The sequence below is a fragment of the Streptomyces sp. NPDC058646 genome (assembly GCF_042716875.1).
GTDB lineage: Bacteria > Actinomycetota > Actinomycetes > Streptomycetales > Streptomycetaceae > Streptomyces.
In genome coordinates this window covers 1-111,519 of the sequence record NZ_JBHXRK010000011.1, presented here as the reverse complement: position 1 = coordinate 111,519, position 111,519 = coordinate 1, and the positions used below count along the sequence as shown (strand labels likewise).

Here is a 111,519-nt window from a genome sequence, read left to right as displayed (position 1 = left end):
CCCGTCCGCAGGGGCTCGGCGTCCTGCGCCGCGTGGGGGTGTACGTGGTCGTGGCCCGGCAGGGCGTGCTGGCCGACGGCCTCCGGGGGCGGGCCGTCGTGCACGACGCAGCCGTCGCGCAGGACGACGGCCCGGTCGATCAGGGGCTCCAGGGGACCCAGCTCGTGCAGGACGAGCAGGACGGTGGAACCGGCGGCGACCTGTTCCCGCAGGGCGTTCGCGAGGACCTCCTGGTTGCCGAGGTCCACGCCGGCCATCGGCTCGTCCATGATCAGCAGCTCGGGCTCGACGGCGAGGGCCCGGGCGATGAGGACGCGCTGGTGCTGGCCGCCGGAGAGGGCGCTGACGGAGACGTCGGCGTGGGTGTCCATGTCGACGAGGTCCAGGGCGCGTGCGACGGCCGCCTTGTCGGCCTTGCGCAGGAGGCCGAAGCGGGTGCGGGCCAGCCGGCCGGAGGAGACGACCTCGCGGACGGTGGCGGGGACGCCGCTGGCGGCGGTGGTGCGCTGCGGGACGTACCCGATGCGCGACCATTCCCGGAAGCGCTTGAAGTCCGTGCCGAAGAGGGACAGGGAGCCCGCGGTGAGCGGCACCTGGCCGACGACGGCGCGGACGGCGGTGGACTTGCCGGAACCGTTGGCTCCGAGAAGGGCGACGACCTCACCGCGGTGGACGGTGAGGTCGACCCCGCGCAGCACGGGGCGCGAGCCGAGCGAGGCCGTGGCCCCGCGCAGGGATATGACGGTCTGGTCCCCTGACTGCCGGGGCATGGACTGCACCATGGCTCGCGCCTCCGTTGCTGCTGCTGTCATCACTTCGCTCCGAGCGCCTTCTGCAGGTTCTTCAGGTTCGACCGCATGACCTCGAAGTAGTCAGCGCCCTGGGACGTGTCGGTGATTCCCTCGAGCGGGTCGAGGACGTCGGTCTTCAGGCCGGTGTCCGCCGCGAGGGTCTTCGCCGTCTTGTCGCTGGCCAGGGTCTCGAAGAACACGGTGGAGACATTGTCCTTCTTCGCGACCTCCTGGAGCTCCTTCATCCGGGCCGGGCTCGGCTCGGACTCGGGGTCGACGCCCGCGATGCCCTCCTGCTCCAGGCCGTAGCGCCCGGCGAGGTGGCCGAAGGCGGCGTGGGTGGTGATGAAGGTCTTGGTGCCGGTGTCCTTCAGGCCTTCCTTGAACTCCGTGTCGAGCCCGTTCAGGAGGCCGACCAGCTGATCGGCGTTCTTCTTGTAGTCGGCCGCGTGCTCGGGGTCGGCCTTCTCGAAGGCCTTGCCGACGCCCTGGGCGATCTCCGCGTACTTGGCGGGGTCGAGCCAGACGTGCGGGTCCTGGCCGCCCGCGCCGTGGCCGTGGCCGTCGTCCGCTGCGTGTCCGTCGTCCGTGGCGTGCTCGTCGCCCTCGGTGTGCTCGTGGCCCTCTTCGCCGTGGGCGGCGCCGTGCACCTCGGCCGAGGTGAGGGTGGCGGCGTCCACGACGTTCTTCACCCCGGACTGGGCGACGGCCTTGTCGACGGCGGGCTGCAGGGTCTTGAGATAGAGGATCACGTCGGCCTCGGCCAGCCGGGCGGTCTGCTTCGCGGTGATCTCCAGGTCGTGCGGCTCCACGCCCGGCTTGGTCAGGGTGGTGACCTTCACGTGGTCCCCGCCGATCTTCTCGGCGAGGAACTGCATGGGGTAGAACGACGCCGTCACGTCGAGCTTGCCGTCCGTGCCACCGGTGGCAGTGGCTCCGGAGCAGGCGGTGAGGGCCGTGGCGCCGAGGGCGACGGCTCCGGCGAGGGCGGCGGTGGGTATGAGGCGTCGTACGTTCATGACATCCATTTTCATCAAAAATGGAAACGGTTGTCAAAAACCCTGGTGGACGGCCCGGGCCCGGGCCGCAGAAGGGGAACCGATTTGAAAGGGGGGGTGCGGGCGCCGGTAACCTAAAGGCTTCGCCGTTCGTCCTCGTAATGAAGAGAGCACCGTGGCCGCCGACAAGATCGAAACCATCGTCAGCCTGAGCAAGCGCCGTGGCTTCGTTTTCCCGTGCAGTGACATCTACGGCGGCTCCAAGGCCGCCTGGGACTACGGTCCGCTCGGTGTCGAGCTCAAGGAGAACATCAAGCGCCAGTGGTGGAAGGCGATGGTCACCGGACGTGAGGACATCGTCGGCCTCGACTCGTCCGTGATCCTGGCCCCCGAGGTCTGGGTGGCCTCCGGCCACGTCGCGACCTTCTCGGACCCGCTCACCGAGTGCACCTCCTGTCACAAGCGTCACCGTGCCGACCACCTGGAAGAGGCGTACGAGGCCAAGCACGGCCGTGTGCCCGCCAATGGTCTGGCCGACATCAACTGCCCCAACTGCGGTGTGAAGGGCCAGTTCACCGAGCCCAAGCAGTTCTCCGGCATGCTGGAGACGCACCTCGGGCCGACCCAGGACACCGGCTCCAAGGCGTTCCTGCGCCCCGAGACCGCCCAGGGCATCTTCACCAACTTCGCCCACGTGCAGACCACTTCGCGCAAGAAGCCCCCGTTCGGCATCGCGCAGATGGGCAAGTCCTTCCGGAACGAGATCACTCCGGGCAACTTCATCTTCCGCACCCGCGAGTTCGAGCAGATGGAGATGGAGTTCTTCGTCAAGCCGGGCGAGGACGAGCAGTGGCAGGAGTACTGGATGGCCGAGCGGTGGAACTGGTACCGCGACCTCGGCATCCGCGAGGAGAACATCCGCTGGTACGAGCACCCGAAGGAGAAGCTGTCCCACTACTCGAAGCGCACCGCCGACATCGAGTACCGCTTCAACTTCGGTGGTAACGAGTTCTCCGAGCTCGAGGGCGTCGCCAACCGCACCGACTTCGACCTCAAGGCCCACTCCGCCGCTTCCGGCCAGGACCTGGTGTACTTCGACCAGGAGTCCAAGGAGCGCTACACCCCGTACGTCATCGAGCCGGCGGCCGGCGTCAACCGCGCCATGCTCGCCTTCATGCTCGACGCGTACGTCGAGGACGAGGCCCCCAACGCCAAGGGCGTCATGGAGAAGCGCACCGTGATGCGCCTCGACCCGCGCCTGGCCCCGGTCAAGGTCGCCGTACTGCCGCTGTCCCGCAACGCGCAGCTCTCGCCGAAGGCCAAGGGCCTCGCCGCCGACCTGCGCAAGTTCTGGAACATCGAGTTCGACGACGCGGGCGCCATCGGCCGCCGCTACCGCCGCCAGGACGAGATCGGTACGCCGTTCTGCGTCACCGTCGACTTCGACACCCTGGACGACAACGCGGTGACGGTGCGCGAGCGCGACACCATGAAGCAGGAGCGCGTCTCCCTGGACCAGATCCAGAGCTACCTCGGCAGCCGCCTGCTCGGCTGCTAGCAGCTTCCGCCGCCGGGGTCCTGCCCCGGCGCAACGACCGGTGGCCCGGTGCGCGCCCCGCGCACCGGGCCACCGGTGCGTCCGGCCCGCCCCAGGGCGCGCCCTCGGGGCGGGAACCACCGCCCGTCGGGGACGGCCGCCGGTGCTCCCGGACCGCGCGTCAGGCGCGCAGGCCCCGGACCACGAGGGAGGTGACCGCCTCGAACTCCGTGATGATCGTGGGCGAGTGCCAGTCGGCCGCGTACTGCGGGTCGTGGAAGCGACCCGTGGCGTCGAACACCGCACGGGCGGCGGCCGGCACGTCCTCGGCGGCCAGCGTGCCCGCCGCGACCCCCTCGGCGATGATCCGCGACAGCTGGGCGATCAGCTCGGTGAGGTGGGCGTCCACCACGTCGCTGTTCTCGGCGAGCAGCACCGTGTAGGTGGCGAACAGCTCCGGGTCGTCCCCCGCCTTGTGGCGCTTGGCCTGGAAGAGGGCCTCCAGCCACGCCTCCAGCTTCGACGGGGCACTCGCCGAAGGGGCCGAGGCGATCTCCTCCAGCATCACGACGCTCTTGGCGAGCCACCGGTCCGTGACGGCCTCGCGCAGCGCCGCCTTCGACGGGAAGTGCCGGTAGACGCTGCCGTGGCTGACGCCCAGCGCGCGCGCCACGTCCACTACGGTCGCCTTGGCGGGGCCGAAGCGGCGCAGCACTTCCTCGGTGGTCTCGAGGATGCGCTCGGACGTCAGGGGCTCGGCAGCTGCGGGAGGCATGGGTACGACCGTACCGCCAGCTCAGTGCTCGCTGTCGAGGTGGGCCATCTGCGCGGCCGGGTACCGCTCGCCTGCCGCAGCGCCCACCGGGACGGCCTCCTCGATGGCGGCCAGATCGGCGGCGTCGAGCGCTATGTCGATGGCACCCAGTGCCTCGTCCAGCCGGTCGCGGCGGCGGGCGCCCACCAGAGGCACGATGTCGACGCCGTGCCGCGGCCCCTGCGCGAGCACCCAGGCGATGGCGGTCTGGGCCACGCTCGCGCCCCTGGCCTCCGCGATCTTGCGCAGGGCGTCCACCAGATCGAGGTTGCGGTGCAGGTTCTCGCCCTGGAAGCGGGGGCTCATGCCGCGGAAGTCGCCCGGGGCCAGCGTGCGGTCCCGGGTGAAGTGGCCGCTGATCAGCCCCCGGGACAGCACGCCGTACGCCGTCACGCCTATGCCCAGCTCACGGGCGGTCGCCAGGATCTCCTGCTCGATGCCGCGGGAGATCAGCGAGTACTCGATCTGGAGGTCCGAGATCGGGGCCACCGCGGCCGCGCGGCGCATGGTGTCCGCGCCGACCTCGGAGAGGCCGATGTGCCGGACGTGCCCGGCTTCGACGGCCTCGGCGATCGCACCGATCGTCTCCTCGATCGGCACGTCCAGGTCCACCCGGGCGATCCGGTAGATGTCGATGTGGTCCCGGCCGAGCCGCTGGAGCGAGTAGGCCAGGAAGTTCCTGACGGCCTCGGGCCGGCCGTCGTAGCCGGCGAATCCGCCCTCGACCGTGCGCAGCGCGCCGAACTTCACGCTCGTCAGCGCCTGGTCGCGGGCCGCGGCGGGCGCGGTGCGCAGGGCTTCGTTGATCAGCAGCTCGTTGTGGCCCATGCCGTAGAAGTCGCCCGTGTCGAGCAGGGTGACCCCGGCGTCGAGGGCGGCGTGGATGGTCGCGAGGGATTCGGCCCGGTCGGCCTCCCCGTAGAGGGCGGACATGCCCATGCAACCGAGACCGAGCGGGAAGACGCAAGGCCCGGTGGTGCCGAGGGAGCGGTGGGCAGCCGCGCCGCGCGAGGCAGTGGCAGCGGGAGTAGCGGTCGCGGTCGCGGTCGTGCCCCGGACGTTCTCGTTCTCGTTCTGGTTCTCGTTCCTGGTCATGACTCCAGAATGGCATGACGAGTGACAGATTTCAATATCTGTCACTCGTCAGCGTGAGGCGGCCCTGTCGTGTTCCGGCCCGGCAGCGCCCTCGAGGGCGCGGGCCGTCCGTTCGGCCGTCGCCATGGCCCAGCGGCCACTGCTCGCCGCGCCGACCACCAGGACGAGCAGCCCGCACAGTGTGATGAACCACCAGGCCGGACGGGCCGCCGCGGTGAACTCCGCGCCGCCCGCCAGCCCGGCCGACAGGACGGCTCCGGCGATCGCGACGCCCAGCGCGCCACCGGTCTGCCGGCTGGTGGAGGCGATCGCGGCGGCGACGCCCGCCTGCGAGCGGGGCATGCCGGAGACCGCCGTATTGGTGATCGGCGCGTTCACCATGCCGAAGCCGATGCCGAAGAGCACGTATCCGACGAAGAGGAGGGGAGTGGAGGTCTCGGCGGAGAAGACCGCGAAGAGCAGTCCGCTCACGGCCATCGTCACGCCCGCGATCAGCAGGGGCAGCCGGGGCCCCCGGGTGCCGACCAGCCGCCCCGCGAGCGGCGCGCAGAGGAAGGTCAGGGCGGCCATCGGCAGCAGGTAGAGCCCGGCGTCCAGGGCGCTGAGCCCCCGTACGTCCTGGAGGTACAGGGTGTTGAGGAAGAGCACCCCGGAGAGTCCCGCGAAGGCGCTCACCGCGATCACCGTCGCCCCGCTGAAGGGGACGCTGCGGAAGAACCGCGGGTCGATCAGCGGATCCGCCCGCCGGGGCTCGTAGAGCAGCAGCCCCACCAGCGAGGCCACGGCCAGTACGGCACAGCCGGTGATCACCGGGGAGCCCCAGCCCTCGGCCGGTGCCTCGATGATCGCGTACGTGACCGTGCCGAGCAGGGTCATGACCAGGAGCTGTCCGACGGGGTCCGGCCGGCGGGCGCGGGCGGCCCGCGACTCCGGAACGTAGCGCAGGGTCAGCACCAGGGCCACGAGTCCGACCGGCAGGTTCACCCAGAAGATGGACCGCCAGCCCACCGTGTCCACCAGTACGCCGCCGATCAGCGGGCCCGCAGCCATGGAGATGCCCGCCACGGCGCCCCAGATGCCGATGGCCCGGGCGCGCTGCGCGGGCTCGGTGAAGGTGTTGGTGATGATCGACATGGCGACCGGGTTGAGCATCGAGCCGCCCACGGCCTGGATCATCCGGAAGACGATCAGCCACTCCAGGCTCGGCGTCAGCGAGCACAGCAGCGAGCCGAGGGTGAAGAGGGTCAGGCCCGCGACGAACACCTTCCGGCGGCCGATGCGGTCGGCCGTGGCGCCCGCCAGCATCAGCAGGGAGGCGAGGACCAGCGTGTACGCGTCGATCGTCCACTGCATCCCCGCGACCGAGGCGTTCAGGTCCCGGCGCATGGAGGGGAGGGCGACGTTCAGGACGGTGTTGTCGAGGCTGACGATGAACAGGCTCGTGCAGCAGATCCCCAGGACGAGCATGCGCCGCCGGTGACTCAAGTCGGACATATCGGGGAGAGTACGCCAAACCGGCGTTCTGGCCGTGCGCGACAATGGAGGAATGACCACGCTCCCTCCGCCTCTTGCGATCGGCCCGTACACCGTGCAGCCCCCGGTGGTGCTCGCGCCCATGGCCGGCATCACCAATGCCCCGTTCCGCACCCTCTGCCGCGAGTTCTCGGGCGGCAAGGGGCTGTTCGTGAGCGAGATGATCACGACCCGCGCCCTGGTCGAGCGCAACGAGAAGACCATGCAGCTGATCCACTTCGACGAGGCCGAGAAGCCCCGCTCGATCCAGCTGTACGGAGTCGACCCCGTGACCGTCGGCAAGGCCGTCCGCATGATCGTGGAAGAGGGCCGCGCCGACCACATCGACCTCAACTTCGGCTGCCCGGTCCCCAAGGTGACCCGCAAGGGCGGCGGCTCGGCCCTCCCCTACAAGCGGAACCTGCTGCGCGCGATCCTGCGCGAGGCCGTCGCCGGCGCCGGCGACCTGCCGGTGACGATGAAGATGCGCAAGGGCATCAACGACGAGCACCTCACCTACCTGGACGCCGGCCGGATCGCCGTCGAGGAGGGGGTCACCGCCATCGCCCTGCACGGGCGCACCACCGCCCAGCACTACGGCGGCACCGCGGACTGGGAGGCCATCGCCCGGCTCAAGGAGCACGTGCCCGAGATCCCGGTGCTGGGCAACGGAGACATCTGGTGCGCGGAGGACGCCCTGCGCATGGTCCGCGAGACGGGCTGCGACGGGGTGGTCGTCGGCCGCGGCTGCCTGGGGCGGCCCTGGCTGTTCAACGACCTGGTCGCGGCCTTCGAGGGGCGCCCGCAGGACTTCCACAAGCCCACGCTGCGCGAGGTCGCGGCGACCATGCACCGGCACGCCCAGCTCCTGGGGGAGTGGATCGGCGACGAGGCGCGCGGGGTGATCGACTTCCGTAAGCACGTGGCCTGGTACCTCAAGGGCTTCTCGGTGGGTTCGGAGATGCGCAAGAAGCTGGCGGTCACTTCGTCACTGGCCGAGCTGGACGCTCATCTGAGCGAGCTTGATCTGGATCAAGCCTGGCCCGAGAGTGCGGACGGCCCGCGCGGCCGGACGTCCGGAAACAACCGAGTTGTCCTGCCCGAGGGCTGGTTGAAGGACCCGTACGACTGTGCGGGCATCAGTGAGGAAGCCGAACTGGACACCTCCGGAGGCTGACAAATCGCCCTGCGTGGCGCGTGATATACGCCACGCAGGGGCGAGGTTTCGCTCAGATGAGCGCTGGAGTCACGGATAAGACTTTCAAAGGGTGGCACTGGGTGCCACCCTTTGTGCGTTCAATACTTGAACGCAAATGTATCGATGATCGCTCATCCGAGCGCAATCAGGCCTCTCCAGCCCCTTCCCCCTTCAGCTTGTGAACGCTCTTCCTACTTTCTGATTACCCATGAGTTACTTTCGATCTGCTGGCGCACGGGTGGTTACAGCCGCATGACGACCAAGTGGACGTACCCAGAAGCCTTCGATCTGGGTATGTTCCTGGCCGTCAGGGCAGCCACCGAGCCTCGAGGAGTCGAGACCCGTGTCGGAAAACAAAGATCAGAAGCTCGTCTACGACTTCACCGAGGGCAACCGCGACCTCAAGGACCTTCTCGGCGGCAAGGGAGCCAACCTCGCCGAGATGACCAACCTGGGTCTGCCGGTCCCCCCCGGCTTCACCATCACGACCGAGGCCTGCAAGGTCTACCTCGACAGCGGTACGGCCCCGGCCGCGCTGCGCGACGAGGTCAGCGCCCACCTGGTGGCCCTCGAGGCGAAGATGGGCAAGAAGCTGGGCCAGTCGGACGACCCGCTGCTGGTCTCCGTGCGTTCCGGAGCCAAGTTCTCCATGCCCGGCATGATGGACACGGTCCTGAACATCGGCCTCTCCGACGAGTCGGTCGCCGGCCTCGCCTCCCAGTCCGGTGACGAGCGCTTCGCGTGGGACTCCTACCGCCGCCTCATCCAGATGTTCGGCAAGACCGTCCTCGGCGTCGACGGCGAGCTCTTCGAGGAAGCCCTCGAGGACGCCAAGGCCGCCAAGAAGGTCACCGTCGACACCGACCTCGACGCCGCCGACCTGAAGAAGCTGGTCAAGCTCTTCAAGAAGATCGTGGCGAAGGAGGCCGGCCGCGAGTTCCCGCAGGACGCCCGCGAGCAGATGGACCTCGCCGTCGAGGCGGTCTTCAACTCCTGGAACACCGACCGCGCCAAGCTGTACCGCCGCCAGGAGCGCATCCCCGGCGACCTCGGCACCGCGGTCAACATCTGCTCCATGGTCTTCGGCAACCTCGGCCCCGACTCCGGCACCGGCGTCGCCTTCACCCGCGACCCCGCCAGCGGCCACCAGGGCGTCTACGGCGACTACCTGCAGAACGCGCAGGGCGAGGACGTGGTCGCGGGCATCCGCAACACCGTGCCGCTCGCCGACCTGGAGCAGATCGACAAGAAGTCGTACGACCAGCTCATGGCCATCATGGAGACCCTCGAGACGCACTACAAGGACCTGTGCGACATCGAGTTCACCATCGAGCGCGGCCAGCTGTGGATGCTCCAGACCCGTGTCGGCAAGCGCACCGCCGGCGCCGCCTTCCGCATCGCCACGCAGCTCGTGGACCAGGGCCTGATCGACGAGGCCGAGGCCCTGCAGCGCGTCAACGGCGCGCAGCTGGCCCAGCTGATGTTCCCGCGCTTCGACGAGAACGCGAAGACCGAGCTGCTCGGCCGCGGCATCGCCGCCTCCCCGGGCGCGGCCGTCGGCAAGGCCGTCTTCGACTCGTACACCGCCGTCAAGTGGTCCCGGTCCGGCGAGAAGGTCATCCTGATCCGCCGCGAGACCAACCCGGACGACCTCGACGGCATGATCGCCTCCGAGGGCATCCTGACCTCGCGCGGCGGCAAGACCTCGCACGCGGCCGTCGTCGCCCGCGGCATGGGCAAGACCTGCGTCTGCGGTGCCGAGGAGCTGGACGTCGACACCAAGCGCCGCCGGATGACGGTGGGCGGGACGGTCATCGAGGAGGGTGACGTCGTCTCCATCGACGGCTCCACCGGCAAGGTCTACCTCGGCGAGGTACCCGTCGTACCGTCCCCGGTCGTCGAGTACTTCGAGGGCCGCATGCACGCCGGTGCCGACGACGCCGACGAGCTGGTCGCCGCCGTGCACCGGATCATGGCCTACGCCGACCGCGTCCGCCGCCTGCGCGTGCGTGCCAACGCCGACAACGCCGAGGACGCGCTGCGCGCCCGTCGCTTCGGCGCCCAGGGCATCGGCCTGTGCCGCACCGAGCACATGTTCCTCGGCGAGCGCCGCGAGATGGTCGAGCGCCTGATCCTCGCGGACACCGACGAGGAGCGCGACGCGGCGCTCAGCGCCCTCCTGCCGCTCCAGAAGAAGGACTTCACCGAGCTGTTCGAGGCGATGGACGGCCTGCCCGTCACCGTCCGTCTGCTCGACCCGCCGCTGCACGAGTTCCTGCCCGACATCACCGAGCTGTCGGTGCGCGTCGCCCTCGCCGAGTCCCGCAAGGACGCCAACGAGAACGACCTGCGCCTGCTCCAGGCCGTGCACAAGCTGCACGAGCAGAACCCGATGCTGGGTCTGCGCGGCGTCCGCCTCGGCCTGGTCATCCCCGGCCTGTTCGCCATGCAGGTACGGGCGATCGCCGAGGCCGCGGCCGAGCGCGCCAACGCCAAGGGCGACCCGCGCGTCGAGATCATGATCCCGCTCGTGGGCACCGTCCAGGAGCTGGAGATCGTCCGCGAGGAGGCCGACCAGGTCATCGCCGAGGTCGAGGCCGCCACCGCCACCAGCCTCAAGCTCTCCATCGGCACCATGATCGAGCTGCCGCGCGCCGCGCTGACCGCCGGCCAGATCGCCGAGGCCGCGCAGTTCTTCTCCTTCGGGACGAACGACCTGACCCAGACGGTGTGGGGCTTCTCCCGCGACGACGTGGAGGCCTCCTTCTTCACCGCGTACCTGGAGAAGGGCATCTTCGGGGTCTCCCCGTTCGAGACCATCGACAAGGACGGCGTGGGCGCCCTCGTGCGCAGCGCGGTCCTGGCCGGCCGGGCCACCCGCCCGGACCTCAAGCTCGGCGTCTGCGGCGAGCACGGCGGCGACCCCGAGTCCGTCCACTTCTTCCACGAGGTCGGCCTCGACTACGTCTCCTGCTCGCCCTTCCGGATCCCGGTGGCGCGCCTGGAGGCCGGCCGTGCGGCCGCCGAGGCGAAGGGCAGCGACAGCCGCTGACCCCCGGCCCGCACAGGGCCCCACAGACCGCGCCTGCCCCCGGGTTCCCTGACACCCTGGGGGCGGGCGCGCCTATTTTTCCCGTTCAACAAATCTTTACGGCAGCAGGCGGTGGACGGATCCCCACCCGTCCACCGCCTGCTGTCATTCCGCCGGGCACGTCGGCGCTTCCCGTGCGACCGACCGCCAGGCCCCGCAAAGCCCCCCACGGCCTTCGCGGAGCGTTTCGGTCGCATCGGAGTGTGCCCGGCGGAGTACAGGATTTCGGTTGTCACGCCCCTGCCGAAAGGGGTTTCAACTGTGGCCGAAAGGGCGTGGTGACCACGTGTGACGGCATGCATACTCATGGGGCGGGGGGATTGCGGTTGCACAGGTGGGGGTTCGGTGCTGCGTATCCATTTCACTGGAGTGGACCTGGCACGCGTACGGATGGCAGGGCGTCCCGATGCGTTGTGGGAAACGATTCTCAGCTTTCACCGGTTAAGGGACCGGCGTGACGCCCGGTTGTTCGGTGAATGGCGAACGGAAACGCGGAGCAGGTTGAATAGTGAAACACGCGTGCTCGGGATGCTCATACCGGGGCGCGGGTATTTCCCGGATTTCCTGACCCCTGTGGAGGGGCAGTACGGGTGGGACGTGGGGCTCGACGCGCTCCGCGGCATCCGCCCGGAGCGGATGCGCCACGAGCTGGCGCTCCTGGGAGCGGGAGCCCGTCTGGGGGCCGCCTTCGGCATGCCCGCCACCACGAGCGGGGGCACCGATGCCGCCCTCCCGCGACGGCTGCGGGAGTTCATGGACGCGGGTACCAAGCAGCTGCCGAAGCTGCTGGGCGAGCTGCGCGCCTACCACCGGTCGGCGGTGGAGCCCTACTGGACGCACATCCAGGCCCAGATCGAGGCCGAGCGGGCCGCTCGCGGCCGGGCCCTGCTGGACGGGGGCGCGGACGAGCTGCTGGCCTCGCTGCCGCCCATGCTGCGCTGGCGGGCCCCGGTGCTGGAGTGCGACTACCCCGTGGACCGGGACGTACGGCTGAGGGGGCGCGGGCTGCTGCTCCAGCCCTCGTTCTTCTGCCGCCGGACCGCGGTGACCCTGCACGACCCGGAACTGCCGCCGGTGCTGGTCTACCCGGCCGCCGCGCAGCTCGTCTCCGCACCGGCCGGCGGTGAATCCGCCCGACCCGCCGAGGACCAGCGCGTGCGCACCCTGGGCAAACTGGTCGGGCACACCCGCTCGGTGGTGCTGCGGGCCATCGGCGACGGCGCGACCACCAGCGAACTGGCCCGCCGGGCCGGGGTCTCGCTGGCCTCCGCGAGCCAGCACGCCTGCGTGATGCGCGAGGCGGGCCTGGTCACGACCCTGCGCCACGGCAACGCGGTGCTGCACACCGTGACCCCGCTGGGCGCCGCCCTCCTCAAGGGCGGCGCGGTGGCCTCGTGACGAAACCGCGCGGACGCGGCCCCGGGGAGGTCCCGGGGGCCGCGCCCCCGCGGCCCTCGGGTCACACCCGGAAGGGCCCGGTGACCTCGTAGGTGATGCCGCCCGTCGAGCTGCCGCTCGTGCCGCGCTGGCTGGAGAAGTACAGCCGGTTGCCGGCGGGGGAGAAGGCCGGGCCGCAGATCTCCGAGGAGGACTGGCCGTTGATCCGCAGGAACGGGGCGACGACGTCGTCCGGGGTGATCAGGCAGATCTCCATGTTGCCGCCGTCCTCGGCGACGTACAGGTCGCCGTACGAGGACCCGGTGACGTTGTCCACGCCCGTGAGCGGGGCCGCGCCGCCGGGGACGAGCGAGTCGTCGTAGGCCAGCTCGTACGTGTTGTTCGCGAGGTTGAGCTGCCAGACCCGGTTGTCGCCCTTGGTGGTGAACCAGACGGTGTCGTTCGCGTAGTGGCAGCCCTCGCCGCCGTTGAACTTCTTCGATCCGGAGACCTGGCTGCGGGTCGCCGTCGGCGAGCCGTCCGGGTCGGGGACGTCGGCCCAGGTGAAGGAGCCCGAGGTGGCGGTGGAGGCCTTCAGGACCTGGAGGGTGCCCGAGGAGAGGTTGCCCCAGGTGTTCGGGACGAACCGGTAGAAGCAGCCGCTGCTCTCGTCCTCGGTCAGGTAGATCACCCGGCGCACCGGGTCGGCGGCAGCCGCCTCGTGCTTGAACCGGCCCATCGCCGGCCGCTGCACGGACGCGTTGACCCCGTACGGGTCGGCCTCGTAGACGAAGCCGCGGTCGACCTCCTCGCAGGAGAGCCAGGTGTTCCAGGGGGTCTTGCCGCCCGCGCAGTTCTGCCGGGTGTTGGAGAGGATCCGGTAGGCGCCGGTGACGGTGCCCGCGGAGTTGAACTTCACCGCGCTCGCACCGCCGGAGGGGTTGATCTCCGAGTTCGACACGTAGATCCAGCCCGTGCCGTCCGCGAAGCACGCGCCGCCGTCTGGGGCGCTGTGCCACGTGTACGAGGTGGAGGCGACGGTCTGGCCGGACCGGGCGATCACCCGGCTGGTGAAGCCGGCGGGCAGCTGGATACCGTTCGCGTCCGCCGCGCCGAGGGCCCCGTAGGGGCCGGCTCCGGGCTGGGCGGGAGCCGCGTAGGCGGCCCCGTGCATCAGCGTTCCGCCGAAGGCGGCAGCCGACGAGCCGATGACGGCACCGCGCAGGAAGGTACGACGTTCCACGGTCACTCCTGGAGGAGGAAGGCCCCCGGGCCCGGTCGGGCGCGGGGGTCGCACGCGTCGAGGAACCTAGGAGCACTGAGTTGACGTGACGCCAATTCCTCATTACGCCCGAGCGACCGCTTCGATTTCAATCCTCCGGCACGGACTTCAGGGCCCCGGCACGACGTGACGAACCTCGGGACTTCCGGCTCTGGAGAGGGGCCCACAGGGGGCAGGATGGTGGAGGAATGAGTCACTACGCCGCAGACGCCGACATCCGCGGCCGCGCCGACCTCGACGTCGTGCTGCGCCGCTTCTACACCGCAGCCTTCGCCGACCACCGGATCGGGCCCTTCTTCACCGAGATCGCGGGCACGGACCTGGAGGTCCACCTGCCGCGGATCACCGACTTCTGGGAGCGGGCCCTCTTCCGCGGCGCCGACTACCGGCGCAACGCCTTCGCCCCGCACGCCGCACTGCACTCGGCGCGGGCCATGACCGCCGCGGACTTCGGACGCTGGGTCCAGCTGTGGAACGCGACGGTCGACGGCCTGCACCGCGGGCCGAACGCCGAGCGGGCCAAGGCGCAGGGCGAGCGGATCGCGCTGGCGCTGCACAAGCGGCTGGCCGGCGACGGGGCCCCGACGGCCGGCGAGGGCCGGGTCGGCTTCGTCCCGCTGGCCGCGCTGGAGCTGCGCTCGGTCGCCTGACCTGCACCTTTCACAGGTGCAGTGGGCCGCGGAAAAAACCTGGGGAAAACTCCGCCGGGAGCGATGAGTTCCGCGGGCGCCCCCGGTCTACCCCTCGACAGCACACCACGAGGGAAGAAGAGGGACCGAGATGTCCGCCACCATGATCTTCGTCAACCTGCCCGTCAAGGACCTGGAGTCCAGCAAGACCTTCTGGGGCAAGCTCGGTTACTCCTTCAACGCCCAGTTCAGCGACGAGAACTGCGCCTCCGTGGTCATCAGCGACACCATCGTCGCGATGCTCCTGTCCGAGGCCCGCTACAAGGACTTCACCCACAAGGAGATCGCGGACGCCACCAAGACCTCCGAGGTGCTGCTGTGTCTGAGCGCCGAGAGCCGCGCCGAGGTCGACGAGCGCGTCGAGGGGGCCCTCGCGGCCGGAGCCACCGAGCCCCGGCCGGCCCAGGACCACGGCTTCATGTACGGCCGCGCCTTCGACGACCTCGACGGACACACCTGGGAGATCATGTGGATGGACCCGGCGGCGGTCCAGGGCTGAGCCCCGCCCTCACGAGGTCGCGGCGGTCCGCACCCGGTAGGTCCGGACCGCCACCTCCTCGTCGTCCAGGCAGCGCCCCGATTCCAGGTCGAAGCGCTGCTTGAGCAGCGGCGACGCCACGAAGGGCCGGCCCTGCGCACACCCCAGCAGGCCCCGCGAGAGCACGTGCGCACCGGTGAAGGGGTCCTGGTTGGCGATCGCGTACGTACGCCCCGACCGGTCGGCGAACACCGCGGCCTGGCTCCCGTCGGGCAGCAGGGCGGCCACGCCCCGCCCGGGGATCAGGGCGGACATCTCGCACACCGTGAGCCAGCCTTCCTGCACTTCGAGTTCGACGGTCATCGGGTGCCTCCCACGGGCTCCAGGGTGAGAACGGCCAGGTCGGGCTTGACCTGATCGCGTTCGGGGACGAACTTCACGGTCGGGTCGGGGGCGCCGGGGGCGTTGACGAAGGACACGAAGCGGCGCAGGCGCTCCGGGTCCTGGAGCGTCTCGGCCCACTCGTCGCGGTAGTGCGACACGTGGTCGGCCATCAGGGACTCCAGCTCCGCGCAGAGCCCGAGCGAGTCGTGCACGACCACGTCCCGCAGGTGGTCCAGGCCGCCCTCCAGCCGGTCCAGCCAGGTGGAGGTCCGCTCCAGCCGGTCGGCGGTGCGGATGTAGAACATCAGGAACCGGTCGATGAGCCGCACCAGTTCGGCGTCCGACAGGTCCTGCGCGAGGAGGTCGGCGTGGCGGGGGGTGGCTCCGCCGTTGCCGCCGACGTACAGGTTCCAGCCGTTCGCCGTCGCGATGACCCCGAAGTCCTTGCTCTGCGCCTCCGCGCACTCGCGGGCGCAGCCGGACACCGCCGACTTGAGCTTGTGGGGGGCGCGCAGGCCGCGGTAGCGCAGCTCCAGGTCGATGGCCATCCGTACGCTGTCCTGGACCCCGTAGCGGCACCAGGTCTGGCCCACGCAGGACTTCACCGTCCGCAGGGACTTCCCGTACGCGTGCCCGGACTCGAACCCGGCGTCGACGAGCCGGGCCCAGATCCGCGGGAGCTGGTCCACGCTGGCGCCGAACAGGTCGATCCGCTGGCCTCCGGTGATCTTCGTGTAGAGGCCGAAGTCGCGGGCCACCTCGCCGATCACGATCAGCTTCTCGGGGGTGATCTCACCGCCGGGGATGCGGGGGACGACCGAGTACGAGCCGTTGCGCTGCAGGTTGGCGAGGAAGTGGTCGTTGGTGTCCTGCAGGGCCGCCTGCTCCCCGTCCAGGACGTAGACGCTCGCGCCCAGGGTCGGGGCGAGGGAGGCGATGATGGAGCCGACGGTGGGCTTGCAGACCTCGCAGCCGTCGCCGCCCCGGGCCTCGGGCCGGCCGTGGCCGTCGAGCAGCTGCCCGTACGAGGTCAGGCGGCGGGTACGGACGATCTCGTAGAGCTCGGCGCGGGTGTGCGGGAAGCAGGCGCACAGCCCTTTGTCGGTGGCGGACGGCAGCAGCTGGCCGATCACCTTGAGGCAGCTGCCGCAGCCGGTGCCCGCCTTGGTGCACTTCTTGACCTCGGGCAGGGTGGTGCAGGCGGTGATGGCCTTCTTGGTGACGTTGTGGCAGGAGCAGATCACCGCGTCGTCGGGAAGGGCGGACGGGCCGAGCGCGACGGGCGCGCCGAGCCCGGCGGGCAGGACCAGCTGCTCGGGCGCGACCGGCGGGACGCTGCCGGTGAGCGGGCGCAGCACGCCGTACGTGTCCGCGTCGCCGACCAGGACCCCGCCCAGTAGCACCCCGTCGGGGGAGACGACGAGCTTCTTGTAGACCCCCGACCGGGAGTCGGACCAGACGACGTCCAGGCTGCCCGGGGTGCTGCCGTGGGCGTCGCCGAAGGAGGCCACGTCCACGCCGAGCAGCTTCAGCTTGGTGGAGAGGTCGGCTCCGGTGAACTCCTTCTCCCGGCCCAGGAGGTCCTCGACGGCGGTCTGGGCCATCTCGTAGCCGGGCGCGACGAGTCCGTAGACGCGGCCGTCGGAGGCGAGGGCGCACTCGCCGATGGCGTAGACGTGCGGGTCGGAGGTGCGGCAGCGGGAGTCGACCCGGATGCCGCCGCGCTCGCCGACGTCCAGGCCGCAGCCGTGGGCGAGCTGGTCGCGGGGACGGACGCCCGCGGAGAAGACGACGAGGTCGGTGTCGACGGTGGAGCCGTCCGAGAGCCGCATGCCCGTCACCCGGCCGTCCTCGCCGGTCAGCACCTCCTGGGTGCCGACGCCGGTGTGGACGGTGAGGCCCATGGACTCGATGGTGCGCAGCAGGGCCGCGCCGCCGCCCTCGTCGACCTGGACCGGCATCAGGCGCGGGGCGAACTCGACGATGCGGGTGGTGAGGCCGAGGCCCTGGAGGGCTCCCGCGGCTTCGAGTCCGAGGAGGCCGCCGCCGACGACCGCGCCGGTGGTGCGTTCCTTCGCGTACTCCTCGATGGCGAGGAGGTCCTCGATGGTGCGGTAGACGAAGCAGCCGGGGGCGTCCTTGCCGTGGACGGGCGGCACGAAGGGGTAGCTGCCGGTCGCGAGGACGAGCACGTCGTAGGGGAAGACCTGCCCGGAGCGCGAGGTGACGGTCCGCGCGGCCCGGTCGATGTGCTCGGCCGGGTCGCCGAGGTGGAGGGAGATGCCGTGCTCCTCCATGAACCCCGGGGGAGTCATGGACAGGTCCTCCGCGCTGGTCCCGGAGAAGTACGAGGTCAGGTGGACGCGGTCGTAGGCGGGCCGGGGCTCCTCGCAGAGCACGGTGATCCGGTGGGTGGCGGTGGCCCCGTGCTCGGCGAGCGCTTCGAGGTAGCGCTGGCCGACCATGCCGTGCCCGATGAGCACGATCGCGGGCAAGGACTCGGTCATGTCAGTGGCCTCCGTCGTCGGTGAGCAGGTGGAACAGGTCGGCGGGGTCGGGGAGCCGGGCGTCGCCGTCCCAGGTGCGGGCGAGGGCCCCCACCGTGGACAGCTCGCCGAGCAGGACCCCGCCCACGAGGCGGTCGCCGCGGACGACGACCTTCCGGTAGGTCCGGCGGGTGGCGTCGGCGAGCCGGACCACGTCGTCGCCGGGAAGCGGGGTGGTCTCGCCGAACGCGGCGAGGTCGAGGGGGCCGTCTCCGGCGCCGCCGAGGGTCAGGCGGGTCAGGGCGCGGGTCCCGCCGTACGGGGTCCCGGACCCGGTCAGGACGTCGGCGAGGGCGTCGGCCTGCTCCAGAGCCGGGCCGGCCAGGCCGTACACCCGGCCGTCGTGCTCGGCGCAGTCGCCGATGGCGTGGATGCGGGGGTCACTGGTGCGCAGCCGGTCGTCGACCACGACGCCGGTGCGGACCTGCAGTCCGGCGGCCGTGGCGAGGCCGGTGCGGGGCCGTGCTCCGCAGGCCAGCACCACGAGGTCGGCGTCCAGCCGGTAGCCGTCGGCGAACTCGACCCCGCTGACCTCGCGGTGGACCCGCTCCCGGCGCTGCGTGACGAGGCCGCGGACCCGGCACTCCGTGTGGATCTCCACGCCGAGGTCCCGCAGGTGTGCGTGCAGCAGGGCCGAGGCCTCCGCGTCCAGCTGGCGTTCCATCAGGCGCTCCGCCTGCTGGGCCAGGACCACCTGCGCGCCGCGCTCGGCCAGCGCCCGGGCCGCCGAGACGCCCAGCAGGCCGCCGCCGATCACCACCGTCCGCACCCCGGGGGCCACGGCCGCCGAGAGGGCCAGGCAGTCGTCCATCGTGCGGAACGCGTGGACCCCGTCGGGGAGGTCGCCGCCCTTCGGTTCGAACAGCCCGCGCAGCGGTGGCAGGACGGCATTGGAGCCGGTGGCCAGGACCAGCGTGTCGTACCGCTCCGTGCTGCCGTCGTCGCAGTGGACGGTCCGGTCGGCGCGGTCCACGCGGACCGCCCGGACCCCCCGGCGCAGGGCGGGGCCCGGCGCCGGCAGGGCGGTCACCTCCGGGGCGTACCGGCCGGCCAGCACCTCCGCGAGGAGCACCCGGTTGTACGGGACGTGCGGCTCCTCGCCCAGCACGGTCACCCGGGCGTCCGCTCCGGAGCCCGCGCCGAGCCGCTGCGCGAGCCGCAGGCCCGCAAGGCCGCCGCCGATCACCACCACACGCTGGTCCGAGGTCATGCCACGAGCGTGCGCCGTCGCTGTTTCCCCACCGCATCGCCCTTGTTACCCCGACGGAACGCCCACCTCAGCGTGGGGGTTAAGGCCCGGTGAGGCGTTCCTCAAGGCCGCCTTAAGGATCATCCGGGCCGTGACGGCGGCCCTTAGCGTGACCCGTATGCGAGATGCGGCGGTGCGGGTCAGGGGCGGGATGCTGGGCGGGGCGGGGGTCGTGGCCCTGCTGTGGGCCGCGCAGGTGCGCCCCTCCGCCCGGCCCGACGCGCTGTTCGCCACCGCCGCCCACCTGACCGGCCTGCTCGCCGGGTACGGGGTGCTGGTGCTCCTGTTCCTGATGGCCCGGGTCCCCGCCGTCGAGCACGGGGTCGGGGCCGACCGCCTGGCCCGCTGGCACGCGCTCGGCGGCCGGTACGTGCTGCTCCTCTGCTTCGGCCACGGCCTCTTCGCGCTGCTCGGGTACGCCGTGCACGAGGGGCTCGACGTGGTCTCCGCCGGCCGGGAGCTGCTCGGCTACCCGGCGCTCGCCGCCGCCGCGCTCGGGACCGCCCTGCTGGCCGCGGTCGGTGCGACCTCCGCCCGGGCCGTCCGCCGCCGGGTCTCCCACGAGACCTGGCGCGGGGTCCACCTCTTCGGCTACCTGGCCGCCGCGCTCGCCTTCGGGCACCAGCTCGCCGGGCCCGACCTCGCCCCGGTCGCCTGGTTCTGGGCCCTGGCCCACAGCGCCGTCGCCGTCCTGCTCGTCTGGTACCGCGCGGTCGTCCCCGTACGGCAGGCCCTGCGGCACGCGCTGCGGGTCGCGGAGGTCCGGACCGAGGGGCCCGGGGTGGTGTCCGTCGTCATGTACGGGCAGCACCTGGCGGAGCTGCGCGCGGAGCCGGGCCAGTTCCTGCGCTGGCGGTTCCTCCAGCGGCGGCTATGGCACACCGCCCTGCCGTTCTCGCTGTCCGCGCCGGTCCGCGGGAACAGCCTGCGGATCACCGTCAAGGGCCTCGGCGGCCACTCCCGCCGCATCCGCCGGCTGCGCCCCGGCACCCGGGTGCTGGCCACCGGGCCGTTCGGCGCGCTCACCGCCGCCCGCCGGACGCGGCCCAAGGTGCTGCTGATCGCGGGCGGGGTCGGCATCACCCCGATGCGGGCGCTGTTCGAGACGCTGCCCGGCGGCCCCGGGGACATCACCCTGCTCTACCGGGCCGGGGCCGAGGAGCAGCTCGTCCTGCGCGCCGAGCTGGAGGCCATCGCCGCCGGACGGCAGGCCGGGCTGCACTACCTGCTCGGGCCGTCGGGGAGTGCCTACGATCCGCTCGCCCCGCAGGCGCTGGCCGAGCTGGTGCCGGACCTGGCCGAGCGGGACGTGTACCTGTGCGGGCCGCCCGGGATGAGCGAGGCGACGCGGGCCGCGCTGCTGCGGGCCGGGGTGCCGGCCGGGCGCGTCCACAGCGAGTGCTTCAGCTTCTGACCCTGCTCCCGCTCCCCGTCCCGCTTCCGAGAGGTCACCCCGTCATGCGCCACCCGTTGCACGTCGCCCTGCCCGTGTCCGTCCCCGGCCCCGCCCGGGCGGCCCGGCACCGCAGACCGTCCCCCTGGCAGGTGCGGCCGGCCGCCCTCGCCCTGTCCCGCGTACCGCCCGCGCGGCGGCTGGCCGCCGGGCTGGGGCTGGCCGGGGTGCTGGCCGCGAGTGCCCTCACAGCGTTCGTGGAACCGGCCGCTCCGGTGGCGCCCGACCGGGTGCCGGCCGGGCAGAGCTCAACCTTTGCGCAAGATCCCCGGCATTGATGGTCCCTGCACCCACCAGGTCCATAGGGTCATGACGTGCCCGACATATCCATGACGATGATCATCATCCTGTGCGTGACCGCCGCCGCGGCCGGCTGGATCGACGCGGTGGTGGGCGGCGGCGGGCTGCTGCTCCTGCCCGCCCTGCTGCTCGGCCTGCCGAACGCCCACCCCGCCACCGTCCTCGGCACCAACAAGGCCGTCGCCGTCGTCGGCACCGCCGGTGCGGCCGTGACCTACGTGCGCACGGCGCCGGTGGACGTGAAGCCGGCCGCCCGGATCGGCGCGGCCGCGCTCGCCGGGTCGATGGGCGGCGCCGCCCTGGCAGGGGGTATCAGCAAGGACACGCTCCGCCCGCTGATCATGGTGGTACTGGTGGTCGTGGCCGCCTTCGTGCTCTTGCGCCCCGGCTTCGGCACCGCCCCCGCGAGTTCGCCCGTCAGCCGTCGGCGGGTCCTGCTGGCCATCGGCCTGGCCGGCCTCGGCATCGGCTTCTACGACGGCCTCGTCGGGCCCGGCACCGGCACCTTCCTGGTGCTCGCGCTCACCGCGCTCCTCCACCTCGACCTGGTCACCGCCTCCGCGACCGCCAAGATCGTCAACGTGTGCACGAACGCCGGAGCCCTCGCCGTGTTCGCGTACCAGGGCACGGTGCTGTGGCAGCCGGCCGCCCTGATGGCCGCGTTCAACCTGGCCGGCGCCATGATGGGTGCCCGTATGGCACTGAAGAAGGGCAGCGGCTTCGTCCGCGGCGTGCTGCTGACCGTCGTGGGCGCCCTCGTGGTCAAGCTCGGCTTCGAGCAGTGGGGCTGAGGGCGGGGAGCGGAACCCGGACCGCCGCTCAGTACGTCCCGGTCAGGTGCGCGAAGACGACCACGTTGCCCCGGTAGCCCGTACGGGGCGAGAAACCCCCGCCGCAGGTGATCACCCGTAGCTCCGCACGCGAGGACGGGCCGTAGACCCGCGCGTCGGGGAAGGACGCGGCGTCGTACACCTCGACGGCGTGGACGGTGAACACGGCCGTACGCCCGTCCGCGCGCGGCACCTCCACGGCGTCCCCGCGGCGCAGCGCGCCCAGGCGGTAGAAGACCGCCGGCCCGGTGGCGTGGTCCACGTGCCCGGCGACGACGGCCGTGCCCGCGGCGCCCGGGGTGGTGCCCTCGCGGTACCAGCCGGCCAGGTCACGGCGGGAGGGCGGCGGGACTTCGAGGCTGCCGCCCGGTTCGAGACCGAGGCCGACCAGCGGGGCGTCGACGCGGATGGAGGGGATCCGGATACGGGTGGGCGGGGAGCCGGGCAGCGGGGCGATACCGGCGCCCGCCGGGTGGGCTCCGGCGGCGTTCAGCGCCTCGGCCGGGGAGGGCAGCGGCGGCCCGACGGGTTCCGGGGAGCCGCTGTTCACGAGCCAGATGCCGACGCAGGCGGCGAGGGCCAGGAGGCCCGCATGGCGGGCGGTGGGCCTGCGCCCGGCCCGGCCCGGCGGGGCCGGACCCGCTCCGGGATCGCCCTGGACCGCTCGTATTGCGCCACCCATGCGTTCCCCCTCGCCTTTCGATGCGGGGTGACTGGCCGTCGCCCGGCCCCGCGAACGGGGGGACCTCGCGGGGCGGGCGACGGGGGACGGTACCGGTCGGACCGCGGCCGGAGCCGCGGTGGGCGTCCGTCAGCTCCGCGTGCCGCTCGCCCGGCGACGCAGGAGCCAGGTACCGCCGACGGCGGTGGCGGCCAGCACTGCCGCTCCCGCCGCGATCTTGGCCGGGTCGGTGACGGTGGTCGTGCCACCGCCCACCCCGGAATGGACGTGGCCCTGGGGGCCGCGCTCGGTGACGACCAGGTCGCCGGTGGCGAACTTGCCGTTCGCGCAGGTCGCCCCGATGCCGTAGGTGCCCGCGCGGGTGGAGGGGGAGACCTGGAACTGCCCCACGACCACCTCCTTGTGGGTACCGGGGGCCAGCTTGAAGCGGCCCCCGCCGACCGTGGTGGCGTCACCCTCGGCGTGGCTGCCCTTGCCGCAGGCGTCGGTGTTCACCGTGACGGTGGTGCCGGGGGCGGCGGATTTCGGCCAGACCTCCAGCGGGGCGAAGTCGCCGGGGGCGAAGCTGGCCATGCCGAGGTCCACGGCGGCGACCGCACCGGCCACCGGGCCGGCGAACGCGGCGGCGGTCAGCGCGGCGGCGGTCAGCGCGTGAGCGGTGCGTCGGCGCATGGGTGCTCTCCTGAGGACACGGGGTCGTGTTCCCGAGGTAACCCGTCCCGCCGGACCAGCGCCTGCTGATGTCCCGTCAGGTCGCCTCGTGCGCGACCGCTGCCCGCGCCGTTCCCGCAGGTCAATACCGGTGGGACGGCCGTCACGGGCGACCGCGCCGTCCGGGTGATCCCGCCGCCGCACGGAGGACGCCGGGCAGGGGCCGTCAGGCCGGCGCGGGACGGCCCGTCAGGTGCCGGGGGGCCCGGGCGCCGATCACCTGGGTCCGGCCGAGCGCGAGGGTCGGCCGGCCCCGGCCCGGTGCCCCGCCCCCGCTCGGGGGTACCCGCCGGGCGCCGCGCAGCCCCCGGCGGGCGGCGCAGAAGGCGGCGCGCAGCACCGCGGCGGTGGACGGCGACGGGCACGGCTGCCGGGAGGCCGTGTGACAGCGGTGCGTACGGTGGTGGGGTGCGGCCGAAGTCAGGACCTGGCTCCCGGACTCCGCACCGTCGTGTCGTACGGGGCCGTAGCCGGCCGTACCGGAGGGAGGGCCCGGTGACAGCGGTCGTCCGGCCACCGGAACGGAGCGTCCAGCTCCCGTTCTTCGTCTACGGGACCCTGCGCCCGGGGGAGGTCAACCACCGCCTCTTCCTGCGCGGCCGCACGGCCTCGGAGGAGCCCGCGCTGCTCCCGGACGCGGCGCTCTACGACGGCCCCGGCTACCCGTACGCGGTCCACCGCCCGGGCCCGGGCATCGTCGGGGAGCTGATCACCGCGGCCCCCGGCACCTACGGGGAACTCCTGGTCGCCCTGGACCTGCTGGAGGAGTACGAGGGGCCGGGCCGTCCGGGCAACGTCTACGACCGGATGGTCCGCGAGGTCCTGCGGCCCGACGGCTCGCGGACCCCGGCCTGGGTCTACCTGGCGTCCCCGCTGCTCGCCCGGGAGCTGCGGACCTCGGGCACGGAGCTACCGGGCGGCGACTGGCTGAACCGGGGCTGAGCGCCGCACCGCCCGGCCCGGACACCCGCGGGAGCGGGGCTAGAGCCCCTCGGCGCCGCGGTTGCGCAGGCGCTGGCCGTACTGCTGGAGGACCCACAGCTCCTCCTGGACCGCCGCCAGCTGCTCCGGCGGGGCCTGCGAGCCCAGCCGGGACAGCGTGCCCTGGATCTCGTGGACCCGGCGGTCGACCGCGCGCAGCCGCACCTGGACCAGCTGGACCCCCGCGTAGACCTCGTCCACCGTCTTCGCGTGGATGGCTTCGACCGCCAGCTCCGTGACGAGCGCGCGGACGGTGTCGTTCGGAGCGGCCTCGCGGACGCGGGCCAGGTAGTCGTCGGCGGCGAGCGAGGCACCGCCCGCGTCCGCGACGGCCTGGCGCACCGCCGCGTAGGGCGGGGCGGTGAACTCGTCCGTGCCGTAGGCGTCGAAGGCCGGGGAGACCAGGGCCGGGCGCTGCAAGGCCAGTTTCAGCAGCTCGCGCTCGGTGCGGTGGGCGGGGCTGCGCAGGTTCAGCGCCGGGCCGCCGGCCGGGGCGGGCGCGGGCGCGGCCTCGTAGGACGTCCGGCCCCGGCCCTGCTGCTGCGGGGGCTGGTTGCCGCGCTCACGCGCCCAGCGCGCCAGCTGCGCGACCCGCTTGACCACGAACTGTTCGTCGCGGATGCCCAGCATGCCTGCCAGCTGGACCGCCGACTCGTGCTGGATCGCGATGTTCTTGATGTGGGCGACGACCGGAGCCGCCTCGTCCAGCGCGGCCGCCCGGCCCGCCGGGTTCTCCAGGTTGTGCCGGGACACGATGTGCCGGAGCGCGAACTCGAACAGCGGGGTCCGGGACTCCACCAGCCCCGACACGGCCGCGTCCCCCTGCGCGAGGCGCAGGTCGCACGGGTCCATACCGCCGGGGGTGATCGCGATCGAGGTCTCCGCCGCGAACTTCTGGTCGTCCTCGAAGGCGCGCAGGGCCGCCTTCTGCCCGGCCGCGTCGCCGTCGAAGGTGAAGATCACCTCGGCGGTGGCGTTGTCCATCAGGAGCCGGCGCAGGATCTTGATGTGGTCGCCGCCGAAGGCGGTGCCACAGGTCGCGATGGCGGTGGTGACGCCGGCCATGTGGCAGGCCATCACATCGGTGTAGCCCTCGACCACGACCGCCCGCGAGGTCTTCGCGATCTCCTTCTTCGCCAGGTCGATGCCGTACAGGACCTGGGACTTCTTGTAGATCGCGGTCTCGGGGGTGTTCAGGTACTTCGGGCCGTTGTCGTCCTCGCGCAGCTTGCGCGCCCCGAAGCCGACCACCTCGCCGCTGATGTCGCGGATCGGCCACATCAGCCTGCCGCGGAAGCGGTCGATGGGCTTGCCGCTGCGGCTGTCCTGGGCCAGGCCGGAGGTGATCAGCTCCTTGTCGCTGAAGCCCTTCCCGCGCAGGAAGCGGGTCAGGTGGTCCCAGCCGGCGGGGCTGTAGCCCACGCTGAAGTGGGCGGCCGCGGCCTGGTCGAAGCCGCGCTCTGCCAGGAACTTGCGGCCGATCTCCGCCTCGGGCCCGTCCAGCTGGTCGACGTAGAACTGGGCGGCGGCCTTGTGCGCCTCGACCAGCCGGATCCGCTCGCCGCGGCCGCTGGTGCCCGCGGTGTAGCCGCCCTCCTCGTACCGGAGGGTGATCCCGGCCTGGCCGGCGAGGCGCTCGACCGCCTCCGAGAAGGAGAGGTGGTCGATCTTCATGACGAAGTCGAGGGTGTCCCCGCCGGCCTGGCAGCCGAAGCAGTGGTACAGGCCCTTGCTCGGGCTGACCTGGAAGGACGGGGACTTCTCGTCGTGGAAGGGGCAGAGGCCCTTGAGGTTGCCGCCGCCCGCGTTGCGCAGCTGGAGGTAGTCGGAGACGACGGCGTCGATCGGGACCGCGTCCCGTACCGCCTTCACGTCGTCGTCATTGATCCGTCCTGCCACCCGTGAAGTCTACGGCCGGGCGCCGGCAATCCCGTCAGACCCCCTCCGCCGTGACCAGCGACGCAAGTGGAACGGAGGGGTCCGCCAGGGCCTCGCGGTCCACCGGTGCCTTCGACCTGATCAGGGCCTGGATGTGTTCTGTGACGTCCCACACATTCACGTTCATTCCGGCCAGAACCCGACCCTCCGAGAGCCAGAACGCGATGAACTCCCGCTTCCCCACATCGCCGCGGATCAGCACCTGGTCGTAGCCGCCCGGCGGCGCGTACCCCGAGTACTCCAGGCCCACGTCGTACTGGTCGGAGAAGAAGTACGGCACCCGGTCGTACGAGACCTCCTGCCCCAGCATCGCCCGCGCGGCGGCCGGACCGCCGTTGAGCGCGTTGGCCCAGTGCTCCACCCGCAGCCGGGTCCCGAGCACCGGATGGTGGGCGGCGGCCACGTCCCCGACGGCGAAGACGTGCGGGTCGGAGGTGCGCAGCGAGGCGTCCACGGCGATGCCGCCGCCGTGCTGCCGGTCGACCAGGGCGAGCCCGGAGGTCTCGGCGAGCGCGGTCCGGGGCGCCGCCCCGATCGCCGCCAGCACCGCGTGCGCCGGGTGCTCCTCCCCGTCGTCCGTGCGGGCGGCCAGCACCATGCCGTCGTGGCCCACGATCTCGGTGAGCCGGGCCCCGAAGTGGAAGCGCACCCCGTGGTCGGCGTGCAGGTCCGCGAAGAGCCGGCCGATCTCCGGGCCGAGCACCGCGTGCAGCGGGGTGGGCTCCGGCTCGACCACGGTGACCTCGGCGCCGTACCCGCGGGCCGCGGCGGCCACCTCCAGCCCGATCCACCCGGCCCCCGCGATCAGCAGGTGGCCGTTGTCCCGGCCGAGACCGGCCAGGACGCCGCGCAGCCGTTCGGCGTGGGCGAGCCTGCGCAGGTGATACACCCCGGCCAGGCCCGTGCCCGGCACGTCCAGGCGGCGCGGCTCGGCGCCCGTGGCCAGCAGCAGCTTGTCGTAGTGCAGGGCGGTGCCGTCGACGAGGACCACCTTCTTGGCGTCCCGGTCCAGCTGAACCGCCGGCTGCCCCAGGTGCAGTTCGACGTCGGCGCGCGCGTACCAGGACGGCTCGTGGACGAAGACGCTGTCGCGCTCCTCCTTCCCCATCAGGTACCCCTTGGACAGAGGGGGCCGTTCGTAGGGATGGTCGCGCTCGTCGCCGATCAGGATCACCCGCCCCGTGAACCCCTCGGCCCTCAGCGTTTCGGCTGCCTTCGCCCCGGCGAGCCCAGCGCCGACGATGACGAACGTCCGGTGTGCGTCGACCACCTGATGCCTCCTCATAACCTCTTGGTCACGTGCGACCACATGCGAGCGTCCCGCACTGAGCCTGCCGCGTGAAGGGGGAGTGGCCCGATCAGCTCACCCTTCGGCGCGTCGCGTGCGCCGGGTGAGGCGCGCGTGCAGGGAACGGGCGGATGCGTCGGTCAGGCACGCGATCTGGTCGATGACCGCCCGTTTCCTGGCCCGGTCGTCCGGGGCCGCGTCGAAGATCGCCCGGAACTGCGGGTCGAGGCCCTCCGGGGCGCGGGCGCTCAGCGCCTCGGCGAGTTCGGCCAGGACGATGCGCTGGTCGGCCCGGATCCGCTCCTGCTCGTCCCGCTGCATGACGTACAGGTCGGCGACCGCCTTCAGCACCGCGCACTCGTTGCGCGCCTCGCGCGGGACCACCAGCTCCGCGGCGTACCGGGTCAGCCGGCCGGAGCCGTACGCCTCGCGGGTGGCGCCCTCGGCGGCCAGGCAGAAACGTCCGATCAACTGGCTGGTGGCGTCCTTCAGCCGGGCCTGCGCGACGGCCGAGCCGTCGTACCCGTGCGGCCACCACTCCTCTTCCAGCAGCCGGTCCAGCGCCTCGCGCAGCTCTTCCGGCTCGGTGTCCGCGGGCACGTACCGGCCGATCGCGACCCGCCAGATCGCCGCACGCTCGGGCTCGGAGAAGAGCAGATTGGGGTCGACGTGGCCGGCGTGCAGCCCGTCCTCGAAATCGTGGACGGAGTACGCGACGTCGTCCGCCCAGTCCATGACCTGGGCCTCGAAGCACTTGCGGTCCGCGGGCGCGCCGTCGCGCAGCCACGCGAAGACCGGCAGGTCGTCCTCGTACGCACCGAACTTCACGGAACCGGGGTCGGTGGGGTGGTCCCCCCGGGCCCAGGGGTACTTGGTGGCGGCGTCCAGGCAGGCCCGGGTGAGGTTGAGGCCGACGGAGACCAGCCCGCCCGTCGCCGGGTCGGGCACGAACCGCTTGGGCTCCAGCCGGGTCAGCAGGCGCAGCGACTGGGCGTTGCCCTCGAAGCCGCCGCAGTCCTTGGCGAACTCGTTGAGCGCCTCCTCGCCGTTGTGGCCGAAGGGCGGGTGGCCCATGTCGTGCGAGAGGCAGGCGGCCTCGACGAGGTCGGGGTCGCAGCCGAGCGCGGCGCCGAGCTCGCGGCCGACCTGCGCGCACTCCAGGGAGTGCGTCAGGCGGGTCCGCGGGCTCGCGTCCCAGTCGTACGAGCGGGTCCCGGGGGTGACGACCTGGGTCTTCCCGGCGAGCCGGCGCAGCGCGGAGGAGTGCAGGACGCGGGCCCGGTCGCGCTGGAAGGCGGTGCGCCCCGGCCGTTTGTCCGGTTCGGCGGCCCAGCGCTCGGTGGCGGCCGGGTCGTACGTCCGGTCGGGGGCGGTCGGGTCTGCGGGGGCGGGTGCGGTGCCTTCCATGCTGAGACGTTAACCGGAGACACCGACAATCCGAGCAATCCGAACGAACACGCTGCTCACGCCGTGGCCAGTTCCCGGCGGGGCAGCTGCCGCGCGGCGAGGGCTTCGTCGTAGCGCCGCAGGACCAGGCGGGCCAGCGCCGGGTGCGCGCCGAGCGGGGCGGCGGCCGGTCCGGGCGCGGCTGCCGCGCACTGCGCGGCGAACCGGCCGGGGCACGCGAAGTACGAGGCGACCGCGGGCCGGTGGTGGCCGCGAGCGGCCAGCTCCCGGACGGCCTCGGGGACGGTGGGGGCGGCGGCGGAGGCGTAGGCGGGCACGACGGGGACCCCGCCGAGGCGTTCGGACAGCAGGGCGGCCGTACGGCGGGTGTCCGCGGCGGAGTCGGGGTCGCGGGACCCGGCGGCGGCCAGGACCACGGCCGGACGCCCGTCCCGGGCCGAGCCCCAGCCGGACTCCACGAGCCGTTCGTACAGGGCCTCGACGAGCAGGGGGTGCGGGCCGAGCGGGGCGGCGACGAGGGTCCGCAGATGGGTGGCCCGGGCGGCGGCCGCGGGGAGGTCCCGTTTGACGTGGTGGCCGCGGCCCAGCAGCAGCGGCACCAGCACGGCCTCCCCGGTGGCCGCGCCCAGGGTGTCCCCGAGCAGCGGCCGGTTCAGCTCGATGTGCCCGAGCCGGACGTCGAGCCGGGGGCGCAGCTCTCGCACCCGTTCCAGGAGGGCTCCGGCGGTGTGCAGGGCGCGCGGGTCGCGGCTGCCGTGGGCCACGGCGACGAGGGTGGGGTGCATGGGGCGGCTCCGTGGGGGCGGGCGCGGGGCGGGCACAGCCCGCGCAGCTGCGTGCCGAGTTGGGCGGTGAACCGGGTCAGCAGCCCGGTCGCGCTGTCGAAGGGGAGGGACAGGGATTCGGGAGGGTGCACCTGCTCCGTCATGCACCGATCCTCCGCGCCGGACGTTGCCTGGGCGTTGCGTCGGGGTGACGGGTGTTTACCGGTTGCTCACTCGCTCACCCGCTCATTCGTGCGGGTGAAAGCGGGTGGGGGCGGAACTGTGGGCCGGGGGCGGTTCGTCAATCCGTGCGAACGACGCGTGCGGACGACGTGTGCGAGGTGCGGGGTGCGAGGGGGGACCATGAAGATGCCGGAGCGGGCTGGGCGTGCGGAGCGTGCGGTGCGTGGGCTGCGTACGGGATGGGCCGGGCGGGCCGGACGTGCGGTGCGGGAGGCGCTCCGGCGGCCGGGGTGGCCGAGGCGGCCGGGGCGGCCGGGGGTGCCGCGGGGCGTGCGGGGCAGGCGGCGGGCCGTGCAGCTGGTGATGGCGGGCTGCGTGCTGGCCCTGCTGCCCTCGGCGTGGACGCACGCGACGGCCGCGGACCGGCTGCGGACCACGGCCGACGCCCCCGAGGCCGAGGTGGCCGTGGTGTTCGGAGCGGGGCTGTGGCGGGGACGGCCCACGCCCTACCTGGCCGACCGGCTGGACGCCGCGGCCGAGCTGTACCGCACCGGCAAGGTGAAGGTCGTGCTGGTCACCGGAGACAACAGCCGCACGGAGTACGACGAGCCCGACGCCATGCGCACCTACCTCACCGGGCACGGGGTGCCGGACGAGCGGATCGTCAGCGACTACGCGGGCTTCGACACGTGGGACTCGTGCGTGCGGGCCAAGGAGATATTCGGGGTCGACCGCGCCGTGCTGGTCAGCCAGGGCTTCCACATACGCCGGGCCGTGGCGCTGTGCCAGGCGGCGGGCGTGGAGGCGTACGGGGTCGGGGTGGCCGACGTGCACGACGCCACCTGGTACTACGGCGGGGCCCGCGAGGTCTTCGCGGCGGGCAAGGCTGCGGTGGACGCGGCCCTGAAGCCGGCGCCGCGGTTCCTGGGGCCGAAGGAGGAAGGGGTGTCGCGGGCGCTGGCCGCTCTGGCAGACTGACGCCGCCATCGGCTTATGCCGATCAGTCATATACCAGTGCGTGCGGTCGAGAGCAGGGGTGTGCACCGTGGCTGTGGTGGATCTGAGCGGCAAGGTCGTCGTCATCACCGGCGGAGCCCGTGGCCTGGGCGCGGCGGCCGCGCGGGCCGTGGTGGACGGCGGCGGCCAGGTGCTGATCACCGACGTGCTGGAGGCGGAGGGCGCCGAGACCGCCGCCGGACTCGGCGGTGCGGCGCGCTTCCTGCGGCACGACGTGACGAGCGAAGCCGAGTGGCAGGCGGCACTGGAGTACGCGGTCACCGCGTTCGGCCGCATCGACGGCCTGGTCAACAACGCCGGCATAGCCACCGGCCAGTTCCTGGAGCACGAGAGCGTGGAGCACTTCCGCCGGGTCGTGGAGGTCAACCTGGTCGGCGTCTTCATCGGCATCAGGGCCGCGATCCCGCTGCTGCGGGCCGGCGGAGGCGGCTCCGTCGTCAACATCTCCTCCGCCGCCGGCCTGACCGGCCTCGCGCTCACCGCCGGGTACGGCGCCTCCAAGTGGGGGGTGCGCGGCCTGTCGAAGATCGGCGCGGTCGAACTCGCCGAGGCGGGCATCCGCGTCAACTCGGTGCACCCCGGCATGACCCTGACCCCGATGACCGCTCCCCTCGGCATCCGGGCGGGCGAGGGCGGCTACCCCGGTACCCCCCTGGGCCGTGTGGGCGTCCCCGAGGAGGTCGCCGCCGCCGTCGCCTTCCTGCTCTCGGACGCCTCGGCCTACACGACGGGCGCGGAACTCGCGGTCGACGGCGGCTGGACCGCGGGGCTGACGGTCAGCTACCTGACCGGAGGACGACCGTCCCCGGCGGGCGGGGCCTCACCGCCGGGGCCCGGGGGCGCTGAGGCCGAAAACCCCCACCTGTAACGCGGGGCGGCGGCCGGTGTAACACCCCTGGCGCACCGTGGGGCGCATGCACACGCCGGACGCCACCACCACCGCCACGCACTGCCCGTACTGCGCGCTGCAGTGCGGAATGACGCTCCGCCCCGAACCGGGCGGCGGCGCCGTGACGGTGGAGGAGCGTGCCGACTTCCCCGTGAACCGGGGCGCGCTCTGCGGCAAGGGCCGCACCGCCCCCGCCGTGCTCTCCTCCCGGGTGCGCCTGACCGAGCCGCTCGTCCGCACCCACGCCGGACGGCTGGAGCCGGCCACCTGGGAGGAGGCCCTCGACACCGTCGCCGAGGGCCTCGCCCGGACGGGACGCGCCCACGGCCCGGACGCCGTCGGGGTCTTCGGCGGCGGCGGGCTCACCAACGAGAAGGCGTACGCACTCGGCAAGTTCGCCCGGGTCGCCCTGCGCACCTCGCAGATCGACTACAACGGCCGCTTCTGCATGTCCTCGGCCGCCGCCGCCCACCAGCGGGCCTTCGGACTCGACCGCGGCCTGCCCTTCCCGCTGGAGGACATCCCCCGCACCGGCTGCGTGATCCTCGTCGGCTCGAACCTCGCCGAGACCATGCCTCCGGCCCTGCGCTACCTCACCGAGCTGAAGGCCAACGGCGGCACCCTGATCGTCATCGACCCCCGCCGCACCCGCACCGCCGAGCAGGCCGACCTCCACCTGGCCCCCCGCCCCGGCACCGACCTCGCGCTCGCCCTCGGCATGCTCCACCTGATCGTCGCGGAAGGGCGCACGGACGAGGAGTTCATCGCCGCCCGGACCACCGGCTGGGAGGAGACCCGGGCCGCCGCCATGGCCCACTGGCCGGAGCTGGTCGAACGCATCACCGGGATCCCCGTCCCCCGGCTCCGCGAGGCCGTCGCCCTGTTCTGCGCGCCGTCCTCCGCGATGGTGCTCACCGCCCGCGGTCCCGAGCAGCAGTCCAAGGGCACCGACACCGTCGGCGCGTGGATCAACCTGTGCCTGGCCACCGGGCGGGCCGGCCGCCCGCTCTCCGGCTACGGCTGCCTCACCGGCCAGGGCAACGGGCAGGGCGGCCGCGAGCACGGCCAGAAGGCCGACCAGCTCCCCGGCTACCGCAAGCTGACCGACCCGGCGGCCCGCGCGCACGTGGCCGGGGTCTGGGGCGTCGACCCCGACTCCCTGCCCGGCCCGGGCCGCAGCGCGTACGAACTCCTCGACGCACTCGGCACGGACGTGAAGGCCCTCCTCCTCATGGGCTCCAACCCCGTGGTCTCGGCGCCCCGCGCCGCCCACATCGAGGACCGGATCCGCTCGCTCGACTTCCTGGCGGTGGCCGACGTGGTGCTCTCCGAGACGGCCGCCCTCGCGGACGTGGTCCTCCCCGTCACCCAGTGGGCGGAGGAGACGGGCACGACCACGAACCTGGAGGGCCGCGTCCTGCTGCGCCGCCGGGCCCTGACCCCGCCGCCCGGCGTCCGCACCGACCTGGAGGTCCTGCACGGCCTGGCCGGCCGCCTCGGCATCGAGAAGGGCTTCCCCACGGACCCCGAGGAGGTCTTCGAGGAACTGCGCCGCGCCTCCGCCGGCGGCCCCGCCGACTACTCGGGCATCACCTACGCCCGCATCGCGTCGGAGCAGGGCGTCTTCTGGCCCTGCCCCGAAGCGGAACCCGCCGGCACCCCCCGCCTCTTCCTCGACGGCTTCGCCACCCCGGACGGCCGGGCCCGCTTCGTCCCCGTCTCCCACCGGGACGCCGCGGAGGTCCCCGACGCGCAGTACCCGATCCTGCTCACCACCGGCCGGGTCGTCTCCCAGTACCAGTCCGGGGCGCAGACCCGCCGCGTGGACGAGCTCAACGCCGCGGCCCCCGGGCCCTTCGTGGAGCTCCACCCCCGCCTCGCCGCCCGCATCGGCGCCGTCGACGGCAGCCCGCTGGCCGTCGTCTCCCGCCGGGGCCGCGCGGTGGCCCCGGCCCGGATCACGGACGCCATCCGCGCGGACACGGTCTTCATGCCCTTCCACTGGCCGGGCGAGGGCCGGGCCAACACCCTGACCAACCCGGCCCTCGACCCGGTCTCCCGCATGCCGGAGTTCAAGGTCTGCGCGGTCCGGGTGGAACCGGCCTAGCCGGGCGGGGACGCATCCGCGGACAGGGAGCGGAACGGCTCGGACGTGTGTCCGGTCCGCATCGGGGTTCTCCGCGGCGGGTAACCATCCGGTCACGCAGCGGGCTCAGAAAGTGCTCGCACGCCCCTCGTGGCCGCGATGTGCCGTACCCCACACTGAGGTGCGGTGCCCCCGTCCTCGGAGCCCTGGAGGCCGCCCCCGTGCAGACCGAGACCCTGACCGTGAACGCGGACGTGAGCGAGTCCTCGGAGGCCGAAGAGGCCGGGACAGAGGCCGAAGCCGTGGACGAAGAGCCCGAGGTGCTGGAGCTGATCGAGCAGGTCCCCGAGCAGCGCAGGCGCAGCGCCGACAGCGCCGGCGGAGCGGGACCTTCCGCGGATCTCTTCCGGCAGTACCTGCGCGAGATAGGCAGGATCCCGCTGCTCACGGCCGTGGAGGAGGTCGACCTCGCCCGGCGCGTCGAAGCCGGCCTGTTCGCCGAGGAGAAGCTCGCCGGAGCCGGTGACCTCGACTCGCAGCTCGCCCTCGACCTCGACAAGCTCGTCGTCATGGGGCGGATGGCCAAACGCCGGCTCATCGAGTCGAACCTGCGGCTCGTCGTCTCCGTCGCGAAGCGGTACGTGGGCCGCGGACTCACCATGCTCGACCTCGTCCAGGAGGGGAACCTCGGACTGATCCGCGCCGTCGAGAAGTTCGACTACGCCCGCGGGTACAAGTTCTCCACCTACGCCACCTGGTGGATCCGGCAGGCGATGTCCCGGGCCCTCGCCGACCAGGCCCGGACCATCCGCGTACCCGTCCACGTCGTCGAGCTGATCAACCGCGTGGTCCGTGTCCAGCGCCGCATGCTCCAGGAACGCGGGTACGAACCCACGGCCGAGGAGGTGGCCGTCCACCTCGAACTGACCCCCGAGCGGGTCATGGAGGTGCTCCGGCTCGCCCAGGAGCCGGTCTCGCTCCACGCCCCGGTGGGCGAGGAGGACGACGTGGCGCTCGGCGACCTCATCGAGGACGGCGACGCCGCGTCCCCCGCCGAGTCCGCCGCGTTCTTCCTGCTGCGCGAGCACCTGGAAGCGGTGCTCTCGACGCTGGGGGAGCGGGAACGCAAGGTCGTCCAGCTGCGCTACGGGCTCGCCGACGGGCGTCCCCGCACCCTGGAGGAGATCGGCCGGATCTTCGGCGTCACCCGCGAACGGATCCGGCAGATCGAGTCCAAGACCCTCGGCAAGCTCCGGGACCACGCCTTCGCCGACCAGCTCCGGGGCTATCTGGACTGACGGCGAGGGGCGCCCCGCAGGGCGCCCCCCTCCGTCCCGGCCCCGCCCCGGGGCCCCGTCCAGCCGCCCCGTCCGGGCTAGTCGACCTCGGCGACCGCCTGCGCGAACTGGGCCGCGTACAGGCGCGCGTACGCGCCGCCCGACGCCAGCAGCCCCTCATGGGTGCCCTGTTCCACGATCGACCCGTTCTCCATGACCAGGATCACGTCCGCGTCGCGGATCGTGGACAGTCGGTGCGCGATCACGAAGGACGTACGCCCGTGCGCCAGGCGCGCCATCGCCTTCTGGATCAGCACCTCGGTACGGGTGTCCACCGAACTGGTCGCCTCGTCGAGCACCAGGATGACCGGGTCCGACAGGAACGCCCGGGCGATCGTGATCAGCTGCTTCTCGCCCGCGCTGACCCCCGCGCCCTCGTCGTCCAGCACGGTGTCGTAGCCGTCCGGCAGCGTGCGGATGAAACGGTCCGCGTGCGCCGCCCGCGCCGCCTCCTCGACCTCGGCGCGCGTGACCTCCCGCGAGGCCCCGTAGGCGATGTTCTCCGCGATCGTGCCGCCGAACAGCCAGGTGTCCTGCAGCACCATGCCGATGCCGGTGCGCAGTTCCTCACGCGTCATCTTCGCGATGTCCACCCCGTCCAGGGCGATCTCGCCGCCCGTGACCTCGTAGAACCGCATCAGCAGGTTGACCAGGGTGGTCTTGCCCGCGCCCGTCGGGCCGACGATCGCGACCGTGTGGCCCGGCTCGACGTCCAGCGACAGGTTCTCGATGAGCGGCTTGTCCGGCTCGTAGCGGAAGGCCACCTTGTCGAGCGTGACCCGGCCGCGCACCGTGTCCGGTCGCTCCGGAACCTCGGCGTCCGGCTCCTGCTCCCGCGCGTCCAGCAGCTCGTAGACCCGCTCCGCCGAAGCGACGCCGGACTGCACCAGGTTCGCCATCGAGGCGACCTGCGTCAGCGGCATCGAGAACTGGCGCGAGTACTGGATGAAGGCCTGCACGTCACCGATCGACAGGGTGCCCGAGGCCACCCGCAGCCCGCCGACGACCGCCACCAGCACGTAGTTGATGTTCGACAGGAACGCCATCACCGGCTGCATGAGGCCGCTGACCAGCTGCGCCTTGAACGAGGCCCGGAACAACGCCTCGTTCTGCTCGGCGAAGAGGGCCGCGGACTCCTTCTGCCGCCCGAACACCTTGACCAGCGTGTGGCCCGAGTACATCTCCTCGATGTGGGCGTTCAGCGTGCCCGTGCTCTTCCACTGCGCCACGAAGTGCGGCTGGGACCTCTTGCCGATCTTCGCCGCGACGACGACCGAGACCGGCACCGTCACCAGCGCGACCAGCGCCAGCAGCGGAGAGATCCAGAACATCATCGCCAGGACGCCGACGATCGTCAGCAGCGAGTTCAGCAGCTGCCCCATCGTCTGCTGGAGCGTCTGGCCGATGTTGTCGATGTCGTTGGTGGCCCGGCTGAGCACCTCACCGCGCTTCTGCTGGTCGAAGTACGACAGCGGAAGCCGCGACAGCTTCGCCTGCAACTCCTCGCGCATCCGGTACACGGTGCCGTTCATGACGTGGTTCGACAGCCGTGTCGCGACCAGCATCAGCAGGCCCGCGAGGGTGAAGACCACCAGCGCCCAGACCGCCACGGTCCCGACCGCGCCGAAGTCGATGCCCTCGCCCGGGGTGAAGTCGGTGCCGGCCAGCATGTCGGCCATGCCGCCCTTGCCGTCGGCGCGCAGCCCGTCCAGGGCCTGCTGCTTGGTGATCCCCGCCGGCATCTGCCGGCCCACGATCCCCGCGAAGACGAGGTCGGTGGCCCGGCCGAGGATCTTGGGTCCGATCACGGTGAAGGCGACGCTGCCGACGACGGCGACGACCATGCCCCACAGCTTGGCCCGGTCCTGCGCGATCTGACCCAGCAGCCGCTTGCCCGAGCCCTTGAAGTCCAGGGACCGCTGAACGGGTCCCGCCATCATCCGTCCTCCGGGCCCGCTCATGCGGCCTCCGCCTCCGTCAGCTGGGAGAGCACGATCTCCCGGTAGGTCTCGTTCCCGGCCATGAGCTCGTGGTGCCGTCCCACGCCGACGACCCGGCCCTCGTCCAGGACGACGATCCGGTCGGCCTCGCGGATGGTCGACACCCGCTGGGCCACGATGACCACCGTCGCGTCCTCGGTCTCCCGGGCGAGCGCCGCGCGCAGCGCCGCGTCCGTCGCGTAGTCGAGGGCCGAGAAGGAGTCGTCGAACAGGTAGATCCCGGGGCGCTGGACCAGCGTCCGGGCGATCGCCAGCCGCTGGCGCTGACCGCCGGAGACGTTGGTTCCGCCCTGGGCGACCGGGGCGTCCAGGCCGCCCTCCAGTTCCGTGACGAACTCCTTCGCCTGGGCCACCTCCAGCGCCCGCCACAGCTCCTCGTCGGTCGCCTCCGGGCGCCCGTACCGCAGGTTGGAGGCCACGGTCCCGGAGAACAGGTACGGCTTCTGCGGGACCAGGCCGACCGTCCTGGCCAGCAGCTCCGGGTCGAACCGCCGCACGTCCTCCCCGTCGACCAGCACTTGGCCGCCGGTCACGTCGAACAGCCGCGGGACCAGGCCCAGCAGGGTGGACTTGCCGCTTCCGGTGGAGCCGATCACCGCGGTGGTCTCGCCGGGGCGGGCCACCAGGTCCACCCCGCGCAGTACGGGGACCTCGGCGCCCGGGTAGCGGAAGTCGGCGCCGCGCAGTTCCAGCAGCCCGCGCCGGGCGAGCTCGTGCACCGGATCGGCGGGCGGGACCACGCTCGACTCCGTGTCCAGGACCTCCTGGATGCGCTCGGCGCAGACCTCGGCGCGCGGCACCATCATGAACATGAAGGTGGCCATCATCACGGCCATGACGATCTGCAGCAGGTAGGCGAGGAAGGCCGTCAGCTGGCCGATCTCCATGCCGCCGCTGTCCACCCGCATCGCACCGAACCAGATGACGGCGACGCCGGCGATGTTCACGACCACGATCACGGTGGGGAACATCAGGGCGAGGAGCTTGCCGGCGGCCAGCGACACGCCGGTCAGATCGGCATTGGCCTTCCGGAAACGATCCTTCTCGTACGCGTCGCGCACGAAGGCGCGGATCACCCGGTTGCCGGTGATCTGCTCGCGCAGGACCCGGTTCACGGTGTCGAGGCGCTCCTGCATCTGCCGGAACAGCGGACGCGTCCTGAAGACGATCGCGCCGACGGCGATCCCGAGGACGGGCACCACGCCGAGCAGCACGCCCGAGAGCTGCACGTCGAGCGAGAGGGCCATCGCGATGCCGCCCACGCACATGATCGGCGCCGCGACCATCAGGGTGAAGGCCATCAGCACCAGCATCTGGACCTGCTGGACATCGTTCGCCGTACGGGTGATCAGCGACGGGGCGCCGAACTGCCCCAGCTCCCTGGCGGAGAAGCTCTGCACCCGGTCGAAGACGGCTCCGCGGACGTCCCGGCCCAGGGCCGCCGCCGTGCGGGCGCCGAAATAGACGGCCCCCGCGTTGCAGACCAGCTGGACCAGCGAGACACCGAGCATCAGCGCGCCGAAGCGCAGGATGTAGCCGCTGTCACCGTTGACCACGCCCTGGTCGATGATGTCCGCGTTCAGCGTGGGCAGGTAGAGGGTCGCACCGGTCTGCAGGAGTTGCAGCAGGACCAGGAGGCCGACGGTTTTCCGGTACGGGCCCAGGTGGGTCCGCAGAAGTCGTATGAGCACGCGCGAGGCTCCGGTGGGCAAGATCGAGGGGGGCCCTCCATCTTGGGCCACACCGCCCTCCGATCCCCACCGGATTTCGCAAAGGCCGGTCAAAAGGAGTAGCTCCGCACGGCCGCAGACCTACGCCGGACTCCCCCCGCCGCATCCCGGCGGGGGACGGGGGCGCCGGACGGCCTCAGAAGGCCCGGGGGTGGATCTCCTCGCGCGTCGCGACGTACTGCTGGCGGACCGCCTGCCACGCCGCGAAGTCCTCGCCCGCCTCGAAGATCTGCGCCGCGGGCGCCGGCCAGAGCGGCGGGGTGTGCGGGGACAGGGTGCCCTGCTGCGCCCCGAGGGCCCAGGCGGCCTGGCGCGCCGCGCCCAGCGCGGCGTAGTCGGCCGGCTCCGGCACCACGATCTGCGTGCCGAACAGCCCCGGAGCGGCGGCCTGTACGGCGGGCAGCCCGGCCGCCGCGCCGAGCAGGAACACCCGGCGGATCCCGACCCCGCGCGAACGCAGCACGTCCAGCGCGTCCACCAGCCCGCACAGCATGCCCTCGAAGGCGGCCCGGGCCAGGTGTTCCGGCTTCATCGAGTCCCGCCGCAGCCCCGAGAGGGTCCCGGCGGTGTGCGGCAGGTTCGGCGTCCGCTCACCCTCCAGGTACGGCAGGAGCACGAGGCCGTGGGCGCCCGGCGTCGACTTCAGCGCGAGGTCGGAGAGCCCCTCCAGGTCGGTGCCCAGCAGCTCGGCCGTGCCGCGCAGGGCCCGTACGGCATTGGAGGTGTTCACCACGGGCAGGTGCATGCCGCCCGCGTCGGCCATCGAGGTGATCAGGCCGCCCGGCTCCGACAGTGCCTCGTGGTGCACGGCCATCACCGAGCCCGAGGCCCCCAGCGAGACCACGGCGTCGCCGGGGCCGACCCCGAGGCCCAGCGCGGCGGCCATCGTCTCGCCCGTGCCCGCGGAGATCAGCAGCCCCTCGGGCGTGGTCCCGGCGGCGTCGGCCGGGCCGAGCACCTCCGGCAGCAGCGCCTGGTGCCCGAGCGCCAGCTCGACCAGGTCGGGGCGCCAGGAGCCGGTGGCCGCGGACCAGTACCCGGTGCCCGAGGCGCCGCCCCGGTCGGTGGTCCGCCGGGCGGGCCGGCCCAGCAGCTGCCAGACCAGCCAGTCGTGCGGGGACAACACCACCGCCACCCGGCGGGCGGCCTCCGGTTCGGTGCGGGCCAGCCAGGCCAGCTTGGCGAGGGGCTGCGCGGAGTGCGGGACCGCACCCACCGCCTCGGCCCAGGCCCCGCGGCCGCCCAGGGCCTCGATGAGGTCGGCGGCGGCGACCTGGCCGCGCTTGTCGTTGCCGACCAGTGCGGGCCGGACGAGCCCGCCCTGCGCGTCCAGCGGCAGCAGGCCGTGCTGCTGGGCCGACACGCCGATGGCCTGGACCCCTTCGAGGAGCCCGCCGCCGGCGGCCTCGCCGAGGGAGAGCAGCCAGGCCTGCGGATCGGTCTCGTGGGGGTTCGCGCCGGCGGGATCCCCGGCGGGCTGCGGATGGGGCGCGTACCCCTGGCGCAGCACGGCACCCGTTTCGGTGTCACAGACGACGATGCGAGTGAAGGCGGAAGAACTGTCCAGCCCGGCGACTATCCCCATACGGAGGATTCTGCCGCACGCAGGCCCGGTCTCCACCGCCCAGGAGCCCCCGGAGACCTCTCGGCCCCCGGGAGCATCGCGGACTCCGACACTCCGGAATCCCGCGGTCCGGGACTCAGGTGTTGCTGGTGCCCCAGTCGTCCTCGGCGCCGGCCCGGTCCCGCAGGCCCCGTACCCGCCCGGCCAGCGAGGCCGGCACCACGTCGCCGACCTTCTGGCTCACGGCGGCGAAGGCCTTTCCGGCGTACTCGCGCCCGCTCTGCCCGGCCGTCTCGGCGGCATTGCGGACCGCCGGGTTCTGGGAGATCTCCCGCGCGGACTTCTTCAGCTGTTCGTAGCGTTCGCGCCCGGCCCGCGTTCCGAGCACGTACCCGAGGGCCAGTCCGACCGCGAACATGACCTTGTACCGCATGCCTGTCACCCTTCGTCGTGTGGTGCCCGGCCCGCTGGCGATACCGATTGGCGGAGCACCCCCCTGCTTGCGCTAATCTATGACTCGCAGCGGGCGCTCGCCCCCCGGCAAGGCCGGAGGTGGGCTGTTCGATGCACCGCAGCAATCCCCTGTAGCTCAATTGGCAGAGCAGCCGGCTGTTAACCGGCAGGTTACTGGTTCGAGTCCAGTCGGGGGAGCGCGGTCCCCTGTAGCTCAATTGGCAGAGCATTCGGCTGTTAACCGGAGGGTTGCTGGTTCGAGTCCAGCCGGGGGAGCAGGAGAAGAAGAGGAGGCCCCATGGGTCCTCCTCTTCTTTTTTTCTTCTTTCCTGCCCGCGTCCGGGAACCGGGCAGCCCTCAGTACGGTCTCTCTGAACAGGCCAAGCCGATCATGCGAGGCATCCGAGGCAGGAGATCGTATGAGCGGCTATGCTGCGGCAGACGGCGCGCACACATGTACGCGCCACGCCGTGAAGGGGCGGTAGCTCAGCCGGTTAGAGCAGCGGACTCATAATCCGTCGGCCGTGGGTTCGAGTCCCACCCGCCCCACTGCAAGCCGCAGGTGCAGAAACGATCGCACCTGCGGCTTTGGCGTATCTGTGGGGCTGAGGGCCTCCGGCGCCGGGGGATTCCCGGAGGGGCCGGGCTAGAAGTTCTCCGTTTCGTCCGTCAGGTGGCGCAGGACGTCCGACAGGTCCTGGCGGCGGGCGAAGGCGGCGCGCTGCCGGTGGGCGCCCGAGCCGCCCCGGAGGAGGCCCGCCATGGTCCTGGCCGCGTGGTCGAGGTCGCCGGAGGCGGCCAGTTCCGGGGCGATCAGGTCCAGCAGGGCCTCCGCCAGGTCGGCCGCGGGGAGTTCGACGCCCGTGTACGGGTCGAGGCCGAAGCCCTCCAGCCCGTCGTGGGCCGCCCGCCAGCGCGCGAGGCGCAGTACGTCGTCCCGTACGGCCGGCTCGGGCCGCTGCTCCGCGATCTCGCGGATGGCCGTGGCCACCAGGGCCCGGCCCAGTTCGGCCTGGAGGACCGCCGTGTCGATGTCCGGGGACATGTCGGGCGCCCGGATCTCGAGCGTCGGCCAGTTCCCCGAGGGGCGGACGTCCCAGTAGACCATCTTCGTGTCCAGGGCGGCCCCGGAGCCGAGCAGGGTCTGCACCGAGCGCCGGAAGTGGGCCGTGGACGTGAAGTGCGGGGGCAGCCCGGCGGAGGGCCAGCCCGCCCAGGCCATGGCGCGCCAGCTCGCGTGCCCGGTGTCGCGGCCGCCCCAGAACGGCGAGTTGGCGGCCAGCGCGATCAGCGTGGGCAGCCAGGGCCGGACCCGGTTGGACACCGCCACCGCCGTGTCCACGTCGAGGGTGCCGATGTGGATGTGGCGGCCGCAGCTCACCAGGGTGTCGGTGAGCGCGCCGAAGCGGCGGTGCTGCTCGCGCTGGCGCGGCTCGTCGTCGGTCAGGTGCAGCGGCCCCTCCACGGCCACGACCGGCGAGGGCGCGGCCAGCAGCCGGCAGCCGTGGGCGCGGGCCGCCGCGCCGAGGGTGCGGCGCAGCCCGGCGAGTTCCTCGCGCAGGGTGGCCGCCGAATGGGCGACCGGGGTGGAGATCTCCACCTGGTAGCGGGTTCCCTCGGGGTGCAGCTCACCGGGCAGCCCGGCGGCCGTGGCGAGGACGAGCGGAGCGGCCGGGACCACCCGGAAGGTGCGGGCGTCGACGAGGAGGAATTCCTCCTCGACACCGACGGTGAGGGGGACGGTGGTGCGCACCGTGTTCTGTGCGGTGCCGGTGCTCGTGGTGCTGTTGCCAGGTTCGATCACTGCGCCTCCCTGGACATACGAGTCTTTTCATCATGAGCTGAACAGGAGGTGGGGAGCGCACGCCGATTCGGTCAAATCGCCGGTGGCAGTGGCGAGTTAGCGGCAAGGGGCGGTCCGGCCTGGGGCCCGCGGTCCGGGTGGGGAGACAGTGGCCGGTGGGTGAGCGCGGGAGAAAACCGCAGGAACCGGCGGACGGCCGCCGCCTATCATCCGCTGTGACCCGTACTGCCGAGACCGAGACCGCACGCCCCCGCCGGCGCATATTCGCCGACCTCACCCCCCTGCGCACCTCCCCGGACTACCGGCGGCTGTGGATCGGGGGAACGATCTCCTGGCTGGGTCAGGCGATGACCGCCCTCGCGATCTCGCTCCAGGTCTACGACATCACCGGCTCCAGCTTCTCCGTCGGGCTCGTCGGACTCTTCTCCCTCGTCCCGCTCGTCGTCTTCGGGCTCTACGGCGGGGCCGTCGCCGACACCGTGGACCGGCGCAAGCTCGGCCTCTACAGCGCCCTCGGGTCCACCGTCCTGTCGATCGCGCTCGCCGGGGCCGCGCTCCTCGACCACCACCGGGTCTGGTTCCTGTACGCGGTCGTCGCGCTGCAGTCCGTCTGCGGTGCGCTCAACGGGCCGGCCCGGGCGGCCATGACGCCCCGCCTGCTGCCGGCCGAGCAGCTGCCCGCCGCCAACGCACTGAACACCGTGACCATGACCGCCGGGATGATGGCCGGGCCCATGCTGGGCGGCTTCATCGTCGGCTGGTGGGGCTACCAGGCGGCCTACCTGATCGACGCGGTGACCTTCAGCGCCGCCCTGTACGCCATGTGGCGGCTGCCGTCGATGAAACCGGACCGCGCCGAGGGCGCGCGGGGGCGGGCCTCCGTCCTGGACGGGCTGCGCTTCCTCGGGACCCGGCCCAACATCCGGATGACCTTCTTCTCCGACATGGCCGCCATGGTGCTGGCCCATCCGAAGGCACTCTTCCCCGCCGTCGCCGTGCTCTGGTACGGCGGGGACGCCAAGACGGTCGGCGCGCTGGTCGCCGCGCCCGCGGTGGGGGCGCTGCTGGGCGGCGTGTTCTCCGGCTGGCACGGGCGCGTCCACCGCCAGGGCGTGGCGATCCTGCTGGCAGTCGGGGCCTGGGGACTGGCGATCGCCGTCTTCGGGCTCACCCGGAACCTGTGGCTCGGGCTGCTCTTCCTCGCCCTGGCCGGGTACGCGGACACCACCTCGATGGTGTTCCGCACCACGATGCTCCAGGCCGCCACCCCCGACGAGCTGCGCGGACGGCTCCAGGGCGTCTTCATCGTGGTCGTCGCGGGAGGGCCCCGGCTCGGGGACTTCCTCGCCGGGACGGCCGCCGGCCTGGCCTCCCCGACCGTGGCCGTCACGGGCGGCGGGCTCGGGTGCGTGCTGGTGCTGGGCCTGCTGGCCCTGCGCTGGCGGGGCTTCGCCCGGTACGACGCCCGGTCTCCGCAGGCGTAGCGGGGTCCCGCGGACCGCCTCTCGTCAGGCCCCGTCCCGGTCCGCCGCCGGGCTCACGATGCCGCGGGCCACACCCAGGGCCACCAGGTCCTGGGGGCGGATGCGGAGCTGGCCCGCCGTGGAGGGGGCGGCCGTCGGGGGGCGCTTGAGGATGGCCGCCGCCAATTCGGGGGCGATCACCGAGAAGTAGCTGTCCGGGGTGACCCAGGTGTTCCCCGGCGCGGCCAGCGCGAGGGCGCCGCCCGAGCCGCCCTCGCCGATCAGCAGGGTGGTGACCGGGACCGAGGCCGCCGCCAGCGCGGCGAAGGCGTCCGCGATGGCGGCTCCGGCGCCCGCGTGCTCGGCGGCGGCGTCGTTGGCTGCACCCGGGGTGTCCACCAGGGTGAGCACCGGGATCCCCAGCCGGTCCGCGAGGCGGACGACCCGGGCGGCCGTACGGTAGCCCGCGGGCCGGGTGGCGGTGCCGCACTGGGCGGCGTACGCCACGGGCCGCCCCTCCCGCAGACCGAACCCGCACAGCATGCCCGGGTCCCTGCCGCCGGCCCGGTCCCCGGACAGCGGGAGGCGCAGGCCGAAGTAGGAGTCCAGGTAGGCCTCGGCGTGCGGCCGGCCGGGGTGGCGGGCCTGGAGTACGGCGTCCCAGCCGGTCTCCGGCGGCTCCGCGCCCGCCAGCGCGGCCGGCGGCTCGACGGGCTCGGCCGGCCCCTCGGCGCGGGGCGCGGCCAGGACCCGGAGCCAGCCGGCCAGGGTCCCGGGGAGGTCTGCCGGGGCGACGACGGCGTCCACGTGCCCGGCGGCGTACTGTCCCTCGGCGCAGTACGCCGCCGGGTCCGCGTCCGCCGGACGCACCCGGGACCCGGCGAAGCCGACCTGGGCCCCGGGGAGGGCGAGGACGACGTCGGCCCCGGCGCCGAGGGTGGCCCAGCCGCCGCCGGTGGTCGGGTCGCGCAGCACGGCGATCTGCGGGAGCCCGGCGGCCCGGGTCAGGACGCCCTGGCGGGCCACGCGCTGGAGCTGTGTCAGCGCGAGCATGCCCTCCTGCATCCGGGAGCCGCCGGTGGCGATGAGGGAGACGAGCGGGAGGCGGTGTTCCCGAGCGTGGCTGTAGGCGGCTTCGAGCCGGTCACCGGTGCGCTGGCCCAGGGAGCCGCCGAGGAAGCCGAACTCGAAGGAGATCACGGTGGCTTCCCGGCCGCCGATGCGGGCCGTGCCGGTGACGACGGACTCCTGCTCGCCGGTGCGGGCCGTGGCCCGGGCGCGGGAGTCGTCGTAGCCGGCCCAGGCCAGCGGACCGTCCGGCGGGGACTCCCGCCGGGGGGCGGGGAGTTCGGCGAAGGTGCCGGGATCGGCAACGGAGGCGATGGCCGCGCGGGCCGAGAGGCGGGTCGTCATCACCCGGTCACCCTAGGCCCTGTCGTCGAAGTGGCGCCGGTCAGGCCCGCGGCGTCCGGCGCCGGGCATCGCAAGGCGGAGGGGTGCCCGCGTACTGGACGTACTCGGGTGCCCCGACAACACGGCGAGGTGCGGTGCCGGACGCCGCGGGCCAGGCGCCACTTCGACGACAGGGCCTAGGGGGTGCCGCGCGCGGGAGCAGCGGGAGAACCGGCCGCCGCAGGGGCCCGGTCGGGGCGAAGGCGGCGAGGGCGAGGGCGAGGGGAAGGGGAAGGGGCAGGGGAAGGCAGCGGCCCTACAGAGCCGACTCCCAGGTCGTCGTCGTGCCGCGGGTGCCCGATTCCGTGCGGCCGTCGTCGACCACCGTCAGGCGGGCCCGGCCGGGGTCCGCCTCGATGCCCACCTCGACCGAGGTGACCCCGCTGCGCCGGTGCGCCGCGGCCAGCGCGCCGCGCAGGGCCGCGAGCAGATCGCCCGCCACCGGCTCGGGGATCAGCGCGTCCACCGCGCCCGCGAAGTGCACGGACGGCTGGAACCCCAGCAGGACCCCCGCGCTGCCCGTTTCCCGCAGGACCCGCCCCCGGAAGGTCGTCGGGGCGTCGGACGGCGGCTGCTGGAGGGCGAAGATGGCCGTCCGGACCTCCTGGATCGTGGAGTCCAGCTCGTCGACGGCGCGGCTGAGCTCCTCGCCCACCGGGTCGCCGGACGGCGCGTTCGCGGCGCGCCGCCGGGTGCTCTCCAGCATCATCTCCGTCGCGAACAGCCGCTGCACCACCAGGTCGTGCAGGTCCCGCGCGATCCGGTCGCGGTCCTCGTACACCGCCAGCTGCTCCCGGTCGTGCTGCGCGTCCGCGAGGACGAGGGCGAGCGCGGCCTGCGAGGCGAACTGGGAGGCCAGCAGCCGGTCCACCGCGTCGTACGGGGCGCCGCCGCGGGCGCGCGGAAGGGCCAGCGTGCCGATCAGCCGGCCGCCGCTCTGCAGCGGGAGCATCATGCTGGGCCCGAACCGTTTCCGGACGTGCGTGGTCATCCGCGGATCGGTCGCCGAGTCCTCGATGAACACCGGCTCGCCGCCCAGCAGTTGCTCCAGCACCGGCGAACCGGGGGCGATGGCCGTCCCGACGAGGTCCCCCGGTTCGCCCTGCGTGGAGGCGGCCACGATCTCCATCCCGCCCTGCGGGGTCGGCTGGAGCACCACTCCGGCCTCCGCGTCGGCGAGCAGCCGGGCCCGCTCGGCCACGCACTTCAGCGCGTCCGCCGCGGGCCGGCCGGCCAGCAGGGTCGTGGTGACGGCGGCGGCGCCCTCGATCCAGCGCTCCCGGCGGCGGGCGGTCTCGTACAGCCGGGAGTTGCCGATCGCCATGCCCGCCTGCGAGGCCAGGACGCGCACCAGGGCCAGGTCCTCGTCGGTGAAGGAACCGCCGCCCCGCTTCTCGGTGAGGTAGAGGTTGCCGAAGACCTCGGTGTGCACCCGGATCGGAACCCCCAGGAAGCTGCGCATCGGCGGATGCCCCGGGGGGAAGCCGGCGGCCCGGGGATCCTGGGTGAGGTCGTCGAGCAGGAGGGGGCGCGGGTCGGAGACGAGGACGCCGAGCAGCCCGGAGCGGCCGTCCGGCAGACGGCCGATCGCGACCCGCTCCGCCTCGCCCATCCCGGCCGTGAACAGCTCGGTCAGCCGGACGCGCTCGGGGTCGACGACCCCGAGCGCCACGTAGCGTGCCGCGCACAGCTCGGCCGCCGAGTCCACGATGTGCTGGAGCGTCGAGCGCAGCTCCAGCTCGGAGCCGACGCTGAGCACCGCCTCCAGCAGTACGGGAAGCCCCGACTGCTCCGGATCCGGATCCGGATCCGGATCCTGCTCCGGCTCCGGCTCCTGCTCCGGACGTGTCCGCTCCGGGTGCTCCTGTTGCGGTCCGGGCTCCGGATCCCTCATCCGGACAGCGGGTTGAGAACCATGGGGGCGATCTTCCCTTCGAGCATCGCGCCGAGACCGAGTACGGCGCACACGTCCGGGCGTTCCGCGATGGCGACGGGCATGCCGGTGGCGTCGCGCAGCATCTGGTCCAGGCCCGGCAGCAGCGCGCTGCCGCCCACCATCATGATCCCCCGGTCCGTCAGGTCGGCGACCAGGTCCGGCGGGCAGTCCCGCAGCACCTTGCCGATGCCGTCGAGGACGGCGGTCAGGGGGGTGTGGATGGCGTCCCGTACGGCGGCGGTGTCCACGTGGACCGAGCGGGCCAGTCCGGTGGCCACGTCCCGGCCGTGGATGAGGGTGGAGGCCGGTCCCTCGGCGGTGATGCCGTTGCCGTGCAGGGCCAGCTGGAGCGGCCGGACGGCCTGGCTCGGCAGCATCAGCTCGTGCGCGTGGCGCAGGTGCTGGACCACCGCGTGGTCGATGGCCTCGCCGCCGACGGGGATCCGCTCGGCGGTGACGATCGAGCCGAGGGAGAGGACGGCCACCTGGGTGGCGGCTGCTCCGCACACCATGATCATGGTCGCGGTCGGCTGTTCCACGGGGAGGCCGCAGCCGACGGCCGCGGCGATCAGGGTGTCGACCAGTTCGACACGCCGGGCCCCGAGGCCGACCAGGGTCTCCACCGTCGCCCGCTGGGCCAGCGGATCCGCGTCGTGCGGGGTGCAGGCGGCGGCCCGCAGCCGGGGCTTGCGGCGCAGGGCGCGCCGCAGCTTCTCGCCGAGCAGGTGGCGCAGCATCCGCTGGGCCATCTCGATGTCGACGACCGTGCCGCCGGAGACGGGGCGGACGACCCGGATGTAGTCGGGCGTGCGGCCGGTCATCCGTTCGGCGAAGGTCCCCACGGCGATGAGTGCGCCGGTCCGCGTGTTCACCGCGGCGACGCTGGGCTCGTCGACGACCAGGCCGGCGCCCTTGACGTACACGCGGGTTCTGGCCGCACCCAGGTCGACGGCGACGTGGCAGCGGCGCAACTGCTCAAGACTGACGGTCACGGCAGATCCTCCCGAGAGCGCTGACGCAAGGGACCGGCGGAATGCCGGTCGCTTTTCCTATCATCTCGGACATTTGGCCAACACCGCCCGTTGAGCTGCTCCGGCCGGGGGGTTCTCGCGCCTGCATGGGGGTGGATTTCTGTACCGACAGGCAGCAGCATGCGCGCACTGCACGCGCTACTCACGCGTAACAAGGTAAAGGAGCCCCGATGCTGACGGTCCGCCAGAGACTGCTGGCTCTCCTGACGCTCTGCCTGGCGCTGCTGGCGCCCTTCCCCTCCCATGCCGCCGACCGGGTCACCGGCCCCGCCCCTGACCAGGCATCACCGCGCAGCCCGGTGGTCTTCGTGCACGGCTTCAACGCGGACCCGGGTGTCTGGGGGAGCCTGCGCGAGGACCTCCGGGCCGCCGGGTACGCCGACTCGGAACTCTTCTCCTGGGGTTACGACACCCACCAGTCGGTCAACGAGGTGCTCGCCGGCCGGCTCGGCGCGTACGTCGAGGAGGTCCGCCGGCAGACCGGCGCCGCGAAGGTCGACGTGGTCTCGCACTCCTTCGGCTCGCTCGTGAGCCGCTGGTACGTGAAGTTCGGGGGCGGCGGCGCCGCCGTGGACCACTGGGTCTCGCTGGCGGGCCCCAACCGGGGCACCTCCACCGCCTGGGCCTGTGCCCTGTGGGACCAGGCGTGCCGAGACATGACCCCCGGTTCCTACGTGGTGAAGAACCTGAACGCCGGGGACGAGACCCCGGGCGCGGTGAAGTACGCGACCTTCTGGTCGAACTGCGACGAGGTGGTCAATCCGGACGACAGCGTCCCGCTGGGCGGAGCCGCCAACACGCAGGTCGGCTGCCTGAAGCACAACGACCTGCTCGGCGACGACGGCACCTCGGCGGGGGTGCGCGCCTTCCTCTCCTCCTAGGCCGTCTCCCGGTCGGGCCGGTCCCCGGTGTCCCCGCCGGACACCCGCTGGAGCAGGCCGTACGTGAACTCCGCCACGTACGGCCGACCCCGCGCGGCGAAGGCCAGGCGCCAGCGGGTCGGTGCGGTGCCCTCCATCGGCCGCGCCGGCGGGAAGGCGCGTGCCACCTCGTCCACCGTCGCCCCCCAGGGGAGCAGGTCGTCCGGCGACTCCAGTACGGGCCCCCGCGCCCCCGGGGCCCGCACCAGCCACTCGTTCCACACCGCCCCGTCCGGCGCGGCCAGCACCTCGAAGCGCAGGTCCGGCCAGAGCGGCACCGGCCACAGCAGGGCCTCGCACTCCAGGTCGCCGATCCTGCGGGCCCCGGCGGACTCCGGCGGGCCGAGCACCGAGCGGTAGCGGGCGAGGGCCCCGCGGGACCGGGGCGAGCGGACCATGGCCTGCCAGCGCTTGTTGGCCTCCCGCTGCTCGGCGAGGGAGGCGCCCAGCCGGTGGCGGGCCCGGTCGGCGAGGTCCGGCTGGAAGTCCGCCATCCGCCGGAGCAGGACCAGCTGGAAGGCGTACGGACCGAAGGCTCCCCGGGCGCCGGGAGGCGGGTTCGCTGTCATGGGGCCCACGATTCCACACAGGATCCTTACGTTCCCGGGATCCGGATGTTGCCGCGGACCACGTAGCCTGCGGGCGCCATGAACTACTGCCCCGCCTGCCAGAGGTACCTCAACGGAGCACTCGCGTGCGCCGGCTGCGGAACCCCGGCCCAGTACTTGATGCCGGCCGCCCCGGCCGTGCCGGACGTGCCCGCCACCCCCTACGCGGAGGAGGCCGCCCCCGCGCAGCACTCCACGCCGGCCGACGTGCACGCCGACTCGCTGGTCGTGCTGTCCGGGCCGGGCGAGCGCGTGCCCGGAGCCCGGCGCCGCGCCTCGCACCGCAGGCGCCGCCGGACCGTGCTGACCGTCGGGCTCGGGCTGCTGCTCGCCACCGGCGGCACGCTGGCCGCGGCCCGGATGGTCGCGGACGGAGAGGGCAGCGACCGGGCCGCCAGGGTGGTGCTGACCGACGACGCCCCTCCGCAGCAGCCGGTCCCGGCGCCGGACCTGCCCACGGCCGCAGCGCCGTCGGGCAAGGGGTCGGGCAAGCCCTCCGGATCCGCGAAGCCCGGCACGGGGGCCCCGAAGCCGGACGGGACGGGGACCGCCTCCCCGGGCGCCACGCAGCCGGGGCCGACGTCCTCCGCGCCCGCTCCGGCCACCTCGGGTCCGGCTTCCGGCACGCCCGGCCCGGGGAGCAGTACCGCGGGGCCGACCGGCTCGGGCAAGCCCTCGTCCGGTGCCACCGCGACCCCCACGAAGACGCCGGTGGCGCCTCCGCCGTCGCCCGCCCCGTCACCGTCCCCGACGCCGACGAAGGCGCCGTGCCAGTGGTGGCAGATCTTCGGCTGTTAGCAGGTCGGCCGGGTCAGCCCAGCATCCGCCTGAGCAGGTCCCTCAGCACCGCCCGCTCGGCGGTGGACAGCCCGGCCAGGGGCTCGCGCGCGAAGTCCAGCGACTCGCGCAGCCGGTCCGTGGTCTGCAGCCCCTCCTCGGTGGGGGCGGCCAGCTTCACCCGGCGGTCGGCCGGGTCCGGGCGGCGTTCCACGAGGCCGCGGGACTCCAGCCGGTCGATGATGCCGGTGATGTTGGACGGCTCGCACTTCAGCTTCTGCGCGATGCGGCGCATCGGCAGCGGCTCCAGGGAGAGCAGGCCCAGTACGCGGGCCTGGGCGCCGGTGAGCTGGTGGCGGGCGGCGGCGTGCTCGTACTCCTCGTGGTAGCGGGCCACGACGTCACCGATGAGTTCGACGACCTCGAGGGTCACTGGGTCTGCGCGACGACTGGGCATGGATCCAGCGTACCCATTTACTTGACAACATGAAATATCCAGGCGCATGGTTGTTTCACGTTGTGAAGTACTTTTCGGTGAAGCACCGCCTTTCCCCTCAGGAGCGCCGCATGTCCGAGATCCCCGCCGTCAGCCGTGAGTGGCACCTCGTCCGCCGTCCGCAGGGATGGCCCGTCGCCGAGGACTTCGCCCTGCGCGAGGTCCCCGTCTCCGCCCAGCCCGCGCCCGGCCGGATCCTCGTACGCAACCTGCACATGTCCGTGGACCCGTACATGCGGGGCCGGATGAACGACGTGAAGTCCTACGTCCCGCCCTTCCAGCTGGACAAGCCGATGGACGGCGGGGCGGTCGGCGAGGTCGTGGCCTCCGCCGACGAGCGCTTCGCCGTGGGCGACCACGTCCTGCACGGCCTGGGCTGGCGCGAGTACGCGGAGCTCGACGCGAAGCACGCCACCACGGTGGACGCCTCGCTCGCCCCGCTCCCCGCCTACCTCGGCGTGCTCGGCATGCCGGGCCTGACCGCCTATGCGGGACTCTTCGAGGTCGCCTCCTTCAAGGAGGGGGACGCGGTCTTCGTCTCCGGCGCGGCCGGTGCGGTCGGCGGCCTCGTCGGCCAGTTCGCCAGGATCAAGGGCGCCTCCCGGGTGATCGGCTCCGCCGGCTCGGACGAGAAGGTGACGCTGCTCACGGAGAAGTACGGCTTCGACGCCGCCTTCAACTACAAGAACGGCCCCGTCGGCGAGCAGCTCAAGGAGGCCGCGCCCGAAGGCATCGACGTCTACTTCGACAACGTCGGCGGGGACCACCTGGAGGCCGCCATCTCCTCCCTGAACGTCAAGGGCCGGGCCACCCTCTGCGGTGCGATCGCCCACTACAACGACACGGAGGCCGCCCCCGGCCCCCGCAACCTCATGCAGGTCATCGGCAAGCGGCTGCGGCTCCAGGGCATCCTGGTCAACGACCACGCCGGACTGCAGCCGCAGTTCGTCCAGGACGTCGCCGGATGGCTGCGTTCCGGTGAGCTGCGGTACGACGAGACGGTCGTCGAGGGCGTCGAGAACGCGACCGGAGCCTTCCTCGGCATGCTGCGCGGCGAGAACACCGGAAAGATGATCGTTTCTTTCACCGGTTAGGCTCACCCCACACCGTTGCGATTTGTGGGCGCGAGTCGCGGCGATTCACCAGGAGGATCTTCTTACATGTCCATCCAGTACTCCGATGTCGCGTACACCGCTGTCGCCACCGCCGAGAACGGCCGTGACGGCCGCGTCGCCACCGACGACGGCCAGCTCGACGTCGTCGTGAACCCGCCGAAGGCGCTCGGTGGCAGCGGCGCCGGCACCAACCCGGAGCAGCTGTTCGCCGCCGGCTACAGCGCCTGCTTCCAGGGCGCCCTGGGTGTCGTCGCCAAGAACGAGAACGCCGACATCACCGGCTCCACCGTCACCGCCGAGGTCGGCATCGGCAAGAACGACGAGGGCTTCGGCCTGATCGTCAAGATCTCCGCCGTGATCCCGAACGTGGACGCCGCCACCGCCAAGGACCTCATCGAGAAGGCCCACCAGGTCTGCCCGTACTCCAAGGCCACCCGCGGCAACATCACCGTCGAGCTCGCCGTCTGATCCGGCCCGCTCATGGAGGCCGCACCCCGGCACCGGGGTGCGGCCTCCGTCGTAAACTGGCCGCATGAGTGATCTTGCGGGGGGCTTCCGGTATCTGCTGGCCGGACAGCGATGGGTTTTCGGGCACGGCCGCTGGCTGGGATTCGGGCTGCTGCCCGGGCTGGTGACGCTCGTCCTGTACGCCGGCGCGCTGATCGGGCTCGGCTCCGGCGCCGACGACCTGACGGCGTGGGCCACCCCCTTCGCCGACGACTGGTCCGCGCCGTGGCTCGGCCTCTTCCGCGGCTTCCTGACCGCCCTGGTCTTCGGCCTCGGACTTTTCGTCGCAGTGATCACCTTCACGGCCGTGACCCTGCTGATCGGCCAGCCGTTCTACGAGTCCCTCTCGGAGGCGGTCGACCGCAGCGAGGGCGGCGAGGTCCCCGAGTCCGGCCTCTCCCTGTGGCGGGAGCTGTGGATCTCGGCGCGGGACAGCGTGCGGGTGCTCGGCCGGGTCCTGCTGTACGGGATCATGCTCTTCGCGCTGGGGTTCATCCCCGTGATCGGCCAGACCGTGGTTCCCGTGCTCGGGATCTGCGTCTCCGGCTACTTCCTGACCCAGGAGCTGACCTCCGTCGCCCTCCAGCGGCGCCGGGTCGACCTGGCCCAGCGGCTGGCGCTGCTGCGGGCCCGGCGGATGCTGGTCCTGGGTTTCGGAGTGCCGCTGGCGCTGGCCTTCCTGGTGCCGCTGGTCGCGGTGTTCCTGATGCCGGGTGCGGTGGCGGGCGCCACGCTGATGGCCCGGGACCTGATGCCGCCCGCCGAACCGGCGCAGCAGACCGGCGACCGGACCGGCCACGGCAGCCACGGGGAACAGGCCCCGTGGGCAGGCCACGCCGGCCCGCAGCCGGCCGCGCCCTCCCCGGCAGCACCGCCCGCCCCCGCACCGGCGAAGGGCTTCGGCCCGCCCCCGCCCGGCTTCTGACCGTGTCGGGTCCCGGGTCCGGGGGCGCGGCACCGGTCAGGCCCGCAGGAGCGTGATGGCGCCGGCCGTGTCCTCGCCGCCGTGGGCGGCCGGGTCACCGGTCAGCCGGCGCTTCATCAGCTCCAGGTACGGGGAGAGCAGCTCCGTGCTCACCCCCTGCTCCTCGGCGGTGCGCAGCAGGGTGCCGGCGGCGGCGACCTGCATGGCCAGGCCGGACACCACCCCCGTGGTGAAGTCCCGGGTGGTCAGCCGCTCGGCGGCGTTGCCGACGAAGAAGCCCATCGCGCCGAGCCACTCGGACAGCAGCGGGGACAGGTCCTTCGGGGCGATGTCCTCCCCCTCGATCAGCGCGTAGGCGTGCGAGATCCCGGCGAAGAGCCCGTACATCGCGCTCAGCAGCGCCACGTCGTGCAGGGCGGCGTAGCCCGCGTCCGCACCGACGAAGCGGGCCCCGGCCGGGACCTCCAGGGTGGCCCGGTGGGTGTCGAACAGGCCCCGCGAGCCGCTGTAGAAGACGTAGCCCCCGGCCTCCGGGACGCCGATCATCGTCGGGGTGGCCATGATCCCGCCGTCGACGAACCGGGCCCCGCGCGCCTCGGCCCAGGCGGCCCGCGCACGGCCCTCGGCCGGCGTGCCGGTGGTCAGGTTCACCAGGTCCTTGCCGGTCAGGTCCACGCCGTCCAGGGCCGCCCCGACCGAGGCGTCGTCCAGCAGGCACAGCACCACGAGCCGGGCGGCGGCCACCGCCCCGGCGGGGGTCGCGGCGGCCACGGCCCCCTCCGCGACCAGGGGCCCGGCCTTGGCCCCGGTGCGGTTCCAGACGGTGAGGGGGTGCCCGGCGGCCAGCCAGGTGCGGGCGAGGGCCGTGCCCATGTCGCCGAGTCCGAGCAGGGCGAGCGGGGCGGGGGCGGCGGAAGAGGCGGTGGCGGACGGGTTCTGCGGAGCGTTGTCGGTCATGGCGTTTAGCCTGGTGGAGGGCGGTGAGGCCCTCAAGTACGCACCTTGGAGTGGGTGGTTACCCCGAGGTGAGCGAGCAGGTGGGAGGGGTGTGCGATGTCCGTGACACGCAGGCCGGGTGCGGACCACTGCGGGATCGCCGCGGCGATGTCCGTGATCGACGGCAAGTGGAAGGTGTCGCTCCTGTGGGAGCTGGAGCAGGCCCCGCGCCGCTTCGGTGAACTGCGCAGGCTGGTCCCCGGGGTCTCGGAGAAGGTGCTCGCCGCGCAGCTGCGCGAGCTGGAGACGGACGGCATCGTGCACCGCGAGGTGTACGACGAGGTCCCCCCGCGCGTCGAGTACTCCCTGACCCCCCTGGGCCAGGACCTGAACCAGGCCCTGGAAGCCCTGGGGGAGTGGGGCGCCAGACACCTCCTGCCCGGCGCCCCTCAGGCCGCGGCGGGCCGGGGCTCCACCCAGAGCGCCTCCGCGACGGCGCACAGTTCACCGGCCGAAGTGGCCAGCGCCGTGCCCACGGTGTACTTGCGCCCCGAGGCCGTCAGCAGCCAGGCGTAGGAGACGAGCCCCTCCCCGACCGGGACGGGCCGCAGCAGCCGGGCGTTCAGCGCGGCCGTGACCGCTCCCGCCCGGCGGCCGTCGAGCAGCCGTCCGGCCGCGTTCCCGGGGCAGTCCAGCGCACCCCACACCAGCTCGGGCGGGAGCAGCCCGTCCGAGCCGCCCAGTTCCGGCCCCGGGGTCCAGGCGGCAGCGACCAGTGCGCTTCCGGGAACCCGGCCGCAGTGCAGACGCAGTCCGGTGGCGGGCGTCCGGTCCAGGCCGCAGCCGAAACAGTCGACCATCCCGTCCGGCGGGGACGCCCGGAAGGCCTCGGCGGCCGCCACGGCCCGGTCCCAGGACGGGGCAGCGGGGGCCTCCGGCCCGGCCGGCGGGGCGGGGCTCGCGGCGGCCAGCAGCAGGTCGCCGTCCGTCAGCTCGCTGCCGCCGCCTGCGGTCGCGGAGATCCGGACCGGTGCGCCCGTCGGGACGGGCCGCCGGAAGTCCACCCGTACGCTCTGCGCGGCGGCCCGGCCGGCCAGCACGCCCGCCACGTAACCGCCGAAGGCCACGCCCGGGTATCCGTGGAGCCGTTCCGGAACCGTGATCGTCTCGTAGTCGCTCATGGCCGCCACCCCATCACACCGAAGCCGTCACCCCGCAGGCCGTACGGTCGTCCGCCCCGGCCGGCAGCGCACCGCAGGGAGCCCGTGTCGCGGCCCCGCCGCAGCCGGTCCACGGTCCCGCCGGGCCGGCGTGGCCGGCGTGGACGACGTACGGACCGTGGTCCGCCGCGGTGCCGGGGTGGACGGCGGCCCGCTCGCCGATGCCGTCACCCGTCCCGTACAGGGAGCCGGCCAGGTACGTGGTCACGTGCGCGCCGTCCGCGCCGTGGACCAGGGTGGCGATGGCCGGGCCCGGACGGCCGGGCGGGCGGCCTGCGCGGCATCGGCGGGAAGGCAGGTGTCAGCTGCGCTGCGGCGGTCTTCGCGCGCCCCGGCCTAAGCGCCGCCCGGACCGCGCAGCAGGGTCAGGAAGGAGCGGAAGGCGGCGGGCATGTCCACCGACTCCGGGGCCAGCAGCCACTGGTACTGGAGGCCGTCCATGACGGCCGTCAGCAGCGGCGCCGCCTGGTCGGGGGTGAGGCCGGACGGCAGGCGGTCGCCGAACTCCGCGCGCAGCAGTGCGGCCGTCTCCGAGCGGACCTGTGCGTAGCGTTCGGTGAAGAACTCCCGTGCCGGGTGGCCCTCGGTGACGCTCTCGCCCAGCAAGGCGGAGAAGGTCTGCACGATGCCCGGCCGCATGGCGTTGTAGTCCACCAGCGAGGCCAGCAGGTCCAGGCGCCAGGAGTCGGCCGAGGCGCGCGAGCCGCCGCCCGTGTCCCAGCGGTCGCGCTCCTCCAGCACCGCGACCAGCAGTGCCTCCTTCGTCGGGAAGTAGTGCAGCAGCCCCTGCTGGGTCAGGCCCACGCGCTCGGCGACCGCGCCCAGGGACGCACCCCGGTAGCCGCGCTCCGCGATCACTTCGAGGGCCGCGCGGACGATCCCGCCGCGCCGCTCCTCGCTCCTCGCCCTGACCATGCCCCGGCACCCCTTTCCGCCTCGCTGTCAGAAGGACCGTACGACACGTCGATATCACGAATGCATCACGAACCCTACCGCTCTACAGGCAACAGGTCCACGATGGGGGCACCGCACCCACCGCACCCACCGCACCCGACGAGGAGGCACGGCCGTGACCGATGCCGATCAGGCCCGCGAACAGATCCGCCAGGACGCCGTCGAGACGGCGCTCGGCAAGCTGGACCTCGACACCAAGGCCCGTCTGCTGGCGGGCCAGGACATGTGGTCCCTGCCCGCCCTCCCCGGGATCGGGCTGAAGTCCCTGGTCATGTCCGACGGCCCCATCGGGGTGCGCGGCGTGCGCTGGACCGCCGACGACCCGTCCGTCGCCCTGCCTTCCCCGACCGCGCTCGCCGCCGCCTGGGACCCCGCACTCGCCCGCCGGGCCGGCCGGCTCCTCGCCCAGGAGGCCCGCCGCAAGGGCGTCCACGTCCTCCTCGCACCCACCGTCAACCTGCACCGGTCCCCGCTCGGCGGCCGCCACTTCGAGTGCTACTCCGAGGACCCGTACCTCACCGGCGCCGTCGGCAGCGGCTACGTGAACGGCGTCCAGGACGGCGGCGTCGGCACGACCGTCAAGCACTTCGTCGGCAACGACGCCGAGACCGACCGGTTCACCGTCGACAACGTCATCGCCCCGCGCCCGCTGCGCGAGCTCTACCTGGCGCCCTTCGAGGCCATCGTCGCGAACGCCCACCCCTGGGGCATCATGACGGCCTACAACCAGGTCAACGGCACGACCATGACCGAGCACCGGTACCTGGTCAACGAAGTCCTGCGCGGCGAATGGGGCTTCGACGGGTACAACGTCTCCGACTGGATGGCCGCCCGCTCCACCACCGGCGACATCCAGGGCGGACTCGACGTGGCCATGCCCGGCCCGACGACCGTCTACGGCCCCGCCCTCGCCGCCGCCGTACGCTCCGGCGAGGTCGCCGAGGCCACCGTCGACGAAGCCGTGCGCAACGTCCTGCGCCTCGCCGCCCGCGTGGGCGCCCTGGAGGGCGCGCCCGCCGCCGTCGCCGAACTCCCCGCCCCCGTCGACGGCCAGGCCCTGGCCCGCGAACTGGCCGTCCGCGGTTTCGTCCTCGTCCGCAACGAGAACGCCGCCCTGCCGCTCGACGCCGCCGCCGGCCGCACGGTCGCCCTGATCGGAGCCGCCGCCCGCGACGCCCGCATCCTCGGCGGCGGCTCCGCCACCGTCTTCCCCGAGCGGATCGTCTCCCCGCTCGACGGCCTCACCGCCGCCCTCCCGCCCGGCTCGCTCACCTTCGCCGTGGGCGCCGACCCCTGCGACGAACCGTCCGCCGCCGACCAGGGCTTCGAGCTGCACGCGGTCTGCCGCGACGCCTCCGGGGCCGTCCTCGGTACGGGCAGCCTGCCGACCGGCCAGGTCCAGTGGATCGGCGACGACCTGCCCGCCGGGGCCTCGTACGAGACCATGGCCAGCATCGAGGTCACCGGCCGCTTCGTGCCGCGCGAGAGCGGCGAGCACGCCTTCGGCACGCGCGGCCTCGGCGCCTTCACCCTCGCCGTCGGCGGCACCACCCTCTGGGACGGCGTCCAGGAGATGGGCAACGAGGCCGACCCCTTCGAGGCCTTCTTCGGCGCCCCCGCCGAACGTGCCCGGGTCACCCTCACCGAGGGCGAGCCCGTCGAGGTGTCGCTGACCTACCAGGTCCCCGACATGACCGCGATGCCGCTCAGGGCGATCATGTTCTCGCTGCTCCACCTCGGCCCGCGGCGCGACGCCGACGAGCTGATCGCCGAGGCCGTGGAGGCCGCCCGCGCATCCGACACCGCCGTCGTGGTCGTCGCGACCACCGAGCGCGTGGAGTCCGAGGGCTTCGACCGCGGCGACCTCCGTCTCCCGGGCCGCCAGGACGACCTGGTGCGGGCCGTCGCCGCCGCCAACCCGAACACGGTCGTCGTCGTCAACGCGGGCTCCCCGGTGGAGCTCCCCTGGCGCGAGGAGGTCGCCGCCGTGCTGCTGACCTGGTTCCCCGGGCAGGAGGGCGGGGCCGCGCTGGCCGACGTACTGCTCGGGGACGCGGAGCCGGGCGGGCGACTGCCCACCACCTGGCCCGCGGAACTGGCCGACGCCCCGGTCACCGAGGTCGTCCCCGCCGAGGGGCGGCTGGAGTACGGGGAGGGGCTGTTCATCGGCTACCGGGCGTACGAGAAGCACGGCGTCGTCCCCGCCTACCCCTTCGGGCACGGCCTCGGCTACACCGACTGGACCTACGACTCCCTGGAAGTCACCGCCGACACGGTGCGGGTCCGCCTCACCAACACCGGTACCCGGCCGGGCCGCGAGGTCGTCCAGGTCTACCTCGCCCCCGCCCCCGCCGGCGGCGCGGGCGCCGAGCGCCCGGCGAGCTGGCTGGCGGCCTTCGCGGGCGTCGCGGCGGGCCCGGGCGAGAGCGTCGAGACCGTGATCGGCCTGCCCGCCCGGGCCTTCGAGATCTGGGACGAGGAGACCGGCGGCTGGCAGCGGATCGGCGGCGCCTACGAGGTCCGCGCGAGCCACTCGCACGGGGACACGCGGCTCAGCGCCACCCTCGAGATCGCGTAACACACCGTAACAACACGAAATGGCCGGAAATCACCCCTGATCCGGCCCCGGAACAGGACCGGGGGCGGGCCCTGACACCCGCCCCCGGTCCGCCCCGGTCCGTCCGCGTCAACGTGGCGGTTCGGCAGCCGTCACCTGACGGTGGGCGAGTTCCGCGAGCCGGGCCTGCCCGTCCTTGCCCGGGTGGAACCAGTCCCAGCGGCTCAACTGTTCCGCCGAGAACGGGTACTGGAAGACCGCTCCGCCGTCGTAGCGGCACAGCGGCTCCTTCCCGCAGACCTCGCGCAGCACCTCGTTGTACTCGACCACCCGTGCCCGCACCTGCTCGCGGCGGGCCGTCGCCCCCGAGGCCGCCGACAGCGGATCGGCGAGCATCGACTGGCAGATGCCCAGCTTCCAGATCTGCCGGACCATCGGGAGGTCCTTGCCCTGCTCCCACAGCCGCTGGAGGTCCGGCACGCTCGAGACGTACACCTGGGACCGGGGGGAGGCGGCCCGCAGATCGGCCAGGGCCTTCTCGAAACCGGCCCGGAAATCCTCCACCGGCGTCATCGACGAAGCCGTGGGCCGGCAGGCGTCGTTCGAGCCCACCATCACCGTGACCAGGTCGGGCTTGTGCGCCGCCGCCGAGGCCAGCTGCCCCGGCAGGTCCGCCATCCGCGAGCCGGTCACCGCGTAGTTCCAGCTCCGTGCGGGCGCCTCGGCGCCCCCCAGCAGCCGGGTGGCCAGGGAGAGGACCTCCGGGTCGTTGCCGGTGGCCCAGGAGACCTCGGGGCAGTCGGCCAGGACCGAACAGGCGTCGAAACCGCGCGTGATGGAGTCACCCACCGCCGCGATCGAGGCGGGCTGCGTGTTCCACCGGGGTGCGGCCTGCGCTCCCCGCTCGCCCGGCGCCTGCTTCCCGTCCGACTGGCACCCCGTCACCGCCCCGGCCAGGAGGGTGATCGCCGCACCCGCCCCCGCGAGGGTCCGACGCGCCGTGCGGCGCGGAGCGGTGGTGCGCATCGGGATGTTCTCCTCCTCGTCGACCCCGCATCGTCCGGGGGCGTCCTGCTGAGTGAAAGCTCTGTGATGACGGGCCCTCGGAGCGACCGTACGTCACACCATGACCCCTGACTCACGGTAGCTTTTTCCCGTGGCGTTTCGGCCGCACGTCCCGTAGCGCAATGTCAAATAATTTCCGTTACATTACATCACGTCACATACTGTCCGTTTTCTGGAGTTTATTCCCGACCTCGTCCCACACTGGAGGTCCCGGTGACGACACGTGGAGTTCTGTACGTGCATTCCGCACCGCGCGCGCTCTGCCCGCACGTGGAATGGGCTGTGGCGGGCGTGCTCGGGGTGCGGGTGAACCTCGACTGGATCAGACAGCCCGCATCCCCGGGCACCTGGAGAGCCGAGTTCTCCTGGCAGGCCGAAGCGGGCACCGCTTCGAAACTCGCCTCCGCGCTGCGCGGCTGGCACCTCCTGCGCTTCGAGGTGACCGCGGAGCCCTGCCCGACCTCCGAGGGCGAGCGCTACAGCTCCACCCCCGAGCTGGGCATCTTCCACGCCGTCACCGGCATGCACGGCGACATCCTGATCCCGGAGGACCGGCTGCGCGCCGCGCTCGCCCGGTCGGCGCGCGGCGAGACCGACCTGGAGGCCGAGATCGCCAAACTGCTCGGCAAGCCCTGGGACGACGAACTGGAGCCCTTCCGCTACGCGGGCGAGGGCGCCCCGGTCCGCTGGCTCCACCAGGTGGTCTGAGGCCGCGCCACGCAGAAGGCCCACCCGGGGGACCCGGGTGGGCCTTCTGCGTACCTGCGGCGGTGTCCGGGACGCCGGACACCGCCGGGCGTACTAGACGGTGCGGAACGCCAGCGTCACGTTGTGGCCGCCGAAGCCGAAGGAGTTGTTGATCGCGGAGATCGGGCCGTCGGCCGGCAGCTTGCGCGGCTCGTCGCGCACGATGTCCGCGTCGATGTCGTCGTCGAGGTCGTCGACGTTGATCGTCGGCGGAGCGAGCCGGTGGTACAGCGCGAGCACGGTCGCCACGGTCTCGATACCGCCCGCGCCGCCCAGCAGGTGACCGGTCATCGACTTGGTCGCGGAGATCGCGATGTGGTCCAGGTCGTCGCCCAGGACCTTGCGCAGGGCCTTCAGCTCGGCCGTGTCGCCCTGCGGGGTCGAGGTGGCGTGCGCGTTCAGGTGGACCAGCTCGGCCGGGTCCAGACCCGTGTTGTCGAGCAGGTTCTGCACCGCGGCCGCGACACCCCGGCCGGTCGGCTCCGGCTGCGCGATGTGGTGGCTGTCCGCGGACAGGCCCTGGCCCAGCACCTCGCAGTAGACCCGGGCGCCGCGTGCGGCGGCGTGCTCCGCGGACTCCAGGACGACGACGCCCGCGCCCTCGCCGAGGACGAAGCCGTCACGGCCCTTGTCGTACGGGCGGGAAGCCTGCTCGGGGTTCTCGTTGTTCTTGGACATCGCCATCATGTTGGCGAAGGCGGCGATCGGCAGCGGGTGGATGGCCGCCTCGGTGCCGCCGGCGACGACCACGTCGGCGCGGCCGGTACGGATCATCTCGACGGCGTAGCCGATGGCCTCGGCGCCGGACGCGCACGCACTGACCGGGGTGTGCACGCCCGCCCGGGCGTTCACCTCCAGGCCGACGTTGGCCGAGGGGCCGTTCGGCATGAGCATGGGAACGGTGTGCGGGGAGACCCGGCGCACACCCTTTTCCTTCAGTACGTCGTACTGGTCGAGCAGGGTCGTCACGCCGCCGATGCCGGAGGCGATCACGGTGCCCAGCCGCTCGGGCTCCACGGAGGCGCCCTCCGCGCTCTCTTCGCCGGCCGGGGCGGTGTAGCCGGCGTCGGCCCAGGCCTCACGGGCGGCGATGACGGCGAACTGCGCCGAGCGGTCCAGCTTGCGGGCCAGGGGGCGGGGCAGGACCTCACTCGGGTCCACGGCGACCGGGGCGGCGATGCGGACCGGGAGTTCGGCGAAGCGCTCGCCCTCCAGGGGCTTTACGCCGGAACGGCCGGCGAGCAGACCTTCCCAGGTCGAAGCGCTGTCGCCACCCAGCGGAGTGGTTGCGCCGATACCGGTGACGACCACGGTGCGATTGGTCGGGCTCACAGGAATTCTTTCTCCACGTCTCAGGGGGTGCTGAATTGTCACGGCGCCACCGCCAGGTGGCGACAAACGCTCGTCAGGCTCAGGCCTGGTGCTTCAGGATGTAGTCGGCAGCGTCGCCGACCGTCTTGAGGTTCTTGACGTCCTCGTCCGGGATCTTGACGTCGAAGCGCTCTTCGGCGGCGACGACGACCTCGACCATGGACAGGGAGTCGACGTCCAGGTCGTCGGTGAAGGACTTCTCGATCGCGACGTCCTCGGTGGGGATGCCGGCGATCTCGTTGACGATCTCCGCGAGACCCGCGACGATTTCTTCCTGCGTGGCGGCCATGTGGCGCTCCTTCTCTAGCTGACTGGATAAACGGGCCGGGATGTGGATCCCGGCCCTAGGGGAGGGTAACGACCGTCGCGGCGTAGACGAGCCCCGCCCCGAAGCCGATGACGAGCGCGGTGTCGCCGCTCTTCGCCGCTCCGGTCGCCAGGAGCCGCTCCATCGCGAGCGGGATCGAGGCGGCCGAGGTGTTGCCGGTGGTTTCCACGTCACGGGCGACCGTCACGTGGTCCGGCAGCTTCAGAGTCTTCACCATCGAGTCGATGATCCGCATGTTTGCCTGGTGCGGAATGAAGACGTCCAGGTCGTCGGCGGTGATCCCGGCGGCGTCGAGCGCCTGCTGGGCCACCTTGGCCATCTCGAAGACGGCCCAGCGGAAGACCGCCTGGCCCTCCTGGGTGATGGCCGGGAACTTCTCGCCGCCGTCCTTGCCGAGGTACTCGTCCCACGGCACGGTCTGCTTGATGGTGTCGGACTTGTCGCCCTCCGAACCCCACACCGTGGGGCCGATGGCCGGCTCGTCCGAGGGGCCGACGACCACGGCACCGGCGCCGTCGCCGAACAGGAAGGCCGTCGCGCGGTCCTCCAGGTCGGTGAGGTCCGAGAGCCGCTCCACGCCGATCACGAGGACGTAGTCGGCGGAACCTTCCACCACCAGGCCCTTGGCCAGCGTCAGTCCGTAACCGAATCCGGCGCAGCCGGCGGAGATGTCGAAGGCGGCGGGCTTGCCCGCGCCGATCCGGTGCGCGATCTCCGTCGCGACGGCGGGGGTCTGCTTGAAGTGCGAGACCGTCGAGACGATCACCGCACCGATCTTCTCCGGGGCGACCCCGGCGTCGGCCAGCGCCTTGCCGGAGGCCTCCACCGACATCGCGGCGACCGTCTCCTGGTCCGAGGCCCAGTGCCGGGTGGCGATGCCGGAGCGGGAGCGGATCCACTCGTCGGAGGAGTCGATCGTCTCGAGGATGACCTCGTTGGGCACCACACGGGTCGGACGGTAACCGCCGACACCGAGGATGCGGGCGTACGGGGAGCCCTTGGCCGGCTTGATCTTGGACATGCTGTGTGGGCTCCTTCTCTCAGGCCGCGTGCTCGGCGACGAGCGCCGCGGCCTTGTCGAGATCGTCCGGGGTCTTCAGGGCGACGCTCGGCACGCCCTTCAGGGCCCGCTTGGCGAGCCCCGTCAGGGTGCCGCCGGGGCTGAGCTCGATGATCCCGGTGACGCCCAGGTCCCGGAACGTCTCCATGCACAGGTCCCAGCGGACCGGGTTCGCGACCTGGCCGACCAGCCGGGCGACGACGTCGGCGCCCGTGGTCACGACCTGGCCGTCCTTGTTCGAGACGTACTTCAGCGCCGGGTCCGCCGGGGCGAGGGCCTCGGCGGCCTTCTCCAGCGTCGCGACCGCGGGGGCCATGTGGTGCGTGTGGAACGCGCCCGCCACCTGGAGGGCGACGACCTTCAGGGCGCCTTCGGGCTTGTCGGCGACCAGCGAGGCGATCTGCTCCGCGGTGCCGGCGGCCACGATCTGGCCCGCGCCGTTGATGTTGGCCGGAGTCAGACCCAGCTTCTCCAGGTGCGCGACCACCACGTCGGGGTCGCCACCGAGGACCGCGGCCATGCCCGTCTCGGTGACGGCGGCCGCCTCGGCCATGCCCAGCCCGCGGGTGCGGACGAACGACAGGGCGTCGGCGTCGGACAGCACCCCCGCGTAGGCGGCGGCGGTGATCTCACCGACGCTGTGGCCCGCGACGGCACCGAAGGCCGTGCGGTCACCGAGCGCGGCGGCCGACAGCAGACCGGCCGCGACCAGCAGCGGCTGGGCCACGGCGGTGTCGCGGATCTCGTCGGCGTCTGCGTGCGTGCCGTAGTGGGCAAGGTCGAGCCCGATGGCGTCGGACCAGGCGGCGACGCGGTCAGCGGCGCCGGGGAGGTCGAGCCAGGGAGTCAGGAAGCCAGGCGTCTGGGCGCCTTGGCCGGGAGCGACGAGTACGAGCACCCTCACACTCTCTCTTGTGGGTGGTCCCTGCCGCCCGTGGGGACAGGGACCAAGAACGGCCGGGGTAATTGTTGATGTCCGACAAAAGTCTAGGACTGTGGATCTCCGTCGGCCAGACGCCCGAGGATCAGGGCGATCCGCAGGGTGAAGGCCGAACGGACGTCGGAGGGTGACCAGCCGGTGACGTCGGTCACACGTCGGAGCCGGTAGCGCACCGTGTTGGGGTGCACGAAGAGCATCCGGGCGGCGCCTTCGAGGCTGCTCGCCTGCTCCAGATACACGCTCAAGGTCTCGAGCAGGGCCGAGCCCGCTTCCTCGAGTGGTCTGTAGATCTCCTCTACCAACTGCTCTCTGGCCGACGGATCCGAGGCGATCGCGCGCTCGGGCAGGAGATCGTCGGCCAGGACCGGCCGCGGGGCGTCCTGCCAGGCCGTGCACGCCTTCAGTCCGGCCGCCGCCGCCTGCGCCGACTTCGTCGCGTTCAGCAGGTCGGGCACCACGGGACCGGCCACCACCGGACCCGCCGCGAACGGCCCGATCAGGGACTTGGCCACCTGCATCGGGTTGTCGCTGCCGCCCGCGATGACGATCAGGCGGTCCCCGAGCACCCCGGTGAGGACCTGCAGCTTGTGGTGGCGCGCGGCCCGCCGGATCGCCTCGACCGTCAGTTCGCTGTCGCCCTCCGGCGCGGTGCCGAGGACCACGCACACGTGCTCCGGCGAGTTCCAGCCCAGCGCCGCCGCCCGTGACAGCGCGCCCTCGTCGGCCTCCCCGGACAGCACCGCGTTGACGACGAGGGACTCCAGCCGGGCGTCCCACGCCCCGCGCGCCTCGGCGGCCTGCGCGTACACCTGGGCGGTCGCGAAGGCGATCTCGCGGGCGTACACCAGCAGCGCCTCGCGCAGTATCTGCTCGTCGCCCGGGGCCGCCACCTCGTCGATCGCGGTCTCCATGACCTCGATGGTGGTGCGGACCATCTCCACGGTCTGGCGCAGCGTGATCGCCCGGGTCAGCTCCCGCGGAGCCGTGCCGAACACGTCGGTGGAGATCGCCTGCGGGGTCTCGGGGTGCCGGAACCACTCCGTGAACGCGGCGATGCCCGCCTGCGCCACCAGGCCGATCCAGGACCGGTTCTCCGGGGGCATCGCCCGGTACCACGGCAGGGTCTCGTCCATCCGCGCGATCGCGTTCGCGGCGAGCCGGCCGGAGGACTTCTCCAGCCTGCGCAGCGTCGCGGTGTGCGGATGGGCGGGAGCGGGGTGCGCGGAGTGGATCGCGGGGGAATGCTCACGTTCGGGTTGGGGCACGTGACAAGACTGCCTTATCGGGACGGCTGTGCGGAGTCCGGTCTCACCACCGGGGCTACCGTGGCCTCCATGATTGATGTACGCCGCGGCGCCGACCGGTACGAGGGCGGGGATCCGGCGGCCGGGATCTCCACCCGGCACGCCTTCTCCTTCGGCTCGTCCTACGACCCCGACAACCTGCGCTTCGGCCCGGTCCTGGCCTGCAACGAGGAGACCCTCGCCCCGGGCGCCGGCTTCGACGAGCACCCGCACAGCCACACCGAGCTCGTCACCTGGGTCGTGGAGGGCGAGCTCACCCACAAGGACAGCACCGGGGAGACCGGCCTGGTCCGGCCCGGGGACGTGCAGCACCTCGCCGCCGGATCCGGTGCCCGGCACGTGGAGCGCAACGACGGCACCGCGCGGCTGCGCTTCGTGCAGACGTGGCTCGCGCCGCTCGTCCCGGGCGGGGAGCCCTCGTACGAGGTGGTCCGCGGCCTGCGCGACGGCACGCCCTACGAGGTCCCCGCGGCCGGGGCCGTCCTGCACGTGCGGCGGCCCGGTGCGGGCGAGCGGATCCCCGTACCGGCCGCGGAGCGGGTCTACCTGCACGTGGTGCGGGGAGACCTGCGGCTGGACGGCGAGGAGCTGGGACCCGGGGACTCGGTGCGGATCACCGGCGAGAAGGACCTGGAGATCACCGCGGGGTCCCCGGGCGAGGTGCTGATCTGGGAACTGCCGGGCGGCTAGCGGGCCAGTTCGGCGAGGACCGCGTCGGTGAAGGGGGGCCAGGCCTCGACGGCCCACGGGCCGAAGGCGCGGTCCGTCAGCGCCACGCACGCGGCGCGGGCGTCCGGGTCCACCCACAGGAAGGTGCCGGACTGGCCGAAGTGGCCGTAGGTGCGCGGGGAGGAGGAGCGGCCCGTCCAGTGCGGGGACTTGCCGTCGCGGATCTCCAGCCCGAGCCCCCAGTCGTTGGGGGACTGGTGCCCGTAGCCGGGCAGGACGCCCTTGAGGCCGGGGTGCACGACGGAGACGGCCCCGGCCACCGTGCGGACGTCGAGGAGCCGGGGCGCCTGGAGTTCGGCGGCGAACCGCACGAGGTCCGAGACGGTGGAGACGCCGTCCTTGGCGGGCGAGCCCTCCAGGGTGGAGGAGGTCATGCCGAGCGGCTCGAAGACGGCCTGGTGCAGGTATTCCGCGAAGGGGATCCCGGTCGCCTTGGCGATGTGGTCGCCCAGCACCTCGAAGCCGGCGTTCGAGTACAGCCGCCGCTCCCCGGGCGGGGCGGTCACCCGGTGCTCGTCGAAGGCCAGGCCGCTGGTGTGCGCGAGCAGGTGACGGACCGTCGACCCCTCGGGCCCGGCCGGTTCGTCCAGCTCGATCGCGCCTTCCTCGTAGGCGACGAGGGCGGCGTACGCGGTGAGCGGCTTGGTGACCGAGGCCAGCGGGAAGCGCTGGCCGACGGGTCCGTGGGAGCCTGCCAGGCTCCCGTCGGCGCGCACGACGGCCGCCGCGGCGGCGGGCACCGGCCAGGTATCGATGATCCGCAGGCTTTCCATGCTGTCGACGGCCTCCAAGCTCTCCATGCGGCCGAGCCTACTTGCTTGGAGTGCACTCCAGGGTTTTAGCGTGGGGCCATGAGCCAGAGCCTGACGCAGACGCGGTACACGATCAGCGAGGTCGAGGCCCGGACCGGTCTGAGCCAGCACACCCTGCGCTGGTACGAGCGGATCGGCCTGATGCCGCACGTGGACCGCTCCCACTCGGGGCAGCGGCGCTTCAGCGACAAGGACCTCGACTGGCTGGCCTTCGTGGGCAAGCTGCGCGCCACCGGGATGTCGGTGGCGGACATGGTCCGCTACGCCGAGCTGGTGCGCGCCGGTGATCACACCACCGGGGAACGCCGGGCGCTCCTGGAGCGGACCCGGTGCGACGTGCGGGCGCGGCTGACGGAACTGACGGACGCACTCGCCGTACTGGACTTCAAGATCGGTATGTACGCGGGGAACACGGGGACGGGGAAGACACGGACATGATGAACGCAGGCACCGGCATGGAGCAGGTGGAACTCGGCAAGGGCGGCCCCCTGGTCGGCATCCAGGGCCTCGGCTGCATGGGCATGAGCGAGTTCTACGGGGACACCGACGAACCGGCGGCCCGGGCGACCCTGGAGGCGGCGCTGGAGGCGGGGGTCACCCTCTTCGACACCGCGGACATCTACGGGCGCGGGCGGAACGAGGAGTTCCTCGCGCCGTTCGCCGCCGCGCACCGGGACCGGATCACGCTGGCGACGAAGTTCGCCGTCGAGCGCACCGACGACCCGCGGTACCGGGCGGTGCGCAACGACCGGGCCTACGTACGGCAGGCCGTGGAGGCCAGCCTGCGGCGGCTGGGGACCGAGGTGATCGACCTCTACTACATGCACCGGCGCGATCCGGCCGTGCCGTTCGCCGAGTCGGTGGGCGCCATGGCGGAGCTGGTGCGGGAGGGGAAGGTGCGCCACCTGGGGCTGAGTGAGGTCACGGGCGCGGAGCTGCGCGAGGCGTACGCGGTGCATCCGATCGCCGCGCTCCAGTCGGAGTGGTCGCTGTTCAGCCGGGACGTGGAGCGCAGTGCGGTGGGGGCGGCGGCGGAGCTGGGGGTGGCCGTGGTGGCCTACTCCCCGCTGGGGCGCGGCTTCCTGACGGGGGCCTTCGCCGATGCGGGCAAGGACCTGTCGGAGGGCGACTTCCGCGCCCACCAGCCCCGCTTCACCGGGGACAACGCCAGGGCCAACGCGGCGCTGCTGGCCCCCGTGCGGCAGATCGCCGGAGCGCACGGCGCGAGCCCGGCGCAGATCGCGCTGGCCTGGGTGCACCAGCGGGCCGCGGTGCACGGGCAGGCGGTGGTCCCGATCCCGGGGACCCGCAGGCCCGAACGGGTCGCGGAGAACACCGCGGCGGCGCGGATCACCCTGACGCGGGAGGAGCTGGCGCTGCTGGAGCCGATCGCGGCCCGGGTCGCGGGGGACCGCTACCCGGACATGAGCACCACCTCGGAGGCGCGCGAGGCCTGAGCCCGCCCGGCCCGCGGCGGGGCCGCGCTCAGTGGGAGTCCGCGGTGAACCGGGCCCGCAGGGCCGCGTACTCGGAGTCCGTCAGCAGCCCCGCGCCGTGCAGTTCGTCCAGGTGCCGCAGGCGGTCGCCGCCGCCGCGGGGGCGGGGTACCGAGGTGACCGGGGTGGGGCCGCGCAGGGCGGCGAGGACGGCCGCGGCGAACGGCAGCGACTCGTGCACGGCTCCGTAGCCCACCCGGAAGACCGCCGTGGCGAGGTCGTGGTCCGGGCGCAGGTCGGCGCCGCTCTGCCCGGGTTCGCGCGGCAGCAGCCGCAGGTGGCCGCCGGGGCCCTCCGGGGAGAACCATTCGAGGCCGGCGAGGGCGGACAGGGGGTAGCGCTGGTCGCCGGCCCTCCACTTGGTGCCGGTGGCGCCGGTGCGTGACCAGTGGAAGGTGACCGCGCGGCCGTCGAAGCTCACCCGGGCGTCGTACGCCTTCAGCCGGACCGGCGGCTGCGGGGCCTCGACCAGGAAGCGCGGGGCCGGCTCGGCGGCGTCCGGCGCCAGGCGGGAGCGCAGGTCCTCCGCGAAGGCGGCGGCCTGCCCGGCCCGGTCGCCCGGGAGCACCAGGCGGTACGGGTCGCACGCCTCCCGCAGCTGCCCGGCGGCGGCCTCCATCAGCGGATCGGCACCCGGCCGGGGCGTGGCGCGCAGCACCACGGTGTCCCGCTTCCCCGGGGTCAGCTCCACCCCGCACACCGCTTCCAGGGGGATCCGGCGCGATTCCAGGGCATGCCAGAGTCTTGGCGTCCGTATCCCCCGTGCGAAGCGGATGAGCACCGAGTCCGACGTGAGGTCGAACTCCCAGACGGCATGGTTTCCGGCCAGTACGTCACCCATGCGGCACATCGTAAACGGCAGTGGCCCCCTGCGTCCCCCGGCTGCGGAGCCCGATTTCCAGGGCTCTACGCGCGTGGGTCCCCTTCTGTCCCGGAGATTTCACGGCGGCAGGCGCCATCCGGGTCCGCGCAGACCACGGAACCGAATGCGCCGGTTCCGATTTTGGCGAAGTTGTCCACCGAGCCGGTACCTGGCGCGAAATAGCCGGTGTGGCTCTTGGCGCCGGCGGAGGAGAGCAGCCGGGCGCCGAAGTCCGGCGACACCGGATCCGCCCCGTGGCCGAGCCCCCCGACCTCCAGGTGCGGTACGTCCTCGATCCAGTCCCCCTCGTCGCGCATGGCCCACACCCGGGCGGAGGTGCCCAGGTCGGACACGTTCTCCGCGCGCATGCCGGGGCTGCCCGCCACCGCCACGTCCGTGACCCGGTCCGGCAGTTCGTGCGCGGCCACCCCGCACACCACCGAGCCGTAGCTGTGGCAGAACAGCGCCACGCTCGAATCCCCGGGCAGGGACACGGCCAGGGACCTCAGCCGGACGGCGCCGTCGACGGCCAGCCGTCCGGTGGCCGCGTCCATGCCGACCCCGGTGGGCGCCGTGTAGTCGGCCCAGGCGATCACCGCGGTCCTGGCCTCCGGAGCGGCCGCGCGCTGGGCCTCGTACAGGGACTCGGCCATGCCGACGGGTGCGGTGAAGCGCCGCTGCGTGCGTTCGAAGGTGATGAGGTCGGTGTCCACGCCGGGGACGATCACCGAGACCCGGCGGGCCCGGTCGAGGTCGCCGAAGACCTCGGCGACGCGGCCGCCGGCGGTCGGGTCGAAGGCGAGGATCTGCCGGCCGGGCTCGGCGAGCGACGCGAAGCGGTGGGCGCGGCGCCCCGCCGCCGCGCGGTCGGCCGGGGTCAGCCCGACGTCGTGGCTGCGCGCCGCCTCGATCCGGCCGGCCTGCTCCAGACCGCGCAGGTTGGCCCGGTAGCGCGTCGGGACGGGCGCCCCGTCCAGATTGCCCACGACCAGGGGGTAGCCGTCGGCCAGCCGGGCCCGCTGGGCGCCGTCGAGCCCGGCGAAGAAGCGGGCCACGGTACGCACGGGGGAGTCGGCGGGCGGTACCGGCCGGCCGTTGATCCGGGCGGAGGCCCAGGCCGCGAGCGCGGCGGCCCGCAGGGGGGTCCCGGACTCGGGGCGGTGCACCGCGGTCCAGCCGGTGGTCGCCAGCATGACGAAGACCACCGCGAGCGCGAGCAGGGTGCGCAGGGCGGCGGGGTGCGGGGCGGTTCGGGAGGCGGCGGGGAGGGCGGGGCCGGGCAGTTTCACTGGGACCAGCGTAGGAGACCCCACCGCCTGACGGCACGCCGGGTGACACGCTTCACGGGGCCGGCCGGCCCCGTCGGCGAGGCGGTCAGGACGGCCGGAGCCGGTCCGCCGGAGCGCAGGCGGGGGGCTGCGCGGCGGCCGGCGGACGGCTCCAGCCGGCCGCCAGCGCCGGGCCGATCTGGTCGAGGTACGCCTCGGTCATCCGCCGGATGGCGGCCACGCTGGTGTCCTCGCCCTGTCCCCAGAGCCGCCCGGTGACCCTCATCACCCCGGAGAAGGCGGCGACCGCCACCCGCGGCCTCGGGTCGGTGTCCACGTCGAGTCCCTCCCGGGCCGCGATCAGCCGGGAGATCCGCTCCTCCAGCTCGGCCGAGCGGCGCAGGTGCACGGCCAGCAGCGCCGGGGTCGACTCGATGAGCCGGTAACTGCGCATGTAGAGGTCCACGGGGACCGCCTCGGAGATGGCCTCCTCGACGGTGTCCCAGGCGGCCAGCACGGCGTTGCGCATCGCTTCGAGCGGGCCCTCGGCGGCCGGCCGGGAGCCGAGTTCGGCGTAGAAGTGGGACTCGACCAGGTCCTGGACCGCGAAGGCGACCTCCTCCTTGCTGGCGAAGTAGCGGAAGAAGGTGCGCTGGGAGACCTCCACGGCGTCGGTGATCTCGTCGACGGTGGTCCGTTCGTACCCCTGGGAGACGAACAGGAGCAGGGCGGCCCGCAGCAGGGCGTCCCGGGTACGGCGCTTCTTGCGTTCGCGCAGTCCGGCCACCCGGCCCGCCATCGGCCGCTCGTCGGTCATCACGCTGGGGTCCTTCCCTGTCCGCGCCGGCGTCCGCGTCCTGGCGGGGTGCGTCCGGGTCCGCGCCCCCGTCCGGACGCCGATCTGACGCCGGGTGAGCGGTCAGGGTACCTGTGACCGACGTAACAGTGGCCGTCCCGCTCACCCGTCTGTGAAGTGTCAGTCGCTGTCACTAGCCTGTCCGCATGACTGGTCAGATCACCGTCGGCGATCAGGTACCCGCCAAGGAACCGGCTCCGGCACCCGTCCGGTCCGGACTGCGCGGTCACCCCTGGCTGACCCTCTTCGCCGTCGCGATCGGCGTCATGATGGTCACCCTGGACGGCACGATCGTCGCCGTCGCCAATCCCGAGATATCCAGGGAACTCGGCGCCTCCCTGGCCGAGGTGCAGTGGATCACCAACGGCTACCTGCTCGCCCTCGCGGTGTCCCTGATCACCGCGGGCAAGCTCGGTGACCGCTTCGGCCACCGGCAGACCTTCCTCGCCGGCATCGCGGGCTTCGCCGTGTCCTCCGCAGCCATCGGCCTCTCCGCCGGCGTCGAGCTCGTCATCGGCTTCCGCGTGGCGCAGGGCCTCTTCGGCGCGCTGCTGATGCCCGCCGCCCTCGGCCTGCTGCGCGCCACCTTCCCCGCCGAGAAGCTCAACATGGCCATCGGCATCTGGGGCATGGTCATCGGCGCCTCCACCGCCGCCGGCCCCATCGTCGGCGGCCTGCTCGTCGAGCACGTCAGCTGGCAGTCCGTCTTCTTCATCAACGTGCCCGTCGGCATCGTCGCCCTGCTCTTCGGCCTGGTCATCCTGGTCGACCACCGGGCCGAGAACGCCCCGCGCTCCTTCGACGTCCTCGGCATCCTGCTCCTGTCCGGCGGGATGTTCTCGCTGATCTGGGCACTGATCAAGGCCGCGGAGTGGGGCTGGGGCGACTCCAGGACGCTCCTCTTCCTGGCCGCCGCCGTGCTCTGTTTCGGGTTCTTCACCTTCTGGGAGAGCAGGGTCACGGAACCGCTGATCCCGCTCGGCATGTTCCGCTCGCTCCCGCTGTCCGCGGGCACCGTACTGATGGTGCTGATGGCCTTCGCCTTCATGGGCGGCCTGTTCTTCGTCACCTTCTACCTGCAGAACGTCCACGGCATGAGCCCCGTCGACAGCGGCCTGCACCTGCTGCCGCTGACCGGCATGATGATCATCGGCTCGCCGCTGGCCGGCGCCGCCATCACCAAGGCCGGGCCGCGGATCCCGCTGGTCGCCGGCATGGTGGCCACCGCCGCGGCCTGCTTCGGAATGGCGCAGCTCACCCCCGGCACCGGCACTCCCGCCATGTCCTTCTGGTTCGCCCTCCTCGGCCTCGGTCTCGCGCCGGTCATGGTCGGCGCCACCGAGGTGATCGTCGGCAACGCCCCGCTGGAGCTCTCCGGTGTGGCCGGCGGGCTCCAGCAGGCCGCCATGCAGGTCGGCGGCAGCCTCGGCACCGCAGTCCTCGGCTCCGTCATGGCCTCCACGGTCAGCAGCTCGTTCGGGGACAGGTGGGCGGCGGCCCAGCTGCCCCCGCTCGCCCCCGAGCAGCAGGAGCTCGCCGAGATGGGCGTCCAGGTGGGCCTCGCCCCGGTGACTTCGAAGACCCCCGAACCGGTCGCCGAGGTGATCACCGGGGTCGCGCACGACACCTTCGTGTCCGGCATGAGCACCGGCTTCACCGTCGCGGGCGCGGTCGCGGTCCTCGCCGCCGTCGTGGCCTGCTTCACCAAGCGCGGGGAGAACGCGGCCGCGGGCGCAGGCACGGCCCACGTCTGAGCCGAAGCCCCGCACGGGCGTCAACCCCGTACGCACCACAGCCCCGCCGGACGGTTCCGGCGGGGCTGTCGCCTATCAGGGTGGACCCGGCCCAGACCCCTTCCGCCCGCCCGTCCTCGCAGGTCAGCGTGGTGTCGTCGGCGCTCCGGAACCGTCCGGGGCGCCCTTCGTCCACAAGGAGTTGACCCGTCATGCGTACGTGTCGCACGACCCGCGCCGACAGCACCCGCGCCGGCACCCCCGTCAGCAGCACCCGCGTCAGCACCGTCCTGGCCGCCGCCGCGCTGGCACTCACCGCCCTCATCCCCGGTACCGCCACCCACGCCCACGCCGCGGGCCCGCCGACCCTCGGCACCTGCGCCACCGGGCAGCTGTGCCTGTGGGCGAAACCGGAGTTCAAGGGCGCCCGGCAGACCCACGAACTGAGCACCCTGGACATCAACAGCTGCACCGCGCTCCCCGCCGGCACCAGCGCCCAGTCCCTCACCAACCGCACCGGCCGCCCGGTGACCACCTACCAGTCGGCGGAGTGCGCCGAGACCGGCGAGTTCCAGACCTACCCGGGCGACGGGGTGTGGCTGCCCCAGTCGCCCTACCAGGTACGGGCGTTCAAGGTGTGGGAGCGGTAGCCCCGCGCGGCGCCGGGGCGCCCGGCCGGCCGGCCGGCCCGCCGCCCAGCCGGGCGACCTCGACGCGCAGCGCCCGTACCTCCGCCTGGAGCTCCTGGAGGGCGGCCAGCTGGAGCCGCTCCGCCTGGTCGTCACGCTCGAAGCGGGAGATGAACCAGGCCGCGATGTTCGCGGTGACCACACCCAGCAGGGCGATCCCGGACAGCATCAGGCCGACGGCCAGCACCCGGCCCAGGCCGGTGGTCGGGGAGTGGTCGCCGTACCCGACCGTCGTCATCGTCGTGAAGGACCACCACACGGCGTCGCCCAGGTTCTTGATGTTCCCGCCGGGGGCGTCCCGCTCCACGCTCAGCACCGCCAGCGAGCCGAACATCAGCAGCCCCACCACGGCCCCGGCGACGTACGTCGTCAGCCGGACCTGGGGCGCCATCCGGGCCCGCCGGCCCACCAGCAGCAAGGTGGCGACCAGCCGCAGCAGCCGCAGCGGCTGGACGAGCGGCAGCACCACCGCCGCCAGGTCCAGCCAGTGCGTGCGCACGAAGTGCCGGCGGTCCGCGGTGAGGCCCAGCCGGACCAGGTAGTCGCCGGCGAAGACGCCCCACACCGCCCACTCCACGTAGCTGCAGGCGCGGTGCACGCCCGCACCCGCGTCCGGGGCGACGATGGGCACGGCGTACGCGACGGCGAAGGCCACGGCGAACAGGAGCAGCGGGGCCTGGCTCCGCCGCTCCCACCGCAACTGGCGGGAGGGTTCCTTCATGCGGAGCATCGTAAGGAACCCCCGGAAGCGAGGAGACCCCCGGCCTCGGCCAGGGGTCACCTCATGCCACGGGGCAGCCGGCGTCAGGCGTCGCCGCCCGCCGCGCCCGGATCCGCCGCGGCCACGTCGAGGAGCTGGTACCGGTCGATGGCCTGCTTGAGCACCGACCGGTCGATCTTCCCCTCCTTGGCGAGCTCGGTGAGCGTCGCCAGGACCACCGACTGGGCGTCGATGTGGAAGAAGCGCCGGGCCGCACCACGCGTGTCCGCGAAGCCGAAGCCGTCCGCACCCAGCGAGGTGTACGCGCCGGGCACCCACCGCGAGATCTGGTCCGGCACCGCACGCATCCAGTCGGACACCGCCACGAACGGACCCTCCGCCCCGGACAGCTTGCGCGTCACGTACGGGACGCGCTGCTCCTCCTCCGGGTGGAGCAGGTTGTGCTCCTCCACCTCGACGGCCTCGCGCCGCAGCTCGTTCCAGGAGGTCGCCGACCAGACGTCCGCCCGGACGTTCCACTCCGCGGCCAGGATCCGCTGCGCCTCCAGCGCCCACGGCACCGCCACGCCCGAGGCCAGGAGCTGCGCCCCGATGGCGCCCGAGGCGCCCGCGGACACCTTGTGGATGCCCTGGAGGATGCCGTCCACGTCCACGTCGGCCGGCTCGGCCGGGTGCTGGATCGGCTCGTTGTAGACGGTCAGGTAGTAGAAGACGTCCTCCGCCTCCGGGCCGTACATCCGGCGCAGACCGTCCCGGACGATGTGCGCGATCTCGTAGCCGTAGGCCGGGTCGTACGCGACGCAGCCCGGGTTCGTCGACGCCAGCAGCTGGGAGTGACCGTCGGCGTGCTGGAGACCCTCACCCGTGAGGGTGGTCCGTCCGGCGGTCGCGCCGAGGACGAAACCGCGCGCGAGCTGGTCGGCCATCTGCCAGAACTGGTCACCGGTGCGCTGGAAACCGAACATCGAGTAGAAGACGTACACCGGGATCAGCGGCTCGCCGTGCGTGGCGTACGCCGAACCCGCGGCGATCAGCGAGGCCGTGCAGCCCGCCTCCGAGATGCCGTCGTGCAGCATCTGGCCGGTCGGCGACTCCTTGTACGCGAGCAGCAGGTCGCGGTCGACCGCCTCGTACTGCTGGCCGAGCGGGTTGTAGATCTTGGCGCTCGGGAAGAAGGCGTCCATGCCGAAGGTGCGGTACTCGTCGGGCGCGATCAGCACGAAGCGCTTGCCGATCTCCTTGTCCCGCATGAGGTCCTTCAGGATGCGGACGAAGGCCATCGTGGTGGCGATCGACTGCTGCCCCGAACCCTTCTTCGCCGCCGCGTAGGCGGCGTCGCCCGGCAGCTGCAGCGGCTTGGCGCGCACCACGCGCGTCGGCACGTAGCCGCCGTGGGCGCTGCGCTGGTCGTGCATGTACTGGATCTCGGGGGAGTTGCGGCCCGGGTGGTAGTACGGCGGCGCGCCGTTCTCCAGCTGGGAGTCGGTGATCGGGATGTGCAGGCGGTCACGGAAGCGCTTGAGGTCGTCGACCGTCAGCTTCTTCATCTGGTGCGTCGCGTTGCGGCCCTCGAAGTTCGGGCCGAGCGTCCAGCCCTTGACCGTCTGCGCCAGGATCACCGTCGGCTGGCCCTTGTGGGCCTTGGCCGCCGCGTACGCCGCGTACACCTTCTTGTGGTCGTGACCGCCGCGGCCCAGGTGCTGGATCTGGTAGTCGGTCATGTTCTCGACCATCGCGCGCAGCCGGTGGTCGCCGCCGAAGAAGTGCTCGCGGATGTACGCGCCCGACTCGGTGGCGTACGTCTGGAACTGCCCGTCCGGGGTGGTGTTCATCTTGTTGACCAGGATGCCGTCGCGGTCCTGGGCCAGCAGCGGGTCCCAGGAACGGTCCCAGATCAGCTTGATCACGTTCCAGCCGGCGCCGCGGAACTGCGACTCCAGCTCCTGGATGATCTTGCCGTTGCCGCGGACCGGGCCGTCGAGGCGCTGGAGGTTGCAGTTGACCACGAAGGTCAGGTTGTCCAGGCCCTCACGGGCGGCGATCGACAGCTGGCCGAGGGACTCCGGCTCGTCCATCTCGCCGTCGCCGAGGTACGCCCAGACGTGGGACCTGGAGGTGTCCGCGATCCCGCGCGCCTCCATGTACCGGTTCATCCGGGCCTGGTAGATCGCACCGAGCGGGCCGAGGCCCATCGAGACGGTCGGGAACTCCCAGAAGTCCGGCATCAGCCGCGGGTGCGGGTAGCTGGAGAGCCCGTACGGAGCCTTCGACTTCTCCTGCCGGAACGCGTCGAGCTGCTGCTCGGAGAGCCGGTCCAGGAGGTAGGCGCGGGCGTAGATGCCTGGGGAGGCGTGGCCCTGGAAGAAGATCTGGTCGCCGCCGTCGCCCTCGTCCTTGCCCCGGAAGAAGTGGTTGAAGCCCACGTCGTAGAGGGAGGCCGAGGACGCGAACGTGGCGATGTGGCCGCCGACGCCGATGCCGGGGCGCTGCGCGCGCGAGACCATGACGGCCGCGTTCCACCGGGTGGCGTTGAGGACCTTGCGCTCGATCTCCTCGTTGCCGGGGAAGAAGGGCTCGTCCTTCGTGGCGATCGTGTTGACGTAGTCCGTGCTGCGCATCTCGGGCACGGCCACGCGCTTCTCGCGGGCCCGCTCGATCAGCCGCAGCATCAGGTAGCGGGCGCGTTCACGTCCCCGCTCGTCGACGGCGGCGTCCAGGGAGTCGAGCCACTCCTGCGTCTCCTCCGGATCGAAGTCCGGGACCTGACTCGGCAGGCCGCCAATGATGATCGGATTGCGATCGGATGCGGAAGCCACGCTGTTCCTTCGCTGTCGGGGGGAGTCGTGTTGAAGCCGTATCGGGGGGCGCCGCCTCCCATGGTCTTACGCTCGGCTTCAATCGTCACCTTTACCACTGGGTAATCCCTGGAGTCGGAGGAAGGCTCCGGAGGGATGACGACCAGGAAGAACGTTCAAACCGCAACTTTACCCCCAAGTCGGGCAACCATTTCGTAAGGCCGTTCGTCCCTCAAACAGGTAGGAAGTCCTCAAGCCGTGCCGAATGAGCTGGAATGCTGTGGGATGAATCACCAGGGACGTGGACGGGGAGGCTGAAAGTTGCGGCGAGACGGCCGCAATCGTCACCGTTTCGACGGTCTCGGCGGCCGGGTACTTGCGCGATCCGCCGCGCCCGTGTGGACTACGTCCAATGCTGCGCGTACGCGCGCCGCCCAAGACATTCACCGAACATGAGCAGGAGGCACCCCGTGAGCGCGACCGCGGACCACGCGGAGAACCTGGCCGCCCGGCTGGGTTTCCAGTCCGAACAGGTGGTCCAGGAGATCGGCTACGACGACGACGTCGATCAGGAATTCCGTGATGTCGTTGATGAGCTCGTCGGCGACCTCGTCGACGAGGACTACGACGACGTCGCCGACGCCGTGCTGCTGTGGTTCCGGGAGGACGACGGCGATCTGGCGGACGCACTGGTCGATGCCACCGAGCTGATCGAGGACGGCGCACTGATCCTGCTGCTGACCCCCAAGACGGGCCGCCCCGGCTACGTCGAGGCCAGCGACATCAAGGAAGCCGCGGAGACCGCCGGTCTCTCGCTGGCCAAGGGCGCCCCCGTCGGCAAGGAGTGGGCCGCCACCAAGCTGGTGACGCCCAAGACAGCCGTCAAGTCCAAGCGCTGAGCCGCGCCCCGCAGCCGAGCGGACCCGTAGAACGCACCCCGTCGACCCCGGTCGGCGGGGTGTACGCGTCTAGGGTGGTCCCACCCGAACAGCCCAACGCAGTGATGCAGGAAACGAAGGGAAGCGAGAGATGGCGATCGAGGTCGGCAGCAAGGCCCCGGACTTCGAGCTGAAGGACAACCACGGTGCCACCGTGCGGCTCTCCGACTTCCGGGGGGAGAAGGCCGTCGTGCTGCTCTTCTACCCGTTCGCCTTCACCGGCGTCTGCACGGGCGAGTTGTGCGAGCTGCGCGACCAGCTGCCGCGCTTCCAGAACGCCGACGTCCAGCTCCTCGCGGTCTCCAACGACTCCGTGCCGACCCTGCGCGTCTTCGGCGAGCAGGAGGGCCTGGAGTACCCGCTGCTGTCGGACTTCTGGCCGCACGGGGAGACCTCGCGCGCCTACGGCGTCTTCGACGAGGACAAGGGCTGCGCGGTCCGCGGCACCTTCATCATCGACAAGGACGGCGTGGTGCGGTGGACTGTCGTCAACGGACTGCCCGACGCACGTGACCTGAACGAGTACATCAAGGCCCTCGACAGCCTCTGAGGGGCCCCCGCACGGTTCCGTGCGAAAACCGCCAGCAGGGCGGGAACCCGTCACTAGGATCGGAACGTTGATCCGGTAGCAACCGCACGACGGGGCTCCGCCCCACACATGAACCCAATGGAGGACCCGTGGGAGTCAGCCTCAGCAAGGGCGGCAACGTCTCGCTGACCAAGGCCGCGCCTAACCTGACGGCGGTCATCGTCGGTCTCGGCTGGGACGCTCGCACCACCACCGGTGTCGACTTCGACCTCGATGCCAGCGCGATCCTGACCAACGACCAGGGCAAGGTCGCCAGCGACGCGAACTTCGTGTTCTTCAACAACCTGAAGAGCCCCGACGGCTCCGTCGAGCACACCGGCGACAACACCACCGGTGAGGGCGAGGGCGACGACGAGGCGATCAAGGTGAACCTCGCCGGCGTCCCGGCCGATGTCGCCAAGATCGTCTTCCCGGTCTCGATCTACGAGGCCGAGAGCCGCCAGCAGAGCTTCGGCCAGGTCCGCAACGCGTACATCCGCGTCGTGAACCAGGCCGACAACACCGAGCTCGCCCGCTACGACCTCTCCGAGGACGCCTCGACGGAGACCGCCATGGTCTTCGGCGAGCTCTACCGCAACGGCGCGGAGTGGAAGTTCCGCGCCATCGGCCAGGGCTACGCCTCCGGCCTGCGCGGCATCGCGCAGGACTTCGGCGTCAACGTCTGAGCCGAGAGCAGTTCACCCGTCCGGCGCCGTGCACTGTGTGTACGGCGCCGGACCCGCTTCACCCGCCGCACCTGCTCCGCCTGTTCCATCCGTTCCAGCTGTTCCCGCCGTTCCCGTCACACCGTCGTCCGGGGAGGACCACATCATGGGCGTCACACTCGCCAAGGGGGGCAATGTCTCCCTGTCCAAGGCCGCACCGAACCTCACCCGGGTTCTGATCGGCCTCGGATGGGACGCGCGCTCGACCACGGGAGCCGACTTCGACCTCGACGCCAGCGCGCTGCTGTGCAACAGCGGCCGCGTGCTCGGGGACGAGTACTTCGTCTTCTACAACAACCTGAAGAGCCCCGAGGGCTCCGTGGAGCACACGGGGGACAACCTCACGGGCGAGGGTGACGGCGACGACGAGTCGATCGTCATCGACCTCACCAAGGTGCCCGAGCGCGTGGACAAGATCGTCTTCCCGGTCTCGATCCACGAGGCGGACAGCCGCCGCCAGAGCTTCGGCCAGGTCAGCAACGCCTTCATCCGCGTGGTGAACCAGGCGGACGGCCAGGAACTGGCCCGCTACGACCTCTCCGAAGACGCCTCCAGCGAGACCGCGATGATCTTCGGCGAGGTCTACCGCTACGGGGGCGAATGGAAGTTCCGGGCGGTGGGGCAGGGGTACGCGTCGGGCCTCCGGGGCATCGCTCTAGACTTCGGGGTCAACGTTTCGTAAAGCGGTACAAGACGATGGGGTGCCAGTGGTTCTCAAAACCTTCGGCTGGTCGTTCGCAGTCACTGCGCTCGGTCTGGTCGCAGCGGTGTTCTACGGGGGGTGGGCCGCCTTCGGGATCGTGGCGATCCTGTCGGTCCTCGAGATCTCGCTGTCTTTCGACAACGCGGTGGTCAACGCCGGGATCCTGAAGAAGATGAATGCCTTCTGGCAGAAGATCTTCCTTACCATCGGCATCCTTGTCGCGGTGTTCGGCATGCGACTGGTCTTCCCTGTCGTGATCGTCGCCATCAGTGCCAAGATCGGGCCCATCGAGGCGGTGGACCTGGCACTCTCCGACAAGGACATGTACCAGCAGCTCGTCACGGACGCCCACCCGTCCATCGCCGCCTTCGGCGGCATGTTCCTCCTGATGATCTTCCTCGACTTCATCTTCGAGGACCGTGACATCAAGTGGCTCGCCTGGCTCGAGCGTCCGCTCGCGAAGCTCGGCAAGATCGACATGCTGTCCGCGTGCGTCGCGCTGATCATTCTGGCCGTCACCTCGATGACCTTCGCCGCCAACGCCCACCAGCACGGCGGCATGCACGTGGACAAGGCGCAGACCGTCCTGATCTCCGGTGTCCTCGGCCTGATCACCTACATGGTCGTGGGCGGCCTCTCCGGCTACTTCGAGAACAAGCTCGAGGAAGAGGAGGAGGCCGAGCACGAGGCCGAGGAGGAGTCGAAGCGGACGGGCAAGCCCGTCTCGGCCGTCGCCATGGCCGGCAAGGCCGCGTTCTTCATGTTCCTCTACCTCGAAGTCCTCGACGCCTCGTTCTCCTTCGACGGGGTCATCGGCGCCTTCGCCATCACCAACGACATCGTGCTCATGGCCCTGGGCCTCGGCATCGGTGCCATGTACGTCCGGTCGCTGACGGTCTACCTGGTCCGCCAGGGCACCCTCGACGACTACGTCTACCTGGAGCACGGCGCGCACTACGCCATCGGCGCGCTCGCCGTGATCCTGCTCGTCACCATCCAGTACGAGATCAACGAGTTCATCACCGGCCTCGTGGGCGTCGTCCTGATCGGCTGGTCCTTCTGGTCCTCGGTGCGCCGCAACAAGCGCCTGGAAGCGGAGGGTGCCGCCGCCGAGGCATGACCGCGGCGGTAATGCGGAACGCTCCATCTGCGGGGCGGCCGACGGGGTCCACGGACCCGGCGGGCCGCCCCGCTTCCGTACGTACGCATCAGGGGGGTAGGGGATGGGCTTCTTCGACGGCATCCTGGGCAGCCGTGCCGTGCAGTTCCAGTCGGGCAGCGCCTCGTCGAACGCGATCGAGCTGACCAAACGACATCCGACGGTGTCGCTCACCAAACAGGGGGCGGTCCACGGCAATCTGCGCGTGAACCTGTCCTGGCGGATGCGCACCTCGGACATCAGCGGCCGCTCCGGCCAGAGCGGCCAGCTCTTCCGGCACCCGTTCAAGCTGTTCAAGCCCGAGATGGTGCAGGCGCACACCCAGGGCATGGTCAACGTCGACCTCGACATGGGCTGCCTGTACGAGCTGACCGACGGCAGCCGGGGCGCCGTGCAGCCGCTGGGGAACCTGCTGGGGGACCTGAACGACCCGCCGTACGTCAAGCTCAGCGGGGACGACCGGTTCGGCTCGGCGTCCGGGGAGACCCTGTACGTCAATCTCGACCACGCGGACGAGATCAGGCGGCTGCTGGTCTTCGTCTACATCTACGACCAGACCCCGGCCTTCGACCGGACGCACGCCATGGTGACCCTCTACCCGGTCACCGGGCCGCGGATCGAGATCCCGCTGGACGAGCGGCAGCCGCAGGCCCGCTCCTGCGCCGTGGTCTCCCTGGAGAAGGTCAAGGGCGAGCTCGTCGTGCGGCGCGAGGTGAAGTTCGTGTACGGGTTCCAGGCCGAGCTGGACCGGCTGTACGGCTGGGGACTCCAGTGGGGGCGGGGCTACAAGAGCACCAAGGCCTGAGGGGGGCCGCCGCCCGGCCGGCGGTGGTGCGGGCGGTGCGGGCGGGCGGCCGGGGCTCAGCGGCGGATGAACTGGGGGCCCTGCACGGGCAGCCGGAAGGACGGGTCGCCGCCTGGGCCGGGCACCGGGGCCGGGGAGACCGGCTGCGGGTAGCCGTACGCGGGCTGTTCGGCCGGCGGGGCCTGGGTGGGCGGCGCCGGGTTCCGGGGGACCGGCGGGGCCATTGCGGCCGTCTGCTCGGCGGTGGGCCCGGCCGCCGGGCTCGTGCCCTGTGCGCCGTCGCCGTCCGGGGCGTTCTCGTCGACGGAGATCCCGTGGTCGGTCGCCAGCCCGACCAGACCGTTGGAGTAGCCCTCGCCCAGCGCGCGGAACTTCCACCCCTCGCCCCGGCGGTACATCTCCCCGCAGATCAGCGCCGTCTCCGCGCCGGTCTCGGGCCGTACGTCGAAGTAGGCCAGCGGTTCGCAGGCGCCGGTCGCGGTGGCGTCGTAGAGCAGGATCCGCAGGTCGCGCACCCGCTCGAAGGGGACGTCCTCGGCGGAGGCGACCACGAGGATCCGGTCCACCGCCCGGGGCACGGCGCGCAGGTCGGCCTGGACGGCGTCGGTGATCCCGTCGCCGAGCTGCTTCTTGCCCAGGCGCCACACGGCCCCCGAGGGGTGGCGGGGCTGGTTGTAGAAGACGAAGTCCTCGTCGGACCCCACGCGGCCGTCCGGGCCCACCAGGAGCGCGGAGGCGTCCACGTCCGGTACGTCGGGGCCGTCGGTCCAGCGCAGCACCGCCCGGACCGCCACGGCGGTCACCGGGATGTTCGAGCCCTTCTGCATCGCGTGCGTCATGCCCGTCATCCTGCCCTCCCGGGGTGGAGCGGGACAATGCGGCCCCCCGTAGGGCCTTGTATCGAATGCGCAGACCTGGGCATGGTGCAAGAGGGTTACCTGAACTTCATGTGCTCGAGGAACTCTTGACTCACGTTCGTACGTACTATTACCGGCCATGCCAGTTGGGCCGCCGAGGCAGTACGGGGGAAGCACATGCGTCACTTCGGGCACATATCGCCCACGGTCCGTAAGGACCTCTTCCACCAGGAACCGGCCGAGTTCACGGCCGCCTCGCCCGCCCGGGTCCTCGCAGCCGCGCTGGGCGCCACGCTCTACAGCCCCGCCACCCGCCCCCGGCTCGCCGCGGACATCCGCAAGCAGGCGGGCCGCGGAGTCGTCTCCATGGTCCTCTGCCTGGAGGATTCCATCAGTGACGGCGACGTGGCCGGAGCCGAGGAGAACCTCGTCCGGCAGTTCGCCGAGCTCGACGCGGACCCCGCGGAGCTCCCCCTGCTCTTCATCCGGGTCCGCACGCCCGAGCAGATACCCGACCTGGTGCGCCGCCTCAAGGGCTCCGCGGGACGACTGGCCGGATTCGTACTCCCCAAGTTCACGGAGAGTCGCGGTACCGCCTTCCTCGACGCCGTGGCCCAGGCGGAGGCCGCCGCCGGGACGGCCCGCCTGTATGCCATGCCGGTCCTGGAGACCCCCGAGCTGCTCCACCTCGAAACCCGCGTCGAAGCCCTTGCGGGCATCTCCCGCACCGTCAACGCCCACCGGGAGCGGGTCCTGGCCCTGCGGCTCGGCGTGACCGACTTCTGCTCCGCCTACGGCCTGCGGCGCACCCCCGACATGACCGCCTACGACGTCCAGATCGTGGCCGGCGTGATCGCGGACGTCGTCAACGTCCTCAGCCGCGCCGACGGCACCGGCTTCACCATCACCGGCCCGGTGTGGGAGTACTTCCGCAGCCAGCAGCGCCTCTTCAAGCCCCAGCTGCGCCGCAGCCCCTTCCTGGAGGAGGGCGTGGAGGAACTGCGCACCGCGCTGATCGAGCACGACCTCGACGGACTCCTGCGCGAGATCGAACTCGACCGGGCCAACGGACTGATCGGAAAAACCTGCATCCACCCCGCGCACGTCACCCCCGTGCACGCCCTGTCGGTGGTCTCCCACGAGGAGTTCAGCGACGCCCAGGACATCCTGCGCCCCGAGAGCGGCGGTGGCGGGGTGATGCGTTCCGTTTATACGAACAAAATGAACGAGGTGAAGCCCCACCGGGCCTGGGCCGAGCGCACCATGCTGCGCGCCGAGGTCTTCGGTGTGGCGAAGGAGGAGGTCGGCTTCGTCGACCTCCTGACGGCCGGGCTGCAGGTCTGAGCGGGCCGTTGACGAAACAGACGAGGAAAGGCAAGACGATCGAAGCAGTGTGGTCGGGAACCTGGGTCGCGGACCGGCTGGGCGTGCGCCTGGAGGAGGCCGCCGAGCCGGGCTCACCGCCCCTCGCGGACCTGCTCGGGCTGGCCCTGCGGCGCAACCCCAAGCGGGCGCACCTGCTCGTCTCGCAGGTGCTGGGCAAGCACGTCCCGCAGTCCCCGCGGACCGTGTACGCGGCCGGGTACGGGCTCGGCGAACGCGTCCGCGCGCTCCTCGGCGACGAGGCCGCCGCCCGCGCGGTGGTCCTCGGCTACGCCGAGACCGCCACCGGGCTCGGCCACTGCGTGGCCGACGGCCTGGGCCACGCCCCCTACCTGCACTCCACCCGCCGGCCCGTGCCGGGCCTGCGGCCCGCGGGCGGCTTCGAGGAGGCGCACTCCCACGCCACCTCGCACCTGCTGCTGCCGGAGGACCCCGCGCTCCTCGCGGGCAGCGGGCCGCTGGTCCTCGTCGACGACGAGTTCTCCACCGGCAGCACCGTCCTGAACACCATCCGCGACCTGCACGGCCGCCACCCCCGTGCGCACTACGTGGTCGTCGCCCTCGTCGACATGCGCTCCGGGGCCGACCGCGACCGGCTCACCGCCTTCGCCGCCGAGATCGGCGCACGGGTCGACCTGGTCGCCCTGGCCTCCGGCACCGTCCACCTTCCCGAGGGTGTCCTGGCCAAGGGTCAGGCCCTGGTCGAGGCGCACGAACCAGCCGCCGGGGACGGCCCCGGCACGGCAGGCCGGGCTTCCGGAGGCGGGCAGGGGCGGCCCGAGAGCCGCCCGGCGCCCGAGTCGCGGGACGGGGCCCCGGCGGACGGCCCGGCGCCGGTCACCCGCGTCGCCCTGGACTGGCCCGCCGGGCTCCCCGACGGCGCCCGGCACGGCTTCGCCCCCGCCCACCGGGCCACCCTGGAGGCGGCCCTGCCCGCGATGGCCGCCCGGCTCGCGGACGCGCTCGGAGCCGGACCCGGACGGGTCCTCGTACTCGGCAACGAAGAGCTGATGTACGCGCCGCTGCGCCTCGCGAAGGCCCTGGAGGAGTCCGGGGCGGCCCGCGAGGTCCGCTTCTCCACCACGACCCGCTCGCCGGTGCTCGCCGTCGACGACCCCGGCTACGCCATCCGCAGCCGCCTCGTCTTCCCCGCCCACGACGCGCCGGCCGACGGCCCCGGTGACCGGTACGCCTACAACGTCGCGGGCGCCGGGTTCGACACCGTCGTCGCCGTCGTCGACTCGGCCGGCGACACCCCCGAGCTGCACGCCGGACTGCTCGCGGCCCTCGCCCCGCACACCGGCCGGGTCCTGCTGGCCGTCGTCCCTTCCTACGTACCCGGCGCCCCCGGCGTACCCGACCGGCGGGAGCCGATCATGACCGAGCCCCTGCGCGGCCCCGCCTTCTCCTCGTACGCCCCCGAGGACGTCGGCTGGCTGCTCCAGGACTTCTCCGACGTCGAGCTGGAGGCCCCCACCGAGGAACGCGAGGAGGCCATCCAGGCGGGCGGCGCCCACTACGCCGAATCGCTCCCCGTCGAGTACCAGCCGTCCCCGCAGTACCAGGAGCTCTACCGCAGCGCCCTGTCCGCCTCCGCCGCCCGCATCGCCAGGGCCGTCGGCACGGTCACCGAGACCGTCCTGGCCGAACGGTCCCCGTCGCCCGTCCTGGTCTCGCTGGCCCGCGCCGGAACCCCCGTCGGCGTGCTCATGCGCCGCTGGGCCCACGCACGGCACGGCCTCGACCTCCCGCACTACGCCGTCTCCATCGTGCGCGGCCGCGGCATCGACGCCAACGCCCTGCGCTGGCTGGCCGCCCACCACGACCCGGCCGACATCGTCTTCGTCGACGGCTGGACCGGAAAGGGCGCCATCACCCGCGAGCTGAAGGCCGCGCTCGGCGAGTTCCCCGGTTTCGACCCGGAGATCGTCGTGCTCGCCGACCCCGGCTCCTGCGTATCGACCTACGGCACCCGCGAAGACTTCCTCATCCCTTCGGCCTGCCTCAACTCCACCGTCTCCGGACTCATCTCGCGTACGGTTCTCAGGTCCGACCTCGTCGGACCCGCCGACTTCCACGGCGCGAAGTTCTACCGCGAGCTGGCCGGGGCCGACGTCTCCGCCGACTTCGTCGCCACCGTCGCCGCCCACTTCGACGACGTGGCCGAAGCGGTCGACGACGAGGTCAAGGAACTGCTGGCGGCCGACCGCACCCCCACCTGGGAGGGCTGGGCGGCGGTGGAGCGCATCAGCGAGGAGTACGGCATCCACGACGTCAACCTGGTCAAGCCCGGCGTCGGCGAGACCACCCGGGTCCTGCTGCGCCGGGTCCCGTGGAAGATCCTCGCCCAGCGGGGCGCCGGGGCCGACCTGGACCACGTACGCCTGCTCGCCGACCAGCGCGGGGTCCCCGTGGAAGAGGTCGACGGACTGCCGTACACCTGCGTCGGACTCATCCACCCGCGATACACGCGCGGCGCCACCGGCGCCGACGGAAAGGCTGTGGCCTCGAAGTGACCGTCCTGATAGCCAGTGACCTCGACCGCACGCTCATCTACTCGGCGGCCGCCCTCGGCCTGACCATGCCCGACCCGGTGGCCCCGCGGCTGCTGTGCGTCGAGGTCCACGAGAGCAAGCCGCTGTCCTACATGACCGAGACGGCGGCCGGCCTGCTGGCGGAACTGACGGCCGACCCGTCGGTGGTCTTCGTCCCGACGACGACACGGACCCGCAAGCAGTACCAGCGCATCCGCTTCCCCGGACGCCCCGCCCGGTACGCGATCTGCGCCAACGGCGGCCAGCTGCTGGTCGACGGCGTCCCGGACCGGGACTGGCGGCGGCAGGTCGCCGCCCGCCTCGCCGAGGAGTGCGCCCCGCTGGAGGAGGTCCACGCCCACCTGCTGGCGACGGCCGATCCGGCCTGGCTGCGCAAGGCCCGCCTCGCCGAGGACCTCTTCGCCTACCTGGTGGTCGAACGCGTCCTCGTCCCCGACGAATGGCTCAAGGCCTTCGCGAGCTGGTGCGAGGCCCGCGGCTGGGCCGTCTCCCTCCAGGGCCGCAAGATCTACGCGGTCCCGCGCCCCCTCACCAAGAGCGCGGCCATGCACGAGGTGGCCCGCCGCACGGGCGCCACCACGAGCCTCGCCGCCGGCGACTCCCTCCTCGACGCCGACCTGCTGCTCGCGGCCGACGCCGGATGGCGCCCCGGCCACGGCGAGCTGGCCGACGCGCAGTGGACGGCCCCCACGGTCACCGCCCTGCGGACGGCGGGTGTCCTCGCGGGCGAGGAAATCGTCCGGGCATTCACCACGGAAGCCGCGAGGCTCGGCACACTGGGCGCATGACCAAGGGCAACAGCACCAAGATCACCGACGAGCTGTACCAGTACATGCTCGACCACAACCCCCCGCTGGACGTTGTCCAGCGGCGGCTGGTCGCGACGACCTACGAGAAGTTCCCGGACGTCGCCGGCATGCAGTCCGCGGAGGAGCAGGGCCCGCTGCTGGCCTTCCTGGTCCGGCTGACCGGGGCACGCCACATCGTCGAGGTCGGCACCTTCACCGGCTTCTCCACCCTGTCCATGGCCCAGGCCCTACCGGCCGACGGCCGCCTCATCGCCTGCGACGTGTCCGAGGAGTGGACGGCGTACGGGCGCGAGGCCTGGGAGGCCGCCGGCGTCGCGGACCGCATCGACCTGCGCATCGCCCCGGCCCTGCAGACCCTCCGCGCCATGCCCGCCGAACCGCACGTCGACCTGGCCTACCTGGACGCCGACAAGGAGAGCCAGATCGCCTACTGGGAAGAGCTCGTGCCCAGGCTGCGCCCCGGCGGCCTGATCGTCACGGACAACACCCTGTACCACGGCACGGTCCTCGACGAGTCGGCCACCGGCTCGGCGGCGGGGGTCCGCGCCTTCAACGAACACGTCGCGGCGGACCCCCGCATGGACTCCGTCCTGCTGGCGATCTCGGACGGCCTCACCCTGTCGCGCAAGCGCTAGCGCCGGCGGAGGTGCCGGCGGCCGCCGGCACGGCGGGCGAACCGGTGCCGACGGCCCGCGGTTCAGCCGCAGCCGCCCCCGCCGCAGCAGCCGCCCCCGCCACCGCCGCCCATGGCGGGCGCGGCGGGCGCGCTGCTGCTCCCGCCGACGGCGACCGCCGACAGCAGCTTCACGGTGTCGGCGTGGCCCGCGGGGCAGTCGGCGGGCGCGGAGGACTCGGCCATCGGACGGCTGACCTCAAAGGTGTCGTCGCAGGTCCGGCAGCGGTATTCGTATCGAGGCATGCGGCCAAGACTAGAACGTTCTCCCGGCCGTGCGGGCGCGTTGCTCCCGAGCCGCCCGGTCCGGGTGCCGGGCACGCCAGTACGGATTGTCGTGCGGCAGGGCACTGCCCACCCGCCCGTACATGCCGAACCACATCAGCATCACGCCGACGACGAAACTGAACAGCACGTTCTGGATCCTGAACGCCAGGAAGTTCAGGCTGGTGTCCAGCAGGGCAAGATTCACGAACCCGCTCGCGATGAACAGCAGACCCAGCACGATGTTCAGGGTCGAGGCGAAGGTCCCGCCCACGACCATCCCGTAGCAGAGCAGCAGACCGACCCCGATCGACAGGACGCTCAGCGCCCCGTTCGTGTTCAGCGTCAGGACCGTGTCCCCGCCGGTGTCGAAGAACCCGATCCGGTCGATCAGGCCCAGGATGCCGAAGAGGACCAGCAGCAGCCCGGTCAGGCCGGCGCCGACCCGGTAGACCACGCTCAGCTTGTGATCGGCGGGCAGGTGCTCGTCGAGCCGGGCGTTGACAGGACGCATGAGGCGTCGCACCAGCCCGTGGGAGGCCTGCGGTGCATGGGTCGCATAGGGCTCGTGGGCCACGTACGGCGCGTAGTGCTCATGGGGCTCATGGCATCCGTAGAGCGCATGAGGTGCGTAGGACTCCCGCCGCACAGGGACAGGGGGTGCCTGGCGGGCGCGGGACGCACGAGACCTGTGGGAGGAGCGAGACCAGTGGAAAGTGTGGGCAGCCATACCGCCCTCCTCTGCTCCGTTCAAGGCACCTTGCAGACATCCTGCAGGCACCTCCCGGGCGCCTTTTGCCGTTCAGGCACCTTCCAGCATCCGCCGCCCCCGCATCCGGGACAAGTCGGTCAGCCCGTCCCGTCAGCGGAGCCGTCGGCGGGGCCGGTCCGCGGTGCCGTCCGCGGTGCGGGTCAGCGTGCCGTCAGCCGTGCCGGTCCGCGGGGCGTCCGCGGTGCCGCCCGGGGTGCCGGTCTGCGCTGCCGCCCGGGGTGCCGGTCCGCGGTGCCCTCCCGGTGCTGTTCGGCTCAGGCGTGCCCGAGCTGGTCCCGGATCTCGGAGACCACCCGGTTCACCGCGCCCCGTACGTCCTCCATCTCCTGGAGGAAGGCCCAGTAGTCCGGGTGCCGCCCCTCCAGCGCGGCCAGGGCCCGGCCCACCCGCGCCACCGCCGCGTCCAGCGGACCCGCGTGCCGGGGGTCGGGCACGCTGCGGCCCGCCATCGCCAGCCGCTGCGCATCCCGGATCGCGAACCTGGTCCGGTCCACCTCCGCCTGCGGATCCCGCGCCACCGCCTCCAGCCGCGTCAGCCGGTCCTGCGCCGCCGACACCGCCTCGTCCGTGGCGCCCAGCGAAGCCCGGACCGCCTCGATCAGCGCCCCCACGTCGGCCCAGCGCTGCTCCTCCCGCGCCCGGGCCGCCTCCCGCAGCTGCTCCTCGGCCCGCGCGACATCCCGTACAGCCCCGTCCGGAACCTGCTGGAGGTCCTGCCAGCAGGCCGCACTGAACCGCCGGCGCAGCTCGCTCAGGACCGGATCCACCCGCTCCGCCCGGTTGCGCAGCGCCTGTGCCCGCGTCCGCAGGCTCACCAGCCGCCGGTCGATCTCCGCGGCACGCTCCGGCAGCCGCGCGACCTCCGCCCGTATCGCCTCCGCGTCCCGCAGGATCCGGTCGGCCCGCTGCACCGTCGCCTGCACGCCGTGGAGCGCGGCCCCCTGATTGAGCAGCGTCAGCTCGGGCCCCAGCGCGGCCAGCCGCGCGGCCAGGTCATCGGCCCGCATCCCCTGCGCCCGCGCCGCGTCCAGCGCGTCACTCGCGGCCAGCAGCGCAGCCCTGGCCCGCTCCCGCGCCGGAGCCACCCGCGCGAGCTGCGTCTCCGCCTTGTCCAGCAGCGGCTGCAACCCCTGCGCGAACCGGTCCAGCTCCGCCTTGACCCGTACCAGTTCGTCCCGCGCCCGGGTCAGCTCCTGCATGGCCCGCGCCGCGACCGAGGCCTCCAGCTCGGGCCGGTCCAGATCGTGCGCGTCCACCGCCTCGATGTACACGTGACTGACCTCGTCGATGCGCTGCCCGAGCGCGGCGAACCGCTCGCCCGCCTGCCGCCCGGCGGGCGAGCCGTCGGCGGCCGCGATGGTCTCGACCGAGATCCGCAGATCCCGCTGCGCGGTGTCCAGCTCGTAGAACGCGGCGGCGGCGGCATCCTTCGCCGCCTGCGCGTCGGCCCGCCGACTCTCGTCCCGCCCACCGAACCACCGCCGGGATGCCGTCGTCACAATCCCTCTCCCGTACCCCGTCGTCCGCCCATGCCCCGCTCCCATTCTCCCCCACAGGTACGGGTTTGCGTGGGGGGTAGGCCCGCCATGTAGGCTGTCCACTCATCCACGGGTGTGTAGCTCAGGGGTAGAGCGCTGCTCTTACAAAGCAGATGTCGGCGGTTCGAAACCGTCCACGCCCACCAGCACGAAGGCCCCCCGCCGATCATGGCGGGGGCCTTTTGCATGCTGCGGGGTGGGCATCGGGGGGCTCAGGTGGCGGTCGCCGGCCGGGGTGCTCGTGCCGGGGGCTCGGTGCCGCCCATGTCCAGGCGGAACGGCGGGTACTTGTCCGTCATCAGGAATGCGTAGACGACCACCCGCAGCCCCCAGCGCATCAGGCCCATCAGAAGGTCGAACAGGCCGCGCGGGTAATTCCCCGTGGACGCCAGGATCACCACCGCGACGAGCGAGAGCAGGCCGATGAGCCCGGAGGAGAACGGGCTCCAGTCCTCCACGTACCGGAAGGTGCTCCAGCCGCTGGTGACCAGCATCGTGATCACCAGGAACTGCGGGACGACCAGCAGCCACTTGACCAGGACCAGCCCGCGGGAAAGCCGCTCGGGATAGGCGAGGTCGATGCGGACCGGGTAGTCGGGCACGTCCTTGAGCGTGAACGGAGGGTACGCGTCGGTCGCGAGCACCGCCGACGAGTAGTAGTTGACCCGTGTGCTCCATCGGATGACGCCGACGTTGAAGTCGAAGAGCGGCCGGGGATAGCGGCCCGTGACGAGGATGCAGAAGAACGCGCCGACGCTCAGCAGGAGGAACCCGATCTGCAGGAAGAACAGGACGATGTAGTGCGGGATGGCGAGTATCCACTTCACCAGCCACATCCATCGGGTGAGCCGCGGATCCGGGGCCGCTTCGACGGACAGGGGGTGGGAGGGGGTCGCGAGCATTGCTGTCACGTCCTTTCGGAAGGTGTTCGAGCCGTGCCTCCATTAGGGGTGGGAACACGCACCGGGACATGTCCCTGGATTCCGTGCCAGGGGAACACGTGACTTGACGGATGGCGACGGCGATGACCGGCGGATCCCCGGAGCAACCGATTCCGTCGCTGTTCCGGCGGCTCGCGCACGTACCGCTCCGGCCGGCCCCGGCCGTCTACGGGTCCTCCCGGAGCCGATGCGCCGTCGCCACAGCCGCCGGTCGGGGAACGGCCCGCCCCGGGCGGTGATTTCGACGCCCTGGAGGGCTGCGCCGCGGCGCGGGCGGGCGGGAGCCGGCGTGGCTCCATGGACGAACCTCGGGTCACGGTGCGGGTCTCCGCGGGCGAGGCCGTGATCCGGGCCGATGCCGAAGGGCTGCGGGCGCTCGCCGAGCGGATCCTCAGCCTCACCGGACCGGGCCTCGAACGGGACGACTCGCTCCAGCCGCCCCGGCCGCCTTCAGGCGACAGGCCCCCGGCCGGTGGGGCCGGGGGCCTGGTGTGGCCTGGTGTGCAAGGGGGCAGGTCAGGCGTTGGGGCGCTTGCCGTGGTTGGCCTTCTTCTTCTTGCGGGCGCGCCGCTTGTTGCCTCGCTTGGCCATGGTGCACCTCTCCCTCGTACGGGAACTGCCGTGCCCTCGCCAGTCTAGGTTCGGTGCCGGGAGCCCGCATCAGCGGTCTTGGCCGCGCCGCCCGGCCGTGGGATCGTCGGCGCATGGGCGAGTGGCTCGCGTGGGGTGGGGCGGTCGTGGCCGTGGTCGCGGCCCTGGTGCTGCTGGAGCGGGCCTCCGGGGCCGGCTTCGAGCGGAAGCGGGCGCAGGAACGGGCCCGGCTGCAGGCCCAGGTCGGCACACAACCCGAACCCGAACCCGCATCCGACATCGGCGGACCGCACCCGACCTTCCGCGACGTCGGCGGGATCCCGCACACCCCGGCCCGAACCGGCGACCGCAGGGACGACTTCACCCCCCTCCTCGTCGAGTACTACGCCTACGGACTGACCCAGGCACGGAGCAGCTTCGCGACCAGCCAGCGCTTCGCCGGGGTCGGCGCCGCGATCCTGCTCTTCGGGGTGGGGCTGGCCGTGTGGAAGGCCGAGACCAGCGGAGACCTGTACCTGGGCGTCACCACCAGCTCCGTGGGACTGGTGGTGGCCCTGGTCGGGCAGCTCTTCCACCGCAGGGCCGATACCGCGCTGCGGCACATGGCCGACCAGACCGCCTCGCTCCGCGACGACCGGCGGGCCGCCGAGACAACGCAGCAGGCCATCGCCCTCCTGGAGGAGGTCTCGGACCCCGTGCTGAGGTCCCGCCTCCAGGCCGGGCTGATCCTGAAACTGTCCGGGGCCGAGCTGCCCCCGTGACGGGACCGGCGCGGGATAGTGGGGGTATGTGCCGTTCCATCAAGACCCTGCGCCCGCCCGCCATCCCCGAGAAGGCCACCGAGGAGGAGATCCGCGCCGCCGCCCTGCAGTACGTGCGCAAGGTGTCCGGCTTCCGGGTCCCCGCCGCGCACAACCGCGAGGTGTTCGAGGAGGCCGTGGACGCGGTCGCCGAGGCCACCCGGCTGCTGCTCGAAGGAGTGCACGTACGCGGGCAGACCGCCGCCGTGTGACGGGCCCGGCCGAGCGGGCACGCCGTCACGTGGCGGCGGTCGGTGGCGCCGGTCGCCCGTCGAGCGGTTCGGCTGTCGTGCCGTGGCCGCGGCGAGGGCGGGCCGTCGCTACCGGTGGGCGGGTGTGCCGTCAGGCCGCCGTGTGGGCGCGGCGGCGCAGCAGCCACACCCCGGCGCCGAGCGCACCCGCGACCAGGACGCCGCCCGCCGCGATCTGCCCCGGGCTCATCGAGCCGATGCTGCCGCCCGTACCGCCACGCGCCGCGCCCGGGGTGACCTGCAGCGAGACGGTGACGCGCTGGCCGCCCGCACCGCCGCACTCGAAGGTGACGCGGTGGGTGCCCGGGTTGGCGTCGCGGTAGACGGTGGCGCTGCCGAAGAGGTTGGTGGCCTCCAGGTTGCCGGGGATCAGCTGGACGTCGCCGAAAGCGGTCGACGTAGCTCTCCCGGTCTTGGTGCCGCAGCCCGCGACATTGAGGCCCACCCGCCCGCCAGGCGCCACGGTGCTGGGCGAGACGGAGGCGGTGGGCGCGGCGTGGGCGACGGTGGCGACGACAGGAGTGGCGGCGGTGGCGACGAGGGCCGCGGCCGCGGCCTTCATCAGGCGGCGGGACACTGCGCGGGGCGTTGCATGCGTCTTGGCGGGCATGGAGAGAACTCCTCGGGCTCCTCGAAACGGCGCGGCCAGGGCACGGATGTGACGCGGATTCGGTTGCGCACCGTGCTAGGGAGGCTAGGAGCCGGGCCCGGCGGCGGCGATCGGGGTCGGGTGAACGGGTGAGGCACTGCTCCGCCCGGGGGACCCGCCCGCCCGGAAGCGGCACGGGGCGGCGTACGGGCGCCTGCGGCTGCCACGCGGCGTACGGGGCTCGGGGCGGTCCGGCGCGGCGTACGGGACCTGCGGCGGTCCGGCGCGGCGGCGGGACCGTCCGGTCAGGCCGTCGGGGTGGCGGCGGCCGGGGCCGGGCGGCGTACGAGGAAGGCGGCCAGGGCGCCCGCCGCGAACAGCGCGACGAGGGACAGCGCGGTGCCGAGCCACTGCGTCCCGAGCCACTGGGTGCCGAAGTAGCCCAGGGCCACGCTGTAGCCCGCCCAGGCCATGCCGGCCAGGACCGACCAGGGCAGGAACTCCGTCACCTTGCGGTGCGTCTTGCCCGCGCCCAGGGAGACCACGGAGCGGCCTGCCGGAGCGAAGCGGGCGATCACCACGAGGGCGCCGCCACCCCGGGCCAGGGCCGTGCCGAGGCGCTCGTGGGCCCGGGTCAGCCGCCGGGACCGGGCGATGGCCCGGTCCAGCCGGGCCCCGCCCCGGCGGCCCAGCCGGTACGCGGCCATGTCACCCAGCACCGAGGCGGTGGTGGCGATCACGAGCAGCGCGAGGATGTCCGGCACCTGCGTGGTCACCGGCACCGGTCCGGCCGCCCCGGCGGCCGCCGCCGCGGCCGCTGCCGTGATCACCAGAACCCCGCTCGGCAGCACCGGCAGGAAGACGTCGAGCACGACGGACAACGCCACGAGGGCGTAGATCCATGGGCTCGTGGTCAGCGACCCCAGCGTCTCAAACACAGCGGGACTCCCCAGTCCGGTTGACGTTCTGCGGCACGAAGCGCCGCGACGTCGCGGGGGAGCGGCAGGAGCGGCTTGACAGCCACACAGCGTACGCCCGGCGTTCGCACACCGGACGCCCGGGGCCGTTCCGCAGGCATGGTCCGTCAGGTAGGAACGTCCGCGGGAACGACCCAGCACCTTTCAGCGGCCGCACGCGCCTCAGTCGGCCGTTCCCCGCCCCCCCCTTGCCCACCCCCCCGCTCCCGCCCCCTTCCGTAGCTGGACCGGCGCCGACTGGCGACGCGCCCGTGCCGCGCCCAGGCTTCGGCCGCGCCCGACCCGTGCCGCGCCCGGGCGCGGGCTCACTCCGGTGCGGTGAGGTCCCGGTCCAGGACGGCCACCAGCCGGGCCCGCTTCCGCTCCTTGTGTGCCTGGTCCAGCCGGAGCCGGGCCGTGCGCCCCGCCAGCGCCAGGGTCATCAGCTGGTTGCCGAACCACGGCCCGCCCGTACGCCGCCAGCTCACCGGCGGCCGGCCCGTCCGGCCGTGCCGGGAGAAACCGCGCCCCAGCCACCGCCCCGTACGCGACCACCCCAGCCGGAAGCCCCACTTCACAGCGGTATGGATGGAGTTGTGCACCGGCGAGCACGTCAGCTGGAACACCCGGGCCGTGCTCGGTATTCGGGGCTCGGCGACATACGCGTGATGCACGTCCCCCGACAGCACGCACACCGTCGCCGGAGCCCGAGGCCCCGTCCCCACCTCCTCGATCAGATCCGTGAGCGCCGCGAACGAGGCCGGGAACGCCGCCCAGTGCTCCAGGTCGCTGCGCCGGCGCAGCTTCTCCCCGATCCGCGCCCAGCGCGGCCCGCGCTCGCCACGGCACAGCGCCGCGTTCCACGTCTCCGCGTCGTGGATCAGTGGAGGCATCAGCCACGGCAGCGAGGAACCGATCAGCAGGTGGTCGTAATTCCCGTGCCCCGCCAGCGCGTTCTCCCGGAGCCACGCCTGCTCCGCCGGGTCGAGCATCGCCCGCCCGTCCTCCTCCAGGACCCGCGCCGCCCGCGTGTCCACCATCAGCAGCCGGTTCCGGCCGAAGTCACGCCGGTAGCTCCAGCGCACCGTGCTGGGATCGGCATCCGCCCGCGCCGCGAAGGCCCGCAGCAGATCCGTACCGTCCGGGGTTTCGCGCACCGCCCCGTACAGCTCGTCGGACTCCAGTTCGGCGGGCGAGAAATTGCCCAGGTGCTGGTACACCCAGTACGACATCAGCCCGCTGAGCACCCGCTCCCGCCACCACGGCGTCGCCCGCATCTCCGCCAGCCATGCCGCGCTGGTGTTCCAGTCGTCGATGAGGTCGTGGTCGTCGAATATGTGCAGGCTCGGCACCGTCGACAGCAGCCAGCGGATCTCCGGGTCCAGCCAGGACTCGTAGTACAGCCGCGTGTACTCCTCGTAGTCCGCGACCTGCGCCCCCGGCGCTTCCCGCAGGTCCCGCCGGGCCGCCAGCCACCGCCGCGTCTCCTGCGACAGCGCATCCGCGTACACCTGGTCACCGAGCAGCAGCAGGACGTCCGGCCGCACCGCCTCCGGCTCGGCGGCCAACTGCGCCGCGAGGGTGTCGAGGGCGTCCGGGCCGTGCGGCCCGTGCCGGCCCGGGGGCGGTACGGCCTGGCGGCAGGAGCCGAAGGTGACGCGCAGCCCGGCCGCGGGCCGCCCAGGACCCGACAAGGCCGGCGAGGTGATCGTGCTCGGCGGGAAGCCGCTGTCGGGCAGCGGCCACACCCGGGCGCCGTCGAGCAGCACCTCGTACGCCGTCGTGGTGCCCGGGGTCAGGCCGGTCACCGGTACCAGGGCGTAGTGGTGGCCCTCGATCTGGAAGGTGCGCGTACTGCCGCCCGCCCCGTCCGCGCAGCGCACCTCGGCCGTGCACGGGCGGTCCGCCTCGACCCATATCGTGGCCGAACCGCCCGTGTCCCAGTCGACGTAGCGCAGCAGTGGCCCCAGCCGCAGTCCGGCCATTGCGACTCCCCCTCGTTCGTGTCCCCTGCGATCACGGTACGACGGAGAGAGGGAGCCGCGCCTCCCCCTGGCGGGGGAGAGATCAGCAGGCGTTCAGGATGCCGCTCAGGGCCGTCTTCTCGCCGGAGTCCATGCTCAGGCCCCAGTGCTGCTTCACGTCGACCCACATCCGCGCGTACGTACAGCGGTAGGCGGTCCGCGACGGCAGCCACTTGCCGGGGTCGAGGTCGCCCTTGGCCTGGTTGACGTTGTCGGTGACCGCGATGAGCTGCGGGCGGCTGAGGTCGTTGGCGAACTGCTGGCGCTTGCTCGTGGTCCAGGAATTGGCGCCGGAACGCCAGGCCTCCGCGAGCGGGACCATGTGGTCGATGTCGATGTCGGAGGCGGCGGTCCAGGTGGCGCCGTCGTAGGGGGAGTACCAGCTGCCGCTGACCGCGGCGCAGGCGGAGTCCTGGACGACGTTCACGCCGTCCCGCTTGAGGACGGTCTCGCGGGTGTTGCAGCTGCCGGAGACGGTGCTCCAGTGCGGGAAGAGGTCGCGGCTGTAGCCGCTGGTGGACCCCTCCGCCTTCGGCGTGACGGTGGCGAGGTAGGAGCGGGCGGCGGCGGCGCTGATGGGGGTGGGCGGGGCGGCCGCAGCGGTGGGGGCGTTGACGAGGGAAGTGAGGGACGCGACCGCGACTGCTGACGCGAGCACGCCAATGCGACGCGCGTAGACGGTGGATATGAGTGCCATGAAGGGCTCCCTGGGTGCGGGGGTGTGGCCGTGCGGCCCCGGCGGGACGCGGCCATGCTGACGGCGCCAGGTGTCACGGGGATGGGCGCCGGATGACAGCTTGGCGACATGGGCACGTCACATCAAGTCAGTCAACCTGGCCGGTTTTAACGGAAGTTGAGCCTCCGCTTTGGGGTGGGGCGCCTCTGCCGGTGTCTGCGAGGGGTCGTCGCCGGGCGGCGGCTGCCCCCGGGCACCCCGCGAGGGCACCCCTGCCCGCGCCGTTCCGGACCTCCGGCGGCGGGCGGTCAACGGGCCCGGCCGGGACCAACGGCCCATTCCGGACGGCCGGCGGCGTCGGATACCCTTGGCGGAGCAGAAGGGGAGTAGCTCTTCGCCGGACCGTCGACATACTGCTGGGTCACCCCAGCCGGCGCCCGGAGGCAGGCCGCGGACAGCGGTCGGCCAGCGAGACCTTCGGCCGCAGTGTCCTGTCTCAGGTGTGGGCGCGCGCATGCGCGCGTACGCCAGCCAGGGCGCCGCCGAGCCGAAGCGACCCCTGACACTCCCCAGGTCTCTCGGTACCGATGGCGCCCTGCCCGACCGATTGAGGTTCCACCCCGTGTTCAGCTTCAGCGTCACGGCGATCGCCTTCGGCGTCGTCTTCCTCGCCGAGCTCCCCGACAAGACGGCCCTCGCCGGGCTGATGCTCGGCACCCGCTACCGCGCCTCCTACGTCTTCGCCGGGGTCGCGGCGGCCTTCGCCGTGCACGTCGCACTCGCCATCGCCGCCGGCAGCGTGCTCACCCTGCTCCCGCACCGGCTCGTCCAGGCCGTCGTCGGCATCCTCTTCCTCGCGGGCGCGGCCATGCTGCTCCTGAAGAAGAACGACGAGGACGAGGAGGTCAAGGCGCCGGCCGACCAGTCCTTCTGGAAGGTCTCCGGGGCCGGCTTCATGCTGATCCTGGTCGCCGAGTTCGGTGACCTGACGCAGATCATGACCGCCAACCTTGCCGCGCGGTACGACGACCCCGTCTCCGTCGGCCTCGGTGCGGTGCTCGCCCTGTGGGCGGTCGCGGGCATCGGCATCCTGGGCGGCCGCACCCTGATGAAGTACGTGCCGCTGCGGCTGATCACCAAGATCGCGGCCGCGGTGATGGCGGCACTGGCCGTCTTCTCGCTGTACGAGGCGATCGCGGGCTGAGCCGGGGCCGCCCCCGGCCCGCCGGGTGAGCGCCGCCGCCGTCCCCGGCCCCGCGGCGGCCGGGGGTGGTGGGGGTCCCGGCCGGGGCGGGGCTACCGGACGCCGGAGGCCGTGATCCCGGACCCGCCCCGCGTCGCCCTCCCCTCCGGCTCCCGGGCGAGGGGGCGGACGATGCGGGAGGGCGGGCTCGACGCGTAGCCGGGGCCGGGCGGGCTCCGGTCGTACGGGCGCGACGCGATGTGTAGCCGTGGCTGGACGCGCGCCGGCCGTACGGGCGCGGTACGACGCGCAGCCGTGGCTGGAGGTGCTCCGGCCGTACGAGCGGCTCGGGGCGTGCGGCGGTGTCGCTCCGCGCGAGAACCCCGACGTCGCGCGCCGGGAATCCCGGGGCCCAGGCGGACGGGAGGCGGTTCCGCTCCTGCGGGGGAGAAGGCGAGTGCCGGGGCTGGTGTTGCCCCGGCCGTCCGGCGGGTGCGCGGGCGGCCAGGGGCGTGGCCCCGTACGTCGCCCCCCCGTACTGCCGTCAGCGCTGAGGGTGCAGCGTGACCTGTATCGAGCCGTCGGGCGCCTCGGTGACCCGCAGGGCCGTCAGGTCGGGGACGTGAGCCGTCGGCGCGTGGGCGGCGGCACGCGGGCCGACGCCGATCACGCGCATGCCCGCGGCCAGACCGGCGGCGATGCCGGCGGCCGAGTCCTCGAACACGATGCAGTCGGCCGGGTCCGTACCCAGTGCGGTGGCGCCCTTGAGGAAGCCCTCGGGGTGGGGCTTGCTGGCCTGGACCGACTCGGCCGTGACCCGCACCTCGGGCATCGGCAGGCCGGCGGCGGTCATCCGGGCCGCGGCGAGGGCGGCGTCGGCGGAGGTCACCAGGGCGTGCGGCAGCCCGCCGATCGAGGCCATGAACTCCGGGGCGCCGACGACCGGCACCACCCCGTCGGTGTCGGCGGTCTCGCGGGCGAGCATCACCGCGTTCTCGGCGTGGTTGACCTCCATCGGCCGGTCCGGCAGCAGGACGGCCATGGTGGCGTAGCCCTGCCGGCCGTGGACCACCTTGAGCGCTTCCTGCGGGTCCAGCCCGTGGGAGACGGCCCACTCGCGCCAGCAGCGTTCGACCACCGCGTCGGAGTTGACGATGGTGCCGTCCATGTCCAGGAGCAGGACCTTGGCAGTCAGGACGACGGGTGCGGTGGTGGTGCTGGCCGGCATCGGCGGGGCTCCAGACGGGGCGGGAAAAGAGAACAAGTGGTTCCGTCCACCGGTCAGGGATTGAGGACGGAACCACTTTGTTCCCACAGAATACAAAACGTGGGGCGATTCGCGCCAATCGCCGGCCTGTGACCCTGGTCCCTCCATGCCCGGCCGTCGATCCCGCGCTCGGCTGGCCCTCCGGCACCCGGCTCTCCCTGTCGGGGCTGCGCTCGGCTATCCCTCCAGCGCCCGGCGGGTCGTAGGGCCGTAGACGCCCCATTCGTCGTCGATGTCGTTGTCGTACTGGAAGGTCGACACCGCGTTCTCCACGCGCCAGTCGAACCGGCCGTTGAACCTGCCCTCATACAGCCCCCGCGCCGCCAGTAGCCGCTGGAGCTTCTCCACCTCCGCGCCCGAGTCCCCGTACCGCAGGGTCGGGCCCTGCGCCGGCTTCGGCGACGCGGAGCCGGCGGAGCGGCTCGCGCTCGGCGACGGGCTCGGCGACGGCGGCGCGGACGAACGGGACGGACTCGGCGAGGTGGACGGCGACGCGGAGGGCGACGGTGAAGCCGAGGGGGAGGCGCTCGGCGAGGCGGACGGCGAGACGGAGGCCGAAGGGGACGGGCTGCCCGCGGCCGTGGACGGCGGCGCCGACGGCCCCGACGGCCCCGACGGAGCCGCGCTCGCCACGGGAGCAGCCGAAGGCTTCGCATCCAGCAGGGCCACCTCGCCACCGGACGAGCCCGGCAACCCCCACAGCGCCAGAGCCGTCCCCCCGAGCCCGAGCACCGCCACCACACCCGCCAGCAGCGGCAACAGACCCCGGAAGGCCCGACCGGTCCGCTTCCTGGGGCCCTCGCCCCCGCCCCCGCCCCGTTCCCTTCGTCCTGCGCCGGCCGGGCTGCCGGGTCCCGCGGCAGCGTCCGCCAACGGCCCGAGCCGGGCCGTCTCCGCCGGGTGCTGTCCGTATGCCGGGCCGTCCGGCCACGGCTGGGCCACCGGCGGTACGGATGTCCCGTACGCCGGGGTGTGGCCCTGGGCAGGATCAGGGGCCACCACGCCCAGCATCGGCGGCGGCGACGGGTCGTCGGACCCGACCGGACCGGGCAGCGTCACGTACGGGCGGATGCGCAAGGGGTCGAAACCCGCACCCGGCGCACACCCGCAGGCGGCACCGGCGGCACCGCAATCTGGACAGTGCTCACGGTTCACTGGAATCCCTTCCCTGGCGGCTGCCTGCGATTATGCAGACCCGCCCAGGCCCTCCCAACCCTCCGAGAGGCCATAACCGGACACACCGCTCAGGATGGAGATGTTGGTCGGCCTGAGGAGGACTCGATGGCTCACGATGTGACCAAGGAGGCCGCGGACCCCGGCCCCGGTCCGCAGCAGCCCGGACCTGCCGCCGAGCACGCCTCCCACGAGGTGATCGTCTCCATCGGCGCCCTGCTGCTGGGCCTGCTGATCGCCGCACTCGACCAGACCATCGTCTCCACCGCCCTGCCGACCATCGTCAGCGAACTCGGCGGAATGGCCCACCTCTCCTGGGTCGTCACCGCCTACATGCTCGCCGCCACCGCCGCCACCCCCCTGTGGGGCAAGCTCGGCGACCAGTACGGACGCAAGAAGCTCTTCCAGTACGCCATCGTCCTCTTCCTCGTCGGATCCGCCCTCTGCGGCCTCGCCCAGGACATGCCCCAGCTCATCGGCTTCCGCGCCCTGCAAGGCCTGGGCGGCGGCGGGCTGATCGTGCTGTCCATGGCGATCGTCGGCGACATCGTCCCGCCGCGCGAACGCGGCAAGTACCAGGGACTCTTCGGCGGCGTCTTCGGCGCGACCAGCGTGCTCGGCCCACTGCTGGGCGGACTGTTCGTCGACCACCTGTCCTGGCGGTGGGTCTTCTACATCAACCTCCCCATCGGGCTCGTCGCACTCGCCGTCATCGCGGGCGCGCTCCGCATCCCGGCGCGCTCCTCGAAGCACACCATCGACTACCTCGGCACCCTCCTCATCGCCTGCGTCGCCACCTGCCTCGTCCTCGTCGCCTCCCTCGGCGGCACCACCTGGGCCTGGGGCTCGGCCCAGATCATCGGCCTCGCCGTCCTCGGCGCCCTCCTGCTCGCCGCCTTCCTGCGCGTGGAGCGGAAGGCCGCCGAACCCGTCCTGCCGCTGAAACTGTTCCGGATCCGCACCTTCACCCTCTGCTCGGTGATCAGCTTCATCGTCGGCTTCGCCATGTTCGGCGCGATGGTCTACCTGCCGACCTTCCTGCAGGTCGTCCAGGGCGTCTCACCGACCATGTCCGGCGTCCACATGCTGCCGATGGTGATCGGCATGCTGATCTCCTCCACCGCCTCCGGGCAGATCGTCAGCCGCACCGGCCGGTGGAAGGTCTTCCCCCTCGCCGGCACCGCCGTCACCGCCCTCGGCCTGCTCCTCCTGCACCAGCTGCACCGCACCAGCTCCACCTTGGAGATGAGCGTCTACTTCTTCGTCTTCGGCGCCGGACTCGGCCTGGTCATGCAGGTACTCGTCCTCGTGGTGCAGAACTCCGTCAGCTACGCCGACCTCGGCGTCGCCACCTCCGGTGCCACCTTCTTCCGATCCATCGGCGCCTCCTTCGGCGTCGCCCTCTTCGGCACGGCCTTCACCAACCAGCTCGACGAAAAACTGACCACCGCCCTCACCGGCGCCGCGCTGCCACCCGGCGTGGACATCGCGCAGCTGGAGGCCGACCCGCGCGCCATCGCCTCGCTCCCCGACGGACTCCAGCCCCCCGCACTCGACGCCTACGCCACCGCCATCACCGACGTCTTCCTCTACGCGGTGCCCATCGTCCTCGTCGCCTTCGCCATCGCCTGGTTCCTCAAGGAGGACAAGCTCCGCGCCTCGGTCACCGCCCCCGACGTGACCGAGACCCTCGCCTCCAACCCCGTCGAGCGCTCCTCGCACGACGAGGTCGCCCGCGCACTGTCCGTCCTCGGTACCCGCGAGGGCCGCCGCCACGTCTACGAGAAGATCACCGAAAAGGCCGGCTACGACCTGCTGCCCGCCGCCAGCTGGCTGCTGCTGCGGATCAACAAGTACGGCTCCGCCGAGCCCGCGGTGCTCGCCGAACGCACGGTCGTACCCCTGAAGGCCATCACCGACGCCGCCCGGCAGACCGAGGAGCGCGGCCTCGCCGTCCGCGACGGACTGGCCCTGGTGCTCACCGACAAGGGGCGGGCGGCCGCCTCCGCGCTCTCCGCGGCCCGGCAGGAGTCCCTCGCCGAGCTGCTCGGCGACTGGTGGGGCCCCGACCGCCCCACCGACCTGGCCGAACTGGTCGCCGAGATCAACGCCGAGCTGTGCGGGTCCGACGAGGAGGAGCCCTACGAGGCCCCGCCGCGGCGTGACCATGCCCTCCACTGATCACGCCCTCCACTGATCACGCCTTCCGCTGGTCACGCCCTCCACCGACCGCGCACGGGACTGACCACGCCCGCGACTGCCCCCACCTGTCCCGTCACACGAGACGTTTCTCGAACCAGTGCTCCGCATACGGTCCGGAGTTGTAGGCGGGTACCTCCCGGTACCCCTGGCGCGCGTACAAGGCACGGGCCTCCACGAGATCCGACCGGGTGTCCAGCCTGACCCGCTCGGCGCCCATCGCCCGGCCCGCCTCCTCCAGGACGTCGAGCAGCGCCGCCCCGCCTCCGGTGCCGCGCGCCCGCTGGTCCACGTACACCCTGGTGAGCTCGGCGGTCGTCCGGTCGAGGAGGCGTATCCCGCCGCACGCCAGGGGCACACCGTCGATGCGGCCTACGACGAACAGGCCCGCCGGCGGGACCAGGCCCTCGTCCGGGAAGTCCAGCAGGCCCTGGTCCGTCTCGGCCTCGGTGACCGTCCGTTTCCAGTACCGGCCGGCGACATGGGCGTAATACGCCCGGCGCAGAGTGGTGGCGTCCGGGGTGTCGAAGGGCTCCGGGGTCACCGTCCACGACGCCGTCGCGGGGCCGTCCGTACGGGTGCCAGGTGGTGCCGTGGTGATCGCTTTGATGTCCATGACGTCAGTGTGGAGGCCGTGCCGGATCCGTGGCGTGGAATATCCACAGGGGCGGGCCGATGATAGGAAAAAGGACAAACCGCCCACAGGGAGAGTGTGAACCGTCATGTCGGAGCATCCGGACTGTGCCCTGATCCGCCGCGGCTACGAGGCCTTCGGCAAAGGCGACATGGAGACGCTGAGCACGCTGATGACGGCCGACGTCATCCACCACGTGCCCGGCAGCAGCCCGTTGTCCGGGCACCACAAGGGGCGCGAGGCCGTCCTCGACCTCTACCGGCGGCTCGGCGAGGAGACCCACGGCACCTTCCAGGTCGATCTCCACACCGTCCTCGCCGACGGGCGCGGCCACGTGATGACCTTCCACACCTCCCGGGGCGACCGGGGTGACCGGGGCATCGAGATCCGCGGAGGACTCTTCTTCACCATCGTCGGCCACAAGATCACCGACATCGACGAGTGCGTCGAGGACATCGACGAGATGGACGCCTTCTGGAGCTGAGACCGTCCCCGGAGACAGACAGACAGACAGACAGAACAGACAGACAGAACAGACGGACAGGCAGGCAGCAGACCGGCAGGCGCGGGAGGCCCGGGGCGACGCCCCGGGCCTCCCGCGCTCACGTGTGCGCGCCTTCCGGAATCAGGCCTGCTTCGGCGCCGCCTGCTGCACGACCTCGAACGACCACACCGACGAAGCCGACGCCGCCGGCTTGGGACGCTCACCGGCGCCACCGCCCGCACCACCTGCACCGCCCGCACCGCCACCGCCCTGGTGCGCAGCCTTCATCGGGCCCTCCATCCACGCCTGGAAGTCCTCCTCGGAACGCCACCGCGTGTAGACGAGGTACTGGTCCGTGCCCTCCACCGGCCGCAGCAGCTCGAACCATTCGAAGCCGTCCGAACCCTCCACGGCCCCCGCCCGCGAGGCGAAGCGCTGCTCCAGCACCTCCCGCTGCTCGGCGGGGACGGTCAGCGCGTTGATCTTCACGATGCTCATGCGGGCCATCCTAGGTATCCCGCGGGGGATATCGTCGTCCCCAGGTAATCAAGTGGTGCATGAAACGCGGCAGCCAGGCGAAGTCAGGGTTGCGGTCAACACGGCGGGAGGCCGGCGAGGCGTGGCTAACGCGGCGGAGCACAGTGGTGCTAACGGACATGCCGGGGTCATAGGCGGTAGCGGCAGGCTGGGGGCGGCACGCCTCCTCCTGTGGGCACTGGCGGGAGCCTTGGCCGTCAGGCAGGCCGCCGCGGTGCTGCGCGTGCCGCCGGGTGAATGGCTCAGCGGCTTCCACCTCCCCGGCAGCCTGCCGGGGTCGCTCTACGACGCCGGCCAGTTCACCGGCACCCCCTTCGCGGGGCTGGTCCTCAAACCGCTGACCGGCTTCGCGGCCCCCTCGCTGGAGGTGGCCTGGACGTGCGTGACCCTGCTGTTCGTCGCCGCCATCGGGCTGGTCGCCGCACGGGCCCTGCCCGACCCCGTCCCGCGGCGCACCGCCCTGCTGGCCGCGCCCGTGCTGGTCGCCCTGATGATGGTCTCGCTGCCCGTCCGCGAGGCCGCCTCCCCGGGGCAGACCGCCGTCCTGCCGGTCCTGCTGGTGCTCCTGGCCGTGTTCCGGGTGCCGTCCGACCGCCCCGCCGGCTTCCTGATCGGCCTCGCCGCCGCACTCCAGCCCGCCCTGCTGCTCTTCGCCCCGCTGCTGTGGCTGTCCGGACGCCGGCCGGCCGCCGGGGCCGCCGCCGCGACCTTCGCCGGTGCCACCGCCCTGTCCTGGGCGGCCATGCCGCGCGACTCCTGGACGTACTGGGCCGAGCACCTGGCCGGAGCCGGGCTCGGCGGCGCGCCCGGCGGCCTCGCCAACCAGTCCGTGCACGGGGCGCTGCTGCGCCTCGGCCTGACCGGGCCCTTCGAGATCCTGCTCTACGTCGCCCTCGCGGCCGGGATCGCCTGGATCGGCCTGCGCCGCGCCGTCCGCTACGCCCGCGACGGCCAACTGCTGCTCGCCGTCGCCGTCACCGGCTGCGTCGCCGTCGCCGTCTCCCCGGCGGGCTGGCGCCACCAGCTGCTGTGGGTCCTGCTCGCCGTCGCGGGCAAGGTCGGCAAGCGGGCCGCCGACCGGCCCGTGTGGCCGGTGGCCGTGGTCCTCGCCATGACCCTGCCGAGTGCGGTGCTGCTCCCCAACCTGGCCGCGCTGGCCCCCGTACGCGACAACGTCCTGCTGCTCGCCGCGCTCGCGGCCGCCTGCGCCGTGCCGTTCCTGCCGCGCTCCTCGCCGTACTGGCGCGAACCCGTGCCGACCGCGTACGGGCGCCCGGCCGAGGCCCGTTGGGCGCGGGTGCCGCTGCTGCCGTTCTGGCGGCGCGTGCTGTCCCGCCCCAACCTGCTGCTGGAACTGCTGCTGATACGGGTCGGGTACTCGCTCTACTCGCACATCCGGGCCGCCCCGCCCACCAGCCGCAGCCTCGCCGAGGGCAACGGCAGCCAGATCCTCGGGATCGAGCGGGCGCTGGGCATGGACATCGAGCACGCCGTGAACCACGCCGTCGTGAACACGCCCTGGCTGGAGGCGTTCTTCAACTTCTACTACACCTCCTTCCACTTCGTGGTCCCGCTGACGATCCTCGCCGTCCTGTACTGGCGCCGCCCCGGGGACTACCGCTGGGCGCGGGCCTCGCTCGGCCTGGCCACCGTCCTTGCCCTCATAGGTTTCTGGCTCTACCCGCTCGCGCCGCCGCGGCTGATGCCCGGCCTGGGCTTCATCGACACCGTGCACGGACCGCAGGACCTGGCCAATCCCTCGTACGGGGCCATGACCGCGATCTCCAACCAGTACGCGGCGATGCCCTCGCTGCACTTCGGCTGGTCGCTGTGGTGCGGCATCGTCATCGTCGTCCTCGCGCCGAAGGGCTGGCAGAAGCTCCTCGGGGCGCTGCACCCGCTGATCACGGTGTGCGCGATCGTCGCCACCGCCAATCACTGGGTGCTGGACGCGGTGGGCGGGGCGGTCGTGGTGACCGCCGGGTTCGGGCTCGTGTACGCGCTGTCCGGGCCGCGCAAGCTGCGGGTCACCTTGCCGGGGCAGCGGGCGCACGGTGAGGGCCAGGGCCAGGGCCAGGGCCAGGGTGAGGGTGCGGATGCTGCGCTGGGGGTGCGGGCGGCGGTGCGGAGCCGTTAGGGCCGGTGTGGCCGGCTGAACGGGCCGAAGGGGCGCCGGGGCGCAGTGGCCCCGGCGCCCCTTCGGTTGGATCGTCGCTGTCTGTCAGGATCGCCCGGTTTCGGCACGGCCGCCACCGGGGCGGGGCGGGCCGTACGGCGGGGCTCCGCGGGCCGGGCTGGAGACGGCTCGGCGGGGCTGGAAATGGCACGGGGGGATTGGCTCGGGCGGGCTGGGATCGGCTTGGCGGGCAGGGTTTGGCCGGTGGGGTGGAGAGGGTGGCAGGGGCCGGGCGTGGGGTGGGGCCCCTGCCGGGTTGGTGGGGGTCAGGGGTGGGTGACCCTGAGTTCCTTGATGCCGTTGAGCCAGGCCGCGCGGAGACGGCGCGGGGCCTCGCCGGTCAGGCGGAGGTCGGGCAGGGAGTCGGCCAGGGCGTTGAAGATCAGGTCGATCTCCATGATCGCCAGGGATTTGCCGAGGCAGAAGTGGGGGCCGCCGCCGCCGAAGCCCAGGTGCGGGTTCGGGTCGCGGGTGATGTCGAAGGCGCCGGGGTTCTCGAAGACCTCGGGGTCGTGGTTGGCGGAGGAGTAGAACAGCCCCACGCGGTCGCCCGCCTTGATCTTCTGCCCGCCCAGTTCGGTGTCCTGGGTGGCGGTGCGCTGGAAGGACACCACGGGCGTGGCCCAGCGGACGATCTCCTCGGCGGCCGTGGAGGGCCGGTCCCGCTTGTACAGCTCCCACTGCTCGGGGTGCGTGAGGAAGGCGTGCATGCCGTGGCTGATCGCGTTGCGGGTCGTCTCGTTGCCCGCGACGGCCAGCAGCAGGACGAAGAAGCCGAACTCGTCGGAGCCGAGGTTGCCCTCGCCCTCGGCCGCCACCAGCTGCGTCACGATGTCCTTGGCCGGACACTGCTTGCGCTCGGCGGACAGGTTCATCGCGTAGCCGATGAGCTCCATCGCCGCGTCGGCGCCGACCTCCTCGGTGATCGCGTACTCCGGGTCGTCGTAGGCGATCATCTTGTTCGACCAGTCGAAGATCCGGGACCGGTCCTCCTGAGGGACGCCGATCAGTTCGGCGATGGCCTGGAGGGGGAGTTCGCAGGCCACCTGCGTGACGAAGTCGAAGCTGCCGTCGCCGGAGACCGCCACGGCCTCCTCGACGATCTTCCGTGCGCGGTCGCGCAGGGCAGCGTCCAGGCCGCGGATGGCCCGGGGGGTGAAGCCGCGCTGCACGATCTGGCGTACGCGCGTGTGTTCCGGCGGATCCATGTTCAGCATGATCAGGCGCTGGGCATCAATGGCATCACGCTGGATGTGTTCGTTGAAGCGGATGATCGCGGTGTTGGTGGTGGAGGAGAAGAGCTCCGGGTGCGTGGAGACGTACTTGACGTCCGCGTGCCGGGTCACGACCCAGTAGCCCTCGTCGTCGAAGCCGGTGATCCCCCGCCGCTGGGGGCACCACCACACCGGTGAGGTCTGCCGCAGCTGAGCGAACTCCGGGAGCGGGACCCGGCTTTGGAGCAGGTCGGGGTCGGTGGCGTCGAAGCCTTCGGGCAGCGCGGGGCAGGACATCGGGGCAACTCCAAAGTCTGACGGACCATCAGAAGTTGGCTTGAAGGTAGTAACGAGTTCTAGAAGTGACAAGGGCCGGGGCGTCAACTGTTGCGTGTGGAATCCGTGCAGGCCGCGTGCAAGACCCTTGCGTGACGGGGGTCCGGGTCATAAGACTGCGGGGAGAACTAGAACGCGTACTAGTTCAGGGCGGGGCGCCGGGACGGCCCGCCGCGCTGTCGCTGTGCAGGAGAGGACGAGCTCATGGCCGCGGAACCCGTCATCGTCGAAGCCGTACGCACTCCCATCGGCAAGCGCGGGGGTGCGCTCGCCAACCTCCATCCCGCCTACCTGCTCGGCGAGACCTACCGCGAACTCCTCGCCCGGACCGGGATCCAGCCCGACTGCGTCGAACAGATCGTCGGCGGCACCGTCACCCACGCGGGCGAGCAGTCGATGAACCCGGCCCGCAACGCCTGGCTCGCCATGGGGCTCCCGTACGAGACCGCCGCAACGACGGTGGACTGCCAGTGCGGCAGTTCGCAGCAGGCCAACCACATGGTCGCCAACATGATCTCCGGCGGCGTCATGGACATCGGCATCGCCTGCGGCGTCGAGGCCATGAGCCGGGTACCGCTGGGTTCCGGATCCAAGCACGGCCCGGGCAAGCCCTTCCCGGACGAGTGGAACGTCGACCTCCCGAACCAGTTCGAAGCCGCCGAGCGCATCGCCCGTCACCGAGGCCTGTCCCGCGAGGACGTGGACCGGTTCGGCCTGCTCTCCCAGGAACGGGCTGCGGCCGCCTGGGCCGAGGAGCGGTTCAAGCGCGAGACCTTCGCCGTCCAGGTGCCGACCACCGAGGAGGAACAGGCCGCCGGACAGGGCATGTGGCGCCTGGTCGACCGGGACGAGGGGCTGCGCGACACGTCCATGGAGGCACTGGCCCGGCTCAAGCCGGTCATGCCGACGGCCGTGCACACCGCCGGGAACTCCTCGCAGATATCCGACGGGGCCGCCGCCGTCATGTGGGCCTCGCGCAAGATGGCGCGCGCCCTCAAACTCAGGCCGCGCGCCCGCATCGTCGCCCAGACCCTGGTCGGAGCCGACCCCCACTACCACCTGGACGGGCCGATCGACGCGACCCGGGCCGTGCTCGGCAAGGCCGGGATGTCGCTCAAGGACATCGACCTCGTCGAGATCAACGAAGCCTTCGCCTCCGTCGTCCTCAGCTGGGCCAAGGTCTTCGACCAGGACCTGGAGAAGGTCAACGTCAACGGCGGCGGCATCGCGCTCGGCCACCCCGTCGGCGCCACCGGCGCCCGGCTGATCACCACCGCGCTGCACGAGCTGGAACGCCGCGACAAGGAATTCGCCCTGATCACCATGTGCGCGGGCGGCGCACTGGCGACCGGGACGATCATCCAGCGCCTGTGACCCCGTAGGGGCGGCGCACACCGAACCCAGTGGGATGGGAAACAGAAGGCCCCGGCGGCCGGACCTGGGGAGGCCGGCCACCGGGGCTTTCGCATGTCTGTATTCCGCTGCGCCCGCTGATGCGTTCGCTTCCGCCGGCGGTTTAGTACCAGTGGTTGTTCTGCCAGAAGTTCCAGGCGCCGACGGGGCTGCCGTAGCGCTCGTTCATGTAGTCCAGGCCCCACTTGATCTGGG

Annotated in this window: 100 protein-coding genes, 4 tRNA genes and 1 pseudogene (1 of these 105 only partly in view); 49 read left to right on the top strand and 56 right to left on the bottom strand. The window is 72.5% G+C overall.

The genetic code is table 11. The features are described 5' to 3' along the window. Positions 1–782, bottom strand: partial view of a metal ABC transporter ATP-binding protein gene (locus tag ACFWUZ_RS15860; protein WP_384372624.1) — the 5' portion only. The gene continues 13 nt to the left of window position 1, outside the view; the window shows 782 of its 795 coding nt (coding positions 1–782); it begins with the start codon at positions 780–782; its stop codon lies off the left edge, out of view. A gap of 29 nt (positions 783–811) precedes the next feature. Next, positions 812–1,810 (bottom strand): metal ABC transporter substrate-binding protein, encoded by a 999-nt coding sequence (locus ACFWUZ_RS15855; protein ID WP_384372411.1) that lies wholly within the window; start codon positions 1,808–1,810, stop codon positions 812–814. A 154-nt stretch (positions 1,811–1,964) separates the two neighbouring features. On the opposite strand from ACFWUZ_RS15855, the gene ACFWUZ_RS15850 reads away from it, so the two are divergent. After that, a complete protein-coding gene (locus tag ACFWUZ_RS15850; protein WP_384372409.1) occupies positions 1,965–3,347 on the top strand; it encodes a glycine--tRNA ligase in 1,383 nt (460 codons plus the stop codon). Between the two features lie 160 nt (positions 3,348–3,507). On the opposite strand, the gene ACFWUZ_RS15845 is transcribed toward ACFWUZ_RS15850, so the two are convergent. From ACFWUZ_RS15845 to ACFWUZ_RS15835, 3 genes are read right to left on the bottom strand one after another with little or no spacing between them, the layout of a single operon-like run. Continuing rightward, complete coding sequence (locus ACFWUZ_RS15845; protein ID WP_384372407.1) at positions 3,508–4,101, bottom strand: TetR/AcrR family transcriptional regulator; 594 nt, start codon at positions 4,099–4,101, stop codon at positions 3,508–3,510. Between the two features lie 21 nt (positions 4,102–4,122). Then, entirely contained in the window at positions 4,123–5,235 is a 1,113-nt protein-coding gene (locus ACFWUZ_RS15840; RefSeq protein ID WP_384372406.1) for an aldo/keto reductase, read from the bottom strand. A 48-nt stretch (positions 5,236–5,283) separates the two neighbouring features. After that, entirely contained in the window at positions 5,284–6,729 is a 1,446-nt protein-coding gene (locus tag ACFWUZ_RS15835) for an MFS transporter (protein ID WP_384372404.1), read from the bottom strand. Positions 6,730–6,781: 52 nt separating this feature from the next. Here ACFWUZ_RS15835 and dusB point away from each other — a divergent pair, with 52 nt between their 5' ends. The 3 genes from dusB (at position 6,782) to ACFWUZ_RS15820 (ending at position 12,434) form a co-directional block, all read left to right on the top strand. After that, entirely contained in the window at positions 6,782–7,924 is a 1,143-nt protein-coding gene (dusB, locus tag ACFWUZ_RS15830) for a tRNA dihydrouridine synthase DusB (RefSeq protein ID WP_384372402.1), read from the top strand. A 364-nt stretch (positions 7,925–8,288) separates the two neighbouring features. Beyond that, a complete protein-coding gene (ppdK, locus tag ACFWUZ_RS15825; RefSeq protein WP_384372400.1) occupies positions 8,289–10,997 on the top strand; it encodes a pyruvate, phosphate dikinase in 2,709 nt (902 codons plus the stop codon). 384 nt (positions 10,998–11,381) lie between these two features. Continuing rightward, positions 11,382–12,434, top strand: coding sequence for a helix-turn-helix domain-containing protein (locus ACFWUZ_RS15820; protein ID WP_384372398.1), 1,053 nt, complete (start codon positions 11,382–11,384; stop codon positions 12,432–12,434). Positions 12,435–12,495: 61 nt separating this feature from the next. Here ACFWUZ_RS15820 and ACFWUZ_RS15815 read toward each other — a convergent pair whose 3' ends face one another. Continuing rightward, entirely contained in the window at positions 12,496–13,656 is a 1,161-nt protein-coding gene (locus ACFWUZ_RS15815) for an alkaline phosphatase PhoX (protein WP_384372396.1), read from the bottom strand. A gap of 227 nt (positions 13,657–13,883) precedes the next feature. Here ACFWUZ_RS15815 and ACFWUZ_RS15810 point away from each other — a divergent pair, with 227 nt between their 5' ends. Both ACFWUZ_RS15810 and ACFWUZ_RS15805 read left to right on the top strand, forming a co-directional pair. Next, positions 13,884–14,345 (top strand): group III truncated hemoglobin, encoded by a 462-nt coding sequence (locus ACFWUZ_RS15810; protein WP_384372394.1) that lies wholly within the window; start codon positions 13,884–13,886, stop codon positions 14,343–14,345. A 130-nt stretch (positions 14,346–14,475) separates the two neighbouring features. Continuing rightward, entirely contained in the window at positions 14,476–14,883 is a 408-nt protein-coding gene (locus ACFWUZ_RS15805; RefSeq protein WP_384372392.1) for a VOC family protein, read from the top strand. A gap of 9 nt (positions 14,884–14,892) precedes the next feature. Here the strand turns inward: ACFWUZ_RS15805 and nirD are convergent, their stop codons facing one another. Genes nirD through ACFWUZ_RS15790 form a run of 3 tightly spaced genes read right to left on the bottom strand, consistent with a single transcriptional unit; the run spans position 14,893 to position 19,002 of the window. Further along, complete coding sequence (nirD, locus tag ACFWUZ_RS15800) at positions 14,893–15,225, bottom strand: nitrite reductase small subunit NirD (protein WP_384372390.1); 333 nt, start codon at positions 15,223–15,225, stop codon at positions 14,893–14,895. Beyond that, positions 15,222–17,753 (bottom strand): nitrite reductase large subunit NirB, encoded by a 2,532-nt coding sequence (gene nirB / locus ACFWUZ_RS15795; protein WP_384372388.1) that lies wholly within the window; start codon positions 17,751–17,753, stop codon positions 15,222–15,224. The genes nirD and nirB overlap by 4 nt, the downstream gene beginning before the upstream one ends. 1 nt (position 17,754) lies before the next feature. Continuing rightward, on the bottom strand, positions 17,755–19,002 hold the full coding sequence (locus tag ACFWUZ_RS15790; protein ID WP_384372386.1) for an NAD(P)/FAD-dependent oxidoreductase: 1,248 nt from the start codon (positions 19,000–19,002) through the stop codon (positions 17,755–17,757). A 157-nt stretch (positions 19,003–19,159) separates the two neighbouring features. Here ACFWUZ_RS15790 and ACFWUZ_RS15785 point away from each other — a divergent pair, with 157 nt between their 5' ends. Genes ACFWUZ_RS15785 through ACFWUZ_RS15775 form a run of 3 tightly spaced genes read left to right on the top strand, consistent with a single transcriptional unit; the run spans position 19,160 to position 21,585 of the window. Next, positions 19,160–20,455: a ferric reductase-like transmembrane domain-containing protein gene (locus ACFWUZ_RS15785; protein ID WP_384372384.1), complete on the top strand. Its 1,296-nt coding sequence runs from the start codon at positions 19,160–19,162 to the stop codon at positions 20,453–20,455. A gap of 44 nt (positions 20,456–20,499) precedes the next feature. Further along, complete coding sequence (locus tag ACFWUZ_RS15780) at positions 20,500–20,772, top strand: hypothetical protein (RefSeq protein ID WP_384372382.1); 273 nt, start codon at positions 20,500–20,502, stop codon at positions 20,770–20,772. A gap of 36 nt (positions 20,773–20,808) precedes the next feature. After that, the gene (locus ACFWUZ_RS15775) at positions 20,809–21,585 is read left to right on the top strand and encodes a sulfite exporter TauE/SafE family protein (RefSeq protein ID WP_384372380.1); all 777 of its coding nucleotides are present in this window, start codon (positions 20,809–20,811) and stop codon (positions 21,583–21,585) included. Positions 21,586–21,613: 28 nt separating this feature from the next. Here the strand turns inward: ACFWUZ_RS15775 and ACFWUZ_RS15770 are convergent, their stop codons facing one another. Both ACFWUZ_RS15770 and ACFWUZ_RS15765 read right to left on the bottom strand, forming a co-directional pair. Further along, positions 21,614–22,306: a class F sortase gene (locus tag ACFWUZ_RS15770; protein WP_384372378.1), complete on the bottom strand. Its 693-nt coding sequence runs from the start codon at positions 22,304–22,306 to the stop codon at positions 21,614–21,616. 129 nt (positions 22,307–22,435) lie between these two features. Beyond that, the gene (locus ACFWUZ_RS15765; protein ID WP_384372376.1) at positions 22,436–22,978 is read right to left on the bottom strand and encodes a hypothetical protein; all 543 of its coding nucleotides are present in this window, start codon (positions 22,976–22,978) and stop codon (positions 22,436–22,438) included. Positions 22,979–23,512: 534 nt separating this feature from the next. Between ACFWUZ_RS15765 and ACFWUZ_RS15760 the strand changes: the two genes are divergently transcribed. Further along, positions 23,513–23,959: a gamma-glutamylcyclotransferase family protein gene (locus ACFWUZ_RS15760; RefSeq protein WP_384372374.1), complete on the top strand. Its 447-nt coding sequence runs from the start codon at positions 23,513–23,515 to the stop codon at positions 23,957–23,959. 39 nt (positions 23,960–23,998) lie between these two features. Here the strand turns inward: ACFWUZ_RS15760 and dnaG are convergent, their stop codons facing one another. The 4 genes from dnaG to ACFWUZ_RS15740 all read right to left on the bottom strand — a co-directional run bounded on the left by dnaG (position 23,999) and on the right by ACFWUZ_RS15740 (position 29,416). After that, positions 23,999–25,897 carry a DNA primase gene (gene dnaG, locus ACFWUZ_RS15755; RefSeq protein WP_384372372.1) on the bottom strand — a complete coding sequence of 633 codons (1,899 nt, stop codon included), beginning with the start codon at positions 25,895–25,897 and terminating at the stop codon, positions 23,999–24,001. A 34-nt stretch (positions 25,898–25,931) separates the two neighbouring features. After that, positions 25,932–27,206, bottom strand: coding sequence for an NAD(P)/FAD-dependent oxidoreductase (locus tag ACFWUZ_RS15750; protein WP_384372370.1), 1,275 nt, complete (start codon positions 27,204–27,206; stop codon positions 25,932–25,934). A gap of 93 nt (positions 27,207–27,299) precedes the next feature. After that, positions 27,300–28,631 carry a deoxyguanosinetriphosphate triphosphohydrolase gene (locus ACFWUZ_RS15745; protein WP_384372368.1) on the bottom strand — a complete coding sequence of 444 codons (1,332 nt, stop codon included), beginning with the start codon at positions 28,629–28,631 and terminating at the stop codon, positions 27,300–27,302. 56 nt (positions 28,632–28,687) lie between these two features. Further along, complete coding sequence (locus tag ACFWUZ_RS15740) at positions 28,688–29,416, bottom strand: sirohydrochlorin chelatase (RefSeq protein WP_384372366.1); 729 nt, start codon at positions 29,414–29,416, stop codon at positions 28,688–28,690. Between the two features lie 342 nt (positions 29,417–29,758). On the opposite strand from ACFWUZ_RS15740, the gene ACFWUZ_RS15735 reads away from it, so the two are divergent. The 4 genes from ACFWUZ_RS15735 (at position 29,759) to ACFWUZ_RS15720 (ending at position 34,868) form a co-directional block, all read left to right on the top strand. Next, positions 29,759–30,556 (top strand): vancomycin high temperature exclusion protein, encoded by a 798-nt coding sequence (locus ACFWUZ_RS15735; RefSeq protein ID WP_384372364.1) that lies wholly within the window; start codon positions 29,759–29,761, stop codon positions 30,554–30,556. Between the two features lie 73 nt (positions 30,557–30,629). Continuing rightward, on the top strand, positions 30,630–31,463 hold the full coding sequence (locus ACFWUZ_RS15730) for an SDR family oxidoreductase (protein WP_384372622.1): 834 nt from the start codon (positions 30,630–30,632) through the stop codon (positions 31,461–31,463). A gap of 46 nt (positions 31,464–31,509) precedes the next feature. Further along, entirely contained in the window at positions 31,510–33,591 is a 2,082-nt protein-coding gene (locus ACFWUZ_RS15725) for a molybdopterin oxidoreductase family protein (RefSeq protein ID WP_384372362.1), read from the top strand. A 200-nt stretch (positions 33,592–33,791) separates the two neighbouring features. Beyond that, a complete protein-coding gene (locus tag ACFWUZ_RS15720) occupies positions 33,792–34,868 on the top strand; it encodes an RNA polymerase sigma factor (protein WP_384372360.1) in 1,077 nt (358 codons plus the stop codon). 77 nt (positions 34,869–34,945) lie between these two features. Here ACFWUZ_RS15720 and ACFWUZ_RS15715 read toward each other — a convergent pair whose 3' ends face one another. The 4 genes from ACFWUZ_RS15715 to ACFWUZ_RS15700 all read right to left on the bottom strand — a co-directional run bounded on the left by ACFWUZ_RS15715 (position 34,946) and on the right by ACFWUZ_RS15700 (position 40,634). Further along, positions 34,946–36,868, bottom strand: a complete 1,923-nt coding sequence (locus tag ACFWUZ_RS15715) for an ABC transporter ATP-binding protein (RefSeq protein WP_384372358.1) — start codon at positions 36,866–36,868, stop codon at positions 34,946–34,948. Beyond that, complete coding sequence (locus ACFWUZ_RS15710) at positions 36,865–38,598, bottom strand: ABC transporter ATP-binding protein (RefSeq protein WP_384372356.1); 1,734 nt, start codon at positions 38,596–38,598, stop codon at positions 36,865–36,867. Before ACFWUZ_RS15710 ends, ACFWUZ_RS15715 begins: the two co-directional genes overlap by 4 nt. 175 nt (positions 38,599–38,773) lie before the next feature. After that, positions 38,774–40,222 carry an FGGY family carbohydrate kinase gene (locus ACFWUZ_RS15705; RefSeq protein ID WP_384372354.1) on the bottom strand — a complete coding sequence of 483 codons (1,449 nt, stop codon included), beginning with the start codon at positions 40,220–40,222 and terminating at the stop codon, positions 38,774–38,776. A gap of 115 nt (positions 40,223–40,337) precedes the next feature. Continuing rightward, positions 40,338–40,634 carry a YtxH domain-containing protein gene (locus ACFWUZ_RS15700; RefSeq protein ID WP_384372352.1) on the bottom strand — a complete coding sequence of 99 codons (297 nt, stop codon included), beginning with the start codon at positions 40,632–40,634 and terminating at the stop codon, positions 40,338–40,340. Between the two features lie 145 nt (positions 40,635–40,779). On the opposite strand from ACFWUZ_RS15700, the gene ACFWUZ_RS15695 reads away from it, so the two are divergent. From ACFWUZ_RS15695 to ACFWUZ_RS15685, 3 genes are all read left to right on the top strand, one after another. Then, a tRNA-Asn gene (locus ACFWUZ_RS15695) sits at positions 40,780–40,852 on the top strand. A 5-nt stretch (positions 40,853–40,857) separates the two neighbouring features. Then, positions 40,858–40,930, top strand: a tRNA-Asn gene (locus ACFWUZ_RS15690). Between the two features lie 199 nt (positions 40,931–41,129). Continuing rightward, positions 41,130–41,203: transfer RNA gene (locus ACFWUZ_RS15685), tRNA-Ile, on the top strand. Positions 41,204–41,300: 97 nt separating this feature from the next. On the opposite strand, the gene ACFWUZ_RS15680 is transcribed toward ACFWUZ_RS15685, so the two are convergent. After that, the gene (locus ACFWUZ_RS15680; protein ID WP_384372350.1) at positions 41,301–42,458 is read right to left on the bottom strand and encodes a glutamate--cysteine ligase; all 1,158 of its coding nucleotides are present in this window, start codon (positions 42,456–42,458) and stop codon (positions 41,301–41,303) included. Positions 42,459–42,673: 215 nt separating this feature from the next. Here ACFWUZ_RS15680 and ACFWUZ_RS15675 point away from each other — a divergent pair, with 215 nt between their 5' ends. Then, a complete protein-coding gene (locus tag ACFWUZ_RS15675; protein WP_384372348.1) occupies positions 42,674–43,942 on the top strand; it encodes an MFS transporter in 1,269 nt (422 codons plus the stop codon). Positions 43,943–43,966: 24 nt separating this feature from the next. Here ACFWUZ_RS15675 and ACFWUZ_RS15670 read toward each other — a convergent pair whose 3' ends face one another. The 3 genes from ACFWUZ_RS15670 to ACFWUZ_RS15660 form a co-directional block, all read right to left on the bottom strand. Continuing rightward, on the bottom strand, positions 43,967–45,334 hold the full coding sequence (locus ACFWUZ_RS15670; protein WP_384372620.1) for a carboxyl transferase domain-containing protein: 1,368 nt from the start codon (positions 45,332–45,334) through the stop codon (positions 43,967–43,969). A 295-nt stretch (positions 45,335–45,629) separates the two neighbouring features. Beyond that, the gene (locus tag ACFWUZ_RS15665; RefSeq protein WP_384372346.1) at positions 45,630–47,267 is read right to left on the bottom strand and encodes a GAF domain-containing protein; all 1,638 of its coding nucleotides are present in this window, start codon (positions 47,265–47,267) and stop codon (positions 45,630–45,632) included. Then, positions 47,264–48,301: a rod shape-determining protein gene (locus ACFWUZ_RS15660; RefSeq protein ID WP_384372344.1), complete on the bottom strand. Its 1,038-nt coding sequence runs from the start codon at positions 48,299–48,301 to the stop codon at positions 47,264–47,266. Before ACFWUZ_RS15660 ends, ACFWUZ_RS15665 begins: the two co-directional genes overlap by 4 nt. Positions 48,302–48,510: 209 nt before the next feature. Between ACFWUZ_RS15660 and ACFWUZ_RS15655 the strand changes: the two genes are divergently transcribed. Beyond that, positions 48,511–49,221, top strand: a complete 711-nt coding sequence (locus ACFWUZ_RS15655; RefSeq protein WP_384372342.1) for an esterase/lipase family protein — start codon at positions 48,511–48,513, stop codon at positions 49,219–49,221. Here ACFWUZ_RS15655 and ACFWUZ_RS15650 read toward each other — a convergent pair. Further along, the gene (locus ACFWUZ_RS15650) at positions 49,218–49,829 is read right to left on the bottom strand and encodes a hypothetical protein (protein WP_384372340.1); all 612 of its coding nucleotides are present in this window, start codon (positions 49,827–49,829) and stop codon (positions 49,218–49,220) included. The genes ACFWUZ_RS15655 and ACFWUZ_RS15650 overlap by 4 nt on opposite strands. A gap of 78 nt (positions 49,830–49,907) precedes the next feature. On the opposite strand from ACFWUZ_RS15650, the gene ACFWUZ_RS15645 reads away from it, so the two are divergent. Then, positions 49,908–50,666, top strand: coding sequence for a hypothetical protein (locus ACFWUZ_RS15645; RefSeq protein ID WP_384372338.1), 759 nt, complete (start codon positions 49,908–49,910; stop codon positions 50,664–50,666). A gap of 13 nt (positions 50,667–50,679) precedes the next feature. Here the strand turns inward: ACFWUZ_RS15645 and ACFWUZ_RS15640 are convergent, their stop codons facing one another. Then, positions 50,680–51,102, bottom strand: a complete 423-nt coding sequence (locus ACFWUZ_RS15640) for a MarR family winged helix-turn-helix transcriptional regulator (protein WP_384372336.1) — start codon at positions 51,100–51,102, stop codon at positions 50,680–50,682. 110 nt (positions 51,103–51,212) lie between these two features. Here ACFWUZ_RS15640 and ACFWUZ_RS15635 point away from each other — a divergent pair, with 110 nt between their 5' ends. From ACFWUZ_RS15635 to ACFWUZ_RS15625, 3 genes are all read left to right on the top strand, one after another. Beyond that, positions 51,213–52,235, top strand: coding sequence for an NADP-dependent oxidoreductase (locus tag ACFWUZ_RS15635; protein ID WP_384372334.1), 1,023 nt, complete (start codon positions 51,213–51,215; stop codon positions 52,233–52,235). 66 nt (positions 52,236–52,301) lie between these two features. Beyond that, entirely contained in the window at positions 52,302–52,724 is a 423-nt protein-coding gene (locus ACFWUZ_RS15630; protein WP_384372332.1) for an organic hydroperoxide resistance protein, read from the top strand. A 64-nt stretch (positions 52,725–52,788) separates the two neighbouring features. Further along, the gene (locus ACFWUZ_RS15625; RefSeq protein WP_384372330.1) at positions 52,789–53,688 is read left to right on the top strand and encodes an EI24 domain-containing protein; all 900 of its coding nucleotides are present in this window, start codon (positions 52,789–52,791) and stop codon (positions 53,686–53,688) included. A gap of 36 nt (positions 53,689–53,724) precedes the next feature. Here the strand turns inward: ACFWUZ_RS15625 and ACFWUZ_RS15620 are convergent, their stop codons facing one another. Beyond that, positions 53,725–54,645, bottom strand: coding sequence for an NAD(P)-dependent oxidoreductase (locus ACFWUZ_RS15620; protein WP_384372327.1), 921 nt, complete (start codon positions 54,643–54,645; stop codon positions 53,725–53,727). Between the two features lie 96 nt (positions 54,646–54,741). Between ACFWUZ_RS15620 and ACFWUZ_RS15615 the strand changes: the two genes are divergently transcribed. Continuing rightward, complete coding sequence (locus ACFWUZ_RS15615) at positions 54,742–55,200, top strand: winged helix-turn-helix transcriptional regulator (protein WP_384372325.1); 459 nt, start codon at positions 54,742–54,744, stop codon at positions 55,198–55,200. 618 nt (positions 55,201–55,818) lie between these two features. Here ACFWUZ_RS15615 and ACFWUZ_RS15610 read toward each other — a convergent pair. Together ACFWUZ_RS15610 and ACFWUZ_RS15605 are read right to left on the bottom strand one after the other, a co-directional pair. Continuing rightward, on the bottom strand, positions 55,819–56,052 hold the full coding sequence (locus ACFWUZ_RS15610; RefSeq protein ID WP_384372323.1) for a hypothetical protein: 234 nt from the start codon (positions 56,050–56,052) through the stop codon (positions 55,819–55,821). Positions 56,053–56,180: 128 nt separating this feature from the next. Then, positions 56,181–56,759 (bottom strand): TetR/AcrR family transcriptional regulator, encoded by a 579-nt coding sequence (locus tag ACFWUZ_RS15605; RefSeq protein ID WP_384372321.1) that lies wholly within the window; start codon positions 56,757–56,759, stop codon positions 56,181–56,183. A gap of 154 nt (positions 56,760–56,913) precedes the next feature. On the opposite strand from ACFWUZ_RS15605, the gene ACFWUZ_RS15600 reads away from it, so the two are divergent. Continuing rightward, a complete protein-coding gene (locus ACFWUZ_RS15600) occupies positions 56,914–59,376 on the top strand; it encodes a beta-glucosidase (protein WP_384372319.1) in 2,463 nt (820 codons plus the stop codon). A 108-nt stretch (positions 59,377–59,484) separates the two neighbouring features. Here ACFWUZ_RS15600 and ACFWUZ_RS15595 read toward each other — a convergent pair whose 3' ends face one another. Then, positions 59,485–60,381: an SGNH/GDSL hydrolase family protein gene (locus ACFWUZ_RS15595; RefSeq protein ID WP_384372317.1), complete on the bottom strand. Its 897-nt coding sequence runs from the start codon at positions 60,379–60,381 to the stop codon at positions 59,485–59,487. A 252-nt stretch (positions 60,382–60,633) separates the two neighbouring features. Between ACFWUZ_RS15595 and ACFWUZ_RS15590 the strand changes: the two genes are divergently transcribed. Continuing rightward, on the top strand, positions 60,634–61,128 hold the full coding sequence (locus tag ACFWUZ_RS15590; RefSeq protein WP_031150765.1) for a DUF3145 domain-containing protein: 495 nt from the start codon (positions 60,634–60,636) through the stop codon (positions 61,126–61,128). A gap of 93 nt (positions 61,129–61,221) precedes the next feature. Here ACFWUZ_RS15590 and fabF read toward each other — a convergent pair whose 3' ends face one another. The 5 genes from fabF to ACFWUZ_RS15565 form a co-directional block, all read right to left on the bottom strand. Continuing rightward, positions 61,222–62,499: a beta-ketoacyl-ACP synthase II gene (gene fabF, locus ACFWUZ_RS15585; protein ID WP_384372315.1), complete on the bottom strand. Its 1,278-nt coding sequence runs from the start codon at positions 62,497–62,499 to the stop codon at positions 61,222–61,224. Between the two features lie 79 nt (positions 62,500–62,578). Next, positions 62,579–62,827, bottom strand: coding sequence for an acyl carrier protein (locus tag ACFWUZ_RS15580; protein ID WP_384372313.1), 249 nt, complete (start codon positions 62,825–62,827; stop codon positions 62,579–62,581). 55 nt (positions 62,828–62,882) lie between these two features. Continuing rightward, positions 62,883–63,887 carry a ketoacyl-ACP synthase III gene (locus ACFWUZ_RS15575; protein WP_384372312.1) on the bottom strand — a complete coding sequence of 335 codons (1,005 nt, stop codon included), beginning with the start codon at positions 63,885–63,887 and terminating at the stop codon, positions 62,883–62,885. A 19-nt stretch (positions 63,888–63,906) separates the two neighbouring features. Next, entirely contained in the window at positions 63,907–64,824 is a 918-nt protein-coding gene (locus ACFWUZ_RS15570) for an ACP S-malonyltransferase (protein ID WP_384372310.1), read from the bottom strand. Positions 64,825–64,913: 89 nt separating this feature from the next. Continuing rightward, a complete protein-coding gene (locus ACFWUZ_RS15565; RefSeq protein WP_384372308.1) occupies positions 64,914–66,131 on the bottom strand; it encodes a PucR family transcriptional regulator in 1,218 nt (405 codons plus the stop codon). 69 nt (positions 66,132–66,200) lie between these two features. Here ACFWUZ_RS15565 and ACFWUZ_RS15560 point away from each other — a divergent pair, with 69 nt between their 5' ends. Then, positions 66,201–66,860 (top strand): pirin family protein, encoded by a 660-nt coding sequence (locus ACFWUZ_RS15560; protein WP_384372306.1) that lies wholly within the window; start codon positions 66,201–66,203, stop codon positions 66,858–66,860. Here ACFWUZ_RS15560 and ACFWUZ_RS15555 read toward each other — a convergent pair. Then, positions 66,857–67,672 carry a serine hydrolase domain-containing protein gene (locus ACFWUZ_RS15555; protein WP_384372619.1) on the bottom strand — a complete coding sequence of 272 codons (816 nt, stop codon included), beginning with the start codon at positions 67,670–67,672 and terminating at the stop codon, positions 66,857–66,859. The two genes, ACFWUZ_RS15560 and ACFWUZ_RS15555, sit on opposite strands and share 4 nt — an antisense overlap. 78 nt (positions 67,673–67,750) lie before the next feature. Between ACFWUZ_RS15555 and ACFWUZ_RS15550 the strand changes: the two genes are divergently transcribed. Both ACFWUZ_RS15550 and ACFWUZ_RS15545 read left to right on the top strand, forming a co-directional pair. Next, entirely contained in the window at positions 67,751–68,149 is a 399-nt protein-coding gene (locus ACFWUZ_RS15550; RefSeq protein WP_384372304.1) for a MerR family transcriptional regulator, read from the top strand. Then, complete coding sequence (locus ACFWUZ_RS15545; protein ID WP_384372302.1) at positions 68,146–69,168, top strand: aldo/keto reductase; 1,023 nt, start codon at positions 68,146–68,148, stop codon at positions 69,166–69,168. The genes ACFWUZ_RS15550 and ACFWUZ_RS15545 overlap by 4 nt, the downstream gene beginning before the upstream one ends. 28 nt (positions 69,169–69,196) lie before the next feature. On the opposite strand, the gene ACFWUZ_RS15540 is transcribed toward ACFWUZ_RS15545, so the two are convergent. The 3 genes from ACFWUZ_RS15540 to ACFWUZ_RS15530 all read right to left on the bottom strand — a co-directional run bounded on the left by ACFWUZ_RS15540 (position 69,197) and on the right by ACFWUZ_RS15530 (position 72,154). Beyond that, positions 69,197–70,048 (bottom strand): DUF4429 domain-containing protein, encoded by an 852-nt coding sequence (locus tag ACFWUZ_RS15540; protein ID WP_384372300.1) that lies wholly within the window; start codon positions 70,046–70,048, stop codon positions 69,197–69,199. Between the two features lie 65 nt (positions 70,049–70,113). Further along, positions 70,114–71,262, bottom strand: coding sequence for an alpha/beta hydrolase (locus tag ACFWUZ_RS15535; RefSeq protein ID WP_384372617.1), 1,149 nt, complete (start codon positions 71,260–71,262; stop codon positions 70,114–70,116). A gap of 181 nt (positions 71,263–71,443) precedes the next feature. Then, positions 71,444–72,154, bottom strand: coding sequence for a TetR family transcriptional regulator (locus ACFWUZ_RS15530; protein ID WP_384372615.1), 711 nt, complete (start codon positions 72,152–72,154; stop codon positions 71,444–71,446). A gap of 185 nt (positions 72,155–72,339) precedes the next feature. Between ACFWUZ_RS15530 and ACFWUZ_RS15525 the strand changes: the two genes are divergently transcribed. Both ACFWUZ_RS15525 and ACFWUZ_RS15520 read left to right on the top strand, forming a co-directional pair. Then, complete coding sequence (locus ACFWUZ_RS15525; RefSeq protein ID WP_384372298.1) at positions 72,340–73,947, top strand: DHA2 family efflux MFS transporter permease subunit; 1,608 nt, start codon at positions 72,340–72,342, stop codon at positions 73,945–73,947. A gap of 191 nt (positions 73,948–74,138) precedes the next feature. Further along, positions 74,139–74,576 (top strand): peptidase inhibitor family I36 protein, encoded by a 438-nt coding sequence (locus ACFWUZ_RS15520; protein WP_384372296.1) that lies wholly within the window; start codon positions 74,139–74,141, stop codon positions 74,574–74,576. Here ACFWUZ_RS15520 and ACFWUZ_RS15515 read toward each other — a convergent pair. Both ACFWUZ_RS15515 and aceE read right to left on the bottom strand, forming a co-directional pair. Further along, entirely contained in the window at positions 74,557–75,336 is a 780-nt protein-coding gene (locus ACFWUZ_RS15515; protein ID WP_384372294.1) for a potassium channel family protein, read from the bottom strand. The two genes, ACFWUZ_RS15520 and ACFWUZ_RS15515, sit on opposite strands and share 20 nt — an antisense overlap. Positions 75,337–75,419: 83 nt before the next feature. After that, the gene (gene aceE, locus ACFWUZ_RS15510) at positions 75,420–78,152 is read right to left on the bottom strand and encodes a pyruvate dehydrogenase (acetyl-transferring), homodimeric type (protein WP_384372293.1); all 2,733 of its coding nucleotides are present in this window, start codon (positions 78,150–78,152) and stop codon (positions 75,420–75,422) included. A 449-nt stretch (positions 78,153–78,601) separates the two neighbouring features. On the opposite strand from aceE, the gene ACFWUZ_RS15505 reads away from it, so the two are divergent. The 6 genes from ACFWUZ_RS15505 (at position 78,602) to ACFWUZ_RS15480 (ending at position 83,029) form a co-directional block, all read left to right on the top strand. After that, positions 78,602–79,030: a DUF3052 domain-containing protein gene (locus ACFWUZ_RS15505; protein WP_384372291.1), complete on the top strand. Its 429-nt coding sequence runs from the start codon at positions 78,602–78,604 to the stop codon at positions 79,028–79,030. Between the two features lie 130 nt (positions 79,031–79,160). Then, positions 79,161–79,619, top strand: a complete 459-nt coding sequence (locus ACFWUZ_RS15500) for a peroxiredoxin (protein ID WP_384372289.1) — start codon at positions 79,161–79,163, stop codon at positions 79,617–79,619. A 128-nt stretch (positions 79,620–79,747) separates the two neighbouring features. Beyond that, on the top strand, positions 79,748–80,323 hold the full coding sequence (locus ACFWUZ_RS15495) for a TerD family protein (protein WP_008739115.1): 576 nt from the start codon (positions 79,748–79,750) through the stop codon (positions 80,321–80,323). A 145-nt stretch (positions 80,324–80,468) separates the two neighbouring features. Then, positions 80,469–81,044 (top strand): TerD family protein, encoded by a 576-nt coding sequence (locus ACFWUZ_RS15490; protein WP_384372286.1) that lies wholly within the window; start codon positions 80,469–80,471, stop codon positions 81,042–81,044. A 25-nt stretch (positions 81,045–81,069) separates the two neighbouring features. Next, a complete protein-coding gene (locus ACFWUZ_RS15485; RefSeq protein ID WP_384372285.1) occupies positions 81,070–82,185 on the top strand; it encodes a DUF475 domain-containing protein in 1,116 nt (371 codons plus the stop codon). A gap of 103 nt (positions 82,186–82,288) precedes the next feature. Then, the gene (locus ACFWUZ_RS15480; protein ID WP_384372283.1) at positions 82,289–83,029 is read left to right on the top strand and encodes a Tellurium resistance; all 741 of its coding nucleotides are present in this window, start codon (positions 82,289–82,291) and stop codon (positions 83,027–83,029) included. A 56-nt stretch (positions 83,030–83,085) separates the two neighbouring features. On the opposite strand, the gene ACFWUZ_RS15475 is transcribed toward ACFWUZ_RS15480, so the two are convergent. After that, entirely contained in the window at positions 83,086–83,868 is a 783-nt protein-coding gene (locus tag ACFWUZ_RS15475; protein WP_384372281.1) for a TerD family protein, read from the bottom strand. A 195-nt stretch (positions 83,869–84,063) separates the two neighbouring features. On the opposite strand from ACFWUZ_RS15475, the gene ACFWUZ_RS15470 reads away from it, so the two are divergent. The 4 genes from ACFWUZ_RS15470 to ACFWUZ_RS15455 are packed head-to-tail and all read left to right on the top strand — an operon-like array spanning position 84,064 to position 89,268. Continuing rightward, positions 84,064–85,230, top strand: a complete 1,167-nt coding sequence (locus tag ACFWUZ_RS15470) for an HpcH/HpaI aldolase/citrate lyase family protein (protein ID WP_384372279.1) — start codon at positions 84,064–84,066, stop codon at positions 85,228–85,230. A gap of 38 nt (positions 85,231–85,268) precedes the next feature. Beyond that, entirely contained in the window at positions 85,269–87,785 is a 2,517-nt protein-coding gene (locus ACFWUZ_RS15465) for a phosphoribosyltransferase (RefSeq protein ID WP_384372613.1), read from the top strand. Next, positions 87,782–88,612, top strand: a complete 831-nt coding sequence (locus ACFWUZ_RS15460) for an HAD family hydrolase (protein ID WP_384372277.1) — start codon at positions 87,782–87,784, stop codon at positions 88,610–88,612. The genes ACFWUZ_RS15465 and ACFWUZ_RS15460 overlap by 4 nt, the downstream gene beginning before the upstream one ends. Then, positions 88,609–89,268, top strand: a complete 660-nt coding sequence (locus ACFWUZ_RS15455; protein WP_384372275.1) for an O-methyltransferase — start codon at positions 88,609–88,611, stop codon at positions 89,266–89,268. The genes ACFWUZ_RS15460 and ACFWUZ_RS15455 overlap by 4 nt, the downstream gene beginning before the upstream one ends. A 62-nt stretch (positions 89,269–89,330) precedes the next feature. Here ACFWUZ_RS15455 and ACFWUZ_RS15450 read toward each other — a convergent pair whose 3' ends face one another. The 3 genes from ACFWUZ_RS15450 to ACFWUZ_RS15440 form a co-directional block, all read right to left on the bottom strand. Next, positions 89,331–89,552 (bottom strand): zinc ribbon domain-containing protein, encoded by a 222-nt coding sequence (locus ACFWUZ_RS15450; RefSeq protein ID WP_384372273.1) that lies wholly within the window; start codon positions 89,550–89,552, stop codon positions 89,331–89,333. Between the two features lie 10 nt (positions 89,553–89,562). Further along, a complete protein-coding gene (locus tag ACFWUZ_RS15445; RefSeq protein WP_384372271.1) occupies positions 89,563–90,084 on the bottom strand; it encodes a DUF4383 domain-containing protein in 522 nt (173 codons plus the stop codon). A gap of 512 nt (positions 90,085–90,596) precedes the next feature. After that, positions 90,597–91,886, bottom strand: coding sequence for a hypothetical protein (locus ACFWUZ_RS15440; protein ID WP_384372269.1), 1,290 nt, complete (start codon positions 91,884–91,886; stop codon positions 90,597–90,599). A 65-nt stretch (positions 91,887–91,951) separates the two neighbouring features. Between ACFWUZ_RS15440 and ACFWUZ_RS15435 the strand changes: the two genes are divergently transcribed. Beyond that, a tRNA-Val gene (locus tag ACFWUZ_RS15435) sits at positions 91,952–92,026 on the top strand. Between the two features lie 66 nt (positions 92,027–92,092). Here the strand turns inward: ACFWUZ_RS15435 and ACFWUZ_RS15430 are convergent. Then, positions 92,093–92,782, bottom strand: a complete 690-nt coding sequence (locus tag ACFWUZ_RS15430) for a DUF4389 domain-containing protein (protein WP_384372267.1) — start codon at positions 92,780–92,782, stop codon at positions 92,093–92,095. Between the two features lie 555 nt (positions 92,783–93,337). Beyond that, a complete protein-coding gene (locus ACFWUZ_RS15425) occupies positions 93,338–93,412 on the bottom strand; it encodes a 50S ribosomal protein bL37 (protein ID WP_100661309.1) in 75 nt (24 codons plus the stop codon). A 113-nt stretch (positions 93,413–93,525) separates the two neighbouring features. Between ACFWUZ_RS15425 and ACFWUZ_RS15420 the strand changes: the two genes are divergently transcribed. Both ACFWUZ_RS15420 and ACFWUZ_RS15415 read left to right on the top strand, forming a co-directional pair. Then, positions 93,526–94,173 carry a hypothetical protein gene (locus ACFWUZ_RS15420; RefSeq protein WP_384372265.1) on the top strand — a complete coding sequence of 216 codons (648 nt, stop codon included), beginning with the start codon at positions 93,526–93,528 and terminating at the stop codon, positions 94,171–94,173. 26 nt (positions 94,174–94,199) lie between these two features. Continuing rightward, the gene (locus ACFWUZ_RS15415) at positions 94,200–94,424 is read left to right on the top strand and encodes a DUF2277 domain-containing protein (RefSeq protein WP_384372263.1); all 225 of its coding nucleotides are present in this window, start codon (positions 94,200–94,202) and stop codon (positions 94,422–94,424) included. A 130-nt stretch (positions 94,425–94,554) separates the two neighbouring features. On the opposite strand, the gene ACFWUZ_RS15410 is transcribed toward ACFWUZ_RS15415, so the two are convergent. The 4 genes from ACFWUZ_RS15410 to ACFWUZ_RS15395 form a co-directional block, all read right to left on the bottom strand. After that, positions 94,555–95,073, bottom strand: coding sequence for a hypothetical protein (locus ACFWUZ_RS15410; RefSeq protein ID WP_384372261.1), 519 nt, complete (start codon positions 95,071–95,073; stop codon positions 94,555–94,557). 284 nt (positions 95,074–95,357) lie between these two features. After that, positions 95,358–95,990 (bottom strand): DedA family protein, encoded by a 633-nt coding sequence (locus ACFWUZ_RS15405; RefSeq protein WP_384372259.1) that lies wholly within the window; start codon positions 95,988–95,990, stop codon positions 95,358–95,360. Positions 95,991–96,334: 344 nt separating this feature from the next. Next, positions 96,335–97,993: an alkaline phosphatase D family protein gene (locus ACFWUZ_RS15400; RefSeq protein WP_384372257.1), complete on the bottom strand. Its 1,659-nt coding sequence runs from the start codon at positions 97,991–97,993 to the stop codon at positions 96,335–96,337. A gap of 82 nt (positions 97,994–98,075) precedes the next feature. Continuing rightward, a complete protein-coding gene (locus ACFWUZ_RS15395; RefSeq protein WP_384372611.1) occupies positions 98,076–98,720 on the bottom strand; it encodes an HNH endonuclease family protein in 645 nt (214 codons plus the stop codon). 610 nt (positions 98,721–99,330) lie between these two features. Here ACFWUZ_RS15395 and ACFWUZ_RS15390 point away from each other — a divergent pair. Beyond that, on the top strand, positions 99,331–99,912 hold the full coding sequence (locus tag ACFWUZ_RS15390; RefSeq protein ID WP_384372255.1) for a TMEM165/GDT1 family protein: 582 nt from the start codon (positions 99,331–99,333) through the stop codon (positions 99,910–99,912). Between the two features lie 523 nt (positions 99,913–100,435). Here ACFWUZ_RS15390 and ACFWUZ_RS15385 read toward each other — a convergent pair. Further along, positions 100,436–101,119, bottom strand: coding sequence for an HAD-IA family hydrolase (locus tag ACFWUZ_RS15385; protein WP_384372253.1), 684 nt, complete (start codon positions 101,117–101,119; stop codon positions 100,436–100,438). Between the two features lie 216 nt (positions 101,120–101,335). Next, positions 101,336–101,506, bottom strand: a complete 171-nt coding sequence (locus ACFWUZ_RS15380) for a peptidoglycan-binding protein (RefSeq protein WP_384372251.1) — start codon at positions 101,504–101,506, stop codon at positions 101,336–101,338. Positions 101,507–102,439: 933 nt separating this feature from the next. Between ACFWUZ_RS15380 and ACFWUZ_RS15375 the strand changes: the two genes are divergently transcribed. Then, positions 102,440–104,512 carry a DHA2 family efflux MFS transporter permease subunit gene (locus ACFWUZ_RS15375; RefSeq protein WP_384372249.1) on the top strand — a complete coding sequence of 691 codons (2,073 nt, stop codon included), beginning with the start codon at positions 102,440–102,442 and terminating at the stop codon, positions 104,510–104,512. 94 nt (positions 104,513–104,606) lie between these two features. On the opposite strand, the gene ACFWUZ_RS15370 is transcribed toward ACFWUZ_RS15375, so the two are convergent. After that, positions 104,607–105,146, bottom strand: a complete 540-nt coding sequence (locus tag ACFWUZ_RS15370; protein WP_384372247.1) for a GNAT family N-acetyltransferase — start codon at positions 105,144–105,146, stop codon at positions 104,607–104,609. Positions 105,147–105,252: 106 nt separating this feature from the next. Between ACFWUZ_RS15370 and ACFWUZ_RS15365 the strand changes: the two genes are divergently transcribed. Next, on the top strand, positions 105,253–105,648 hold the full coding sequence (locus ACFWUZ_RS15365; RefSeq protein WP_384372245.1) for a nuclear transport factor 2 family protein: 396 nt from the start codon (positions 105,253–105,255) through the stop codon (positions 105,646–105,648). 141 nt (positions 105,649–105,789) lie between these two features. On the opposite strand, the gene ACFWUZ_RS15360 is transcribed toward ACFWUZ_RS15365, so the two are convergent. Continuing rightward, on the bottom strand, positions 105,790–106,146 hold the full coding sequence (locus tag ACFWUZ_RS15360) for an antibiotic biosynthesis monooxygenase family protein (RefSeq protein WP_384372243.1): 357 nt from the start codon (positions 106,144–106,146) through the stop codon (positions 105,790–105,792). Between the two features lie 121 nt (positions 106,147–106,267). On the opposite strand from ACFWUZ_RS15360, the gene ACFWUZ_RS15355 reads away from it, so the two are divergent. After that, positions 106,268–108,322 (top strand): bifunctional glycosyltransferase 87/phosphatase PAP2 family protein, encoded by a 2,055-nt coding sequence (locus tag ACFWUZ_RS15355; RefSeq protein ID WP_384372241.1) that lies wholly within the window; start codon positions 106,268–106,270, stop codon positions 108,320–108,322. A 305-nt stretch (positions 108,323–108,627) separates the two neighbouring features. Here ACFWUZ_RS15355 and ACFWUZ_RS15350 read toward each other — a convergent pair whose 3' ends face one another. Continuing rightward, positions 108,628–109,872 carry a cytochrome P450 gene (locus tag ACFWUZ_RS15350; RefSeq protein WP_384372239.1) on the bottom strand — a complete coding sequence of 415 codons (1,245 nt, stop codon included), beginning with the start codon at positions 109,870–109,872 and terminating at the stop codon, positions 108,628–108,630. 243 nt (positions 109,873–110,115) lie between these two features. On the opposite strand from ACFWUZ_RS15350, the gene ACFWUZ_RS15345 reads away from it, so the two are divergent. Then, entirely contained in the window at positions 110,116–111,285 is a 1,170-nt protein-coding gene (locus tag ACFWUZ_RS15345; RefSeq protein WP_384372237.1) for a steroid 3-ketoacyl-CoA thiolase, read from the top strand. Positions 111,286–111,427: 142 nt separating this feature from the next. Here the strand turns inward: ACFWUZ_RS15345 and ACFWUZ_RS15340 are convergent. Beyond that, a pseudogene (locus ACFWUZ_RS15340) lies at positions 111,428–111,519 on the bottom strand (lytic transglycosylase domain-containing protein); the annotation flags it as partial.

Excerpts from the sequence above, each read along its gene's own strand:
- ACFWUZ_RS15805 (WP_384372392.1), top strand. The coding sequence starts at position 14,476 with ATGTCCGCCACCATGATCTTCGTCAACCTGCCCGTCAAGGACCTGGAG.
- ACFWUZ_RS15780 (WP_384372382.1), top strand. The coding sequence starts at position 20,500 with ATGCGCCACCCGTTGCACGTCGCCCTGCCCGTGTCCGTCCCCGGCCCC.
- ACFWUZ_RS15385 (WP_384372253.1), bottom strand. The coding sequence starts at position 101,119 with ATGCCGGCCAGCACCACCACCGCACCCGTCGTCCTGACTGCCAAGGTC.
- ACFWUZ_RS15835 (WP_384372404.1), bottom strand. The coding sequence starts at position 6,729 with ATGTCCGACTTGAGTCACCGGCGGCGCATGCTCGTCCTGGGGATCTGC.
- ACFWUZ_RS15650 (WP_384372340.1), bottom strand. The coding sequence starts at position 49,829 with ATGACAGCGAACCCGCCTCCCGGCGCCCGGGGAGCCTTCGGTCCGTAC.
- ACFWUZ_RS15375 (WP_384372249.1), top strand. The coding sequence starts at position 102,440 with ATGGCTCACGATGTGACCAAGGAGGCCGCGGACCCCGGCCCCGGTCCG.
- dusB (WP_384372402.1), top strand. The coding sequence starts at position 6,782 with ATGACCACGCTCCCTCCGCCTCTTGCGATCGGCCCGTACACCGTGCAG.
- ACFWUZ_RS15550 (WP_384372304.1), top strand. The coding sequence starts at position 67,751 with ATGAGCCAGAGCCTGACGCAGACGCGGTACACGATCAGCGAGGTCGAG.
- ACFWUZ_RS15700 (WP_384372352.1), bottom strand. The coding sequence starts at position 40,634 with ATGCGGTACAAGGTCATGTTCGCGGTCGGACTGGCCCTCGGGTACGTG.
- nirD (WP_384372390.1), bottom strand. The coding sequence starts at position 15,225 with ATGACCGTCGAACTCGAAGTGCAGGAAGGCTGGCTCACGGTGTGCGAG.
- ACFWUZ_RS15360 (WP_384372243.1), bottom strand. The coding sequence starts at position 106,146 with ATGAGCATCGTGAAGATCAACGCGCTGACCGTCCCCGCCGAGCAGCGG.
- ACFWUZ_RS15595 (WP_384372317.1), bottom strand. The coding sequence starts at position 60,381 with ATGCGCACCACCGCTCCGCGCCGCACGGCGCGTCGGACCCTCGCGGGG.
- ACFWUZ_RS15745 (WP_384372368.1), bottom strand. The coding sequence starts at position 28,631 with ATGGAAGGCACCGCACCCGCCCCCGCAGACCCGACCGCCCCCGACCGG.
- ACFWUZ_RS15545 (WP_384372302.1), top strand. The coding sequence starts at position 68,146 with ATGATGAACGCAGGCACCGGCATGGAGCAGGTGGAACTCGGCAAGGGC.
- ACFWUZ_RS15410 (WP_384372261.1), bottom strand. The coding sequence starts at position 95,073 with ATGCCCGCCAAGACGCATGCAACGCCCCGCGCAGTGTCCCGCCGCCTG.
- ACFWUZ_RS15765 (WP_384372376.1), bottom strand. The coding sequence starts at position 22,978 with ATGCGCCGACGCACCGCTCACGCGCTGACCGCCGCCGCGCTGACCGCC.
- ACFWUZ_RS15715 (WP_384372358.1), bottom strand. The coding sequence starts at position 36,868 with ATGAGCGGGCCCGGAGGACGGATGATGGCGGGACCCGTTCAGCGGTCC.
- ACFWUZ_RS15480 (WP_384372283.1), top strand. The coding sequence starts at position 82,289 with ATGGGCTTCTTCGACGGCATCCTGGGCAGCCGTGCCGTGCAGTTCCAG.
- ACFWUZ_RS15630 (WP_384372332.1), top strand. The coding sequence starts at position 52,302 with ATGTCCATCCAGTACTCCGATGTCGCGTACACCGCTGTCGCCACCGCC.
- ACFWUZ_RS15770 (WP_384372378.1), bottom strand. The coding sequence starts at position 22,306 with ATGGGTGGCGCAATACGAGCGGTCCAGGGCGATCCCGGAGCGGGTCCG.
- ACFWUZ_RS15400 (WP_384372257.1), bottom strand. The coding sequence starts at position 97,993 with ATGGCCGGACTGCGGCTGGGGCCACTGCTGCGCTACGTCGACTGGGAC.
- ACFWUZ_RS15430 (WP_384372267.1), bottom strand. The coding sequence starts at position 92,782 with ATGCTCGCGACCCCCTCCCACCCCCTGTCCGTCGAAGCGGCCCCGGAT.
- nirB (WP_384372388.1), bottom strand. The coding sequence starts at position 17,753 with ATGACCGAGTCCTTGCCCGCGATCGTGCTCATCGGGCACGGCATGGTC.
- ACFWUZ_RS15790 (WP_384372386.1), bottom strand. The coding sequence starts at position 19,002 with ATGACCTCGGACCAGCGTGTGGTGGTGATCGGCGGCGGCCTTGCGGGC.
- ACFWUZ_RS15635 (WP_384372334.1), top strand. The coding sequence starts at position 51,213 with ATGTCCGAGATCCCCGCCGTCAGCCGTGAGTGGCACCTCGTCCGCCGT.
- ACFWUZ_RS15725 (WP_384372362.1), top strand. The coding sequence starts at position 31,510 with ATGCACACGCCGGACGCCACCACCACCGCCACGCACTGCCCGTACTGC.
- ACFWUZ_RS15540 (WP_384372300.1), bottom strand. The coding sequence starts at position 70,048 with ATGGGTGACGTACTGGCCGGAAACCATGCCGTCTGGGAGTTCGACCTC.
- ACFWUZ_RS15645 (WP_384372338.1), top strand. The coding sequence starts at position 49,908 with ATGAACTACTGCCCCGCCTGCCAGAGGTACCTCAACGGAGCACTCGCG.
- ACFWUZ_RS15670 (WP_384372620.1), bottom strand. The coding sequence starts at position 45,334 with ATGACGACCCGCCTCTCGGCCCGCGCGGCCATCGCCTCCGTTGCCGAT.
- ACFWUZ_RS15705 (WP_384372354.1), bottom strand. The coding sequence starts at position 40,222 with ATGGGGATAGTCGCCGGGCTGGACAGTTCTTCCGCCTTCACTCGCATC.
- ACFWUZ_RS15475 (WP_384372281.1), bottom strand. The coding sequence starts at position 83,868 with ATGACGCACGCGATGCAGAAGGGCTCGAACATCCCGGTGACCGCCGTG.
- ACFWUZ_RS15440 (WP_384372269.1), bottom strand. The coding sequence starts at position 91,886 with ATGGGAGCGGGGCATGGGCGGACGACGGGGTACGGGAGAGGGATTGTG.
- ACFWUZ_RS15580 (WP_384372313.1), bottom strand. The coding sequence starts at position 62,827 with ATGGCCGCCACGCAGGAAGAAATCGTCGCGGGTCTCGCGGAGATCGTC.
- ACFWUZ_RS15535 (WP_384372617.1), bottom strand. The coding sequence starts at position 71,262 with ATGCTGGCGACCACCGGCTGGACCGCGGTGCACCGCCCCGAGTCCGGG.
- ACFWUZ_RS15740 (WP_384372366.1), bottom strand. The coding sequence starts at position 29,416 with ATGCACCCCACCCTCGTCGCCGTGGCCCACGGCAGCCGCGACCCGCGC.
- ACFWUZ_RS15525 (WP_384372298.1), top strand. The coding sequence starts at position 72,340 with ATGACTGGTCAGATCACCGTCGGCGATCAGGTACCCGCCAAGGAACCG.
- ACFWUZ_RS15640 (WP_384372336.1), bottom strand. The coding sequence starts at position 51,102 with ATGCCCAGTCGTCGCGCAGACCCAGTGACCCTCGAGGTCGTCGAACTC.
- ACFWUZ_RS15575 (WP_384372312.1), bottom strand. The coding sequence starts at position 63,887 with ATGTCCAAGATCAAGCCGGCCAAGGGCTCCCCGTACGCCCGCATCCTC.
- ACFWUZ_RS15855 (WP_384372411.1), bottom strand. The coding sequence starts at position 1,810 with ATGAACGTACGACGCCTCATACCCACCGCCGCCCTCGCCGGAGCCGTC.
- ACFWUZ_RS15810 (WP_384372394.1), top strand. The coding sequence starts at position 13,884 with ATGAGTCACTACGCCGCAGACGCCGACATCCGCGGCCGCGCCGACCTC.
- ACFWUZ_RS15655 (WP_384372342.1), top strand. The coding sequence starts at position 48,511 with ATGCTGACGGTCCGCCAGAGACTGCTGGCTCTCCTGACGCTCTGCCTG.
- ACFWUZ_RS15555 (WP_384372619.1), bottom strand. The coding sequence starts at position 67,672 with ATGGAAAGCCTGCGGATCATCGATACCTGGCCGGTGCCCGCCGCCGCG.
- ACFWUZ_RS15445 (WP_384372271.1), bottom strand. The coding sequence starts at position 90,084 with ATGCGTCCTGTCAACGCCCGGCTCGACGAGCACCTGCCCGCCGATCAC.
- ACFWUZ_RS15625 (WP_384372330.1), top strand. The coding sequence starts at position 52,789 with ATGAGTGATCTTGCGGGGGGCTTCCGGTATCTGCTGGCCGGACAGCGA.
- ACFWUZ_RS15735 (WP_384372364.1), top strand. The coding sequence starts at position 29,759 with ATGAAGATGCCGGAGCGGGCTGGGCGTGCGGAGCGTGCGGTGCGTGGG.
- ACFWUZ_RS15450 (WP_384372273.1), bottom strand. The coding sequence starts at position 89,552 with ATGCCTCGATACGAATACCGCTGCCGGACCTGCGACGACACCTTTGAG.
- ACFWUZ_RS15365 (WP_384372245.1), top strand. The coding sequence starts at position 105,253 with ATGTCGGAGCATCCGGACTGTGCCCTGATCCGCCGCGGCTACGAGGCC.
- ACFWUZ_RS15490 (WP_384372286.1), top strand. The coding sequence starts at position 80,469 with ATGGGCGTCACACTCGCCAAGGGGGGCAATGTCTCCCTGTCCAAGGCC.
- ACFWUZ_RS15415 (WP_384372263.1), top strand. The coding sequence starts at position 94,200 with ATGTGCCGTTCCATCAAGACCCTGCGCCCGCCCGCCATCCCCGAGAAG.
- ACFWUZ_RS15370 (WP_384372247.1), bottom strand. The coding sequence starts at position 105,146 with ATGGACATCAAAGCGATCACCACGGCACCACCTGGCACCCGTACGGAC.
- ACFWUZ_RS15420 (WP_384372265.1), top strand. The coding sequence starts at position 93,526 with ATGGGCGAGTGGCTCGCGTGGGGTGGGGCGGTCGTGGCCGTGGTCGCG.
- ACFWUZ_RS15620 (WP_384372327.1), bottom strand. The coding sequence starts at position 54,645 with ATGACCGACAACGCTCCGCAGAACCCGTCCGCCACCGCCTCTTCCGCC.
- ACFWUZ_RS15520 (WP_384372296.1), top strand. The coding sequence starts at position 74,139 with ATGCGTACGTGTCGCACGACCCGCGCCGACAGCACCCGCGCCGGCACC.
- ACFWUZ_RS15455 (WP_384372275.1), top strand. The coding sequence starts at position 88,609 with ATGACCAAGGGCAACAGCACCAAGATCACCGACGAGCTGTACCAGTAC.
- ACFWUZ_RS15560 (WP_384372306.1), top strand. The coding sequence starts at position 66,201 with ATGATTGATGTACGCCGCGGCGCCGACCGGTACGAGGGCGGGGATCCG.
- ACFWUZ_RS15470 (WP_384372279.1), top strand. The coding sequence starts at position 84,064 with ATGCGTCACTTCGGGCACATATCGCCCACGGTCCGTAAGGACCTCTTC.
- ACFWUZ_RS15515 (WP_384372294.1), bottom strand. The coding sequence starts at position 75,336 with ATGAAGGAACCCTCCCGCCAGTTGCGGTGGGAGCGGCGGAGCCAGGCC.
- ACFWUZ_RS15605 (WP_384372321.1), bottom strand. The coding sequence starts at position 56,759 with ATGGTCAGGGCGAGGAGCGAGGAGCGGCGCGGCGGGATCGTCCGCGCG.
- ACFWUZ_RS15785 (WP_384372384.1), top strand. The coding sequence starts at position 19,160 with ATGCGAGATGCGGCGGTGCGGGTCAGGGGCGGGATGCTGGGCGGGGCG.
- ACFWUZ_RS15530 (WP_384372615.1), bottom strand. The coding sequence starts at position 72,154 with ATGACCGACGAGCGGCCGATGGCGGGCCGGGTGGCCGGACTGCGCGAA.
- ACFWUZ_RS15665 (WP_384372346.1), bottom strand. The coding sequence starts at position 47,267 with ATGAGGGATCCGGAGCCCGGACCGCAACAGGAGCACCCGGAGCGGACA.
- ACFWUZ_RS15345 (WP_384372237.1), top strand. The coding sequence starts at position 110,116 with ATGGCCGCGGAACCCGTCATCGTCGAAGCCGTACGCACTCCCATCGGC.
- ACFWUZ_RS15615 (WP_384372325.1), top strand. The coding sequence starts at position 54,742 with ATGTCCGTGACACGCAGGCCGGGTGCGGACCACTGCGGGATCGCCGCG.
- ACFWUZ_RS15845 (WP_384372407.1), bottom strand. The coding sequence starts at position 4,101 with ATGCCTCCCGCAGCTGCCGAGCCCCTGACGTCCGAGCGCATCCTCGAG.
- ACFWUZ_RS15350 (WP_384372239.1), bottom strand. The coding sequence starts at position 109,872 with ATGTCCTGCCCCGCGCTGCCCGAAGGCTTCGACGCCACCGACCCCGAC.
- ACFWUZ_RS15840 (WP_384372406.1), bottom strand. The coding sequence starts at position 5,235 with ATGACCAGGAACGAGAACCAGAACGAGAACGAGAACGTCCGGGGCACG.
- ACFWUZ_RS15500 (WP_384372289.1), top strand. The coding sequence starts at position 79,161 with ATGGCGATCGAGGTCGGCAGCAAGGCCCCGGACTTCGAGCTGAAGGAC.